Origin of the sequence: Pseudomonas sp. N-137 (assembly GCF_034555295.1) — a bacterium.
Taxonomy (GTDB): domain Bacteria; phylum Pseudomonadota; class Gammaproteobacteria; order Pseudomonadales; family Pseudomonadaceae; genus Aquipseudomonas; species Aquipseudomonas rhizophila.
On the sequence record NZ_JAXUDQ010000030.1, the window covers coordinates 791,790 to 904,948 of the forward strand.

A 113,159-nucleotide genomic window follows, 5' to 3' on the forward strand; every position below is an offset into this window, starting at 1 on the left:
CGCCGAGAAAGCATGAAAATTTTGCCGGTGTGATTATTTTTTTTTAAACTGGAAATCACATCCAGTGCAGTTAACCCCCCGCCTACCAAAAGAATCGGAGCGTCACTGTTATGGAGTTTTGATATGCTCTTGGACCATGGGTCGGGAATGTAACTATGCGTGTTTTGAATCCCGGCCAATGCGAATGGAGTTAGAGGAGGAAAATGCCCTAGCGCTAAAATTACCTGGTCCGCAAATATTTCTTCCTTGTTGTCTAATTTAATTGTTGCTCCGTTTGCGCGACCTGACATATATTTTACATTTGCGCAGATCTGTTTGAAATGAACTCTACCTTTTGCACTGAACTCTGCACCTTTAAGCAGAGATTCCAAATACTCGCCATACAGCTTTCGAGGTGTAAAGCTGCTCGCTGTAATGCTTTCGCCAGATAGCTGGCAGTATCTCAAATATGAATCAGGCTCGTTGACGATGGCGGTCATGTTTCCCGCTGGTACGTTAAGGAGGTGTATAGGACTATTGGTGCCATACGCCAATCCCTTGGCCATTTGGCCTGAACGATTGACAATGATTAACTTTGAGCCCTCTGGAGCCGTGCGCAGAAACTCAATGGCGGCAACTGTTCCGCTGAATCCTGCGCCAATAATAACCAGCGTGTTCATGTGCGCGGAACTTTCAAGTATTCGAGTATTTGCGCTATGCAGGTGTCAATATTATTTTCGAGGGTGTTTATCCTTATGTCAGGATTCGCTGGAGGCTCGTATGCAGAGTCTATTCCGGTAAAGTTTTTTATCAGCCCCTGTTCAGCCTTTTTATAAAGCCCTTTGGGGTCTCTCCGCATGCATTCGGACAGTGGGGCGTCGACAAATACTTCGATGAATGTGGTATCTCCAATGACTTCTCGCGCCAATGCTCGATCTCGCATAAACGGTGAGATAAAGGCAGTGATCACAATGAGTCCAGCATCTAAAAATAACTTGGCAACCTCAGATATTCGTCGAATATTTTCGACTCGGTCAGCGTCACTGAAGCCCAAGTCTTTACACAATCCCAAGCGAATATTATCGCCGTCAAGGAGATAGGTGTGCTTGCCCGAGTCGCACAGGGCCAGCTCCAGGGCATTGGCAATTGAAGATTTTCCGGCTCCACTTAGACCGGTTAGCCAGATAACGACAGGATGTTGATTTTTTAACTCGCTCCGACGTTCGGCGTTCACTGACTGCACATGAGCTACAAGATTATTAGACATACTGTCTCGTTGAAATCGATAAGAATGAAAATTGGGACGCATCGGTATTGGCATGGAAAAAGTGTCGTATCGAGGATTTCATGCTGACCTCGGAAGCTGGCAGTGCCATCCCGACCTATCTTCTGTAGTGGTATTTCTACAGGTTTTTCCATGAGTAGCGTAGTAGGCGATTGTAGCGAGGCTTGCAGCAAATTGCTCGTGCGGACCTTCGGGCGTCTGATCATGCTTGGGTGTCAGAAGGATGCTTGGCTCCTCTACACACTAGTCGTTTCTTTCCCCCTGAGGCAGTTACAATAGCGCCTGCCGTTTTTAAGGAGTGAGCTGCACGCTCAGATGATGGTAATGGATAGGTTACGGACTCTTTTGCTAGGACTGCCTCGCCGGCAGAAAAGGCTCATCCAGGTGGCTACAGACGTGATACTTGTCTGGGTAGCGCTTTGGCTCGCCTTTGTCGTTCGTCTTGGCATCGACGACATGTACAACCCCTTGAGGATCCATTTCTGGCTTTTCGCCTGCGCGCCGATAATCGCAATCCCCCTCTTCATCCGCTTCGGCATGTACCGCGCCGTCATGCGCTATTTCGGCAACGACGCTCTCGTCGCCATCATCAAAGCCGTCAGCCTGTCCTCCTTGATCCTGGCCGTCGTCGTCTACTGGTACAGCAACCACCAAAGCGTCGTCCCCCGATCCATCATCTTCAACTACTGGTGGCTAAGCATGGTCATCATCGGTGGCTTGCGCCTGTGCATGCGGCAGTACTTCATGGGCGACTGGTTCACCGGTGGACAGCACATTCCGTTCACCAACCGTGACGATGGCCTGACCAAGGTCGCGATTTACGGTGCGGGGGTCGCAGGCAATCAGCTCGTCGCCGCGCTGCGTATGGGGAAGGTGATGCGCCCCGTGGCATTTATCGACGATGACCCCAGCATCGCTGATCGATCGATTTCCGGCCTGCAGGTATACAAGCCCAAACATATTCAGCAAATGATCGATGTGACAGGTGCCCAGGAAATCCTCCTGGCTTTGCCCTCGTCAACTCGTGCCCGTCGTAGGGAAATCCTCACGATGCTGGAGCGCTTTCCTTTGCATATCCGAAGCGTCCCGAACTTCACCGACCTCGCCAGCGGCCGCGTTAAAGTCGACGATATCCAGGAAGTGGACATTGCCGACTTGCTCGGTCGTGATGCCGTGCCCGCCCAGTCTGACTTGCTCGAGCGTTGTATCAAAGGCAAGACTGTCTTGGTGACGGGAGCGGGTGGCTCCATCGGTTCTGAGCTATGCCGGCAGATATTTACGTTAGGCCCCACAACGCTTCTGCTGTTTGATCACAGCGAGTTCAACCTCTACAGTATCCTGTCTGAGCTGGAGCAGCGTGCCGATCGGGAATCTGCTTCGGTCAAGTTGTTGCCGATCCTTGGTTCCATCCGTCATCCGGACAAACTGCTCGATGTGATGAAAACCTGGAAGGTGGAGACCGTTTACCACGCGGCGGCGTATAAGCATGTGCCGATGGTCGAGCACAATATCGCCGAGGGCGTGTTGAATAATGTCATGGGTACCTTGAATACGGCCCAGGCGGCGTTGCAGTCAGGGGTTTCCAACTTTGTGCTGATTTCTACCGACAAGGCTGTGCGTCCGACAAATGTAATGGGTAGCACCAAGCGTTTAGCGGAGCTGACGCTGCAAGCGCTGAGTCGGGAGGTCGCGCCTGTGCTGTTTGGTGATAGGGCCAATGTGTCGCGGGTGAATAAAACCCGTTTCACGATGGTGCGGTTCGGCAACGTGCTGGGGTCGTCGGGGTCTGTCATTCCTTTGTTCCATAGTCAGATCAAATCAGGCGGCCCTCTGACGGTCACTCACCCGAAGATCACCCGGTACTTCATGACCATCCCCGAGGCTGCGCAGTTGGTGATTCAGGCCGGTTCCATGGGGCAGGGCGGGGATGTGTTCGTGCTGGACATGGGGGAGCCGGTGAGGATTGTTGAGCTGGCAGAGAAGATGATTCATCTGTCGGGCTTGAGCATTCGTTCGGAGCGCAATCCTCAGGGCGATATTTCCATCGAATTCACTGGCCTGCGGCCTGGTGAGAAGTTGTATGAGGAGTTGCTGATCGGCGATAACGTCGGTGTGACCGAGCATCCGATGATCATGACGGCTAACGAGGATCATCTGCCTTGGGATGTGTTGAAGCTCAAGCTGGATGATTTACTTGTCGCCGTCGAGGGGGATGATTACACGCGAGTGCGTCAGCTATTGCGTGAGACTGTGCACGGCTATACCCCCGACGGTGAGATCGTCGACTGGATCTACCAGCAGCGCCGTCTCGAACCCTGATTGTTACACAACCTGTAACGTACACACTTTTGACAGCCCCCCATCATCGCCTAAGTTTGAGAAGCAGCTTCGGAAAAGCTGCTTCTCTCTTAACGATGTCATGGAGCGTCATTTATGCGTACAGGCTATTTCTACTCTCTGGTTTTTGCCCTTCTGACCAGCGCCTCTATAGCTGTTATCGCTGCGCCCGCGGTCAAGCCCGAGACGGCGGCGGCGCCGCAGGCACTGGAACTGTCGGCTAAACCGCAAGGCGTCAAGGTGGATCTGAACGTGGCGGACACCGCTACGCTGCAACGCGAGCTGGCGGGGATAGGCAAGGCCAAGGCTGATGCGATTGTTGCGTATCGCGAGAGTAATGGAGCCTTCTCTTCAGTAGAGGAGTTGCTGGAGGTCAAGGGGATTGGCAAGGCGATTCTCGACAGGAATCGTGACAAGCTGGAAGTGAACTGAGGTGTGATGGTGAAAGAGGCCGGTCGAAATATGACTGGCCTTTTTGCATTTTGGCCCAATGCCACTTAAAACGATGATCGGATGCGTCTTGGTCTAGGTTCGACCATCCGCCTTTTGGAGCTTCGTCCCCGCCAACCACCTCAGATCAAGGACCCACCCCATGCACAAAAACTACCCAGCCGCTTACCAAGTCAGCAAAGGCTCGGCCCTGCAAGTGGACAAACCCTTCTACGACCGCATCCGAACCCAGCAGGACAAGCGCACCCTGATCGAACAGTTCGAGGTCCCCATCCGTACCGGCCGCGCTTGGCAGGTACCCGCCGGGCATGTGTTCCGCGTTACGACTCCGGTGGGCCCGCAGGTGGGGGACTTCAACGTGTGGAATGCCCACGATCCACGGGAACGCCTGTGGGCTGCGCGCACTCGCCAGTTGCAGGGCGCTCATGTCAGCACCCATGACCGGCTGTGGTCGAACCTGCCATTTTTGCGCCCATTGGTGACCATTACCGATGACAGTCTGGCCGATTATGGCATCGACGAGCACGGTGGACGGTTGCACGATCTGCTGGGTACGCGCTGTGATCCGTACGTGAACAGGATGCTCACCGGCGAGGATTTTCACCATCATTGCCACTCGAACCTGACTCGTGCGGTATTACCCCATGGCCTGACCGAGTTCGATGTGCACGATGTGCTGAATATTTTCCAGTGTACTGGGCTCAATCATGATGACATGTACTTCATGAAGGCCTGTCCGGCGAAGAAGGGCGATTATTTGGAGTTCTTTGCCGAGATCGATTTGCTGTGTGCCTTGTCCACTTGCCCCGGCGGCGATCTGTCGCTGGCGATGTGGGGGCCGGATGCGCAGGATCCCCTCAGTGTCTGCCGTCCGCTGGGGGTGGAGATCTATCGATTGGAGGATTCATTGCTGGCGGGCTGGAGCCAGCCTGAGCGGGCGGCGTACAAGGGGCTTCATGGCTTGCATATCGCTAAGGCGGATTGGGAGCAGTGATGTAGCAAGCGCTGGCTTTTTGTGGCGAGGGAGCTTGCTCCCGCTGGGCTGCGTAGCAGCCCCAATAGCCCAAACCCGATTAGCCTGACACTCCGCGCCAGCAGATTCAGGGCCGCTTTGCGCCCCAGCGGGAGCAAGCTCCCTCGCCACAAAGCGTCATGCAATCAGCACTGTAGCGGCTCAACGATCCTTGGCCTCCTTCGCATCCATCTCGGCATTGCGCTCGGCAACACGCTTGCGTTGTTCATCCGTCAGTTCGACCTTGTGGGCGGTGTCGCGCAGCATCATCAAGCCACCCACGATCGAGCCGATTGCAACAATAAGAATTAACCAGGCGTACCAGGGCATAGGGTTCTCCTTGAGCGGGCGATGGACGACGAACGTTTCGCCTGTCCATCGCACCTACCACTTATGAGCGAAGGTTGTTCGCAGTGGTTCCATACTACGCCCGTTGTGCCGGGTTCACCTCAAAGCCCGGTGAGCATCGCATCGGCCGGGGCATCGGCGCGCAGTTGTGCGGTCAGCATGAAGTACAAGAAGCCTACCGCCATGAAACCGAGGAAGATCAGCCCGATCAGGGCATTGAACCAGGCCATCGCTACCAGGCACACCACTGCCAGTACCAGGGCGATACCCGGGATGATCGGATAGCCCGGCGCGCGGAAGGTGCGTTCCAGGTTGGGTTCGGTTTTACGCAGTTTGAACAGGCTGAGCATGCTCATGATGTACATGACGATCGCGCCGAACACCGCCATGGTGATCATCGCTGCGGTCAGGGTCATGCCACCGAGGTTGATCAGGCCGTCGCTGTAGATCGCCGCGATGCCGATCAGGCCGCCGGCGATGATGGCCCGGTGCGGGGTCTGGAAGCGTGACAGTTTGGCCAGGGAGGCGGGCAGGTAGCCGGCGCGGGCGAGGGCGAAGAACTGGCGCGAGTAGCCGAGGATGATGCCGTGGAAGCTTGCCACCAGGCCGAACAGGCCGATCCATACGAGCATGTGCAACCAGCCGGAGCTTTCGCCGACTACGGTTTTCATGGCTTGGGGCAGCGGGTCGTTGATGTTGGACAGGGTGCGCCAGTCGCCTACGCCACCGGCGAAGAACATCACGCCCATGGCCAGGAACACCAGGGTCAGGATGCCGCTGATGTAGGCCTTGGGAATTGTGCGTTTCGGGTCCTTGGCTTCTTCGGCGGCCATGGCCGCGCCCTCGATGGCCAGGAAAAACCAGATGGCGAAGGGGATTGCGGCGAACATCCCGGCGATGGCCGGCGCGCCGAACACATCGGAACCGGCCCAGCCGTTCAAGGCGAAGCTACTGAAGCTGAACGCCGGGGCGACTACGCCCATGAACACCAGCAGTTCGGCCACCGCCAGCACGCAGACGATCAGTTCGAAGGTCGCCGCCAGTTTCACCCCGAGGATGTTCAGGCCCATGAACACGATATAGGCACCGACCGCTGCGTGTTTCGGGTCCAGGGCCGGGAATTGCACGTTCAGGTAGGCACCGATGGCCAGAGCGATGGCCGGTGGGGCGAAGACGAATTCGATCAGCGTCGCCAGGCCGGCGATCAACCCACCTTTCTCTCCAAAGGCCCGGCGGCTGTAGGCGAATGGTCCGCCAGCGTGGGGGATGGCGGTGGTCAGCTCGGTGAAGCTGAAGATGAAGCAGGTGTACATGGCCGCAGCCATGAATGATGTCACCAGAAAGCCCAGCGTTCCGGCAACGCCCCAGCCGTAGCTCCAGCCGAAGTACTCGCCGGAGATCACCAGCCCGACGGCAATGCCCCATAAATGCAGGGTGCCCAGGGTGGGTTTGAGTTGTGTGTTCATCGGTGGCTCCCCCTCGATCCATAGCAAAAGCGCTGGGGTGGGGCAGTGCAGTGGGCGTGCCAGTGTGGCGGCGGTGGTCGTAATGGGTGAAATTGTGTCGTATCGGGGATGTTCGCTGCCTGATGGCTCGATTTTGTGCTCCAGTTCGGAGCGTCAGCGCCAGGGCGGGCCTCATCGCGAGCAGGCTCGCTCCCACAGGGGATCTTCAGTGGAGGCAAATTCTCTATTCACAACAGATCAAATATGGGAGCGAGCCTGCTCGCGATGAGGCCCACCCAGCCAATCACCAACCCCTTTTTTACACATTCTTTATCCCCCAACCCCTCTCTCGATCTCGTTCCTTTACGCCCTCCCTGCCGACAATCACTCCACACACGGCATGACGCCGTACGACGGAGAAATCCTATGAGCCTTCTGGACGGGGTGTCGCTGCTGCTGGCAGCGGCGCTGTTCATTTATCTACTGATTGCGCTGCTGCGCGCGGATCGGAACTAGGAGTGGCTATGCACGGTTATGACTACGGGCTGATCCTCGCCTTCTTTGCGCTGGTGCTGATCCCTGCACCGTTTCTGGGGCGTTTCTACTACCGGGTGATGGAAGGCCAGCGCACTTGGCTTTCACCTGTTCTTGGCCCGGTGGAGCGTGGTTGCTATCGCTTGGCCGGCGTCGATCACACCGTTGAGCAGAGCTGGCAGAAGTACACCCTGGCCTTGCTCGCTTTCAACCTGGCCGGCTTTTCGCTGTTGTTCGCGATTCTGTTGTTACAGGGGCATTTGCCACTCAACCCCGAAAAAGTGCCGGGTATGGAATGGACCCAGGCATTCAATACGGCGGTGAGTTTCACCACCAATACCAATTGGCAGTCCTACAGCGGTGAAGCGTCGTTGAGCTACCTGAGCCAGATGCTTGGCCTGGCTGTGCAGAACTTTGTCAGTGCAGCTACCGGCCTGGCCGTGCTGGTGGCGCTGTGTCGCGGAATCGGGCGCAAATCCGCTGCAACGCTGGGTAACTTCTGGGTCGACATGACCCGCGCCACCCTCTACGGGCTGTTACCGCTGTGCCTGTTGCTGGCCCTGTTCCTGGTGTGGCAGGGCGTGCCGCAAACCTTCGCGCACTATGTGCATGGGTTGACGATGCAAGGCGCGGATCAAGTGATTCCATTGGGCCCGGCCGCGAGCCAGATCGCGATCAAGCAACTGGGCACCAACGGTGGTGGTTTCTTCGGCGTCAATTCGGCACACCCCTTCGAGAATCCGACGGCCTGGAGCAACCTGTTCGAAGTCGCCTCGATCATCCTGATTCCCGCCGCGCTGGTGTTCACCTTCGGCCATTACGTCAAGGACCTGCGCCAGAGTCGGGCGATCATCGCCTGCATGCTCGTACTGTTTCTGATCGGCGGCGCCACCTCGTTGTGGGCCGAATCCCAACCCAATCCGGCGCTGTATAACGCTTCGGTGGAGCAGACCGCGCCACTGGAAGGCAAGGAGGCGCGCTTTGGCACCACGGCCACGGTGCTGTGGTCCGTCACCACCACGGCGGCATCCAATGGCTCGGTCAATGGCATGCATGACAGCCTCAATCCTCTGAGCGGCATGGTCTCGCTGGTGAACATGATGGTCGGCGAAGTCATTTTTGGCGGCGTCGGCGCGGGGCTCTACGGGATGCTGCTGAACGTGCTGATCGCGGTGTTCCTGGCTGGATTGATGATTGGCCGTACCCCGGAATACCTGGGCAAAAAGCTCGCTGCCAGGGAAGTGCAACTGCTGGTGATAACCCTGTTGGTCATGCCGGTGAGCGTGTTGGGGCTGGGGGCCATTGCTGCGAGCCTGCCCGGACCTGCTGCAGCGGTGAGCAACCCTGGCGCCCATGGTTTCAGCCAGTTGTTGTATGCCTACACCTCGGCGGGTGCGAACAACGGTTCGGCCTTCGCCGGTTTTGGTGCCAACACACCCTTTCACAATCTGATGCTGGGCCTGGGCATGTTGATCGGTCGTTTCGGCTACATCCTGCCGGTGCTGGCCTTGGCCGGTAGCCTGGCGCTGAAGAAAACCGCGCCGATCGGCCCGAACAGCTTCCCGACCCACGGCCCGCTGTTCGTGACCCTGCTCACCGTGACCATTTTGTTGGTGGGCGGCCTGACCTTCCTGCCGACCCTGGCCCTGGGGCCGATTGCCGAACACCTGAGCCTGGGTTTCTGAGGATCTGATGATGAATATGCCAATGAGCAAAACCGTCGTCGCCAAGGCGTCGGAGCAACCGAAAACCGCGATTTCGGCCTTGTGGCGGCCAGCGCTGGTGCAAGCTTTCGTCAAGCTCGATCCGCGCCAGTTGCACCGCGCCCCGGTGATGCTGGTGGTGGAGCTGACCGCAATTCTCACCACGGTGTTGTGTTTCGTTCCGGACAGCAGCGTGCCGACTTTTGTTGCCGCGCAAATTGCCCTGTGGCTATGGTTCACGGTGCTGTTCGCCAACTTTGCCGAAGCCCTGGCCGAAGGTCGTGGCAAGGCTCGGGCAGACAGTCTCAAGGCCGGTAGCGAAGGCCTGAGCGCACGTCGCCAGACGGCCAACGGCTTTGAGGTGATAGCCGCCACCCGCCTGCGAAAAGGCGACGTGGTACGCGTCGAGGCGGGGGAGATGATTCCTGGCGATGGTGAAGTGATCGAAGGCATCGCTGCAGTGAACGAGGCGGCGATTACTGGCGAATCGGCCCCGGTCATCCGCGAGTCCGGCGGCGACCGTTCAGCCGTCACCGGCAACACGCGCCTGGTCTCCGACTGGCTGCTGGTGCGCGTCACCAGTAACCCCGGTGAATCCACCCTGGACCGTATGATCGCCCTCGTCGAAGGCGCCAAGCGGCAGAAGACGCCCAACGAAGTGGCGTTGGATATTCTGCTGATCGGCCTGACGCTGATCTTCCTGCTGGTGGTGGTGACGCTGCAGCCGTTCGCGCATTTCGCCAACGGTAATTTGCCGCTGGTGTTTCTGGTGGCGCTGCTGGTGACGTTGATTCCCACCACCATCGGCGGGCTGTTGTCGGCCATCGGCATCGCCGGGATGGATCGACTGGTACGCCTGAACGTGATCGCCAAGTCCGGCCGCGCCGTGGAAGCGGCGGGGGACGTGCATGTGCTGATGCTGGACAAGACCGGCACCATCACCTTCGGCAATCGTCGTTGTGCCGCGGTTCACGCCGCGCCCGGCGTGAGCGTCAAGGAGTTGACCGAAGGCGCGTTATTCGCTTCGTTGGCCGACGACACGGCGGAGGGCAAGTCCATTGTCGAGTACCTGCGGGGTTTGCACTCGCAACCCGAGCCTGGCGCCGAACTGCTGACCGCTGTGCCGTTCAGTGCTGAAACCCGCTTGTCCGGTGTCGATTACCAGGGCCGGGTGTTTCGCAAGGGTGCCGTGGATTCGCTGCTGAGTTTTATCGGCCTGTCGAAAAGCGAACTGCCACCTGCACTGGCGCGGGAGGTGGACAAGATCGCCCAGAGCGGCGGTACCCCCTTGCTGGTGTGCGTTGACGGCAAGCTGCTGGGGGCGATTCATCTGAAGGACGTGGTCAAGCCCGGTATCCGCGAGCGCTTTGCCGAGTTGCGCAAGTTGGGGATTCGCACGGTGATGGTCACCGGCGACAACCCACTGACCGCCGCCGCCATTGCTGCCGAGGCCGGCGTCGATGACGTGCTGGCCGAGGCCACACCGGAGAAAAAACTGGCGCGCATCCGTCATGAGCAGAATGACGGTCGTCTGGTGGCGATGTGTGGTGACGGTGCCAACGATGCGCCGGCCCTGGCCCAGGCTGACGTCGGCATGGCGATGAACGACGGCACCCAGGCGGCGCGAGAGGCGGCCAACATGGTCGATCTGGACAGCGATCCGACCAAGTTGCTGGACGTGGTGCAAATCGGCAAGGAACTGCTGGTGACCCGTGGGGCCTTGACGACGTTTTCCATCGCCAACGACATCGCCAAGTACTTCGCCATCCTGCCGGCGCTATTTGCCTCGATTTATCCGCAACTGGGTGTGCTGAACGTGATGCACCTGAGCAGCCCGCAAAGCGCGATTCTGTCGGCCATTGTGTTCAACGCCTTGATCATCGTGGTGCTGATCCCGTTGGCGTTGCGTGGCGTGCGGGTGCAGGCCGCCAGCGCGGCGGCGCTGCTGCGGCGCAATCTGCTGATCTATGGCCTGGGTGGGATCGTGGTGCCGTTCGTGGGGATCAAGGCGATCGACATGTTGCTGACGGCGTTGGGGTTGGTTTGAGCGGATAACCAACGCTCGCCTTCACCTTGTGGGAGCAATTGCTCCCACAGGTACTTGTTTCATTCAATTCGAGGATTTCTGGATGTTCACTCTGATACGCCCGGCCTTGAGCCTATTGCTTCTGATGACCCTGATCACCGGCGTTGCGTACCCCTTGCTGGTTACGGGCGTGGCGCAAGTCGCGTTTCCCGCCCAGGCCAACGGCAGCCTGATCGTTGATGCCGACGGCAAGGTCCGCGGCTCTCTGTTGATCGCCCAGGATTTCCAGGGCGATGCCTGGTTCCATCCACGTCCATCGGCGGGTGCTTTCGCCACGGTAGCCAGCGGCGCCAGCAACTTTTCCCCGAGCAATCCGGCCCTGGCCGCACGGGTGATCGGTGACGCCCAGGTCTTGCAAGTGCCGGGTCAAGGCCCAGTGCCGTTGGCGCTGCTGACCACCTCGGGCAGCGGACTGGATCCCCACTTGCCACCGGCAGCGATTGCCTATCAACTGGCGCGTGTCGCCGCCGCACGCAATCTGCCGGTATCGTCCGTGCAGCAACTGCTCGACGCTCACATCGAGCAACCGCTGGTGGGGCCGCCGGTGGTGAATGTGCTGGCCTTGAACCTGGCGCTGGAAAAACTGTAGACCCCTGTGGGAGTGGCACCTGTGGGAGCAAAGCTTTGCTCCCAAAGGGCGTTTGATCAACATCTGAAAGAGAACCCGAACACATGAGCGACTCCGGCCGCGCCGATGCACTGTTAGCCAAGCTGCCCCGCAATGACCGGGGCCGGCTCAAGGTCTTCCTGGGTGCGTCGCCGGGTGTCGGCAAGACCTACGCCATGCTGCAGGCGGCCCACACGCAACTGCGCCAAGGTGTCAGGGTGGTTGCCGGCGTCGTGGAGACTCACGGCCGCAGTGAGACTGAAGCGCTGCTCGGTGGTCTGGTGCAGCAGCCGCTGGTGCGTTCGGAGTATCGCGGTGTGATGCTCGAGGAAATGGACCTTGATGGTCTGCTCGCGGCTCGACCGGCCTTGGTGCTGGTGGACGAACTGGCCCACAGCAACGCGCCCGGCAGCCGACATGCCAAACGCTGGCAAGACATTCAGGAGTTGCTGGCCGCCGGCATCGATGTCTACACCACCGTCAACGTCCAGCACCTGGAAAGTCTCAACGATCAGGTGCGCGGTATCACCGGCGTGCAAGTTCGAGAGACGCTGCCCGACTGGGTCCTGCAGGAGGCCGATGAACTGCTGTTGATCGACCTGCCACCGCGCGAGCTGCTGGAGCGCCTGCGCGATGGCAAGGTTTATGTGCCGGAACAGGCGCGCGCTGCGATCGATGCATTTTTCAGCCAGACCAACCTCACCGCATTGCGTGAGCTGGCCATGCAAACTGCCGCTGCACAGGTGGACAACGATCTTGCCCAGGGCTATCGCCAACTGGGCCAGGCGGCTCCGGCGGTGCGGGGACGATTGTTGGTGGGGGTTGACGGTGATGCCCAGGCCGAACGTCTGGTACGCCACGCCAGCCGCGTCGCCCAGCGTCGGCATCTTCCCTGGAGCCTGGTGCATGTGGACAACGGCAGCACGCGGGACGAGCCATCGCGCCAGCGCCTGCAAAATGCCCAGCAATTGGCCGAACGCCTGGGTGGGGAAGTGGTGCTGCTACGGGCCGGTGAAGTCGCCAGGACCTTGATCCAGCACGCCACCGAACGTCGCGCCACGCTGGTGCTGGTGGGACAGTCCAGGCGGCGTCTGCGCCGGCGGCTGTTCGGTGGTGGCTTGGCTTCGCGTTTGCTGCGCGATGCCAGGGGGCTGGAAATCAACGTACTGGATCGCGATGAACAGCCCCCTGCGGCCCGTGAGCGTTCAAACGCCGCCCTGGCTGGTTTCGACTACGTGCTGGCGCTGTTGGCGACGGCGGCGGCCAGTGCGCTGGCTTGGGGGGTCTCCGGGCTTCTTCCCTTGCCTAATATCTCCCTGGTGTTTCTGATGGCGGTGTTGCTGGTGGCGGTTCGCAGCAGCCTCGGCCCTGCGCTGGCCTGCGCGGCGCTGTCGTTCCTGGCCTATGACTTTCTGTTCATCCCACCGAATTTTTCCTTCACCATCCAGCGTGAAGAAGATGTACTCACCCTGGTGTTCTTCTTGCTCATGGCGGCCCTGACCGGCAACCTTGCGGCCCGCCAGCGACGACAGTTGCAGGCGCTGCGCGAGACCCAGCAGGAAACCGGCGAGCTGCTTGATCTGTCCCGCAAACTCACCGCCGCGACCGACCGCCAGGCGGTGATCAGCGCCGCCGCGCAACACCTCAACGGCTGGCACGACCTGCAACTGTGCCTGCTCAACCGTGACGGCCAGGACGGCTGGAAGGTTGAGACAGCTGAACCATTGACCTTCACTGAAGCTGAGCGCGCGGCCGCCGATTGGGCCTGGCAACACGACCAACCGGCCGGCGCCGGCACCGGGACGCTGCCGTCCGGGCGCTGGTGGTGGTGGCCGTTGTCGACAGAGGAGGGCCCGCTGGCGTTGCTGGGCGTTTGCCCGAAAGAAGGCAAGCCGTTGAGCGGCCAGCGGCGTCGTCTGCTGGCAGCTCTCAGTCAGCCACTGGCGCAGGCCCTGGCGCGGGCGCAACTGGCCCAGGATCTGGAAGCAGCGCGCCTGCACGGTGAAACCGAGCAACTGCGCAGTGCGTTGTTGGCGTCGGTGTCCCACGATTTGCGCACGCCGCTGACCTCCATGCGCGGCAGTATCGACAGCCTGTTGGCGTTGGGAGAGGCGATCCCGCTGGCCGATCGCCGCGAACTGCTGGAAGGCACCCGTGATGAAGCTGAGCGCCTGGATCGCTACATCCAGAACTTGCTGGACATGACTCGTCTCGGCCATGGGGCTCTGAAGCTGGCGCGGGACTGGGTGTCGCCGGCCGATATCGTCGGCAGCGCGTTGAACCGGTTGCGGGCGGTGCTGGCACCGTTGACGGTGGGCATCGAAGTGCCGGCCGAGTTGCCGTTGTTGTATGTTCACGCGGCGTTGATCGAACAGGCCTTGGTGAACGTGCTGGAGAACGCCGCACGATTTTCACCGACTCACGGGCGATTGCTGCTCAGCGCAGGGGCGACGGACAGCGAAGTTTTTTTCGCCGTGGCCGACGAGGGACCCGGGATCCCTGAAGAAGAGCGCGAGAAAATCTTCGACATGTTCTATACCGCTGCGCGCGGGGATCGCGGCGGGCAGGGCACGGGGCTGGGGCTGGCGATCTGTCAGGGCATGGTCGGTGCCCATGGCGGGCGGATCAGCGTGGACACCGGCCTGGACGGACGCGGTACCTGCATCACCCTGCACCTGCCATTACAGACACAACCGGGCCTGGACGATGAAGCCTGAGCGGCGCTGGGTTACTCTCTTTCCACCTGATTGCATTGAACGGACCTCATGAGCCAGACCGCGACCCTTTTGGTCATCGATGACGAACCGCAGATTCGCAAATTCCTGCGCATCAGCCTGACTTCCCAAGGCTACAAGGTGCTCGAAGCCGGCACCGGCGCCGAAGGCCTGGCCCAGGCGGCGCTGAACAAGCCCGATCTGCTGGTGCTCGACCTGGGCCTGCCGGACATGGACGGCCAGCAGGTACTGCGCGAGTTTCGCCAATGGTCCACGGTGCCGGTGCTGGTGCTCTCGGTGCGGGCCAGCGAAGCGCAGAAAGTCGAGGCGCTGGACAACGGCGCCAATGATTACGTCACCAAGCCGTTCGGCATCCAGGAGTTTCTGGCGCGCATTCGTGCCTTGTTGCGTCAGGCCCCGGCAGGCGAGGCGCGGGAAGCGGCGCTGACGTTTGGTCCGCTGACGGTGGACCTGGCTTATCGCCGGGTTCTGCTCGATGGCACTGAAGTGGCCCTGACCCGCAAGGAATACGCCGTGCTGGCGCAATTGGCGCGCCATCCCGGGCGGGTCATTACCCAGCAGCAATTGCTCAAGGACATTTGGGGCCCGACCCACACCGAAGACACCCATTACCTGCGGATCGTGGTCGGTCATCTGCGGCAAAAACTGGCTGACGACCCGACCCGGCCCCGGTTCATTGCGACCGAGGCGGGGGTTGGGTATCGGTTGTTGGGGGAGGGTGGTGTTTAACCACAAGGTTTCAAGCCAAGCGCTATTGTGGCGAGGGGATTTATCCCCGCTGGGGTGCGAAGCAGCCCCGAAAAAGGCATCAGACATGATTTTGTCTGACACACCGAGTGTTCAGGTTTTAGGGCTGCTTCGCACCCCAGCGGGGATAAATCCCCTCGCCACAGAGTTTAGTGCCACATTCAGTTCTGCTCATTCTCATAGCGATCCAACGTATCGCTGGCAATCTCCCGCCCCAGGGCGATCAGCTCCGGCGCCTTGTAGAACTCGAAAAACCGGCACACCCGTTTCGGCACGTTGATCAGCACATCCGGTGGATACCCGGCGATTTTGTATTGGGCCAGGGACGTCTGCATCACCTCGAAACTCTGGTTGATCAGATCCAGCAGCGAGGCCGGGCCAACGTTGTCGATGATGAACGAACCGGTCGCCGATTTCGGCGCACCTTCGGATTCCGGCGCGGCGGCCGGTTGTTGGCCCTCGGGCTCGGCGGATTCCAGCCATGGATTGATCTCGGCGGCTTCAGCTTTTAGCGCCTCCTGTTCCAGCAGCAGCAACTGCTCGGCTTGCTTGCGACGGAACGGTAGACGCGAGCCCAGGGAACTGACGAGGGTGTCGAAGCGACGCTTGAACGCTGCCGGGCGCTGGATGACCGGCAGTCGGTACTGTTTCTGGTTGGTGGCGTTGAGGTTGACCGCGATGATCAGGTCGCAATGGCTCGACACCACCGGCACGATGGGTAACGGATTGAGCAGGCCGCCATCCACCAGCATGCGGTTGCCTTGCATCACGGGGGTGAACAGGCTGGGAATCGCCGCCGAGGCGCGCATTGCCTGGTGCAGGCAACCTTCCTGGAACCAGATTTCCTGCTGATTGGTCAGGTCGGTGGCCACGGCAGTGTAGGGAATACGCAGGTCTTCGATATTGAGTTCGCCGACGATCTTGCGAATTTGCCCGAAGACTTTCTCGCCGCGAATCGCCCCCAGGCGAAAGCTGACGTCCACCAGTCGCAGCACATCCAGGTAATCCAGGCTTTCAATCCAGTTACGATAATCGTCGAGCTTGCCCGCGGCATAGATTCCGCCCACCACGGCACCCATGGAGCAGCCGGCGATGCAAGCGATGTCGTAGCCACGTCGTTCGATTTCTTCGATCACCCCGATATGGGCGTAGCCCCGGGCGCCACCCGATCCCAGTACCAATGCGACACGTTTTGTCATGACCCGGCCTCTTGTAAAACAGACTTTAACAATGCACTTATCGACGGCTGGGCTCAATCGTTGTGGCGCAGGTGTCGTTTTTTGATACGCCGTGCCGGCATTTGCGTATGCTCGCCCACACTTGTATTTACGCGGTCGGGCATTGGCACTTTTTGCGGGCTGGACCGTCTTACTTGCACGACTGTTGACCTGACTTGAGGTGTAATTGATGAAAGCCCGGATTTGTCTGCCCCTGGTGGCATCCTTGATGGTTTTGGCCCTGGCCGGTTGTGCCGGCAAGACCGCTTACCGCGATAGCTGCGGCAGCCAGCTCGACAGTGCCTGGCGCGAACTGGACCTGGCCAAGGCCGAAGGTTTTGCCGGCACCGTGAGTTATTCCAAGGCCCTGTCGTTGTTGACCGGCGCCAAGACCCAGCAGCAGTTCGAAGCGTTTGAGGGGTGCACCAAAAAGGCCGAGAAGGCCCGTTTCTACATCCGCGAATCCCGCGCAGGGCGTTAATAGCAGCGACAAGCTGTCAGCGGCAAGCTACAAGTTAGGGGAGCACTCTGCTCCTCACTTGAAGCTTGCAGCTTGACGCTCAACGCTACGTACGGAGTACGTCCCCATGATTGATCGGCTGGTGGCCCGGATACTGGGCCTGGAAGTCCGGCTGCTGGCCTGTCAGGCCCGCCTCAATGCCCATACCGACAGTGAAGCCCTGCATGACCTGCGGACCACGGTTCGCCGTTTGCGCAGCTTGCTTCGTCCGTTGCGCGGTTTGCCCGGTGTCGAGCAGCTGGAAACGGCGGCCTCGGCGGTCGGCGCGCTGACCACGCCCCTGCGTGACCGGGAAGTGCTGGCCGCCTACCTTGAGCAGCACGGCAAGATCGAAGCCGCGCGGCGGCGCCAGGTGCAAATGGCCGATGCTTATCCCGCCGTTGCCGGCAGCCCGGAGCTGGCCCAATTGCTGATGGTGCTTGATGCTTTCCCGCGCTTCATTCGCGCGGCGCAACGTCAGGACCTGCTTAAAGGTCTGCGCAAACGCATCGAAAAGCGCCTGGACAAACAATGGAAGAAACTCGGCGAAGCCTTGGGCGATCCGGCCCATGATCGCCACCGTTTGCGGCTGCTGATCAAGCGTGTGCGCTACGCCATCGAAGCCTACCCCGAACTTGACCGCCTACCCGAAGCGGCCATGCCACGGCTCAAGTCCGCCCAAGGCGCCTTGGGGGACTGGCACGATTGCTGGCAATGGCTGGCCAGGGCCAAGCAGGAAAGCGACTTGCAATCCTGCGTGCCGGTCTGGCTCAGCACCATGGAAAAGGCCGAGGCCAAGTCCGATAAAGTGCTCGATAAACTCGTTGCCAGTTGCTTCAAAAAATCCTGAGTCCTGCAGATATTCCCTTGTGGGAGCGAGCCTGCTCGCGATAGCGCCGCGTCAGTCACCAGTTATTCAAGCTGACTCACCGCTATCGCGAGCAGGCTCGCTCCCACAGTAGATTGGCGGGGGTTGGGATGCCGCGGCCTATCTGTCAGTCTCTTTGGCCAGAATGAGCGCTGTGCCACCCGTCTGGGCTGGTTAAGATTCCTGCATCTTTTTCCCATGTTTTCGAGGTTGTCATGCGCTTTTCCGATTTGATCGATGCCGTGCGCCGTCAGCCTGACTGCGTGATCATCGCGCCTGAATGGGGCCAGGGACGCGCCAGTTTTGGCGGTCTGGTGGCGGCGCTGCAATATGAAGCGATGCGTGCGCGGGTTCCGGCGGATCGCCCGGTGCGTTCGCTGGCGATCACCTTCGTCGGGCCGGTAGCGGCCGACGTACCCGTCAGTTTCGAAGTCGACGTATTGCGTGAAGGCAAGGCGGTCAGCCAAGTATTGGGGCGAGCGGTACAGAACGGTCAGGTAGTGACCGTGGTACAAGGCAGCTTCGGCGCCTCGCGCTCTTCCGTGGTGGCGGTCCAGGCCGACCCCGCGCCTGAGTTCAAAAGCGTGGAGCAATGCCAGGAACTGCCCTACATCAAGGGCGCTACGCCGGAATTCATGCGTCACCTGGCGCTGTGCTGGAGTGTTGGTGGCCTGCCGTTTACCGGCAACAAATCCCGCAGCATGGGGGGCTGGGTGCGCTTGCGTGGTGATGTCAAAGAGGAGCCGCTGAACGAGGGGCACATCCTGGCATTGGTCGATGCCTGGCCTCCGGCGTTGCTACCCCATCTCACTCAAATGGCACCGGGCAGTACGCTCACCTGGACCATTGAGTTCGTCCAGCCACTGCTGGAACTCACGACACTGGACTGGTGTAAATACCTGGCCGAGATCGAGCATGCTCAGGACGGTTACGGCCATGTCGCCGCCAGGTTCTGGAGCGCGGATGGTCGCTTGATCGCCCTGAGCCGGCAGACAGTGACAGTTTTCGCCTAAGGCTCTTCATGACCGTGGCACTGCAACACGAGTGCGGCAATCATGCCGAGGGAGCCGATGGCGACATTGGCCAGGCTGAGGCTGAACACCCCCGATACCATCAGCAAAAACGCGACGATGAACAGCGGTACGGCAATCTGGTGCAACACCGGATTGCTCGGGTGACCATGATGGTCAAGGCAGGTGCGCCATTGCCAGGCCGGGAAGTGGGGGTGACGTTTGCCCATGATGCTGATCCTTGAGTTCGCTAACCGAGTAACCCAAGCGTAAGCCCGGCCGGGCAGCGCGACGAATCGCGGTTGGCTATCGACGTGATAGGTGGCCATAGCCTTTCACCGTTGTGGGAGCAAGGCTTGCCCGCGATGCAGGCGCCTCGTTCCCCAGGGAGACCATATTGTCTTCATCGCGGGCAAGCCTTGCTCCCACAGATAAACCCCCGGCCGCAAGAACTCTCCCAGGCAGGTCAATTGGCAGCGGGGCCCTAGAGCCTGAGCTGCCCGATCGCCTTGTTCAACTCACCGGCCAACGTCGCCAGCTCATGGCTGGTGGTGGCCGAGTCCACCGTCTGGCGCACGGTGTTTTCAGTCACGTCACGAATACTCACGACCGCCCGGTTCATTTCCTCGGCAACCTGGCTTTGCTGCTCGGCCGCCACGGCGATCTGGGTGTTGCTCTCGCGCATCTGCGCCACCGCCCCGGTGATTTGCTCCAGAGCCTCACCGGCTTCCCGGGCCTGTTGCACGCAATCGTCGGCCTTGTAGGAGCTTTCCTGCATGAAATCCACCGCGTCCCGGGTTCCCGCCTGCAAGGCCGACACCATGGCGGTGATTTCATCCGTAGAGGTCTGTACCCGCTTGGCCAGGTTGCGTACTTCGTCGGCCACCACTGCAAACCCTCGACCCATTTCCCCGGCTCGCGCCGCCTCAATGGCCGCGTTGAGCGCCAGTAGATTGGTCTGTTCGGCGATGCTGTGGATCACGCTGACCACGCTGTTGATCTTCTGGCTGTCCTCGGCCAGGCGCTGGATCATTTCGGCGGTCTGCTGCACGCCGCGGGAGAGTCCGGTGATCGACTGTTGCACCCGGCTGACTACTTCGCGGCCATTGCCGGCCAAGGTATCGGCGCTTTTCGACAGGTCGCGGGTGGCGCCGGCATGTTGGGCGATGTGATAAACCGTAGCGGACATCTCGTTGATCGCCGTCGCCGCCTGATCGGTTTCGCTTTGCTGGCCGAGCATGCCGTGGCGAACATCGTTCATGCTCGATGCCAGGCGTGCTGCACCGCTGTCCAGTTGCCGAGCAGTGCTGGCAACGGTGTCAACCACACGTTGATATCCGGCTTGCATGGCATTGAACGCCGCCGCCATCTGGCCCACTTCGTCCTTGCAGGCCAAGGGGACGCGGGCGGACAGGTCACCGGTTTTTTCCACGTGCAGCATCACATCCTTCAGGGTGTTGAGCTGGCTGAGCAGAAACCGGATTAGCAGCTGCGATGCGCCCAGCATGGCCAGCATCAACACGAACACCGCCACGGCGTATTGGCTGAAGCGTTCCCTGAACACCTGGCTCAGGCTTGCGCCTTGGGCCAGCACGGCGAGCTGTTGGCCGTCACCGGCACGAATCACTTCGGCGCCCAGCAGTGGGTTGTCGCCCAACAGGGGGCTGGCCGAGAGTGCTACCCAGCCGTTGGCCTCTGCTATTGAAGGTAATGATTGATCGTTCAATGTGGGAATCTGGCCGCGCTGGAATGCCAGCAGGTGATCGGCCTTGGGCAATGGCTGCCCGGCAGGCCAGGCATTGAGCAAGCGTGCCTGGGCCTGGGCGTTCGCCTGGGCCGCATGGTTGCGCGCTTGTTGTTCAAGCTGCACCGCGTAGAGTACGAGCAGCAAGGTCGTGACAAAGGCGACCGCATTGACCGCCCAGAACTTGTACTTCAGTGAGATATTGCTAAGCCAGGCACCCATGGAAGGTCTTCTCTGATAGCGGAAACAGTTTTGGCAAGGTGCCATTATTGTGCCGCTATCCAAGGCGTGGGGTGTTGATATGGGTCAACAGACAACGCCTATCCCCTGTGGGAGCGAGCCTGCTCGCGATAGCGGTGCATCAGTCGGCCTAGGGGCAAGCTGATCCACTGTTATCGCGAGCAGGCTCGCTCCCACAGGTTTTCATTGGGTCAGGAGAGGGTGGGCAAGCCAAAAAACGCGCGGGCACAGGCGGTGCTATGGGCAGCGAGGTCTTCCTGGCTTTCGCCCCGGTGCAAGGCGACTTCGCGCAAGGTTTCCGTCAGGTAGGCCGGTTCGTTACGACCATTCTTGGGTTTGGGGCGCAGTGTGCGAGGCAACAGGTACGGTGCATCGCTTTCAAGCATCAAGCGAGTGCGAGGAATTTCCCGTACCAATGGATGCAAATGGGTGCCCCGGCGCTCATCGCAGATCCAGCCTGTGATGCCTATATGCAAGTCCAGGTCGAGATAGCTGAACAGGGCCTTTTTCTCACCGGTAAAGCAGTGCACCACCGCTGCGGGCAATTGGTCGCGAAAATCCCGCAGGATTTCCAGCAGTCGCTGATCGGCATCACGTTCGTGAAGAAACACCGGCAATTGCAACTCCACCGCCAGGGCGAGGTGTTCTTCCAGGACTTTTTCCTGCTGCGGGCGCGGGGAGAAGTCCCGGTTGAAATCCAGTCCGCATTCACCCACTGCGCGAACGCGGTCTTGTTTCAGCAGGTCTTTGAGGTGCCTGGCGCTATCGGCGGTCCAGTCGCTGGCGCTATGGGGGTGAATACCGGCGGTGGAAAACAGCCGCTCCCCGGTGTCATCGAGGCGCTGGCACAGCTCAAACGCCTGTTCGCTGCCCTCGACGCTGGTACCGGTCAAGACCAGTTGGCAGACACCGGCCGCATAGGCGCGCTCAAGCACGGCCTCGTGTTTGTCGGCAAAACTGGGGTTGGTCAGGTTGACGCCGATATCGATGAGTTGCATGGTGCTACCTCGACCCAAAGGCCGCAAAGCATATCAGAGCTGTAGATTTATAAGAAAAGCCAAGAACTACAACGAGTTGAGGCTGTCTGTTGAGGCCGCCAGACCGGTCGGGTTGGTATAAACGCCAGCACTGTGCCAGTCTTTCGCACTTTTCAGCGCCCCAGGTGCTCTGTTTCTGTCGATCCCAGCTTCGATATTTCAAGGCTGCGGGTCGCGGTATCCTTTCGGAGAGTGGATGACACGTCCCCAAGTGTTGCTGCTGCTGTGTTGTTCGCTGTTGCTGCCGATGCCGGCCGAGGCGCGGCTGCCCGGCCCGGTACAGGTGGTAGCGCCGACTACGGTGCGCGACCTTGCGCAAATCCGCAGCAGCCGGGTGCTGAAAGTTTTGGTCAACCAGAGCCGCAACAGCTCTGGCGAAGTCAAGGGGCAACCCATTGGCGTCGAATATCATCGCTTACGTGCCTTCGAGCAATACCTCAACGGCCACGCTCGGGATGACCAGAAAATCACCCTCAAGATCATTCCCAAGGCCAAGGACCAACTGCTGGGCGCCTTGCAGCGCGGAGAAGGCGATCTGGTCGCGCCCGGCGAGTTGCTCGAGCCCCTGGCTGGCCTTGCGGTCAGCGCCAGCAATCCGATTCGCACCGACGTGCCGTTGCTTCTGGTGGGAGCCAAGGGCCAGCGGCGCTACACACGTGTAGAGCAACTGTCGGGCAAAACCCTGGCCCTGCCCAACGGTAGCGCCGCAGGGGAAGCCCTGAGTCAGATCAACCAGAAGCTGGCACTGCGTAAATTACCGCCGGTGAAGATCGAGTGGGTCGACCCGACCCTGGCGGTGGAAGATGTGCTGGAAATGGTTCAGGCCGGGATTTTCCATCTGACCATCGTCGAGCAGCCCATTGCCGAACGCTGGAGCAAGATCCTGCCCAAGCTGCGTTTCGACCGGCAGGTGCTCATTGGCGAGCCGGCTGACGAGTATTGGTTTGTCCGTCGTGACGCCGCCATGCTGCGAGCGAGCATCGACCGCTTCCTGACGACTTATAAGGCGCCTTCCAATCAGGACGCGGCGTTTCTGCGCATCTATCGCCGCTTGTACCGGGTTCACTATCCGCTGGCCCGTGCCAATCGCCAGCGTCTTGAGAAACTGCGCCCGGTGTTGCAAAAACATGCCACGGCCCAAGGCATGGATTGGCTGAACCTGGCGGCACTGGCGTTCAAGGAGTCTTCCCTGCAACCCAATGCCCGCAGTGGCAGCGGCCCTACGGGTCTTATGCAGATTACCCCTTCAGCAGCCCAGAGGGTCGGGGTGCGCAACATCCAGAACCTGGACGCCAACGTGCAGGCTGGCGCCAAGTACCTGGCCTTGATACGCCGAAAGTTTTTCGCCAGCCCCAAGCTCAATGAGCGCGAGCGAATGGCCTTCGTCCTGGCCGCCTACAACATGGGGCCTGAGCGTGTCCAAGGCATGCGGGCCGAGGCCAGGCGGCGGGGACTCAATCCCAATCAGTGGTTCTTCCAGGTCGAACGCATCGCCATGGAGCAGGTGGGAATGGGCGCAGTAAGCTACGTTAATAGTGTGAACAAATACTATCTGGCATTTGATCGTGAACGGGAGTCGCTGGAACCCAGGGAACAAAAGGTTGTTGTGCGTAAATGATCGAGTAAACTGATTGGTATCACGGATTTTTTCCGCTTTTATCATGCATTTTGTTGATTAATATAGCGGCCAACCCACTTATCCCAAGGAATGAACCTAATGAGCACTTTCATCAACAAAGTTCTGTTTACTCGCGCTGGCTATGGCCTGACTGTCCTGCGCATCGTTGTCGGGATCATCTTCGCCGCCCACGGCTCCCAGAAACTCTTCGGTCTGTTCGGTGGCTACGGCCTGACGGGGACGGCGCAGTGGATGGAAAGCATTGGTCTGACCCCAGGTTATCTGATGGCGACACTGGCCGGCGGCACCGAGTTTTTCGCCGGGCTGGCCTTGATCATCGGTCTGCTGGCCCGTCCAGCGGCGCTGGGACTGGCCTTCCTGTCGCTGGTGGCGATTTTCTCCGTGCACATTGGCAACGGTCTGTTCATGGCCAACAACGGTTATGAGTTTGCCCTGGCTTTGCTGGCAGGCAGCGTCGCGGTGCTGATCGAAGGTGCTGGCAAGTTGTCGGTCGACCAGGCCATCGCCCGCTGATTGCATACCTGAATCATTGAAGGCCCGTCTGGAACGGGCCTTTTTTGTGCGCGCAGATTCTTGACACTGGCCGGTCAGCTTCTCTAGGATGCCGCTCATGCGCCGATTTAAACAGCTACTTGCGGGGCGCCAGGTGACTCATTCAGTCACCGATAGAAGCCGGTTACACGGGGCTTCGAAATACCGCTAAAGCGCTGGTTCGGTGTTGCCTCTCACCTGCCATGCAGACTTTTGAGGCAGAGACACGACACGATGAACCCATCCAGCCCCCTTGTACGTCTTGCGCCGATCACGGCGAACCTTCTGCAACGCAATCCAAAAATCCTTCTGGGCGGTACTCACCAGCCTACGTTATTGCGCTATCTCGACGGCTGGCCGCGACGCAACCACGGGCCGGCGGCGTTCCTTATCCAGTTTGTCGAAGACGGTGAGTCTCTGGCGCGTTTTGCCGATGACAGTTTCGATCTGGCCGTTATCCAGTCCCCCAGTGCGGCGCACGCCAGCGAAATGATCCGGCAATTGACCCGCGTGGCCCGACAGGGGCTGATTACCCGCCGCTGAGGTGAGCTGAGATGACTGGGTTTTTCGGGCCTTGGGCCGGTGAAGCTTTATATGTATTCAATGTGAGTGACATATAAAAGTTGTTCACCTGCGGGTGTCTGAACCTTGATCTCAGCATCCAGCGCTTTGCCGATCAACGCCCGCGCCAAGGGCGAGTCGATGCTGATGAGGTTCTTTTTCAGGTCCAGTTCATCGGGGCCGACGATGCGATAGCGAGACTCTTTGCCGTCCTCATCTTCAACCGTGACCCAAGCGCCGAAATACACTTTGTTCGGGTCACTGGGTTTTTCACTGACCACCTTGAGGGCTTCCAGGCGCTTGGTGAGGAAACGCACGCGGCTGTCGATTTCCCGCAGCATTTTCTTGCCATAGGTGTATTCGGCGTTTTCCGAACGATCCCCCTGGGCCGCCGCCTCGCTGACCGCTTGGGTCACCTGAGGGCGGCGCACATGCCACAGTTCATGAAATTCAGCGCGCATCCGCGCCTCGCCCTCAGGGGTGATCAACGCGGTGCCGGCGGTGCGGGGTGGGCGATAACGGCTCATGGCAACTTCTTGTGGTGGCGAAGCCGGGAGTCTATCAACCCTCGCGCAAGACTGTCAGCGGGCTGGCATTGAGGGCTCGACGCGTACCGAACACACCGGCTGCCCCGATCAATAACGCTCCCACCAAAGGCAGTACCAGCAGCCATGGATGCGGATGCCAGGGCAGGTCGAACGCGTAACGATAAAGCACCAGGCTCACCAGTTCCGAACCCAAGGCCGCGAGCAAGCCACTGACCGCACCCAACAGCCCGAACTCGATGCGCCGGGCCTTGACCAACAGGGCTCGTTCGGCACCCAGGGCGCGGAGCAGCGCACCCTGGTGGATCCGTTCATCGAGGGTGGCTTGCAGGCCGGAGAACAGCACGGCCATTCCCGCAGCCAGTACAAACAGCAACACATATTCCACGGCCAGGGTGACCTGGGCCAGGATGCTGCGCAACTGCTCGAGCAGGGCTTCGACTTGCAGGATCGTCACCGCCGGGAAGGCCCTGGACAGGTCGACAATCTGCTGGTCGTGGCCTGCCGCCAGATAGAAGCTGGTCAGATAGGTGGCCGGTAGATCCTTCAGCGTGCCGGGTTGGAAGATCATGAAAAAGTTAGGCTGAAAGTTGTCCCAGTTGATTTCTCGCAAGCTGGTGACCTTCGCCTCACGATTGACGCCGCCCACGTTGAAAACCAGACGGTCCCCCAGCTGGATCTTGAGGTTCTCGGCCACCTTGCCTTCTACCGAAACGCCCGGAATATCGTCCGGCGGTTGTTGCGGCCACCAGGTCCCGGCCGTGACGACGTTGCCCGCCGGCAGGTCCGCAGCCCAGGTCAGGCTCAGGTCGCGCTGCAGGGCCCGGTCACCAGCCGAGTCCTTGGTGACAAACTCCTTGGCCGGCTCGCCGTTGATACTGATCAGGCGTCCCGGTACCACGGGGTAGAGCGGCGCCGATTGCGCCGACAACGCTAGCAGCTTGTCGGTGAAGGCCTGCTTGTCGTTGGGCAAGATATTCAGGGCGAAATAGTTCGGGGCGTTTTTCGGCAACTGGTTTTGCCAAGTGTCCAGCAGCTCGCCGCGCAAGAGGGCGATCAGCGCCATGGACAACAGAATCAAGCCGAATGCCAACGCCTGGCCGGCCGCCGCCAAGGGGTGGCGCAGCAACTGGCCCAGGCCGAGCCGCCAGGGTAACGAGGCGCGGGCCAGCATCCTGCGCAAGCTTTGGAGCAGCAGCAACAGCAGGCCGCCGAGCACCAGTGCTGCGATGACGCCACCGCCGAGCAGGGCGAACGTCAGGACCAGGTCCAGGCTCAAGCGCCACATGATCAGGCCAAGGGCACCCAGGGCGGCCCCATAGACCACCCAGGTGCTGGAAGGAATCGGCAGCATGTCCCGGCGTAAAACGCGCAAGGGGGGTACCCGTCCCAGCGCGGCCAGAGGGGGCAGGGCGAAGCCGGCCAACGCCACCATTCCGGTGCCGATTCCGGCAATGGCCGGCAGCAGGCCACCCGGCGGGACGGTCGTGGGTAACAGGTCATGCAGCAGTGCAAACAGACCCAGTTGGGCGACCCAGCCAAGCAGCGCACCGCTGAGGCTGGCCAGCAGGCCCAGCACGGTCAATTGCAGGCTGAACAGCACCATGGTTTCCCGGCGTGACAACCCCAGGCAACGCAGCAGTGCGCTGGCATCAAAGCGTCGGGTGGCAAAGCGGTTGGCCGAGAGGGCGACGGCGACGCCGGACAGCAGCACCGCCACCAGGCTGGCCATGTTCAGATACCGTTCGGCCTTGCCCAGGGCGCCACCGATCTGCCGGTTGCCATCGCGTGCATCCTGCAGCCGCTGATTGGGCTCCAGGCCCGGCTTGATCAGGTCGCGGTAGGTTTGCAGCGCTGGTGCCGGGCCGCGCCACAGGTCGCGATAACTGACGCGGCTGCCGGGCTGCACGACGCCGGTAGCGTCCAGGTCCTTGAGGTTGATCATGACCCGGGGCGTGAGGCTATAGAAATTGCCGGCGCGATCCGGTTCGTAGGTCAACACACGGCTCAGGCGCAGGGGCTGGTTGCCGACGTCGATGCTGTCGCCTATTTTCAGGTCCAGTGCCGTCAGCAGCCGTGCTTCAACCCAGGCCTCGCCAGGGTTCGGTCGCCCGCCGGTTTCTTCCGGGGCGAACGGGGCAGGGGCGCTTTTCAGTTCGCCGCGCAGGGGGTAGATGTCATCGACGGCCTTGACGCTGGAGAGCTGAATGCCATTGTCGGTGGCCACGACGCTGGAAAACTCCACCACCCGGGCATGTTCGAGGCCCAGATCGGTGCCGCCGCGAATCTGTTCGGGACGGGCAGGCGAGCTGCCTTCGAGCAGCAGGTCGGCGCCAAGGAATTCGGTGGCGCGCATCATCATCGCGCCGTTGAGACGGGCTCCGAAGTAGCCGATGGCGGTACTCGCCGCCACCGCCACCAGCAGGGCGAAGAACAACACCCGCAGTTCGCCGGCGCGGGCGTCGCGCAGCAATTGGCGGACAGCGAGACTGAACAGACGCAACAGCGGCAAGCGTGCCATCAAGGCTCCAGGGGGGCGACCATCTGGCCGGCTTCAAGTCGAATCAGGCGCCGGCAACGATGGGCCAGGCGTTCGTCATGGGTGACCAGCACCAGGGTCGTGCCGCTTTCCTTGTTCAACTCGAACAGAAGATCGCTGATGCGCTCACCGGTGTGGCTGTCGAGGTTGCCAGTGGGTTCGTCGGCAAACAGCACGTCCGGCTCGGCCGCAAAGGCACGGGCAATCGCCACGCGTTGCTGCTCGCCGCCAGAGAGCTGGCGGGGCGAATGGGTCAGGCGCTGGCCCAGGCCGACCCGCTGCAGCAATTCCGTAGCGCGTTCGCGGGCATCCTGGCGACCATCAAGTTCCAATGGCAGCATGACGTTTTCCAGCGCATTGAGGCTGTCGAGCAACTGGAACGACTGGAAGACAAAGCCGACATGCTCGGCGCGGATCCGGGCCCGCTGGTCTTCATCCAGAACGCTGAGGGCTTGACCTGCGAGGGTCACTTCACCGCTGCTGGGCAGGTCGAGGCCGGCCAGCAGGCCCAGGAGGGTGGATTTGCCGGAACCGGATGCGCCGACAATGGCCAGGCTGTCGCCCTTGTTCAGTTCCAGGCTGAGTTCGTGCAGGATAGTCAGTTCACCTTCCGCGCTGGGAACCACTTTGCTAAGGTCCTTCGCGGTGAGAATGCTTGAGCCCATGGAGAATCCGATGCGTGTGTGGTTTTTGAGTGCCGGCCTGGCCCTGATGTGCATGGCCCAGAACGCAGCGGCGGGTACAGTCCTGATCGTTGGCGATAGTATCAGCGCCGCTTTCGGCCTGGATACCCGGCAAGGTTGGGTATCCTTGCTCGAACAACGGCTCAAGGCCGAAGGTTTCGACGACAAAGTGGTCAATGCTTCTATCAGTGGTGACACCAGTGCAGGCGGCCAGGCGCGGCTGCCGGCGCTGCTTGCAGCCCATAAGCCGGACCTGGTGATCCTGGAACTGGGGGGCAACGATGGCTTGCGTGGACAGCCGCCAACGCAATTGCAACAAAACCTTGCAGCGATGATCGACAGCTCCCGCGCCAGCGGTGCCAAGGTACTGCTGCTGGGCATGCAGTTGCCGCCCAATTATGGGCAGCGCTACACCGATGCCTTCGCCCGGGTCTACAGCACCCTGGCCGAGGAGAAAAACGTGCCGCTGGTGCCATTTTTCCTTCAGGACGTTGGCGGTGTTCCGGGGATGATGCAGGGCGATGGCTTGCACCCGTCCGTCGCGGCCCAGGGCAAGTTGCTGGAAAATGTCTGGCCGACGCTAAAACCGCTGCTGTGACGCTTTTCTACAGGCGGTCTTTCGGCTAATGTGGCGCCCCCGATTTGGAGCCCCCGATGCCGCGTCCCGCCTGGTCCCTGTTTGCCTACCAACTGATCGAGCCTGACGAACAGCTGGACCTGTTCGCCTGCCAGGAAGTGCGGGTGCATCTGGTGACCCGGCAACTGGAACTCGGTGGCTCGGCCGACCGGACCCTGTGCGGCAGCCTGCTGCCAGCCCAGCCGCGCTGGTCGGCTGTTGACCGCAAGATATTCCAGGACCATCGCCTGTGTTCATTGTGCCGGGCGATCCTGGAGTCCCAGAAGCGCGGCACCTCGCCGATCTGGCCGGAACTGCGGTTCGAATTGTAATTCCCCAGATCCCCGGCATGCCCCTTGTGGGAGCGAGCCTGCTCGCGATGGCGGTGGGTCTGCTTGCATTGATGTTGGATGTGCCGCCGCTATCGCGAGCAGGCTCGCTCCCACAGGTTTTTATTTCAGTCTCCAGACATGCTAGGCATCGGACGCCTCATTGTCGCCCTCCCCGAAATAACGGGGGCCGGTGTACAATCACAGTCTTCATACCCTCTGTTCGACCTGCAAAGGATTTCCCGGATGTTGCTGCGCTTGCCTGCCGTCACCCGCTGCCTGTCTCTTGCCGCCCTGTGCATGGCTGGTCCCGTTGCCGCCCTGGAGCTGCCTCTGCCACCGCCAGGCGAAGACATTGTCGGCCAGGTGCAGGTCATCAAGGCCAAATACGAAGACACCTTCGCCGACCTGGGCACTACCTACGACCTGGGCTACACCGAGATGGTCGCTGCCAACCCGGGCGTCGATCCCTGGTTGCCGGGTGCGGGCACCGAAGTCGTGCTGCCGACCCGTTTCATCCTGCCGCCTGGCCCGCGCGAAGGCATCGTGATCAACCTCGCCGAGTACCGTCTCTACTACTTCCCCAAGGGCCGGAATGTGGTCTACACCTTCCCGCTGGGCATTGGCCGTGAAGGTTGGGGATCGCCGATCGCCCACACCAGCATCATTGCCAAGACCCCGAATCCGACCTGGACTCCGCCGGCCTCGATCAAGGCTGAGCATGCCGCCGACGGCGATCCGTTGCCGAACGTGGTGCCGGCCGGTCCCGATAATCCCTTGGGTCCGTTCAAGTTCACCCTGGGCACCCCGGGTTACCTGATCCACGGTTCGAACAAGAAGTTCGGCATCGGCATGCGCACCAGCCACGGCTGCTTCCGCATGTTCAACAACAACGTACTGCAGATGGCCGGCATGGTGCCGGTGGGCACCTCGGTACGGATCATCAACGATCCCTACAAGCTGGGTGTGAGCGGCGGGAAGGTTTATCTGGAGGCCCACACGCCGCTGGACGACAACGGCAACCCATCGGTGGTGGACAAGCACACCGCGGTGATCAACACGATGCTCAAGCGTGAGGACATCACCAGCAACCTGCGCATGGACTGGGATGTTGTGCGTGATGTGGTGGCGGCCGAAGACGGCCTGCCGGTCGAGATCGCCGTTCCGAATACTTCGGCACCGATGGTCTCCAGCGCGCCGATCGATCTGCAACAGTAAAACCTGCAATAGAGACCCGCCGGCGTTTCGCGATGTCGGCGGGTTTTTTATCGCCTGGGGAAACGCCGGGCAATAAAAAAGCCGACCCAAAAAATGGGTCGGCTCGATAACAATCCCGGAGGACTATTACTTGCGGCTAGCTTTTTCCAGCATGCGCAGAGCACGCTCGTTAGCTTCGTCAGCAGTCTGTTGTGCTTTTTGAGCAGCAGCCAGAGCTTCATCAGCTTTACGGTAAGCTTCGTCTGCACGAGCTTGGGCGCGAGCTGCTGCGTCTTCGGTAGCAGTCAGACGTGCTTCGGTTTCTTTCGATGCGCTGCTGCAACCGGTAGCCAGAACTGCGGCCAGGGCCAGAGCAGAGAATTTCAGAACGTTGTTCATCGTGTTCCCCTTCAAGGACTTTCTATTAAGTGACTGTCTCCTCACAGCGAGGAGTTAGCCGGCGTACATACTACCCATTACTTGTAGTAAGTAAACTGACGTCGCGCAAGAAGCAAAAAAATTGTAGGCGGTGATTCTTTTTCGAGCAACTTTTTGGGGTGTTGTTTAAAAAATATGCAGCCTCCGGCACCTGGCTTGAGCGCGTCATTGAGCAAAAGTTCCGTGCGCGGGAGAACTTTCCTTAAGCCGTTAACGTCGTTGTTTATTGATTCGTCTACACTTTTGAGCGTTTTTTGCTCAGGGGGGCGGCTATCTTTATTGGTGTTGGCGGTGACTTTAATAACCGGCGCTCGTCTCACGACTCAACAACTGGCGATGTTCAGCTATTGCGCCTTGGCCGACTAGCGCGTGACGGTGGCGCTCAATCGATAAACCCGACCGGGTTTTACCCCCATTGACGGGCGTGCCTTGAGCATTTGCGTCATTGGTGCCTACTATTCACGACGTGCTCGGGGTTGAGCGGTGGGTGTTGGCGCTCGGTGACCAGACAGGCACGGGGTGGCGTAGATGTTCCTTCGCCGGAAAAACATCGGTAAGGTAGGGGTCAGCATTCAGACCCGCGAGGAGTAGTGATGAGCGAGGCGTTGTCCATCCACCATGACCAGGCTGGTCATCAGTTCGAGACCAATGTGGACGGTCATCGTGCCTATCTGACTTATATGGACCTGGGCAAACAGACCCTGGATATCTATCGCACCTTCGTGCCCAACGCCTTGCGCGGACGCGGCATTGCGGCGGCGCTGACCGAAAGGGCGCTGCAATACGCCGACGAAATGGGCTACACGGTGATCCCGTCCTGCTCCTACGTGGAGCGCTACATGGAGCGTCACCAGCGTCACGCGGCCAAGCTCTGACCTTACGGATTCCCCAATAAAAACGCCGGGCTGAAAAGCCCGGCGTTTTTTTTAGCCTTGAAAAGAGCAAAGGTCGCAGCCTTCGCCTACACATAGCCGGCCTAGGCGCCGTCGAGTGCCACGAGGCTGCGATCCTTTTAGCCACGCTGACGTTTAGGCAACACGTCCTTGAGCTTGGCATGCATGCTGCGTAGGGTGTTCTCGGTTGCGCTCCAGTCGATGCAGGCATCGGTGATGGACACACCGTACTGCAAGTCCGCCAGATCCTTGGGGATCGCCTGGCAGCCCCAATTCAAATGGCTTTCGACCATCAGGCCGATGATCGACTGGTTGCCTTCCAGAATCTGGTTGGCCACGTTCTCCATCACCAGCGGTTGCAGCGCCGGATCCTTGTTGGAGTTGGCGTGGCTGCAGTCGACCATGATGTTCGGCTTGATCTTGGCCTTGTTCAGTGCCTGCTCACACAGCGCGACGCTGACCGAATCGTAGTTCGGTTTGCCGTTGCCACCGCGCAGCACCACGTGACCATAAGCGTTGCCCTTGGTGGTGACGATCGAGACGCCACCCTCCTGGTTGATGCCCAGGAAGCGGTGAGGGCTGGAAACCGACTGCAAGGCGTTGATCGCCACGGTGAGGCCGCCGTCGGTGCCATTCTTGAAACCCACGGCCGAGGACAAGCCGGAGGCCATTTCACGGTGAGTCTGGGATTCGGTGGTCCGCGCACCGATGGCCGACCAACTGATCAGGTCCTGCAAGTATTGCGGGGAGATCGGGTCCAGGGCTTCGGTGGCGGTGGGCAGGCCCATTTCGGCCAGATCCAGCAGCAATTGGCGACCGATGTGCAGGCCATCCTGGATCTTGAAGGAGTCGTCCAGGTACGGGTCGTTGATCAGGCCTTTCCAGCCGACGGTGGTGCGCGGCTTTTCGAAATACACCCGCATTACCAGGTACAGGGTGTCGGAAACTTCCGCCGCCAGCACTTTCAGGCGCTCGGCATATTCGTGGGCGGCCTTGATGTCATGGATCGAGCAGGGCCCGATGACCACGAACAGGCGATGGTCGGTGCCGTCGAGAATGTTGCGAATGACTTCCCGGCCCTTGGTCACGGTGCGCAGGGCAGCGTCGCTCAGGGGGATATCGCGCTTGAGCTGGTCAGGCGTGATGAGGGTCTCGTTGGAGGCGACGTTAAGGTCATTGATCGGTAAATCAGCCATCGTGTTACTCGTCAGGTCACGGGTGCCGGCCGCCAGCGATCCCCGCGCGGCGGTGCACAGCGGATTTAAGCGCGTCGGGGAGCGGAACCTTAGCGCGTTACGAGGTTGCTCGACAATGGGCAGGGACGGGTTAATTGCGGCGGGGGAGCTTGCTCGCGCTTGACGGCGCAGCCTTCACAAAAGGACCTGCTGCGCCCGAACGTGAACCGGCCGGCGGAACCCGGCTGTCTCGCCACGTTGGCCCGCACCTATGTAATGATGCGCATGGACTGTTAGCTGAGGAGTGGCAATGATGCAGGCAGGCGTTAAACCGCGGATCGGGATGATCGGCACCGGTGCGATCGGTGGGTTCTATGGCGTGATGCTGGCTCGCGCCGGTTTTGACGTGCATTTTTTACTGCGCAGCGAATTTGGGGCGGTGGCCGAGGGCGGCTTGCGAGTCGACAGCGCGGTTCACGGCGCCCTGACGCTCAACCCGGTCCAGGCGTATCGTTCGGCGGCGGACATGCCGCCCTGCGACTGGCTACTGGTCGGTGCCAAGACCACCAGCAATGCCGACCTGGCCCCGGCCATCATTCAAGCTGCCGCTCAGGGTGCAAAAGTCCTGTTGCTGCAAAATGGCCTGGATGTTGAGGACGACCTCCGACCGTTGCTGCCCGATTCGCTGCATCTGCTGGGCGGCCTGTGCCTGATCTGTGTGCATCGGGTCGGTCCTGGCGTCATTGCCCACCAGGCCCTCGGTGCAGTCAACCTCGGTTACCACAGCGGTCCTTGCCACGATCAGGCGCAACGCATGGCGATTGTCGAGCAGGGGGCCGGGCTGTTCCGTGCCGCCGGCCTGGATTCCCAGGCCATGCCCGACCTGCGGCAGGCGCGCTGGCAGAAACTGGTGTGGAACGTGCCCTACAACGGTCTTTCGGTTCTGTTGGGTGCCAGTACCACGCCGTTGATGGCCGACAGTGACAGCCGAGGCTTGATCCAGGCCCTGATGGGGGAGGTGGTGCGGGGTGCTCAGGCTTGCGGTCACCAGATTGCGCCGGGCTATGCCGAGTATCTGTTTGCGATGACCGAAAAGATGCCCGACTACTGGCCGAGTATGTATCACGATTATTCCCACCAGCGCGCGCTGGAGCTGGAGGCTATTTACAGCCGACCATTGGCGGCGGCGAAAAAAGCCGGTTGTGAGCTGCCGAAAATCGAAGCCTTGTATCAGGCGTTGGCATTTATGGACCGACGAAACCGCTGATCAGGCGAAAGGGGGAGCGACATGGCAAACAACATCGACGACAAACTGGTGCTGGCGATTTCGTCGCGGGCGCTGTTCGATCTGAGTGACAGCCATAAGGTGTATCTGTCGGGCGGCGTCGAGGCTTACCGGCAATATCAGATTGAGCATGAGGACGAAGTCCTCGAACCCGGCGACGCCTTCGCTCTCGTGCAAAAGCTGCTGAGTCTCAACGAGCATCTGGGGCGTGCGCGAGTCGAGGTAGTTCTGGTTTCGCGCAACAGCGCCGACACCGGCCTGCGGGTGTTCAACTCGATTCATCATTACGGGCTGGCGATTTCCCGCGCGGCGTTCGTCGGCGGCCGCAGTCCTTACCCCTATCTGAAGGCGTTCGGCTGTGATCTGTTCCTGTCCACCCACGCTGAAGATGTGCGCAGTGCCCTGGACGCCGGATTCGCCGCTGCGACCATTCTGTCGGGTGGCGCCAGCCGCGCCGCCAGCGAGGAACTGCGTATCGCTTTCGACGGCGATGCGGTGCTGTTTTCCGACGAATCCGAGCGTGTCTATCAGAGCGGCGGCCTGGCTGCATTCCAGGCCAGCGAACGGCAAGCGGCTCGTGAGCCGCTGCGAGGCGGGCCGTTCAAGGGGTTTCTGGCGGCACTCAATGCACTGCAACGCGAGTTCCCCGAAGACGCCTGCCCGATTCGCACGGCGCTGGTCACTGCCCGTTCGGCACCGGCCCACGAGCGCGTCATCCGGACGTTGCGCGAATGGGACATTCGTCTGGATGAGTCGCTGTTTCTCGGTGGCCTGACCAAATCGGCATTTCTCGAAGCCTTCGCCGCCGACGTCTTTTTCGACGACCAGACCGGCCACTGCGAACTGGCTCGCGAGGTGGTCGCCACGGGGCATGTGCCTCACGGCATCAGCAATGAAGTGAAGCTCTGACTGCCCGTTGTTTAGGGCGTTACGCTGGACGTCGTACTCCTCAAGGCGCTGCTAAGCTGAATCCATCTCCGCCATTCTGGCACGCGAGGAGGTCACATGATTCGTTCGATGCTGTACGCCACAGACCTGGGACTTTACGCCCCTTATGTGATGCAGCATGCCTTGGCGTTGGCACGGACGTTCGAAGCCGAGTTGTATGTGGTGCACGCGGTAGAGCCAATGGGGCTGTTCGCGGAGTCGGTGTTGCAAAGTTATCTCGATGAGCAAGCGCTGAACGAATTTCATCGCCAGGGTCTGAATACGGTGATGGCCAACATTGAGCAGCGGGTGCTCGACAGCTTTCGTGAAGAGTTGGGTGAGGGGCAGCAGGACTTGAAGCTGATCAAGTCGGTGCGGGTTTTCCAGGGCGATCCATCCCAGGTCATTCTCGATCAGGCTGCGAAACTCTCTGTGGATTTGCTGATCGTAGGCAGTCACTGCCAAGGGGCGAGCGGTGAAACGCCGCTGGGCAGGACCGCTGCGCGGGTATTGCAGTTATCCCGGGTACCGGTCTACCTGGTGCCGTTGGTGCAGCGGCGACGTCAGGGGGAGGCTTGAGGCAAAGTAGTGGCTTTTTCATAAAAAGTTCTAGATTAATTGATGCAACCATTCATATAGTTATATACCGTCGCTGATGCCCGTGGCGTCCAACTGCTTTGAGGGATACATATGAAGCTTCAACAACTGCGCTACATCTGGGAAGTGGCGCACCACGACCTCAACGTTTCCGCTACTGCCCAAAGCCTCTACACGTCGCAACCCGGCATCAGCAAGCAGATCCGCCTGTTGGAGGATGAGCTGGGTGTCGAAGTTTTCGCCCGCAGCGGCAAGCACCTGACCCGCGTGACTCCGGCCGGTGAGCGCATCATCACCACGGCCGGGGAGATCCTGCGCAAGGTCGAAAGCATCAAGCAGATTGCCCAGGAATTTTCCAACGAGAAAAAAGGCACGCTGTCGATTGCCACCACCCACACCCAGGCCCGTTATGCACTGCCTCCGGTGATCAGCAACTTCATCAAGCAATACCCGGACGTGGCCTTGCATATGCACCAGGGCTCGCCGATGCAGATCGCCGAAATGGCGGCGGACGGCACCGTGGATTTCGCCATCGCCACCGAGGCTCTGGAACTGTTCGGCGATCTGGTGATGATGCCGTGCTACCGCTGGAACCGCTGCGTGGTTGTGCCTCAGGGCCATCCGCTGACCAAGCTGCCAAAGTTGACGCTTGAAGCCTTGGCCGAATACCCCATCGTGACTTACGTATTCGGTTTTACCGGCCGTTCGAAACTCGACGAAGCCTTCAGCCATCGCGGCCTGACCCCGAAAGTGGTGTTCACCGCCGCCGACGCCGACGTCATCAAGACCTATGTCCGCCTTGGTCTGGGCGTGGGCATCGTGGCGAAAATGGCCGTCGATACCAAGCTGGACGGCGATCTGGTGGTGCTGGATGCCAGCGAGTTGTTCGAGTCCAGCGTGACCAAGATCGGTTTCCGGCGCGGCACCTTCCTGCGTGGCTTCATGTGCGACTTCATCGAAAAGTTCGCGCCACACCTGACCCGGGAAGTCATGGCCAAGGCCATCCAGTGCCACAACAAGCAGGAACTCGAAGAGCTGTTCGACGGTGTGGAATTACCGGTGCACTGAACAGTGAGTGCTAGATCGCCTCGGTGACAGCGAACTGTTGCCGGGCGCCTGCGACGACGATCTCTACTTCATCCCCTTCGAACTTGCCCAGCAGGCTTCGTCCCAGCGGCGAGCGAGGGGTGATGACGGTGATCGGCTGGCCCACCAGCGACACTTTCAAGCCCGCGGCATCCGGTCCCAGAAACAACCATTGCTGGCGGTCATCTTCATCCGCCAGCCCGATCAGGGTGCCAATCTGAATGCCGCGCTGTTCGTCGTAGGGCCTGAGTATCAGGTTCTGGCAGAGGGCGAGGGCCTGGCGGATTTCTTCGACACGCCTGGCTTGCCCGGCAGCGAGGTAAGACGCTTCAAGACCCAGGGTGTCGTATTTGTTCTCGGCGATGTTTTCCTCGTGGGTCGCGGTTTCGTAGGCCGTTTGCGCGGCGCGCTCGGCGATACCCAGGTCAATCCTGAGTTTGTCGAGAATCAGTTGGTGGACGATCTGTTTGTTCATGATCAATCGCAAAACTGCAAAACGTTGGCCCGGCTCTTTTCACTGGGCGCGTTCTGGTCCTGTTGCAACCAGAACTGACACTTGGGGTTGGACAGGTTGCGAGGATCGCTGCGGGCTTGATCCAGGGCCTGTCGTTGTTCGTTTCGTTGCAGATTTTGCTGGTACTGCTCGAACATGGGGGTTGGCGGTTCCGGGGCCGGTTGCACCGCCGGTGGTTGCCCCAGTTGGTGCACGGCTGCGGCCACTGGCGCCAGTTGTTCGTTGAACAGGAATCTGGACAGCAGCCAGCCGGTCAATACGATGGCGAGGAACCCCAGCCACAGGCCCAGGGCAATGCTGACGGTCAATTGCAGGGCTGTAAGGCGTGGCGCTGGCGGGTGATCGGACATGGCTGCTTCCTGGCAATGAACACGTGATAGGCGGCGATTGTCGCATGAAGATTAATCGCCGTCGGCTCTTCTGCATCATCGGTTTAATACGGGACAATCAGGCCTTTGCCACAGGGAGTCGGGAATGACCGTGCGCTGGGATATTTTTTGCACCGTCGTCGATAACTTTGGCGACATCGGCGTCACTTGGCGCCTGGCTCGGCAATTGGTGGCCGAGCATCAATGTGCGGTGCGGCTATGGGTCGATGACCTGCGGGCCTTTGAACGACTGTGTCCGCAAATCGACATCACGCTGTGCGAGCAATGGCAGCAGGGTGTGCAAGTCTGCCATTGGCCTGAGGTCTGGCCGTCCACCGACGCCGCCGATGTAGTCATCGCCGCGTTTGCCTGCCAGTTGCCGAGCGCCTACATGGATGCGATGGCTGAGCGGCAGACCACGCCGTTGTGGATGAACCTCGATTACCTGAGTGCGGAAGATTGGGTGATCGGGTGCCACGGATTACCCTCGGTCAAATACAAGCACGTGCAGAAATATTTCTTTTTTCCGGGCTTCCGCGAGGGCACGGGCGGGCTGCTGCGTGAAGCCGGCCTGCTGGAGCGGCGTCGGCAGTTTCAGCAGGATGCCCAGGCGCAACGGATTTTCCTGGAGGCGTTGGGCGTCCATCGGACGCCGGGCTCGCGTCTGATCTCGCTGTTTGCCTACGAAAACGCCGGGCTTGCCAGTTGGTTCGATGCCATGGCGACCGATACCCAGGCCTCTCATGTATTGATCCCCGAAGGTCGGGTGCTCGGCGATGTCCAGCGTTGGCTCGGCATCGATGGCCTGAAGGCCGGTGCGGTACAACAACGTGGTGCCCTGACGGTGCAGGTGCTGCCGTTCGTCCGCCAGGATCAGTACGATCAACTGCTATGGTGCTGCGATTTCAACGCCGTGCGGGGTGAAGACTCCTTCGTGCGCGCCCAATGGGCGGGTCGGCCGCTGCTCTGGCATATCTACCAGCAGGAAGAAGACGTTCATCTGGAAAAACTCGAGGCATTTCTCCGGCTGTACACCCACGGCCTTTCGGAGCCGGCTGAAAAAGCGATCAGCGGTCTCTGGCGATCCTGGAATGCTGGCCAGGACATGGCCGAACACTGGAAAATGGTCGATCAACAGCAGCAGGAACTGCTTGATCATGCCCAGGCATGGTGTCTGGAACAGGCCTCGCGACCCGATCTTGCCGCAGCGCTGGTGAAGTTTTATGTAAATTGGATATGATACGCGGCCTAGATTTTTGTAAATCCCATCCAAATTCGGATATTCGCAATGAAAACTGGTAAAGAACTGAAACCCGGGACCGTGATCCGTCTCGAAAACGATCCTTGGCTGGTTCAGAAAGCTGAGTTCACCAAGTCGGGTCGTAACAGCGCGATCATGAAGACCAAGCTGAAGAACCTGCTGACCGGTTACAAAACCGAGATCGTCTACAGCGCCGATGACAAACTGGACGACGTGATCCTCGACCGCAAAGAAGCGACCCTGTCCTTCATCAGCGGCGACACCTACACGTTCATGGACACCACTGACTACACCATGTACGAGCTGAACGCCGAAGACATCGAAAGCGTTCTGCCGTTCATCGAAGAAGGCATGACTGACGTCTGCGAAGCCGTGTTCTTCGAAGAGCGTCTGGTCTCCGTAGAACTGCCGACCACCATCGTGCGTCAGGTTGACTACACCGAAGGTTCCGCTCGCGGTGACACTTCCGGCAAGGTAATGAAGCCTGCCAAACTGAAGAACGGTACCGAGCTGTCGGTTGCTGACTTCATCGAAATCGGCGACATGATCGAGATCGATACCCGCGAAGGCGGTTCCTACAAAGGCCGCGCTAAATAAGCGAAGTCTTGTGTATGAAAAAGCCCGACCATTGAGTCGGGCTTTTTCATGCCTGCGGATCATGTTCAGACAGAGGGCAGGATGGAGACGGTGGCGAGGGGATTTAATCCTGCCCTGTGGGAGCAAAGCTTGCTCGCGATCCAGGCGCCTCGGTTCCGCGCTGTGTTCATCGCGGGCAAGCCTTGCTCCCACAGGGTTGCGCCACAAGTCACTTCAGATGTTGTTTCAGTTCTTGGGATACCTGCAACATCGCCGAACGCACCGCTGGCACCTGGCTCACCACATTGAGCAAACCATAATCGTGAATCATGCCGTTGTAGCGCACCGCCGTGACCGGCACGCCAGCCGCGTCCAGTTTACGGGCGTAGGCTTCACCCTCATCGCGCAACACGTCGGCCTCGGCGGTCTGTACCAGCGCGGGCGGCAGGCCCTTGAGTTGCGCGGTGCTGGCGCGTAACGGGGAGGCATAGATCTCGTTACGTTGCCCGGCATCGGTGGTGTAGTTGTCCCAGAACCACTTCATCATGTTTTTACTGAGGAAGTGTCCCTCGGCGAATTGGTTGTAGGACGCCGTCTCGAAGCTGGCATCGGTCACCGGCCACAACAAGGCCTGGAATTTGATCGCCGGGGTACCTTTGTCCTTGGCCATCAACGCCACGACCGCTGCCATGTTGCCGCCGACGCTGTTGCCCACCACGGCCAGGCGCTTGCCGTCGACATTGATTTGCTTGCCATGCTCGGCCACCCATTTCGTCGCGGCGTAGGCCTGATTGATCGCTACCGGGTAATGCGCTTCCGGCGAAGGCGTGTAGTTGACGAACACTGCGACGGCACCTGATCCGGCCACCAGATCCCGAACCAGCCGTTCGTGGGTTGGGAAATCCCCCAATACCCAACCACCGCCGTGGAAGAACATGAACACCGGCAGTTCACCCTTGACGCCGGCCGGCCGGACGATGGTCAGGCTGATCGGCTGGCCATCGACCTCAATAGTTTTCTCGCTGACGTCGGCCTTGGGCAAGCTCAGTTTCACCCCGGCCTGGGCGCCGACCAGTACCGCGCGGGCGTCCTTGGGCGACAGTTGCTCCAATGGCTTGCCGGTGCCGGCATTCAGCGCGTCGAGAAACGCCTGGGTGTTGTGTTCCACGATGCCGTCGGCGAACGCGCTGCCGACGCTCAGTGCCAGAAGGGTGCCGGTCAAGGCTTTGCTGAAGGTGTTCATGTGCATCTCCTTAAGTGCAGGCTGGAAGGCGTTGGTTAAACGGTGACGTGCAGGCGCACATCGACGTTGCCACGAGTGGCGTTGGAGTACGGGCAGACTTGGTGAGCTGCGTCCACCAGGCTCTGTGCATCGGCCAGGTCCAGACCGGGCAAGCTGATGTGCAGGTCGATGTCGAGGCCGAAACCACCGGGGATCTGGCCGATACCGACATGGGCGGTGATCGAGGCGTCATCCGCAATCTTGCGCTTGCTTTGGCTTGCGACGAATTTCAGGGCACCGATAAAGCAGGCCGAGTAGCCGGCAGCGAACAGTTGTTCCGGGTTGGTTGCCGCGCCGCCTGCACCGCCGAGTTCTTTGGGGGTGGCGAGTTTGACGTCCAGGATGTTGTCGCTGGAGATTGCACGACCATCACGGCCACCGGTGGAAGTTGCGATTGCGGTGTAGAGCGTTTGCATGGTGAGAGCCTCGGTTTTGGTTGCTGTTGCAGCGCTAAATATTTGTGCGCTAAGTAGGTGTGAGGCAAATGTATAGCACTAATATTTTGCGCGCAAGATAAATTTTTAAGGGGAATTGAATTTCGCTCGCTCAAACGGCGTAGATCCCTTGAGATAGAGCGGTTTCATCAGCTGAAAATTTTTTTTCAGGGAGGGGCGAAGGGGGGCAGGAGGTGATCGGACTGGTGCCATCGCGAGCAGGCTCGCTCCCACAACGATCTGTGTTAAACACAAAAAGTGCGTTCACCAAAGATCAAAATGTGGGAGCGAGCCTGCTCGCGATAGCGTTGGGGCAGTTGACGGTGCTGCTGGACAGGCTGCGTTTCAGAGGCTGTCTTGCAAATTCCCGCGCAGCTCTTGCAGGTCATGCTGCAGCTTCTTCAATTGCTCCAGGGTCTGGCCACTGGCGCCGAGAATGCACTGGGGAATGTTGAGGGCCTTTTCCTGCAGGGCGCGTCCCTGTTCGGTGAGCTCGACGATGACCACGCGTTCATCCTCACGACTGCGGGTGCGGCTCAGCAAGCCCTCGGCCTCCAGGCGCTTGAGCAACGGGGTCAGTGAACCCGGATCGGTGAGCAGGCGGTTGCTGATTTCCCCGACAGTCAGGCCGTCCTTTTCCCACAGCACCATCATCGCCAGGTACTGCGGATAAGTCAGGCCCAGGGCTTGCAGCAGCGGCTTGTAGACTTTGGTCATCAGCAGCGACGTGGAGTGCAGGGCGAAGCACACCTGGTTGTCGAGCAACAGGGCTTCGCAGGGGTCGGGGGTGTCGCGTTGGGTGCTCATGGCAGAACCTTCAATCAATGATCGCTACGAATCTAGCGGGCGAACCTTTAATGCGCCAGATAATTCTGACGTTCTGATCGGAAGTTGCGTTCCCCCGCGAGCGCCGACTGCGTAGGATAAGCGCCCTGATCAAGGGGGAATCGGCTGTGATCGAAGGTGTGATGTATCTGGCGTTCGGTGCCGCATTGGGCACTTTGGGGGGATTGTTCGGGATTGGTGGCGGGTTGATCGCCATTCCGGTGCTGGGCCTGTTGTTCGGCCTCGATCAGCAGATCGCCCAGGGCACGGCCCTGGTGATGGTCGTGCCAAACGTGATGCTCGCTTTGTGGCGCTACCACCAGCGCAATCGCATTGAAATGCGTCATGTACTGCCACTGGCCTCCATGGGTTTTTGCTTTGCCTGGCTTGGCTCGATCTGGGCGGTGGGTATCGACGCGCAAAGCATGCGAATCGGCTTCGTGGCCTTCCTGATCGTGCTGGCGGCCTACAACCTGATTCGCATGTTTGCCGCCAGCCCCCCGGCTTCGGCGCAGATGCGTTATGGCTGGCCGTGGCTCGCCGTGTTGGGGGCGGCGTCGGGGACCATGGGCGGATTGTTCGGTGTCGGCGGGGCGGTCGTCGCGACGCCGTTCCTGACCAGCCTGTTCGGTACCAGTCAGGTGGTCGCCCAGGGATTGTCTCTCTCGTTGGCCTTGCCCAGTACTGGTGTGACCCTCGCCACGTATGCGGTGCATCACCAAGTGGACTGGTGGATCGGCCTGCCGCTGGCCGCTGGTGGCCTGCTCAGTATCAGTTGGGGGGTAAAAGTCGCCCACGCCATGCCGGAGCGGCTGCTGCGCGGGCTGTTCTGCGGTTTCCTGGTGCTGTGCGCGATCTTGCTCGCCTTTAAAGTTTGAAACCTTCGACGATGTGCTCGGCCAGGCACTCGGTGATCGGCGACGGATTATGCAGGTTGCGGATCAGCATGATGCTCGCTTCGGGCAACTGCGGCAGGTTTTCCGCCTCGCCCAGCACGCGCATGTCCGGGGTCAGCAGGCTTTCCAGTTGCGCGGTGATCGCCAGGCCCGCGCCAACCACTGCCATGAGCGCCGACAGGCTCGAGCTGTTGTACGCCACGCGATAATCGCGGCCCATGGCATCCAGTGCATTGCAGGCCCATTGCCGGCAGAAGCAATCACTGTTGAACATCGCCAGCGGCAACGGTGTTTGTTCGTGGACGTTGAAGCATGCCGCTTCGGCCCAGACAAAGCGCTCCTTGCGCAATAACTGGCCGATTTCGTCCCCCGGTTTACGGGTGACGATGGACAGGTCCAGATCCTGGCGCAGCAGCAACTGCTTGGACGACTCGCAGTGCACTTCAATTTCGATCAAGGGATAGAACTGGGCGAAGCGCTGCAGGATCCCCGGCAAAAAACGCATCACATAATCGTCCGGGGTGCCGATGCGCACCGTGCCGACCATGTGCGGCTCACGCAGGGTGTTGAACACTTCGCTGTGCAGCTTGAGGATCCGTCGGGCGTAGCCGAGCAACACTTGGCCTTCGGCGGTCAGCTTGACCTGGCGCCCGTCACGCTCGAACAGCCGCCGCTGCAATACATCCTCTTCCAGTCGCTTCATCTGCATGCTGACGGCGGACTGGGTGCGATTGACCAACTCACCGGCACGGGTGAAACCGCCCTGGTCAGCGATGGCGACAAAGGTACGCAGCACTTCCGTATCGATGCTCGGGTAACTCGACAATTGATCAATCTCCGAGATGTATTGCATAAGAAACATTCGTTGGATTGATCTTAGCGTTAGCGTGAGACTTGAGCCATCCCCAACGGAGGACATCACGATGAAAGGTCAAAAAGGTTATCTACTGATAGAAAAACTCTCATCCCATGGCTTTTCCATCAGCGCTCTGCTGCACAAGTTTAGCCGCTGGTACGAATTGCACCACGAACGTGAACTGCTTGCCGGAATGAGCGATGAGGCGCTCAAGGACATCGGCGTCAGCCGTGCCGACGTCGAAAAGGAAGTGGTTCGGCCATTCTGGGATGACCCGATGCACAAATGAGCCATCCTTCCCTACACAAACCGCTTAATGGTGAGGTAGGTTGCGAGCAGACAAGGAGATCTTCATGCCCGCGACTCTGTCCTTTACCCTCAAACAGGCCCGGCGTCTGGCGCTGGCCGCCCAAGGATTCGACGGGCGGCCGACGTCAGCTTCGGTGCAACCGGCGCGCCTTAACCGCCTGATTGAACGCCTCGGCGTCCTGCAGATTGATTCGGTCAATGCATTGGTGCGTTCGCACTACCTTCCGCTGTTTTCCCGTCTCGGTCACTACCCCCCTGATTTGCTCGACCAGGCAGCCTGGAGCCAGGGCCGACGCCGTACGCTGTTCGAATATTGGGGGCATGAAGCCTCATTGCTGCCGCTGGCGATGTATCCGCTGATGCGCTGGCGCATGGAGCGTGCGTCCCGCGGTGAGGGCATTTATCGACAGTTGGCGCAGTTCGGTCAGGAGCGTCAGGATGTCATTCGTCGCGTACTGGCTTCGGTCCGCGAGCAAGGCGCCGTGGGGGCGGGCAGCTTGTCCACGCGCCAGGAAAAGGCCGGCCCCTGGTGGGACTGGAGCGCCGAGAAGCATGCGCTGGAATGGCTGTTCGCGGCGGGTGAAGTGACGGTGGCGGGGCGGCGGGGCTTCGAGCGGCTTTACGACTTGCCGGAACGCGTGTTTCCGTCCTCGGTCCTGCAACAACCGCTGCCGGACGAGCCCCAGGCTCAGCGCGCCTTGCTGCTGCATGCTGCCCAAGCCTTGGGTGTGGGCACCGAGAAAGATTTGCGCGACTATTTTCGACTCGATCCGGCCGATAGCCGTGGACGACTGGCCGAACTGGAGGAGGCCGGTGAACTGGTGCGCTGCCAGGTGCAAGGCTGGAAGCAACCGGCCTGGTGCCGACCCACCGCGAAGATTCCCCGCAAGGTGGCGGCCAGTGCGTTGTTGTCGCCCTTCGATTCACTGGTCTGGGAGCGCAGCCGTACCGAGCGGCTGTTCGACTTCCGTTATCGACTGGAGATTTATACCCCGGCTCACAAGCGGGTGTACGGCTACTACGTGCTGCCATTCCTGCACAACGAACGTATCGCCGCGCGGGTGGATCTGCGGGCGGAGCGGGCTTTGGGTCGATTGGCGGTGCATGCCGTGCACGAGGAGGCGCCGGGGCTGGACGAGGAAGGGATGCAGGCTTTGGCGGTGAACCTGCGACGCTTGGCCGACTGGCTGGGGTTGGCGCGGGTCCAGCTCAATTGCGCTCGGGCGGGTGGGGTTCGGCTGGCGGGGGCGTTGGCTGAGGTGGGGGGTGACTGAACTGGCCTCATCGCGAGCAGGCTCGCTCCCACAGTTGACCTTTGATGAACACAGGATTTGTGAACGCCGCGGTCAATGTGGGAGCGAGCCTGCTCGCGATAGCAATCCAACAAACGGCGAATGACTTACTGACTCACCGCCTCACCTGCTTCAACGTCTCGGCAATCAAAAACGCCAGTTCCAGCGACTGATCGGCATTCATCCGCGGATCGCAATGAGTGTGGTAACGGTCCGACAGCCCATCCTCGGTGATCGGCCGCGCGCCGCCAATGCACTCGGTGACGTTCTGCCCGGTCATTTCGATGTGGATGCCCCCGGCATAGGTGCCCTCGGCTTCGTGAACCTGGAAGAACTGTTTCACTTCCCCGAGGATTTGCGCGAAGTCCCGGGTCTTGTAACCGCTACTGGCCTTGATGGTGTTGCCGTGCATCGGGTCCGAACTCCACAGCACCTGCTTGCCTTCTCGTTGCACGGCGCGCAATAGCTGCGGCAGGTGATCGCCGACCTTGTTCGCGCCCATTCGCGCGATCAGGTTAAGCCGCCCCGGATCATTGTCCGGATTGAGCACGTCGATCAGACGGATCAAGTCGTCGGGGTTCATGCTCGGGCCGACCTTGACGCCGATCGGGTTGTTCACCCCGCGCAGGAATTCGACATGGGCACCGTCCAACTGACGGGTGCGGTCACCGATCCACAGCATGTGGGCCGAGCAGTCGTAGTAGTCGTTGGTCAGGCTGTCGCGGCGCACGAAAGCTTCTTCGTAATTGAGCAGCAGCGCTTCGTGGGCGGTGAAGAAGCTGGTTTCGCGCAATTGCGGCGAGCTGTCCATGCCGCAGGCGCGCATGAAGGCCAGGGTTTCGTCGATACGGTCGGCCAGGTGGCTGTACTTCTCAGCCAAGGCCGAGTTGGCGATGAAGTCCAGGTTCCACTTGTGCACCTGATGCAGATCGGCGAATCCGCCCTGGGCGAAGGCCCTTAGCAGGTTCAAGGTGGCGGTGGACTGATGGTAGGACTGCAGCAGCCGCTCCGGGTCCGGTACGCGGCTTTTTTCGTCGAAGCCGATGCCGTTGACGATGTCGCCGCGATAGGCCGGCAGGGTTACCCCGCCAATCGTCTCATCGTTGGCCGAGCGCGGTTTGGCGAACTGTCCGGCCATACGACCGACCTTGACCACCGGGCAACCGGCGGCGAAGGTCATGACGATGGCCATTTGCAGCAACACCTTGAAGGTGTCGCGGATCTTCGCCGCCGAGAACTCGGCAAAGCTCTCGGCGCAGTCGCCGCCCTGCAGCAGGAAGGCCCGGCCTTGGGTGACTTCGGCGAACTGACGGCGCAACTCCCGGGCTTCACCGGCAAACACCAGCGGCGGATAACTGGCCAGGGTCTGCTCGACCTGCAGCAAATGCGCCGCGTCGGGGTATTGGGGTTGCTGCTGGATCGGCAGGGCGCGCCAGCTGTCAGGGCTCCAGGGTTGGCTCATCATGATCTCTAGGTGGTTTACGCTCGGGCTGCCATGTTATCAGCAAATTAGTGCGTGACCTGTTTGCGTCGCTTCGCGGACAATCGCGCTTTTGCCCCGGTTATGTTCAGGGTCAGCGCAGCCACAGGAGATGAAATGACAGAGGAGCGCGTCGAGCATTTGCTCGCCGAAGTGCATGACGAGTTCGGTGTTATCCGGGTTCTCGAAGTGGCGGACTACCGTTTTCTGGAATTTGGCGATGCCATCGAACAGAGCTGCGTGTTCACGGCCGACCCGAGCTGGCTCGAATATGATTACACCCGCGCCATGTTGATTGGCGCGTTGTGCCACGAGCAGCCGGAAAGCGCGCTGTTTCTTGGGCTGGGCGCCGGGACGCTGACCCAGGCTTGCCTCAAGTTTCTGCCGCTGGAAGATGTCGAAGCCATCGAACTGCGCCCCGATGTGCCGCGCCTGGCCATCCAATACCTGGGGCTGGACGACGATCCGCGGCTGTACATCCGCGTCGGCGATGCCCTGGAGCTGCTTGAAACCGCCGAGCCTGCGGATTTGATCTTTGTCGACCTCTATACCGACGTCGGCCCTGGCGTCGGGCACCTGGCCTGGGGTTTTCTGGAGAACTGCCAGAAACGCCTCAACCCCGGCGGCTGGCTGGTGATCAACCAATGGGCCACCGACGACGGCAAGCCATTGGGCGCGGCGCTGCTGCGCGGCTTGTACCACCGGCATTACTGGGAGCTGCCGGTTAAAGAAGGCAATGTCATCCTGATCGTGCCGGCGGATCTGGACCAGGAACTGGACATGCAAGGACTGGTCGCCCGGGCCGAAGGGCTGGCGCCGCGGCTGGGTTATTCGTTGCAGTCGTTGATCAAGGCCATTCGCCCGGCGACTTGATAGGCAAGCTGTCGGAAGGTAAATCGTTTAAGCCGGCTGTCCCGACGCCCATGACAGCCAGTCCCATAACCGGGTTTGGCAATAAAAAATCTCCCTTTTCGGGCGATTTCCGGTATAGTGCGCGCCGGCCTTTAGCCGGGCCGCGTCAAGGTAGCGCAATTCCCCGAAGCCAGCTTCGGTTGCATGTCCGCACAACGGATGCTTCCACGACGTTCTTTTTCATTCATTCGTTTTCGCAAATCCCCGCCGACAAAGCAGCCAGGGCGACTCTTGAGTCTCAACACGGCATGCGCAGCTTTGGAGCATGGGTCTTTGCGGATGCACTTAGAGGCAGACCCATGACCCAGGAAACCGGCGGCTTCGTCGCTTTTAATCTTAATCCGAACATTCTTGCAGCCGTCATTGCGACCGGTTACGAAGAACCTTCGGCTATTCAGCAGCAATCGATCCCGATCATCATGGCCGGTCACGACATGATTGGTCAGGCGCAAACCGGTACGGGTAAAACCGCCGCGTTCGCCCTGCCGATCCTGCATCGCATCGATCCTGCTAAGCGCGAACCGCAAGCCCTGATCCTGGCGCCAACTCGTGAGTTGGCGCTGCAAGTAGCAACCGCTTTTGAAACCTACTCCAAGCAGATGCCTGGTGTAACCGTTGTGGCTGTTTACGGCGGCGCTCCAATGGGCCCGCAACTCAAAGCCATCCGTAACGGCGCGCAGATTGTTGTCGCCACTCCGGGCCGTCTGTGCGACCACCTGCGTCGTGACGAAAAAGTCCTGGCCACCGTGAACCACCTGGTTCTCGATGAAGCCGACGAAATGCTCAAGCTGGGTTTCATGGATGACCTGGAAGTCATCTTCAAGGCCCTGCCAGCGACCCGTCAGACTGTATTGTTCTCGGCCACTCTGCCGCAGTCGATCCGCGCCATTGCCGAGCGCCACCTGCGCGATCCGCAACACGTAAAGATCCAGACCAAGACCCAGACCGTCACCGCGATCGAACAGGCTCACCTGTTGGTTCACGCCGACCAGAAGACCTCGGCCGTACTGAGCCTGCTGGAAGTCGAGGATTTCGACGCCCTGATCATGTTCGTACGTACCAAGCAAGCGACCCTGGACCTGGCCAGCGCCCTGGAAGCCAAAGGCTACAAAGCCGCTGCGCTGAACGGTGACATTGCCCAGAACCAGCGTGAGCGTGTGATCGACTCCCTCAAGGATGGCCGTCTGGACATCGTTGTGGCCACTGACGTTGCCGCCCGTGGCCTGGACGTTCCGCGCATCACCCACGTGTTCAACGTGGACATGCCGTACGATCCGGAATCCTACGTTCACCGTATCGGCCGTACTGGCCGTGCCGGTCGCGAAGGTCGTGCACTGCTGCTGGTCACCCCGCGTGAGCGCCGCATGCTGCAAGTGATCGAGCGTGTAACCGGTCAGAAGGTCGCCGAGGTTCGCCTGCCGGACGCCCAGGCAGTTCTCGATGCCCGCATCAAGAAGCTCACCAACAGCCTGTCGCCACTGGTGGCTGACGCCGAATCGACCCACGGTGATCTGCTCGATCGCCTGACCGCCGACATCGGTTGCACCCCACGTGCCCTGGCCGCTGCTCTGCTGCGCAAGGCCACCAATGGCCAGGCGCTGACCCTAGCTGCGATCGAGAAAGAACGTCCACTGGTGCCGAACAACGCACCGCGTGGCGATCGTCCAGAGCGTAGCGGTGATCGTCCGGACCGTGGTGATCGCGAGCGTCGTGCGCCGATCCCGCTGGCCGAAGGCCGTGCGCGCTGCCGTACTGCGCTGGGTGCCCGTGACGGCATCGCGGCCAAGAACCTGCTGGGCGCCATCCTCAACGAAGGCGGTCTGGCTCGTGAGGCCATCGGTCGCATCCAGGTACGTGACAGCTTCAGCCTGGTAGAGCTGCCGGAAGATGGTCTGGAGAAGTTGCTGACCAAACTGAAGGACACTCGTGTCGCCGGCAAGCAGCTTAAACTGCGTCGCTATCGCGAAGATTGATCCGCTCTCGGGCTGATTGATCGAACATAAAAAATCCCCGACTGGTTCGGGGATTTTTTTTTGCCTGAAGTTGGGTGTCTTTTCAGGGCGAGCCCATCGCGAGCAGGCTCGCTCCCACAGTGGCACAGGTAAATGCAGTCAAATGTGGGAGCGAGCCTGCTCGCGATTGAACGCGACTCGGTTCATCAGTCAAACCGATAGATGTCCATCCCCAAAGCCCCCAGGGTGAACCCCTGATGGGCAACGCTGAATTCACCTCCCGCACCCCGGGCAAAATACAACGGCAACAAGTGCTCGTCACTGGGATGGCTGCGCACGGCGTGGGGTGCCTGGCGACGGTAATCATGCAGCGCGGCTTCGTCGTCCTCTGCCAATTTCTCCACCATCCAGTCACGAAAAGCCTTGGCCCAGGGCTCAATGCTTTCGGGGCCGGCGTTCCAGTTCAGGTCGCGCAGGTTATGGGTGATGCTTCCTGAGCCGATCAGCAACACGCCTTGCTGGCGCAGGCTCGCCAAGGCCCGGCCGACCTGGGTTTGCAGCGCCGGCCCTTGTCGGCTGGGCAGGGAGATCTGCACGACGGCAATCTCGGCCTTGGGGTACATCAAGGACAACGGCACCCACACGCCATGATCGCAGGGTCGCTCTGTGTCCAGGCGTGCCGGCAGGTGTGCGGCGTTGAGCAGGGCCGCCACTTGCCCCGCCAGTTGTGGATCGCCCGGCGCCGGATATTGCACTTCGTACAGAGCCGGCGGGAAGCCGCCGAAGTCGTGCCAGGTCCGTGGATGCGGATTGGCGCTGACCAGCAGTTCACTGCTTTCCCAGTGCGCGGACACGATGACGATGGCTTTGGGTGTGGGCAGTTGCGCGGCGAGGCGAGCCAGTGCCGGGCCGCTGTCGCCGGGTTCCAGGGCCAGCATCGGTGAGCCATGGGAGATAAACAGGCTGGGCAGCATGAACGGACTCCTGAGCGTTAAGATGTCGCCATCTTCTGTCAGGTCTATGATCTAAATCTAATATAAGTTTTAGCCCGTTTTAATCGGTTTTTCTGGAGTGAGTGATGGAGCCTGAGTTTTGGCACAAGCGCTGGTCAACGAATCAGATCGGTTTTCATCTGCCAGAGGTGAATCCCTATCTGCAACGTTTCTGGTCGCAACTGGGGGTTGAGCAGGGCAGTCGGGTGCTGGTGCCCCTATGCGGGAAGACGCTCGACCTCTTGTGGCTTGCCCAACAGGGGTATTCGGTACTGGGGGTGGAGCTGTCGGAAAAAGCCGCCGCGGATTTCTTCCTTGAGCATCAGCTTGAGCCGAGCGTGAGTGAAGAGGGCGCATTCAAGGTGTTCCGTGCCGCTGACATTGAAATCCGCTGCGGTGATTTCTTTGCCCTGAGCCCGGAGGATGTGAGCGATTGCACGGCGCTGTACGATCGCGCTGCATTGATCGCCCTGCCTGGGCCGATGCGGGAGCGGTATGCGGCTCATCTGCAGAAGATTCTGCCGCAGTGTGTCGGATTGCTCATTACTCTGGATTACGCGCAGGATGAAATGCCTGGCCCGCCGTTTTCCGTAGGGGATGGCGAAGTGCAGAGGCTGCTGGGCGAGGTCTGGCGGCTGGAGGTATTGCAGGAGCAGGATGTGCTGGGGGAAAGCTGGAAGTTCTTGCAGGCTGGCGTCAAAAGGCTGGATGAGCGGGTGTATCGGGTTTCCAGTCGTTGATGTGGCGTGCCCGCTGGCCTTATCGCGAGCAGGCTCGCTCCCACAGTTGATCCGTTGCGAACTGTGAATTGGCGCTCGCTGAAGCCCCTTGTGGGAGCGAGCCTGCTCGCGATGGGGCCAGACCAGGCAACTCATAAATCAGGCAGAAAAAAGCCCGCATCGCTGCGGGCTTTTTCTTGAAGCTTGAACCTGTCAGCCGCGACGACGCAGTGCGTCGATACGCTCTTCCAGTGGCGGGTGACTCATGAACATGCGAGCCAGGCCTTGCTTGATGCCACCGTTGATGCCAAAGGCATTGAGGGTGTCGGGCATGTGTACCGGCAAACCTTGCTCGGCACGCAGGCGTTGCAGGGCGCCGATCATGGCGCTGGTGCCAGCCAGGCGTGCGCCGGCATCATCTGCGCGGAACTCACGTTTGCGCGAGAACCACATGACGATGGCGCTGGCGAGGATGCCCAATACCAACTCGGCGAAAATGGTCGCCACGTAGTAGGCGATGCCCTGGCCTTCTTCATTCTTGAAGATCACCTTGTCGACGAAGTTGCCGATGATGCGGGCAAAGAACATGACGAAGGTGTTCACGACGCCCTGGATCAGCGCCAGCGTCACCATGTCGCCGTTGGCGACGTGACCGATCTCATGGGCCAGCACAGCCTTGACTTCATCCGGCGAAAACCGCTCGAGCAAGCCCTGGCTGACGGCGACCAGCGCGTCGTTCTTGTTCCAGCCGGTGGCGAAGGCGTTGGCCTCGTAGGCTGGGAAGATGCCCACCTCCGGCATCTTGATGCCGGCTTCGCGTGACAACTGCTCGACGGTTTGCAGCAGCCATTGTTCGTGGCGAGTGCGCGGCTGAGTGATGATCTGGGTGCTGGTGCTCATCTTCGCCATCCACTTGGAGATGAACAGCGAGAACAGGGAACCGGCGAAACCGAACACCGCACAGAAGATCAGCAGCTGACTGAGGTTGAGGTCAACCCCGTTGGCCGCCATGAACCCGTTGAAGCCAAAAAGGCTCAGGGTGATGCTGGCAATCAGCACGACCGCCAGGTTAGTGGCCAAAAACAGCAGGATGCGCATCATGGTTGTGGAAATCTCCTCATGCTAAAGATGTAGCGTTATGCGGGGTATATAAGGTGCCGCCGCAGGCTATTCAACACGCCGACTATTTCAAACTGTGTCCTACACGCGTCGCAAATGTTTGAAAGACTTTTCTGAAAGTGACCGCGGAAAAGAAAAGGAGCGCCCGTACCCCGTGAACGTTGAGTCGCGCCGCGCACCGTCTGCCGCGCCTTCAGTGTAGAAGGCCTGCCGCAACGGGCGAAACGGATGTGTTGCTGAATCAAACAGCGTGCGAGTCGTCCCCTCGCACGCCACCTGGATTACTGGCGGTAGGACTTGAGGAAGTTGCCGATCCGGCCAATGGCCTGGTCCAGGTCGTCGACCCGGGGAAGGGTCACGACGCGGAAGTGATCCGGCCATGGCCAGTTGAACGCCGTGCCCTGGACCACCAGCAGCTTTTCGGACAGCAGGAGGTCGAGGACGAATTTTTCATCGTTGTGGATCGGGCAGACCTTCGGGTCGATCCGCGGAAAGGCGTACAACGCACCCATTGGCTTGACGCAACTGACACCAGGAATGTCGTTGAGCAATTCCCAGGTACGGTTGCGTTGCTCCAGCAACCGGCCCTGGGGCAGGACCAGGTCGTTGATGCTCTGGTAGCCACCCAGCGCTGTCTGGATTGCGTGTTGGCTCGGTACGTTGGCACACAGGCGCATATTGGCCAGCATGTCGATGCCTTCGATGTAGCTCTGGGCGTGATGCTTGGGACCGGAAATAACGATCCAGCCGGAGCGGAAACCCGCCACCCGATAGGATTTGGACAGGCCGTTGAAGGTCAGGCACAACAGGTCCGGCGCCAGGGAAGCGGTACAGACGTGCACGGCATCGTCGTACAGGATCTTGTCGTAGATCTCGTCGGAAAACACCACCAGGTTATGCTGGCGAGCCAGTTCCAGCATGCCCAGCAGGACCTCCCTGGAGTACACCGCGCCAGTGGGGTTGTTCGGGTTGATGATCACCAGTGCCTTGGTGTTCGGGGTGATCTTGGCCTTGATGTCCGCCAGGTCGGGAAACCAGTTGGCCTGTTCATCGCACAGGTAATGCACCGGGTTGCCGCCCGACAGGCTCACGGCGGCGGTCCACAATGGGTAGTCCGGGGCCGGCACCAGCACCTCATCGCCGTTGTTGAGCAAGGCCTGCATCGACATCACGATCAGTTCGGACACGCCGTTGCCCAGGTAGATGTCTTCGATGCCGACACCTTCGACCTGTTTCTGCTGGTAGTACTGCATCACGGCCTTGCGGGCGCTGAACAGGCCCTTGGAGTCGCTGTAGCCCTGGGCGGTCGGCAGGTTGCGGATAACGTCCTGGAGGATTTCATCGGGCGCTTCGAAACCAAAGGGTGCCGGGTTGCCGATGTTCAGCTTGAGGATGCGATGGCCTTCCTCTTCCAGGCGTTTGGCGTGCTTGAGCACCGGGCCGCGAATGTCGTAGCAGACGTTGGCGAGCTTGTTCGATTTGCTGACCTGCATGGCGATGTGTTCCCGAAAATGAACGATCCAGGCGGCGAGTGAACTACCGTACTGGGGATCCTGCGTCTGTGCCCAGGCTTGACGCGGTACATGCGTGACAATCCGTTTGAATGCGCATGACGTGACTGCCAGACTGGCGCCTGACGAGGCGCAATCATACGTGCCGCCCGATCTGCGGAAAAGCGTCGGATCGGGCTTTTTCAATTGCCGAGGTAGGACGATGGAAAAGTTGCAGAAAACCCTTGAAGAATGGCGCGCCATGCTTGACCCGGAGCAGTACAACGTCTGTCGGCTAAAGGGCACCGAACGGCCATTCTCCGGTAAATACAACGACACCAAGACTGATGGTGTGTACCACTGCATCTGCTGCAACGAGCCATTGTTCGATTCGCAGACCAAATTCGATTCCGGCTGCGGCTGGCCCAGTTTCTACGCGCCGATCGAAGGCAGCGCAGTGGTGGAAGTGCGCGATGTCAGCCACGGCATGATCCGCACCGAAGTGGTCTGCGCCAAATGTGACGCGCACCTGGGCCACGTCTTCCCTGACGGCCCGCCACCCACGGGCTTGCGTTATTGCATCAATTCGGTGTGCCTGGATCTGGTGCCCCGAGGGTAACTCTGTGGGAGCAAAGCTTGCTCGCGATGAAGGCACCTCGATCTCTGAAAGACCGTGTCGCCTTCATCGCGGGCAAGCCTGGCTCCCACAATCTGTGATGCGGGTATTTTTGGATAATTAAATTGCATGCAATTTAATTGCTCGCTATCTTCATTGTCCTCTTCTTCCCATCTGGAGCCTTGCCATGAGCGACAACCTGCTGAGCATCCCGTGCACCACGATCAAGGGGGAGCAAAAGACCCTCGCCGATTTCGCCGGCAAGGCTGTGCTGGTGGTCAATACTGCCAGCCAGTGCGGCTTCACTCCCCAGTACAAGGGGCTTGAGGCGTTGTGGCAGACCTACAAGGACCAGGGCCTGGTGGTGCTGGGCTTTCCCTGCAATCAATTTGGCAAGCAGGAGCCGGGCAACGAGGGGGCGATTTCCGAGTTCTGCGAGTTGAACTTCGGTGTGAGTTTTCCGCTGTTCAAGAAAATCGAGGTCAACGGCGCCAATGCCCATCCGCTGTTTGTCCAGCTCAAGCAGCGGGCGCCCGGCGTACTGGGGTCCAAGGGCATCAAGTGGAATTTCACCAAGTTCTTGATCGGCAAGGACGGCCAGGTGGTCAAGCGGTTTGCGCCGACCACCAAACCCCAGGACCTGACCGGTGAGATCGAAGCCTTACTCAAATGAATGATCTGTCAGTCGATGCGCTGAAACTCGACAGCCAGTTGTGCTTCAAACTGTACGCCGCGTCGCGGGCGGTCATTCGCGGCTACAAGCCCATGCTCGATCAGCTCGGCCTGACTTATCCGCAATACCTGGCGATGCTGGTGCTGTGGGAGTGGCAGATAAATGCGCCGGAACAACCCACGGTCAAGGCGCTGGGCGAACGGCTACTGCTGGATTCAGGCACGCTGACGCCGTTGCTCAAGCGCCTGGAACAACTGAGCCTGGTTCAGCGCCAGCGTTCGGCCCGCGATGAGCGGGAGGTGCATCTGAGCCTTACGCAAACCGGCTGGGAATTGCGTGAGCAGGTCGGTCCGCTCAAGGCCCGCCTGTTATGCGACAGTGGGCTTGACCTGGACCGCCTGGGAGAGTTGCGAGACGGTCTCGATCATCTGTTGGGGCAGATCAAAGCGCTGACGTAAGCGGCACCCACTGGTCCAGTAACGCCGCCAGCTCTTCGCGCCGAAACGGCTTGGACAGGTAATCGTTCATGCCGGCGGCCCGGCATCGCTCACGTTCCTCAGGCATGGCGTTGGCTGTCAGTGCGACAATCGGCAGATCCGGCCAGCGCCCGCTGCGACGGATCTGGCGACTGGCTTCGTAACCGTCCATGACCGGCATGTTGCAATCCATCAGGACCAAATTGAAATCCCTCTGTTCGAGCAGGTCCAGGGCTTCGGCGCCATGGGCCGCGACGATGACTTCGCAACCGAGCTTCACCAGCATGCCCTTGGCCACCAGTTGGTTGACCGGATTGTCTTCCACCAGCAACACCCGCCCGCGTTTGGACGGCGCCAGGGTTTCGATCTGAGCGTCATTGATGGTGGTGGCGTCGCTTTGCAATGCGCGACGCAGGATCTGATAGAGGGCATGGCGCGCCAGGGGCCGGGCCTGCTGTAACAAGGGGGCGAGGGCGGCGGCTTCTTCGCTGGGCAGAAAACTGCCATATGCGGTGACCAGCAGGATGGGCGCGTCGAAGGTGGGACGCATAGTGAACAGGCATTCCGGGCAGTCGGTAATCAGGACATCAGGCTTGAGGCCCAGCAATCCGTCATCCACCGAACGTCTTTCATAGTCCAGCCCCCAGCCGGGCAATAGCATGTTGAGCAATTCGGCCAGGCCGCTGCTGCGGTCGGTGATGGCCACAATATTGCCGCGCAAGGGCTCGACGGGCGTCGCCGGGGTATGGCAGGGCAGGGGCAGGTCAGCGCAGAACTGGCTGCCGAAACCGGCCTCGGAGGTGATCGTCAACTGGCCTTGCATGGCTTCACAGAGGTTGTAGGTCAGCGCCAGGCCCAGCCCGGTGCCACCGAATTGGCGGGTAATGCCAACACCGGCCTGGGTGAACGGCTGGAGAATTCGTGCTTGGGCTTCCTGGGGGATGCCGATGCCGGTGTCACAGATCTCGATTCGCACGCCGTCTTCATGTGGACTCAAACGTACGTCGACCCGGCCGAAGCGAGTGAATTTCAGCGCATTGGACAGCAGGTTGCTGACGATCTGGCGCACCCGGGTAGGGTCACCCAGGACCTGTGCTGGAAGCGCCGGGTCGATCAGGCAGGCCAGCTCGACGCTGGGAGCTGCGTTCTGGGAAAGCAGGTTGGCGGTGTCTTCGACCAGCGAGCCAAGGTCGAACGGGATGCGTTCGAGTTCCAGTTGACCGGCGTCGAATTTCGACAGATCAAGGATATCGTTGAGCAGTTCAACCAGCACCTTGCCCGAGTCATGGGCGATCGATAGCTGTTGCTGTTGTTCGGCCGTCAGGGGGCCATCCAGTGACAGCGCGATCATTCCCAACAGACCGTTGAGCGGCGTGCGGATCTCATGGCTCATGTTGGCCAGAAAGACGGAGCGGGCTTCGGCCATATCCAGGGCGGTGCGCCGGGCCACTTCCAACTCCTCGTTGGACTGGCTGAGGCGGGCATTGATGGCTTTGAGTTCGGCGGTACGGGCCGAGACAATGTTTTCCAACTGCGCCAGGTAATCGGTGAGGCGATTTTCGGCCGTGCGCCGTTGCTGGATCTCGGTGGCGATATTTTCGAACTGCTGGTTGGCCACCGAGACCAGTACACCGATCTCGTCCTGCTGGTGGCCGGAGGGGCATTCCAGACGACTCTGCTCGCCGCTGCTGGGATCGCGGCTGCTCAGTTCGCGGATGACCCGAACCAGCGGCTTGGTCAGCATCACATAAAACAACGCCAGCAGCAGACCGGTCAGGATCAGGCTGCGGGCGAAACCGTTGAGCAGCGTCACTTCGGCCCGGCGCAGGAACCGGCTGCCGAAAGCATAGGTGTCGACCTCCAGCCGCAGCACGCCCAGGGACTCGGCCGGCAGGTGGTCCAGATAGAGGCGGTCTTCGAACTGGCGCTGGGCACCGAAGAGAAAGTCGCTGATGAACCGGTAACTGCTCTGCAGTTCGGGGCGTTTGACGCTGGCCAGCACGGTGTTGTTGTTATCGATCAGTTGGGCACCGATGATGGCCGGTGAGCGCAACAGGCCCAAGGACAGCTCCTGGGCGAGTTCGGCATCGATGTTATAGGCGATACGCGATGCCGGGTTGTGGCTGATTTCCAGCAGCGACAGGATTTCACGGTTGATCGACGCGTCTTCGCTGGCATAATCGATGCCGATCTGCATCAGGCTGAGCAAAGTACCCAGCACGAAACCCACCAGAACGGTCAGCCGGGCCTGCTTGTAGGACAGCCGTTGGGTGAATCTGATGTCCATGGAATGATGAACCACTTACGTTTCCCTTCGCCGCTCAAGCATAGCTGATCATCTCTGAATACCGATGCAGCCGGTTTATGTTGTGTGGGATAGACCCGCCATTGGGTACGGCGTTTCGTCGCTGTAGCGCCATCATCACTGTGAACCTGTCCGAGGAGAAGACATGGACTCTCGATTGAATGCTTTTCTTGAGCGTGCCGATGCGGTGCTGGCTCGCATAGAGCCCTTGTTGCCTGCTCCACGGCCGGCTATCGATTGGACCCGAACGCTGGCGGCCCGTTGGCAGCGCGACGGGCGCAGTGGTTACCTGCTGCCGCTTGAAGTCAGCCTCGACATGCGCCTGTCGGACCTGATTGGCGTGGATCGTCAGGTTGAACAGCTGGGTCGCAACACCCGCCAGTTCATCGATGGCATGCCGGCCAACCATGCGTTGCTGTGGGGCTCGCGTGGCACTGGCAAGTCGTCTCTGGTGCGCGCGTTGCTGGCCGAACATGCCCAGCATGGCTTGCGGTTGATCGAGATCGAGCGCGATCACCTGGCCGATCTGCCGCGGGTGGTCGAACAAATCGCAAAGCTGCCGCAGCGCTTTGTGCTGTTCTGCGATGACCTGTCGTTCGAATCCGGGGAGGGCGATTACCGCGTTCTTAAAAGCGTGTTGGACGGGTCTCTGGAACAGGCGCCGGACAACGTGCTGTTGTACGCCACCTCCAACCGCCGTCACCTGGTGCCGGAAAAGGAAAGCGACAACGAGAACTGGAAGCGGGTCGATGGCGAGCTTCACCCCAGCGAGGCCGTGGAGGACAAGATCGCCCTGTCTGACCGTTTCGGGTTGTGGCTGTCGTTTTATCCGTTTACCCAGGAGCATTTCCTCAACGTGGTGGAGCACTGGATCGGCGAGCTGGCGGCCAAGGCCGGGCTGGCCTGGCAGCGTGATGAAGCGCTGGATGTGCAGGCAGTGCGTTGGGCCACCGGGCGCGGCAACCGCAACGGACGTTGCGCTTATCAGTTTGCCCGATATTGGGTGGGCCTCAAACTTCTGGAGAATAAGGCATGATCGATTTGAAAGGCACCGGCGAAGGTCTCGACGGCTATGGCTTGTTAGCGGCACAGCTTGAGTCCTTGCTGGCCGATGAGCGTGATTTCATCGCCAATGCCGCGCAGTTTTCGGCCTTTCTGTTCAGTCAGCTGGACGACTTGAACTGGGCCGGCTTTTACCTCAATCGCAACGAAGAACTGGTGCTGGGCCCATTCCAGGGGCAGATCGCCTGCGTGCGAATTCCCTTTGGCCGTGGTGTGTGCGGGACAGCGGCGGCGACCCGCCAGACTCAGCGTGTTGAAGACGTCCATGCCTTTGCCGGGCATATCGCCTGCGACAGCGCGTCGAACAGCGAACTGGTGGTGCCGCTGGTCAAGGGCGGGCGCCTGATCGGCGTGCTCGACCTGGACAGTCCGAAGCTGGCGCGTTTTACCGAGCATGACCGAGCCGGTATCGAGCAACTGGCCGATATCTTCCTGCGCCTGACAGACTGCTGACCCGCTTGCCGTAGCAGTTGGCCAAAGCTCGGACCGCGTTCGGCTCGGCAGCGCCTACAACGGCGGCTTTCATGCCTTCAGTCCGGCCTTGTCCAACAGGCTGTCCGGGTCGACCTCATCGATCTGGCGCGGATCGAGAAACTGGTTGGCGTAGCTCAGGTAGATCTTTTCATCGATGAACAGCCCGAACAGCTCTGGATCGATGTGGGCGTCACGGCACATGGTGGCCATGATGCCCAGGGCTTCACTCAGTTTCTTGGCCTTCTTGTAAGGACGATCGGCAGCCGTCAGTGCTTCGAAAATGTCCGCAATCGCCATCATGCGTGCCGGCAGGCTCATCTCCTCGCGTTTGAGCCGCTTGGGATATCCCGTGCCGTCCATCTTCTCGTGATGCCCGCCAGCGATCTCCGCCACGTTGCCCAAATGGCTGGGAAAGGGTAACTGGCTGAGCATCAGGATTGTTTGCACCATGTGATGGTTGATGACGTAACGCTCTTCACGCGTCAGCGTGCCTCGTTTGATGCTGAGGTTGTAAAGCTCGCCGCGGTTGTACTTCCAGGGCGGCACGTCGAGCTGGAACCCCCACGGGTTGTCTGTCGGGATCAGCTCGGCTTCGTGCCGCTCCAGCAGGTGCTCGGGCTTGTCCGCCAACAACCGTTCAGTGACTGGAAGCGCAGGCTTGGGCGTGCGTGCCTGGCGCCGGTTCTCTTCCCAGGAAACCCCCAGGCGGTCATCCAGGGTCCGGGTCCAGGGGCGTTGGGCGATATCTTGCAAACGTTGCAGGTCGGCGTCGGCCATGGCCTCGGAGCCGAGGTTGCAGCGGGCGACGAAGGCAAAGTCGTCATCGAGGCTGGCCAGTGTGGCGTCGCGTCGCTGGGCCAGGGATGACGGCTCGCCACCCGTTGCCAGGGCCTGCCAATAATCGACCCAGGCGTCGCGCTTGAGCACCTCGAAGCGCGTGCGGATCTCGTGGATCCGGTCGTTCAGGGTTTCCAGTTTGGTGGCTTTGTCGACCACGTATTCGGGGGTGGTGACCTTGCCGCAATCGTGCAGCCAGGCGGCGATGTGCAGCGCTTCCCACTCATCTTCCGTGGGACGGTAGGCCTGGAATGCCGACGCCTGGCTGGCAGCGGCGGCCTGGGCGAGCATCAGCGTCAGGGCTGGCACCCGCTGGCAATGACCGCCGGTGTAAGGACTCTTGGCATCGATCGCCCCAGCCAGCAGTTGAATGAACGAATCGAGCAGTTGTTTTTGCCGGGCTTGCAGGCGCTGGCCTTCAATGCTCACGGTGGCGGCGCCGGACACGGCCTGCAGGAAGGCGATGCGGTCTGGCTGCAGTTTTTCCAGGTCGGCTTCGGTGCCGCTGTCGGTTATCAGCAACACCAGAACCCCGACGGTTTCCTGGTGACGATTGCGCAGGCGGATGCCGATCAGGTGAACCCGTGGCGCATCCAGTGCCAGCAGGACACTCTTGAGGTCGCCGACCTGCTCGAAGCCCAACGAGGTGACGAGGTTGTCCGAGGCGTCCAGTTGCTGCAGCCATGGCGGGCTGTCCTGTGCCTTGAGCGCATGACCTTGCAAGCCGAAGGCAGCAAGGTCCCGAGGCCTTCCATCGATGACCAACCCATAGGGCCTGACCTGATCGTCATCGTTCTCGCGCAGGTAAATCAGGCCGGCCTGGGCCTGGCCGATTTTCACTGTTTCGAACAGCACCCGCTCCAGCAACGGGGCAAAGCGGGTTTCGGCGCGCAGACTGGCGGTGATTTCGAAGAAGCTTGCCAGGGTCTCTTTCATTCGCGCCATCGAGACGCCCAACTGATCGACCTCCAGCACGGGGGAGCGACGGGACACCGGGTAGTTGAAATCGAAGCTGCGGATGGCGTCCGCCTCCTGCACCAGTGCGCGCAGGGGCTTGACCAGAATCCTGGAGGTCAACCAGCCCAGGGGCAGGCACAGGAGCAGAGTGGCGAGGGTAATCAGCGCGCCTTGCCAGCGCATGCGATAGGCATCGGCCAGCAACTCATCCTCAGGGACCAGCAACGCCAGTTCCAGGCCCTGCGGCCCGCCTTCCTGCATGTGGCTGCGCGAAACGATCCATTGGCGTCCACCAGCCTCCAGGCGTGGGGTGTCGGTGTTGTCGTCGAGTGCGGCGGCGATGGCCGGGCTGAGGTCGCGTGCCTTGATCAGTCGTGCCGACTGGATGTCGGTGATCAGCCGATGACTGTCGGGGTAGGCGACTGTATTGCCCTGGGGGTCGAGCAGCACAATTTCGGTGCCGGCGGTCACCCTGTGCTTGGCCAGGGTCTGGGACAGGGACGCCAGGGTCAGGTCGGCAGCGATGACCGCCTGTTCGCCACTGCGCCGGGCGAGGGTGGTGCCCAGGTTTTGGGTGGAGAAGAATACGTAGGGTTCGGTGGTGATTTGCTCGGCGCTTCCCAGCGCGCTGCGAAACCAGCCTCGGTTGCGCGGATCGTAGGATTCGTCGGCAATGACCTGACGGCTGACGAGCGTCAGGCTCTGGTCGTAGAACAGCGACTGGGCACGAACCTGGCCGGGGGTAGCTGTCCGATCCACGGTCCAGACCTGGTAGGCCGCGTTGGCCGGTGCTTTCAGCGCGGTCTTCAGGGCTTCGGTACGCAAGGGACGGACCATCAGGAAGTCGCCATTGCTGTCGCCCAGGTACAGCGACGCCAGGTTCGGGTTGTCCCGCAGCGCCTGGCTGAAGGGGGCGAGCAGGGCCAGGCGCTGAGCGATCCTGGGTTCACGTGTCGCCGGGTAATCGGCTAGCAGGCCCAACAGGTGGCGGATGGGTTCATAGGTGTCATACAAATCCAGGCGTACGTCCTGCTCGATGCGGTTGAACAGTTTTTCACTGCTGGACAGGATGATTTGTGTGGTCTGGTGATAGTTGAAAATGCCTAGCACCACACCGGTCAGCAGCAGGAGCAACGTAAACATCACGCTGATGTGTACGTGCAAGGGGAACCGGCGTTGTTGCGGACGCGGTGCGCTGGGCATTGCAGTCACTCCAAGTGTTGATGGGCGTTCCCAACTCATTCCCTGCCGCGCCGGGGGAAACCAATCGAGAACGCCCCTGGTGCGCACTGCTGAGCGATCAGCATAGTAAACGCTGGATTATTTTGCCTTGGCGATCTCTGTTTCCAGGGCGCGCTCCAGTTCGGTCATGGCCTGGTCGAGCGCCTCGGTACATTCGCCAATGGGTTGCGCACCCTGTGCCTGGTGGCAGGCGTGTTCCAGCGCCTCACATCTTTGTATCAACGAGGTCGCCTGCACGATTCGGGCGACGCCTTTTATTTTGTGCGCGGCCTCGGTCAGTGCCTGTCGGTCCCCACTGCGGGCAATATCGAGCAACTCCCGGCGGTCCGAGCGATTGCTGCTGAGCAGTTCTTCCAACAGGCGCCGGATGGACAAGGGGTTGCCACCGGTCAAGGTCTGCAGGCTTTGCACATTGAAAGCCTTGGGCCGGCTGGTGGATCTGACTGTTTTCATCCATTGGCTCAGGGCGCTCAGGCTGATCGGTTTGAACAGGCAGTCGTCCATTCCGGCGTCCCGGCAGCGTTGTTTTTCCTCCGGTTGTGCGTTGGCGGTAAACCCCAGGATGGTGCAGCGCGGCAGTTCGCGTTCGCACTCATGGCGACGAATCGAACTGGCCAGTTCGTAGCCACTCATGATGGGCATGTTGCAATCGGCGATGACCAGGTCGAAATCCCCTTCATGCCAGGCTTTGAGTCCTTGTGCGCCATCATGGGCGACCTGATGGTGATGACCCAGGTACTCCAGTTGTTGCGACATCAACAAGCGATTGGCCGGATGGTCATCCACGACCAGAACGCTCAAGGCGGCCGTGGCCGTTTCAACGACAGGTTCCGGGGGCACGCAAACCGTGGTGGTCGGCAGGGTAGTCAGTTGCAGTGAAATCTGGACCCGGGTGCCGATGCCCGGCTCACTGCTCATGTGCAGACTGCCGCCCATCATCTGACACAGGTTGCGACTGATCACCAGGCCAAGTCCTGCGCCCGTTCGCGCCATCCGGCCGGTGTTGTCGACCTGGGAAAACGGCTCGAACAGACGTTGCAGGTCTGCCGCACTGATGCCGATGCCGCTGTCGCTGACCTCCAGTTGCATGTGCAGGGTGTCATTCGGGGCGGCCGGAGACAGTTGGACCTTGATTTGAACTTGACCCTGTTCGGTAAATTTGAGGGCATTGCTGATCAGGTTCGAGAGCACCTGTTTGAATCGCAAGGGATCTATCAGGACGTCCGGGTTGCCTTCGGCCGGGTCGAACAGCAGCGACAATGCCAGGTTCTTCTGTCGAGCAACGCCTTCGAAAACCCGTATGACCGATTGCAGCAAGGCCCTGAGATTGACCCGCTCGGGCGCCAGGCTCAGGTGACCTGACTCGATCCGTGCAATGTCCAGGATGTCGCCGATCAGCTCGAGCATGCCGGAAGCCGATTCGTACGCCACTTCTATGGTCGAACGGTCCAGATGGCCCTTGTCGGCATGTTTCAAAGCCAGCTCCAGCATGCCGATCACCGCGTTCATGGGGGTGCGGATCTCATGGCTCATGGTCGCCAGGAACGTGCTTTTGGCGCGGTTCGCATTGTCGGCCCGCTCCTTGGCGGCGCGCAGTTCGTCGAACAATTGGCGTCGTTCGCTGATGTCGATCCAGCCGCCAATGATGCCCTGTACTTCGGCGTTTGAGTTGCGATAGGGGAGAATCCAATGGTAGATGGTCAGCTTGTCAGCCCCGATATGTAACGGGCGATCCAGGACCAGCGGAGTGCCTTCGGCCATGACCCGCTGATAGTCCGCCTGGTACTCCTGCGCTTCGAAAGCATTGCTCATGGACCCAGGCATGACGTTCTTGCCGATGACTTCTTCGCGTTTCACGTTGAACGTCTGCAAGTAACTGTCATTGCAACTTTGCAGGAAACCGTTGCGATCTCTGACGTAGATCGGGTGAGGGGTGCCGTTGAGCAGTGAGTGCATGAACTCAAGCTGGTCATTGAGGGCCAGCTCCGCCCGTTGACGTTGCCTGATCTGGCGCTGCATGTAGGCATTCCATGCCAGCGACAGCAGCAACAAGAGGCCGACGCCGGCGACGATCTGAAAAAACAGGCGGTTATAGGTGCGCCACACGTGTTCCGATGCCGACACGTAACCTCGCCAACGATTATTGATCACGCCCAGTTCGTCCGGGTCGATGCTGGTGAGGGCTTTGTCGAGAATGGAGTTCAGCTCCACGGCGTCTTTGGCAGTGGCCAACGAGAACATGGCCTGGCGGGTTCCTACGGTGCTGCTGATTTGCAAGGTGTCTCGCAACGAGTGCGACGAGATGAAGTAGTTGGCCATGACCAGAGAGTTCACGCTGCCATCGATCTGGCCCTTGGCGAGCATTTCAACGGCATGGAGAGGGTCGTCGGTTTCGATGATCTTGATGTCCGGATACTGGCTGCGTAGCCATTCAATGACCGGATTGCCTTGAGTGATGGCCAGGCTTCGGTCGCCGAACTGGTCGAGGGTTGCCGGGGTGTCGGCTTGCTTGCGGGTCAGCAGGACGAATGAGCTGTCGACGTAGGGGCGGCTGAACTTCAACTGTTGCTGCCGCGCGCTGCTCGGCAAAAGCGCTGCAATCATGTCGGCCTGACCGTTCAGGACCGCGGCAATCATTTCGCTGTCATTCTGAGTGCGTTGGATCTCCAGGCGGATGCCGGTGCGCAACCGGATCAGCTCCAGCAGGTCGGCACTGATGCCGCGAAAGTCACCATCGGAGTCGAAAAAAGTGAAGGGCGCCGCGGTTTCGTTGACCACGACTCGCACCACCGGGTGCCGTGCCAGCCAGCGTTGCTCCCGGGCGGTCAGTTGTATCTTGTGTTCCGTGAGATACAAGTCGCTGCCAGCGCTCCAGCGTTTGGAAATGGCCGCTTGCTCGGTGATGGAAATCTGGTTCAGCGTGGCATTGATGGCCTCCAGCAGCCGGGTATCGTGACTTCGAACCGCGAAACCGAATCCATAGGACTCATGCTTGCCGAAGCTGGCCATGCGGATGTTGCTCAGGTAACCCTTGCTGATCATGTAGTGGGTGGAAATGGTATCGCCGAGAAAGACATCCGCCTGGCCGAAAGCGACGGCGTTTATGGCGTTCTGGTAGGAGGGGTAGGTGCTGATGATTGCCTTGGGGTAAAGCTTTTCGATTTCCCGCAGCGGCAGGTAGTGATAAACCATGCTCAGCCGCAATCCCTGGAGATCTTCGGTCAGGGAACGGCTTTCATTCGTCCGGGTGACGAGAACGGGCTGGTCCACTGCATAAGGGGTCGATAGCACAATGCCGGGGGTGCGCGCTTCGAAACCATTGGCGGTGCCGAGCAGGTCGATTTTTCCATTCTTGAGGGCCGCAATGGCCTCGTCCCGGGAAGCGAAACGCAAAACCCGCATTGGCAGACCGATCGCCCTGGCGATGACGCCGGCGTAGTCGGCAGTCATGCCCTCGTAGTCTTGCCCGCTGGTGGACAGATCGAAGGGCGGATAATCAGGGGCAGACGTTCCCAGTACCAATTCCTGCCGGTCCTGTAACAGGCTACGGTGAGCGTCATCCAGCAGGACCTCGACATGAGCCGCCGTCGAACGACCCAAAAGCGTGTAGTGCTCGGGCGTGCCCGGCGTCGCCATGAGGACGTGCGCATATAACCCCGCGCTTAATAGCAGGAGGCATCTACTTATGCATTTGAGCATCCGGTCTTTTCTCACACCAGCGCGTTGCGCTTCGCCATTTCAATCAGTTCTACCAGGGACTTGACCTTGAGTTTTTGCATCAATCTTTTTTTGTAAGTGCTGACAGTCTTATTGCTGAGAAACATACCTTTGGCTATTTCCTTATTGGTACGGCCCTGAGCAAAAAGTTGCAGCACCATCAACTCTCGGTCATTGACACTTTTGAACAGATCCAGCTCTATGCTGCGAGGATCATCCTGGCGGACCGGGTTCAGTGCCTGGCTGGGGAAATAGTTATAACCGGACAAAACGGCCTTGATTGCGCTGACCAGCTCGCTGAGGTCTTCCTGTTTACAAACGTATCCAGAGGCACCGGATTGCATGCACCGGATACCGAAAAGCGTTGGGGACTGAGCGGTGAGCACCAATGTTTTAAGGGGCGTGGTCATGGCGTTGAACCGTGAGAGAATTTCCAGCCCGTCAAGCCTGGGGATGCTGATGTCCAGAATGACCAGGTCCGGCATGCATTCGCGCACCATTTGCATCGCATCCACACCGTTGTCAGTTTCCCCTACGACTTTATAGCCCTCATGCTCCAGGAGCATGCGAACGGCGAGGCGGATGACCGGGTGGTCGTCGACAATGAAAACGGAGTTCATGAATAAAGTCCCTACGAGCTTAATAAAGCGCGCACCTTAGCCCAGTTAATGCCGGGGTCGTATGAGGAGACAGGCATACATATTCAATTTCAGAAGTTTCCTACAAAAAAAGAGGCGGGGTACTACGATGTGATTGGGTTTTTAGTAGGTGAATGAACTAGGAAGGGGAATTATTGCCCGTTTTGAAGGGGAGATTTCTTTCAGGATGTTGTTTATACAAACAAATAGAGGAAGGGTTTATTCAGTATTAAATGGCAGGCCATCGACTTTTCAGAAACGAGTACGACGCTTCATTGCCGTTTACCCCGCCCCGAGGGGCGGGCCTGCCAAACCTCCATGACTGTGCCTTCGCATCCAGGCTTGCCGCCGACGCCCTCTCATTGGCGAGTACGGCCCGTCATCTCCTGAGCCATTTCGCTGGCGTAGCTGTCAGTCATCCCGGCGATAAAATCGATCATCCGCAAGAATGCACCATGCAACGAACCGTTCGGATCGGGCGCGTTGTTACCCAGCAGGTCGAGAATTCGCCGATTCTTGAACGAAGGCGTGCGACCGCCATGTTGCTCCAGGGCGGCGCCGCAAAATCCGTTGAGCAGGATTTCCAGCGTGGTGTAGGCGCCGATCTCATGCAGGGTCTTGCGCTTGTCCTGGAAGATTTTCTTGCGCGCCATGTCCTTGGCATTCAATACGCAACGTTTGGCTGGGCCATGCATGTGTTCCACCAGGTCCCCTGGCAGCGTACCGGCCAGCAATGCTTGCTGCTGCTCGACGAAAGCCCTGGCTGCGGCGTTGGTCAGATGTTCGATGGCCTTGCCCCGCAGGATCGCCAGTTTGCGTCTTCGCGAGTCCAGTGGTCCAAGTTGACGGTAAGTGTCCGGGAGATCGTCGCCCACCAGGTCCAGAAGCAGCGACTCCACTTGCGGGTATTCCAGCAGCTCCATTTCCACGCCGTCTTCCAGGTCGATCAGCGCGTAGCAGATGTCATCGGCGGCTTCCATCAGATAAACGAGCGGATGCCGTGCCCAGCGCTGGTCTTCGAGCTGAGGCAGGCCGAGCTTGTGGGCGATCTGTTCCAGCAACGGCAGTTCGCTCTGGTAGCAACCGAACTTGTGCTTCTTGTAGCCCAGGGAGTCCGCGTGACGGGCGGTCCAGGGGTATTTGAGGTAAGTGCCGAGGGTGGCATAGGTCAACCGCGTACCACCGTCGAACTGGTGATATTCAAGCTGGGTGAGCACCCGGAACCCCTGGGCGTTGCCTTCGAAATTGAGAAAGTCGTTGCGTTCGGCCTCGGTCATGGCGTCGAGCCAACCGCGGCCTGCGGCCTGCTGGAACCAATAGCGGATGGCGTCTTCACCGGAATGACCGAATGGCGGGTTGCCGATGTCATGGGCCAGGCAGGCCGATTGCACCACCATGCCCAGGTCACTTGGCTCGCACCACTCAGGCAGGGCGCTGCGGATGGTTTCTCCCACCCGCATGCCCAGGGAGCGTCCGACGCAACTGACTTCCAGCGAATGGGTCAGGCGTGTGTGGATGTGGTCGTTGCTGGAGACCGGATGCACCTGGGTCTTGCGTCCCAGGCGCCGGAACGCGCCGGAAAAGATGATGCGGTCATGGTCTTTGTGGAACGGGCTGCGGCCCAACTCTTCCGGGCTGTGCAGCGTTTTTCCGAGGCGCTCGCGAGTCAGCAGGGTGTGCCAATCCAAGGCTGGTTGCTCCGTTTGATAAGGTCGATGTCCTAGCTTCGCGGTTCGCGGGGCACCTCGCAAGGCCTATAGGCTATTGCTGCGTCAGGGTTTGCGCACACTTTTGGCCAGCTTGATGAGCGGCAGCAGGGTCGTTGCCAGCCGGATCAGTCCCGTCAGGCTGCTGGTGCGGCCGCTACGGGTCCGTTTGCCGGTGAGAAAACCGAGCAAGGACACCGCCGCCACGCCCCAGAGCGGCGCGTGCTTGATGCCGAAGCCCTCGTGCCAACTCTGTGTGAAACCGCGCACCCGCTGCAGAGGTTGCAACAGTTGACGGGTTTCCTGGCGGATTTCCTGTCGGTGCATTTCCATGCGCAGACGTACCAGCGCCTTGCGCATTTCCTGGCGGGTCCGGGCTTGAGGAATATCAGGCAGGCTCATGGCAACAGGCGCTCCCGGTCGTTGGCCAATTCTTCCAAAGTGGCATGGAAAGGGGAGGACTCGTCATAGATCGCTGCTTTGAGTCGCAGGCCGCAGAACAGGGCGGCCAGCAGATAAAACAGGCACAAGCCAATAATCCCCGCCAGACGATAGGTATCCCATACCAGGATCAGTACCAGCGCCGAGAGCCCCACCAGCAGCAACAACGCAAATACCAGCGCCAGCCCGGCGAACAACAGCAGGCTGACTGTGCGTGCTTTCTGTTCCTGCAATTCGATGCCGAACAATTCGACATGACTGTGCAGCAAGCCAAGGAACGCGGCGCCCAGGCGGCGTGCTGTAGGTTGGGTGCCCGCTTCGGACGAGCCGGATTCGTCAATGCCCATCATTAGCGCCGTGTCGCCAGCAGGCCGATCAGAAAGCCCACGCCAGCTGCGATGCCGACGGATTGCCAAGGATTGGCCTGAACGTATTCCTCGGTGGCGATCACCGCCGCCTGGCCGCGCTCACGCACCGAGTCTTCGGTCAACTTCAGGGTCTCGCGGGCGCGCAAAAGGGTTTCATGGATCTGACTGCGCAGCTCATCTGCCTGGTCGCCAGCCAGTGTCGCGGTGTGATCCAACAGCCGTTCGGTGTCGCTGACCAGCGTCTGAAAATCTTCCATCAGGATTTCTTGAGCAGTCTTTGCCTGGGTTCTGGCCATGGGGGAATCTCCGTAAGTGACGTCTGAAGCGTTCGAGTATGAGCCATACCGGAAGGTTCAGTGAAACTGACTGGTACAACTTTTGCTCAGGGTTTTGCCATGTACTGGTGCGTCCCCCTGCGCCTGTGCGCTGAAGATGGGCGTCAGCCCGCAAAACCTTAACCCAGAAAAACAAAATCCGCGAAGCACTCCAAGCGCAACACCGCATTGTCGATTTTTTGTGCACTCATTCGGTTCATCGGTTTTTCGGTAGTCAGATGAGATGTCTCGACTTGGTGCGTCGTCTGGGCGGGCGAACCGGTTTGGTGCTTTTTTCAACTTTTCAGGTCTGCCAACCATGGAAAATATGCAAAGCGCTGTGGACACTCTGGTCCACAGCTCCAACACGCTGTTCATTTTGCTCGGTGCGGTCATGGTTCTGGCGATGCACGCCGGTTTCGCGTTCCTTGAAGTGGGAACTGTCCGACAGAAGAACCAGGTCAATGCACTGTCGAAAATTCTCAGTGATTTCGCCGTCTCCACCCTGGCCTATTTCTTCGTGGGCTACTGGGTTTCCTACGGCGTGACCTTCCTGCAACCTGCTGCGGTGCTCAACGTCGATCATGGTTACAGCCTGGTGAAGTTTTTCTTCCTGTTGACGTTCGCCGCCGCGATCCCGGCGATCATTTCCGGCGGTATTGCCGAGCGTGCCCGATTTGCCCCTCAGTTGTGTGCCACGGTGTTGATCGTCGCGTTTGTGTATCCATTCTTCGAAGGCGTGGTCTGGAATGGCAATTTCGGCCTGCAGGCCTGGTTGCAAGCCCAGTTCGGCGCTGGCTTCCATGATTTTGCCGGTTCGGTGGTCGTGCATGCCATGGGCGGATGGCTGGCGCTGGCGGCCGTGCTCTTGCTGGGGCCGCGTAACGGCCGTTACCGCGACGGTCGTCTGGTGGCGTTCGCGCCATCGAGTATTCCTTTCCTGGCCTTGGGGTCGTGGATCCTGATTGTCGGCTGGTTCGGCTTCAACGTGATGAGCGCCCAGACGCTGCCGGCGGTGAGCGGGTTGGTGGCGATCAATTCATTGATGGCCATGGTCGGCGGGACCGTGGCGGCGTTGGTCGTCGGACGCAATGACCCCGGCTTTCTGCACAACGGTCCGTTGGCCGGGCTGGTAGCGGTCTGTGCCGGTTCGGACCTGATGCACCCGATCGGCGCACTCGTGACCGGCGCTATCGCCGGTGCCTTGTTTGTCTGGTTTTTCACCGCGGCCCAGGGCAAGTGGAAGATCGACGATGTGCTCGGTGTCTGGCCGCTCCACGGGTTGTGTGGTGTCTGGGGCGGCATTGCTTGCGGGATCTTCGGCCAGAGCGCTCTGGGCGGCCTGGGCGGGGTCAGTTTGATCAGCCAACTGATCGGCACCACGCTGGGCGTTGTCGTTGCCCTGTGCGGCGGGTTCGCGGTCTATGGTGCGATCAAGGCTGTGGTGGGACTGCGGCTGACTCAGGAGCAGGAGTACTACGGCGCCGACCTTTCGATCCACAAGATCGGCGCGGTCAGTCAGGACTGATCCTAAGGCTCTTTGTCCTGATTCCCAGGATAAAAACCGTGTAGCAAGCGATAGCGGTCGTGGCGGACCTGATCCACATGCTGCTGGACCTGCTGGTTCGGCAGCCCGAGCATGATCAGGGCGTGGGAGGCCAGCATCAGGCTTGACTCCAGCAGCTCCGGGACCACTTCGCTGGCCCCGGCAGCCTGCAACTCCGCCAATTGGCTGTCATCGCGGGTACGCACCAGAATCGGCACCTGGGGATTGAGCCGACGGGCTTCCTTGAGCACGCTGATGGCGATGTCGGTTTTGTCCACGGCGATCACCAGCAGCTTGGCGCGACTCAGTCCGACGGCGGCCAGCAGGTCGCCTCGGCGTGAATCCCCATAGTGCACGCAGCTTTCCCCGACGCTGGCTTCCTGAATGATGACCGGATCGTCGTCCAGGGCCACGAACGCCTGGTGTTCCCTGCGTAGAAACCTGCCGATTGACTGGCCGACGCGGCCATACCCGCAAATAACCACATGGCCGGACAAATCGGCATTGAGTGCGCTTATCTGGTCCAGCTGTGCCTCTTCGTTGGGTTTGCGGTGCAGGCGGGCTGCAATGTGCGGCGCGGCACGCAGCAGCAGTGGCGTCAGCAGCATCGAGCAGAAGGTCGCTGCCAGCAGCAGGCCGCTGATGTCGGCGGGCATGAGGCGGTTCTGCTGCATCAGTGCCATCAGGGCAAAACAGAACTCGCCGCCCTGGGCCAGGGCCAGGCCACTGCGCCAGGAGGTTTCGCCGTCGTCCCCTTGCCATTTCACCAGCACTGCGACCACGCAGCCTTTGATAAGCATCAATCCCAGGGTCAACCCGAGGATCAGCAAGCCGTCCTCCACAAACAACTGCAGATCGATCAGCATGCCGATGCTGACGAAAAACAGCCCCAGCAGAATGTCGCGGAACGGCCGTATGTCTGCCTCGATCTGATGTCGGTAATGGCTTTCCCCCAACAACATGCCCGCCAGAAACGCCCCGAGGGCCGGTGACAGACCCAGCAGATGGGTCAGCCAAGCCGTCAGCAATACGATCACCAGGGCCAGCAGCACGAACAGCTCAGCGGACCGGGATTCGGCCACTTCATGGAACAGCCGCGGCAGCAGTAGACGACTGGCCAGCAGTAAACCGCCGAACAGCACCAGGGTCTTGCCCAGGGTCAGGGGCAACGCCCAGTACCATGGTTGCTCGCTGCTGCCGGCGAACACGGGGACGAGGGTCAACAGCAACACCGCGACGACATCCTGGAACAGCAGCACACCGATTGCGTTCTGGCCATGGCTGCTGAATATTTCCCCCAGGCTGGTCAGCTCCTTGCTGACAATAGCGGTGGATGACAAGGCCAGCCCGGCGCCGAGCAGCATGGCGGCGACAGGCGGGGCGCCGAAGAGCAGCAGCAGACTGCCCAGCAGTATCCCTGAGCACAGCACCTGCAGGCTGCCAAGGCCGAACACGACCCTGCGCAGTTCGATCATCTTCGCCAGGGAGAACTCCAGCCCCAGCGAGAACAACAGGAAAACCACCCCGAGCTCGGCCAGGTCTGGCAGTTCCTCGCTGTCGTTCACCCAGTCCAGGGCGGTGGGGCCGACCGCCAGACCGACACAGAGATAACCCAGTACCGGCGGCAGGCGCAGTCGCCTGAACAGGGCGATGACCACCAGGGACGAGGCAAGAATGATCAGCAGATTGGCAAACAAGGGGTACTCCGTTTCAAGGTTTGCGCCACACAGCGTAGAAGGAAAATAAGCGCCGGGCATTGCCGGAAAAGTATTGGCGCTCAATGATTTGCACAGCGTTTTACCGAAGCACTGTCAGATTTTCTACCCGGCTCGACGGTTTTGCAGGGTGGGCCTAGAATGACCGTCTCTCTTTAGTGGGTCTACCTGCCATGCCTCCTGAATGCCAGTTGTTCGGCACCCTGGGTTGTCATCTTTGTGAAGTTGCCGAAGGTGTATTGATGTCTTTCGTCGAGCATGGATTGTTGGTGGAGCTGGTGGATATCGCCGAGAGCGAGGTTTTGTCCGAACGTTATGGGCTGCGAATCCCGGTCCTGCGCCGGATCGATACGGGCGCGGAACTGGATTGGCCTTTTGACGATGCTGATCAGGTGGCCGCTTTCCTGAGTTGAACCCTGCCATACGTCGAATCCAGGCACTGCCATTGGCGAAAACTCCCTTCTTCGGTTACTGTATGCCCATACAGTTATCTGGAGTGCGTCCCTTGGTCAATGTCGAACAACTGAAAAACAGCGTGAACAGGATGTCCGTGGACGTTGTGCGCGAGGCGGTCCAGGAGTTGCGCCTGGACGGGCTGGTAACCGAAGGCAAGACGCCCTTCAACAAACTGCATTTCAACACCTGCTTCGCCGAGATCGAAGCACTGTTCCAGCGTGCCGGCTACCACAAGCAACTGGATGTGGTGGGTTACCAGGGCCTGTTGTATGCGTTGTACGATCCGGGTCGCTGGGAGGCGGTGGAAGTGCTGCGCTGGTTGAAGGAGTTCACTGAAGCGGCAGCAAAGACGACGTCGATCCCGGCGTGAAGCAATCATTGCTGGGCTGACATGCGCGGCTGGCGGATAATGCCGCCCTGCCAAAAGATTAGAGTTTTCAATGTCCCGGTCATCATTTTGCGCCGCTCACCATCAGGCCAGTACCTTGTATCTTCCGCCCGGCTCCTGGCAGACGGTGCTGGAGTGCCTGTGCGAGCATTTCAGCACCATCAGTCGCGAGCAGTGGCTGGACCGCATCACCCGGGGGCGGGTATTGGACGGCGAGGGCAGGGCCATTGCTGCCGACCTGCCGTACCGGGAAGGCCTGCGCATCCACTACTTTCGTGAGGTGCCTGACGAGAAGCCGATCCCGGTCGTGGAATCGATTCTGTATGCCGACGAACATCTGGTGGTAGCAGACAAGCCGCATTTTCTGCCTGTCACTCCAGCGGGCGAGTATGTCGAGCAGACCCTGTTGCGACGTCTGATCCGACGTCTGGACAATCCCCATCTGGTGCCCTTGCACCGTATCGACCGGCATACGGCGGGGCTGGTGCTGTTTTCAGCCAACCCGCAGACCCGTTCGGCTTATCAGTCGCTGTTTCCAACGCGCAAAATCGAGAAACGCTACCAGGCCATAGCCCCTGCGTTACCTCAGATGACCTTTCCTCGGGTGCATAAGAGCCGAATGATCGATGGCGAGCCGTTCTTCCGGATGCAGGAAGGGCCGGGCGAGCCCAATACCGAAACGGCCATCGAAGTCCTGGAAAAGAATGGCGAGTTGTGGCGCTACGGTCTGTCTCCGGTCACGGGCAAGAAGCACCAGTTGCGAGTGCATATGAATGCCCTCGGGGCGGCTATCTGTAACGATCCGTTCTACCCGGACGTGCTGCGGGACGTAGAGGACGATTACGCCAACCCGCTCAAGCTGCTGGCCCAGGGGTTGAGTTTTATCGATCCTGTCACCGGCCAGGAACGTGCTTTTCAAAGCGATATCAGCTTGCAGTGGTGATCGGAGCTGACTTTCGAACAGGCATCAAAAAGCCCGCAAGTATCGCGGGCTTTTCTGTAGCTGGCTGTGGCGTTGAAGGTTACAGGTCTTTAACGGTACGAACCTGATCCTTGTTCACGCGAGTCTCTTTACCGTCCAGTTGCTCGAATTCGTAGAAGCCGGTGTCTTCGTCGTACTCGGGGGTGTCGACGGCCTGGATTTCGCGACCGTCATTCAAGGTAATCACTGTTGGCGATGCGCACCCGGCGAGAGTGGCGAGGCCCAGTGCGAGCATGAAAGTGGCGAGGGTCCGTTGAGTCATGGTGTTTCTCCGAAATAGGATTCTTCAAGTTACTGACCTTCAGACGTATACAGCGCGCGCAAGTTCCTGGCTAGTGTCAATCTGACACACCTTTGTGGCCGCTGAGCAGTTCCGGCGTGTTCAGATTTGCCAGGCGAATATCGTTGGCAGGGCATTGCAGTGCAGTCGCATGCAACGCCCGCATGATGCGGCCCGGGCTGCGTTCGCCTTCGCTCCAGGCCTGTTCGAAAGCCGGGGCCAGCGCCACAGGAATGACGCACAGCAACGGTTCCCAATGTTCACCATGACGTACCATCAGTGGCTTGTCGGGATGCTGGCTCGCCTCGCTGAGCATGCTGTCGAGCAGGCTGGAGTCGATCTGCGGTACATCACACGGCAGCACCAGCAGAGAAGGGTATCGTGCCACCTTGAGGCCCGCCCGGATGCCTGCCAACGGGCCGGGGAAGCCCCCTTCATCGTCATGCACCAATTGATCGGCATACAGCGCATAGCGTTCCGGATTGCGGTTGCAGGAGATAATCAGGTCGTCGCTCAGTGCGCGTGTCCGTCGATGCAGATGGGCGATCAACGGTTCGCCCTGCCACTGCAACAGGCCTTTGTCCTGCCCGCCCATGCGTTGTCCGCGCCCCCCCGCCAGCAGCAGGATGGAGCATGATGGCGGGGAAGTATTCGAGGTCATGGTGTGTCTCCGCACGGGCGAAAAAATGAAGCGCTGTGATATAACACCGGGCTGTTTCCTCTACAACTGGACGAGCCTATGAAAGCCAAGGCTGATGTACCTTTCGTGCCGCTCAATATCGCGGTGCTGACAGTCAGTGATACCCGCACCCTTGAAACCGATACGTCGGGGCAGGTCTTTGTCGATCGGCTCACGGCGGCCGGTCACAACCTGGCGGCGCGGGTTCTGCTCAAAGATGATTTGTACAAGATCCGCGCGCAAGTCGCGAACTGGATCGCCGAGGACGTGGTGCAAGTGGTGCTGATTACTGGCGGCACCGGTTTCACGGGGCGCGACAGCACTCCAGAAGCCGTCGCGTGCCTGCTGGACAAACAGGTCGACGGCTTCGGTGAACTGTTTCGCCAAATATCGGTGGCGGACATCGGCACTTCCACCGTCCAGTCTCGGGCGCTGGCAGGTCTGGCCAATGGCACGCTGGTTTGTTGCCTGCCTGGCTCAACCAACGCGGTGCGTACTGGCTGGGACGGGATACTGGCCGAGCAACTGGATGCGCGGCATCGTCCGTGTAACTTCGTGGCCCATCTGAAACAGGCAGCGCCTTGTGAATCCCGTGGGTAAACCGGGCAAGGCCGGTGCCTTGATGGCCGTGGAGGTGGCGTTGGAGCGTTTGCTCGAGATGGCGGCGGCTACGCCGATTGTCCAGCGTGAACGTTTGCCTTTGGCCGCGGCGCAAGGCCGGGTGCTTGCAGAAGATCTGGTATCGACCCTTGATTTGCCGCCATGGCCCAACAGCGCCATGGACGGCTACGCGTTGCGGCTGGCTGACTGCACAGGTGAGCCGCTGGTGGTCAGTCAGCGAATTTTCGCCGGCCAGGCCCCGGAGCCGCTGGCTGCAGGAACCTGTGCACGGATCTTCACCGGAGCGCCTGTCCCTGCCGGCGCTGACTGCGTCGAGATGCAGGAAAACGCCGTGGTTGAAGATGACCTGCGCGTACGCTTTACCGAGCCGATGGTGAGCGGGCAAAACATCCGCCCGCAGGGGCAGGAGGCAACGGTCGGAGAAACGGTTCTTTCCTGCGGTACTCGCCTGGGGCCGATTGAACTGGGGCTGGCGGCGTCTCTTGGCTGCGCGTCGCTGGAGGTGGTGCGCAAGGTGCGTGTTGCAGTGCTCTCCACCGGTGACGAACTGGTAGAGCCAGGTCAGGCGCTGGGCCCTGGCCAGATCTATAACAGCAATCGCGTACTGCTCTGTGGCTGGTTGCAGCAGCTGGGTTGTGAGGTGGTCGACGCAGGTATTCTGCCCGACGACTTGCCCGCCACCCGCCAGCGTCTGGGGCAGTTGTCGGATGTCGATCTGATCCTGTCCACTGGCGGCGTATCGGTGGGGGAGGCTGACTTCCTGGGGACCGCCTTGCGCGAAGAGGGTGAACTCGCGCTCTGGAAGCTTGCCATCAAGCCTGGGAAACCGCTGACGTTCGGGCATTTTCGTGGTGTGCCTGTGATCGGCCTGCCCGGAAACCCTGCCTCGACCTTGGTGACGTTCGCATTGTTAGCCCGGCCTTACTTGTTACGCCGCCAGGGTGTTCAGGCGGTAACGCCGCTCAAGTTCAAGGTACCGGCTGGCTTCGACTGGCCGAAGGCAGGCGGTCGACGAGAATACTTGCGAGGTCGCCTCGAGAACGGTCGGGCGATCATCTACCGCAATCAAAGCTCCGGTGTGCTGCGCAGCGCGGCCTGGGCTGAAGGACTGGTTGAGGTGCTTGAGGGGCGAACCCTGGTCGAAGGCGACGAAGTGGGTTTTATTCCCTTGAGCGAGGTCCTGGGCTAGCGCTGCGGCACTGGGGTATCCGGCCCGAGTCGAGTGCTCGGGCTTTTCATGCCCATCGGCTTTATCGCGAGAGCAGCATGACCAGTTGATCGAATCGACTGTTCGCAATCCAGCCCAGCAGGCCAAAGACCACCGCTGCTGCGCCTGCTGAATAGGCGAGCCTGTGGCGGATGACCTTCACATCGGTTCGGATTTCATCCATGTCTTTACGGATGTATTTAAGGTGAGTTTCCAGTTCAACGACGCGCGGTTCCAAATCAATTCCTCCTGCGGGATTACTGCAACTTTTGCATTCGTTTTGAACGTTGGCCTGTTCGCTTCCAAATGATGCGAGCTGCCGGGGCGACAGCTTGTATTTATGGCTATGCATGGGGCGTTTCATCCCTTTGGCCATAACTGATCGAACCACTGTTCCGGCCCCAGCGGGCCGTGATGTATCCATCCATGGGTTAAGACATCCTTGTGTAATGAGCATTTAAACGATCCAGCACAACAGAGCACCAAAGTGTCTCAATACCGTTGACGGGTCAATTGAGCTGATTCGCCAGTTCTTGTAAGAAAATTCTTCGAGTCGAGAAGCGGGCGGCGGGGGCTGTCCGCCGGTTTTCCCCATGGGCGCGCGGCGCAGTCTTTTATTTAATTTGAATCGGTCCGGGCTTTTTCGGCCGTGTGAGTGGTCCCATTCTCTGAACCTTCCCATGACGGAGATAACAATGAGCAAAGGCAAGGCGCTGTTGATTTTGCATGGCAAGCAAGCGCTCAACGATGAGGTTCGCGCCGCAGTGATGCTCAAGCGCAAGCAGGGCTGGGACCTTGCGGTCCGAGTGACGTGGGAGGCCGGCGATGCCCGACGCTGTGTCGATGAGGCGCTGGATGCCGGTTACACGACGCTGATCGCCGGCGGTGGGGACGGGACCTTGCGTGATATCGCCGAGGCGATCGTGCGTAAATCGAGTGAGGTCAGCCTGGTATTGCTGCCGCTGGGTACGGCCAATGACTTTGCCCGTGCCGCCGGTATCCCGCTGGAGCCGGAGCAGGCCCTGGATCTACTGGATGTGACGCCCCAGGCCATCGATTTGGGCGAAGTGGGCGGTCAGATCTTCCTGAATATGGCCACGGGCGGTTTTGGCAGCCAAGTGACGGCGAACACCTCCGAGGACTTGAAAAAGGTCTTGGGTGGCGCCGCCTATTTGTTCACCGGTTTATCACGTTTCAGTGAGCTGAGTGCGGCCTACGGTGAGCTGCAGGGCCCGGATTTCCACTGGCAGGGCGATTTGCTGGCGCTGGGCATCGGCAATGGCCGGCAGGCCGGAGGGGGGCATGTACTGTGCCCTGAGGCGCTGGTCGATGATGGATTGCTGGACATCAGTGTCCTGCCGGCGCCTCAGGAAGTGGTCAGCACCCTGAAGGATTTGCTGGCCGGTGGCCTGGGGATCGACAACATGTTCGTGCGCGCACGCCTGCCATGGGTGGAAATCAAGGTCGCTCAAGGCCTGGATATCAATCTTGATGGCGAACCGTTGCAGGTCGACAGTTTGCGTTTCACTGTGCAGGCCAAAGCGCTGCGTGTTCACCTGCCCGCCGATTCGCCTTTGCTGAGTACCTCGGTGGCGCTTAATCGTCCAGGCTGATGATCTGCTCGCGCACGGCGAACAGCACCAGTCCGGCCACATCATGGATCTGCAGGCGTTTCATGATTTGCGCCCGGTGGGTTTCTATGGTCTTGATGCTCAAGCTCAGGCCGTTAGCGATTTCCCGGGTGGACTTGCCACGCACGATCAGCCGCAGGATCTCCAACTGGCGGGCGGTCAGATTATGAGCTTGGCCAGGATCGGGTTGCGGTTTCTGGGTACGGGTCAGTGCCTGGTTGATCACGGTGTGGGCAATGGCAGGGCTCAGGTAGCGTTCGTTGTTGCGCAGCGCTTCCAGCGCGTGTTCCAGCTCGGTGGCGGTGGTGTCCTTGAGCAGATAGCCATGGGCTCCGGATTCCAGCGCCTGCATGATTAACGCCGGATCGGTGTGCATCGACAGAATCAGCACTTTGCTCTGGGGACGCACGCGCTTGAGCTGTTGCAGCGCGTCCAGGCCGCAGGTGTCTTTCATGGAGATATCCAGCAAGACGATATCTGGAACCAGCCGTTCAACCAGTTCCAGCAATTGCGTCCCGTCACTGGCTTCGCCGATCACGGCATATCCGGGCAGATCCATGACCAGGGCGCGCACACCGGCCCTGATCAGCGAGTGGTCATCTATCAGAAGCAAATTACAAATCAATGGAGAACCTTATTCTTGCTGGCCCGTTCCAGGGCGCGAGGTGTCCAGGGAAAGCTTGCCTCAATATGGGTGCCTTTGCCGGCCTCGCTGATGACCTTCAAGGTGCCGCCCAGTTGTTCAACCCGCTCCGACATGCCGGCCATGCCGCGTTGTCCTTCGTGAGCGGGGTGGGAGGCCGGGACGAATCCCTTGCCATCGTCACTGATCAACAGGGTCAGGCCTTCGGGCAAGCGTTGCAGGCGCACCAGCAGGTTTTTCGCCTGGGCATGGCGCAAAATATTGGTCACGGCTTCCTGGGTGATTCGAAACGCGGCGACCGTCATTTCCTCAGGGATGCCGGTCATGCGTTGCTGGCAGTCCAGGCTCCATTTCAGCGGCGTATTAGCCAGCGTCTTGAGCAGGTGCGCGCGCAGGCTGGCTTCAAGTCCCAGGCTGGTCAGTTGTCTTGGGTTGAGAATGGCTGATACGTCGCGAACCTTATTGAGCGTTTCGTCCAGCGTCTCGCAGAGGATCGTGCACTGGCCGTGCAGTTCTTCCGGAATACGGCGCTTGAGCCATTCGCTTTGCAGTTTGGCCGCGGTCAGCAACTGGCCGATATCGTCGTGCAATTCACGGCTGAGCCGGTGACGCTCGTTTTCCTGGACCTCAAGCAACCGATCGGCCAATTCCTGGGGCTGGAACTTGATGGATTTGTGTGACAGGCGATGCTGGATCCAGACACAGGTCATGGCTGCGCTATTGAGCACCAGCAAACTCAACGGGACGGTCGAGGCGAACAGATAGGCCAGCAGGCTGCCAAGGGTCGAGCAGATGCACAACAACAGCGTGAAACGGCGGGCATTTTCTCGGGAGGGTGGCCAGGTGATGATTGACTTGAGGCTGGCGTACATGACGGATGGAGCCAATGAATGTTCGCTGCGGGCAGGCTGGTCAGCGTATCTGACAGGCCGGGACGGATAAACGTTTCAGGTCGAAGATGGCCTCAGTTGGCGGCTTAATGCCACTATCTTGAAGCCTCTGACGCGGGAGATAGTACCACTTCATATTTCGTTGGTCGCGTTCAGCATGGTGGCGTGAAAGTGCCAAGTGTCAGCCGCATCGGATCGAACCGCACTCATCGGCCTCAGGCCTGCTTTTGTGAGTAGGGCACCAAACCCAGGGGGCGCGAAGCAGGCAATGTCTGGCCAGGACTCTGGCCTACCTGGAAGGCAAAGGCTTCGATCAACGAGGTCTGTTCGCTGCTGTCCAGGCTGAGCTGGCCGGTGGTGTGATCGACCAGTTCCAGTTGCCAGGCCATCAGGGTGAAGCAATCCTTCAGCGCGCCCAGCGCCTGCTCATGCAATTCAACGTGACTCTGCGCGTTGCTGAGCAAGCCATGGATATGCAGCGAAAATTCTGAAATGGCTTCCAGCGCCAGGGCGTCGGCCTTGTTTGCCAGCTTCAGCAAGGTACTGAGCATGCAATCAATGGCGTCCCTGTCGTCGTTGATCAGCTGCAGATGGGTCAGGCATTCCTCTGACTTGGCCAAAAGCGTTTCGGCCTCGATCAGAAATTCGGGAAGGCGCTGATTCCAGTTTTTACGATCGTTCGGCATGCTTATCTCCACAACATCATGTCAGACGCAAGAAAATCGCGTGTGGCGAACGGCTGGACTTCTCGGCCGGCAACTGACGAAGACCCGCAGGCACTCTTTCGCCCGTAGACAAAGGCATGCGCGCAAACGATTGCACTGGCGGGATCGGCCAAATGGCTGGAAGTCCGGTGTCCTGCGGTCGCGCACAAAGGCCTGACTCCGTTCAGCAATGAGAATGGCGTCACATTAATGGCTATTGGATAGCGGGAATATCAGGTTGGACCTGATTGTCCCTAGGGGAAACCCCTAGGCGGGGGAACTTTGTGCGCAAACTGAGGTCGCGCAGCGGCAGAGCTGGGGGATGAAATCCGTGAAGCAAGTAAAGCATGATGCTAATGTGACATCAATGCCCTGCGCGAGATTTTATACAGGGGTCAAGATCCCGTCTGCACGGCCGATATCTCCTTCATGGATTCATCCGAACAAGCCTAGGAGTCATAGATGGCCGGCATTCTCGACACAGTAGATCAACGAACCCAACTGGTGGGTGAGAATCGCCTGGAAATTCTCATGTTTCGCCTGGCAGGGCGGCAGTTGTTCGCCATTAACGTGTTCAAGGTCCAGGAAGTACTGCAGTTGCCGAAGCTGACGTTGATGCCGCAGCGCCATCCGTTTGTGTGCGGTGTAGTCAATCTGAGGGGCCAGACATTGCCGGTGATCGACCTGTCCCAGGCCATCGGTATGCGTCCGCTGGTGCCGGGAGCTAACAGCACCATTATCGTCACTGAATACAACCGTTCGGTTCAGGCGTTCCTGGTGGGCGGCGTGGACCGCATCGTCAATATGAACTGGGAAGCCATCTTGCCGCCCCCGACCAGCGCTGGGCGTGAGCACTACCTGACGGCGATCAGCAAGGTTGACGATCAGTTGGTGGAAATCATCGACGTGGAAAAGGTCCTGGCCGAAATCGTGCCTTATAACGCCAAGGTTTCCCGGGACAAGCTCGAAGATCCGGTACTGGAGCGCGCCCGTGGACGCGAAGTGCTGCTGGTGGACGACTCCAATGTCGCGCTCTCTCAACTGCGCGATACGCTGGGTCAGTTGGGTGTGAAGATGCACGTTGCCAGCGACGGTTTGAAAGCCCTGAACATGCTCAAGGCCTGGGCCGATACTGGCGAAGTGATGACCGACAAATTACTGATGATTTTCACCGACGCGGAAATGCCGGAAATGGACGGCTATCGCCTGACTACCGAGATCCGCAACGACCCGCGTTTGCGCGGGCTCTACGTGGTGCTGCACACCTCGCTGTCCGGCAGCTTCAACGATTCGATGGTCAAGAAGGTCGGCTGCGACAACTTCCTCTCCAAGTTCCAGCCGGACAAGCTGGTTGATGTGGTGCGCCAGCGACTGATGCTCGACTGAGGCTGATCATGGTTTGCTTCAATGGCCGGCTCGTATAAGGTGGCGTTTTTTCGTCACCGGGGAAGTCGACCATGTTGCGGCTGAGCGCGCTGTATCGTTATCCGTTGAAGTCCGGCAAGGGCCAGCTCCTGCAAGGCATAGGCCTGGACAAGCTGGGCCTGGACGGTGACCGGCGCTGGATGCTGGTGGACGAGGGCACCGGGCGCTTCCTGACCCAGCGGGCGGTGACCCAGATGAGCCAGCTCTCGGCATTGTGGAATGAGGCCGGCGGTCTGACGCTCAGTGCGCCAGGTTTTGCCACCCTGGATGTGCCCCTGCCACCTGTTGACGAAGAGCAACGGCGCGGAGTGATCATCTGGCGCGACACCTTGCGCGTACCGGATGCCGGTGACGAGGCTGCGGCCTGGGTCAGCGAGTTCATTGGCAAGCCCACCCGGCTGGTTCACGTTCCGGTGGAACTGGCGCGCACCACCGCCGCCGGTTACGGCAAGGATGACGACAAGGTGGCGTTCGCGGACGGTTTCCCCTTGCTGCTGATCGGCCAGGCCTCTTTGCAGGACGTGTCCGATCGGGTCGGCCGCCCTTTGGAGATGCTGCGCTTTCGTCCCAACCTGGTTATCGAGGGCAGTGAGGCATTTGCCGAGGATGGCTGGAAGCGCATTCGTATCGGCGATGTGGAGTTCCGGCTGGTCAAGCCCTGCTCACGCTGCATCATGACCACGGTCGACCCGCAAACCGGCGAACGCGACCCTGACCGCGAACCCTTCGCCACGCTGCAGCAGTATCGTTCGACACCGGACGGTGCGATGTTCGGCCAGAACCTGGTCAATGACAGCAATGGTTGGCTTGAAGTGGGTATGCCGGTTGAAGTGCTCGAATAAACACCGCTTTTGAAAAAACAATGCCCGTGTCCACTGGACACGGGCATTTTTCATTATCCGATGCCACGCCGGGGCTTTTGTGGCGAGGGGATTTAGCGAAACGTCGCACCGCCCCTCGCCACAGGCTTAGCCGCGGTATTCACACAGGTAGGCGGTGTCGACGGCGACCTTGAGCTGGAACTTGCTATTGGCCGGTACATTGAACTGGCTGCCGGCCTCGAAGGTTTCCCAGTCGGTGCTGTCGGGCAGTTTCACGGTCAGGGCGCCGGAGACGACGTGCATGATTTCCCGCTGGGCCGTGCCGAATTCGTATTCGCCCGCAGCCATGACGCCGATGGTCGCAGGGCCTTCGGCTGTGCCGAAAGCGATCGACTTGACGGTGCCGTCGAAGTACTCGTTGACTTTAAACATGGGCGATTCCTCGAAAAAAGGGGCTGGAAAAGGCCGGCCAGTATGCACAAGGCTTCAACGTTCGTCATCTGCCGCGCCGCAGTCTTGGCTCGCGTTCAGCCTGGGAGTACCAAGGGTAATAACCGCGCCGTATTGCGCGCATCTTCCAGGGCCCGGTGTTGTTGACCGCAGAATTGCAGGCCGGCCAGTTGCAGCGCCCCGTTGAGCCCCAGGGGGCGCTCCAGCCGGCGGGCTTTGGCGAAGCGCTGCTTGAGGTTCATGTGCGGCACTTGGCCGAGAAAGCTGTGCAACCGCTGATGCTGCCATTCCTGAAGCAATTGCTTGCGGTCGTAATCGCCCCAACTGACCCAGCTCTCCAGGTTCGCGTGGTACTGCGCCAGCCAGCGTTCGAACGCCGGCCAGACCTCGGTCAAAGGCGCGGCGCTGTCGATATTGGCCTGGGTGATATGGGTCAGCTCGCGACAGAAAGGTGTGAGCAAGGGGCGCCTCAACGGCTTTACGAACCGCTGGAAGTGGTCCAGCTCGCGGCCATCCCGATTCACCAGTGTGGCGCCGATTTCGATAATTTCCATTTCGGTTACCGGCCAGCCACCTTCATCGGTAGTGGCCTCCAGATCAATCACCAGCCAGTGAGGCATCGCAAGGTTCCCGGTATCGGCGTGCTGATGGGTTTGAGCGTAGTCAAACCCTGCGCATCCGCCTAGTGCGCTGTTTCAACCTGCAATAATAACTGGCGGTTTTTCACCTGATCGCCTGGCTTGACGTGTAAGGTCCTGACCACTCCATCAATACCTGCCTTGAGTGGGTGCTCCATTTTCATCGCTTCGAGCACCATCAGTAGCTGTCCCTGGCGTACTGCCGTCCCTTCGCTGACCAGCACTTCGACGATAGCGCCGTCCATTGGCGCCTTGAGGGAGCCATCGCTGACGCTGGCCCTGGCGGCGACGGGGGCCTGGGTCCGATCCTGTAAATGCAGGCCGCCTGGGCGAGTGAACAGCCACAGGTCATTACCATCGAGGTGCCAGGCATGGCGTTGGCGAATGCCGTCGATCATCAGCGTTGCGCCGCACTGATCAGACTCGAGCAACTTCAACTCGATCACTCGCTCGGCTATCCGGATATGCAGCGTGCCGCCGGTTCCGGCGGTCAGGGTCAGGGGCCAGTCGCGCTCGCCCAGGCCAATGCAATAGCGCCGCACCGCGCCGCTATTGTTGCTCCATCCTCCCAGGCCGGGCGCATGACGCGCATGCATGGCCTGATAGAACGAGGCTGCGGCGATGGCGAGCTGCTCAGCCGAGGGGGTGTGGATCTGCAGGGTGGGATGATCGGCGAAGTGTTGCTGGATGAAACCGGTGCCGAAATCTCCATCAATGAATTGTGGATGAGCCAGCAACCCCGCCAGCAAGCGCTGATTGGCCTGTACACCCAGGAGCACGCAGTCCTCCACGGCTCGCAGCAATTTGCGTCGGGCCTCTTCACGGGTAGCGCCGTGGGCGATGGCTTTGCCCAGCATCGGGTCGTAGAACGGGCTAATGGTCTGGCCTTCAAGCAAACCATGGTCGATTCGTACACCGTCGCGGATAGGGGGTTCCCAACTGAGTAAATGGCCGGTTTGCGGCAGAAAGTTCGCAGCCGGGTCTTCGGCATACAACCGCACCTCCATGGCGTGACCACTGAACTGGACCTGGTCCTGGCGCAGGGGCAGTGGCAGGCCGGCGGCCACAGCCAGTTGCCAGGCCACCAGGTCCAGTCCGGTGATCAGCTCGGTGACCGGATGTTCGACCTGCAAGCGCGTGTTCATCTCCAGAAAGTAAAAACCGCCGTCCGGGGCGAGCAAAAACTCCACGGTCCCGGCACCCACATAATTGACCGCGCGGCCAGCCTTGAGCGCGGCGTCACCCATGGCCTGGCGCAGATCGGCGGTCATGACCGGGCAGGGCGCTTCTTCAATGATTTTCTGGTGGCGTCGCTGGATCGAGCAATCCCTTTCGCCCAAATGGAGCAGATTGCCGTGGTGGTCAGCGAAAATCTGGATTTCCACATGCCGTGGATTGATCAAGGCCTGTTCGAGGATCAACTCATCGTTGCCAAAACCATGCAACGCCTCGGAGCGCGCGGTGTGTAACTGTTCCAGCAGGTCTTCAGCCCGCCAAACCAGGCGCATGCCTCGGCCACCACCGCCGGCGCTGGCCTTGATCATCAACGGATAGCCGATGCGTTCGGCTTCACGGCACAAGGTGTCGTCGTCCTGATCGGTGCCTTCGTAACCGGCGATGCACGGTACGCCGGCGGCGATCATGGCGATTTTCGAGCGACGTTTGCTGCCCATCAGGTCGATGGCGTCGGGGCTGGGGCCAATGAACACGATACCGGCCTCTTCGCAGGCTCTGGCGAACCCGGCGTTTTCCGAGAGAAAACCGTAGCCGGGGTGGATGGCGTCGGCGCCAGTACGCCGGGCCGCGTCGAGGATGGCCGGCTGATTGAGGTAGGACTGCGGCACCGGTGCTGCGCCGATGAGTACTGCTTCATCGGCGATGCGCACGTGCAGCGCGTCGGCGTCGGCCTCGCTGAACACCGCCACGGTGCGATAGCCCAGGGCCTGGGCGGTGCGCTGGATCCGGCAGGCGATTTCACCGCGGTTGGCGATGAGGATCTTGCTGAAGGCGGGCATGGTGGTCATTCCTGGGTTTTTCGGTGGCTGTCAGGGCCTCATCGCGAGCAGGCTCGCTCCCACAAGGGAGGGTGAACACAGTCATTTTTTCTTGCCCGGCAAAATGCCCATGAGTTTGCAGATGATGCCCAGCATGATCTCGTCCGCACCGGCGCCGATGGACACCAGTCGCACGTCGCGATACGCCCGCGCCACCGGGTTGTCCCACATGAAACCCATGCCGCCCCAGTATTGCAGGCAACTGTCGGTGACTTCCCGGGCCAGGCGCCCGGCCTTGAGCTTGGCCATGGACGCCAGCCGCGTCACATCCTGGCCGTTGATGTACTGCTCGGTGGCCTGGTAGACCAGCGCCCGCAGGCATTCGATCTCGCTGGCCAGTTCCGCCAGGCGAAAGTGGATCACCTGGTTGTCGATCAGGGCGGTGCCGAAGGTCTTGCGCTCCTTGCAGTACTCGATGGTGCTGTCGATGCAGTGCTCCAGCCCCTTGAGCATGTTCGCCGCGCCGAACAGGCGTTCCTCCTGGAACTGCAACATCTGCATCATGAACCCGGCGCCTTCCTGGCCAACGCGATTGCGTTGCGGCACCCGTACGTCGTCAAAGAACACCTGGGCGGTTTCCGAACTGCGCATGCCGAGTTTGTCCAGGTGCCCGCCGAGGCTGATACCCGGGCTGTTCATCGGCACCATGATCAGTGATTTGTTGATGTGGGGCTTGTCGTCCGAAGTGTTGGCCAGCAGGCACATGAAATCGGCACTCGGTGAATTGGTGATCCACATCTTGCTGCCGTTGATGACGTAGTCATCGCCATCCTTACGGGCCGTGGTCTTGAGCCCGGCGACATCAGAGCCGGCCCCGACTTCCGAGACGCCGATGCAACCGACCTGCTCACCGCTGATGGCCGGGCGCAAGAATGCTTCACGCAGCTCATCGGAGCCGAAACGCGCCAGGGCCGGGGTGCACATGTCGGTCTGCACGCCGATGGACATCGGCACGCCGCCACAATGAATGGTGCCGAACTCCTCGGCGGCGACGATCGAATAGCTGTAGTCCAGGCCCATGCCGCCGAACTGCTCCGGCTTGGATATACCCAGCAACCCTAGTTCACCGGCCTTGCGGAAAACCTCGTGGATGGGAAACCGTCCGGCCTTCTCCCATTCGTCGACATAGGGGTTTATCTGCTGGTCGACAAACTGGCGAACGGTGCGCCGCAGAGCTGCGTGTTCCTGGGTGAAGATCATTTTATTGTTCTCCTGTGAGCAGCGATCAAAAGTCCTTCACACGTTCAGAAACGGGCCACACCGAAACTGTTGGGTTGCAGCGGGCGAAGCTCAGCCGCGTGGCAGATGTCCAGCAGGTAGCCTAGCAACGTGCGGGTGTCGCGCGGGTCGATGAGCCCGTCATCCCACAGGTTGGCGCTGCCGTATAGCGCAGTGGACTGGCTGTCGAGTGTCTGCGCGGTGGTGTGTTCGAGCAGGTCCAGCATCTTCGGGTCGGGGGTGAGGCCATTCTTGATCTGCGTCGCCTGCGTGACGATGCGCAAAACCTTGCCGGCCTGAGCACCACCCATCACCGCCGTGTGGCTGTTGGGCCAGGCGAAGATGAAGCGTGGGTCCAGCCCTCGGCCGCACATGGCGTAGTTGCCGGCGCCGTAGGAACCGCCCACCACGACCGTCAGCTTCGGCACCCGGGCGTTGGCCACGGCCTGGATCATCTTCGCCCCATGCTTGATCACCCCTTGTTGTTCCGACTCGGTGCCGACCATGAAGCCGGTGGTGTTGTGCAGGAACAGCAGCGGTGTGCGGCTCTGGTCGCACAGCTGGATGAACTGCGCGGCCTTGCTCGCGCCCTTGGGCGTGATCGGGCCGTTGTTGCCGATCAGGCCACAGGCATGACCACGAATGCGCAGGTGGCCACAAATCGTCTGTTGATCGAACTCGCTTTTGAATTCCAGGAAGTCCGAACCATCGGCGATGCGGGCGACGATTTCCCGCACGTCATAGGGCTTTTTCGGGTCGTCGGGGATCAACCCCAGCAACTCATCGGCCGGGTAGAGCGGCTCTTTCCAGGTGCGTTCAGGCGGTGTCGGCCGTTGCTCGTTCCAGGGCAACAGGCTGACGATCTCCCGGGCCAGGCGTATGCCATCGGCGTCATTCTCGGCCAGGTATTCAGCGGTGCCGGCCACCTGCGCATGCATTTGCGCACCGCCCAGTTCTTCTTCCGTGGCGACTTCGCCAGTGGCGGCCTTGAGCAACGGAGGGCCGGCCAGAAACAGCCGTGCTTTGTCGCGCACCACTACTACGTAATCCGAGAGCCCCGGCTGGTAGGCCCCGCCCGCCGTGGCCGAACCATGCACCACAGTAATCTGCGGCAAGCCCATGGCGGACATCCGCGCCTGATTGGCGAAGCTGCGCGCACCTTCGACAAAAATCTGCGCGGCATAATTGAGGTTGGCGCCGCCGCTTTCGGCCAGGGTGATGACCGGCAGTTTGTTCTCCATGGCGATCTGTTGCAGACGCAGGGTCTTGTTCAAGCCGCTGGGGGAGATGGTCCCGCCCTTGATCGCGCTGTTGTTCGCCACCACCAAGACCTGAGCGCCGGATACGTAGCCGATCCCCGCGATCAAACCACCACCGGCCTGGCTGCCGTCCTTGTCGTCATGGAGTTTGTAGCCGGCCAGGCTCGCCAGTTCCAGGAACGGCGCGCCGGGGTCCAGCAGCAGGTTCAGACGCTCGCGTGGCAGCAGTTGGCCGCGTTGCTCGAACCTGGCCTGGGCCTGGGCGGCTTTCTCCAGCACCGCCTGTTCGATCTGACGCAGGTGTGCGACGCCAGCCAACATGGCCGCGTGGTTGCGGGCGAAGTCGGCGCTGTGTGGGTCAAGGTGCGATTCGATGACTGGCATGGGTGTTCCTTGTGCTCGAACCGAACGCCATGGCGATCGTCCTTTAATTGACCTGATCGGCGATGCTCTGTGGCACCGGTATCTGGATCTCCAGCAACTGCTGAGCGAACGCCTTGCCCTGCGGGTCGATGCGCAGGCTGGCGACACCACCGCCGCCAAGGGCATTTTCCAGCACGAAGTTCAGGCTGTGGGTGCCCGGCAGATACCAGCGCTCGACGCGCCCCAGCAGTGGGTCGAGCACGTGGCTCATCCAGTCAACCAACACTTGGGGCGTCAGCGCCTCGGCGATCCACGGCAAGTATTCGGGGGCGCGGGCGAGCACACCGATGTTGCTGTGGTTGCCCTTGTCGCCGGAGCGCGCCACCGCCAGTTTGACCAACGGCACGCTGGCATCAGCCCGGCCCTGGGGTTTGGGCAGGTCGGGAGCGACCGGCAAGTCGCGGGTTTGCAGCGCTTCAACGGCGGGCAGCAGGCAAGGATGACTCTGCCCGTCGAGTTCAATGTCGAGCCGGCAAGCGGATTTGTCGATCAGGAACGAGAACAGGCGAATCAACGGATACACCGTCGGGCGACCGCCCATCAGGCCGGTCAGCCCCGGCACCATGCCGGTGGCGGCCTGGGCGATTTCCCTGGAAAACAGCACCAGCGGCTGTTTGTCGGGGTGGCGCACCGCCAGTTTGATCACCACTTCACGGCTGTCCTGGCGCCTGCCGTGCTGGCCGTAAGTGGCTTCGCTGCCCAGAAGCTCGATGTTCACCTCGCTGTAGGGCGCCCAGCCGCGCGAACTGAACAGCTGCGAAGTCCTGGCGATGATCGCCTGGCTGACCCGTTCGGCCTTGGCCACCGCATCGATGCCGGCGATCAGGCACAGGGCGGTGCAGCGAAAACCGTCGGCCCAGGTGGCGCAGACCTTGTATTGATCGGTGGGCGGCAAGCCCTTGGCGCCTTGGACGCGCACCGCGTGTTTGCCTTGCTGGATCAACCTGACCTGACTGAAGTCGCAGATCACGTCCGGCAAGAGATAGCCTTGGGGATCGCCGATTTCATAGAGCAGTTGTTCCCCGACAGTCAGCGGCGTGACCAGCCCGCCGGTGCCTTCGGCCTTGGTGACGATGAATTGGCCGTCGGCGCTGACTTCAACGATGGGAAAACCGATGTGCTCGTAATCCGGTACCTCCCGCCAGTCGGTGAAATTACCGCCCGTGCATTGGGCCCCGCACTCAATGAGGTGCCCGGCCAATGCGGCCTGGGCCAGTTTGTCGTAGTCGTGCCAGGCCCAGCCAAACTCATGCACCAGGGCCGCGCTGACCACGGCGCTGTCCACCACCCGGCCGGTGATCACGATGTCGGCTCCCAGACGCAAGGCCTCGACAATGCCGGGGGCACCCAGGTAAGCGTTGGTGGACACGCACACCGCCGGCAGGGGCGCGCCGCTGAACATCTCGATAATGCCCTGGCTGGCGAGCTGTTCGAATCGTGGTTGCAGGTCGTCTCCCAGCAGCACCGCGATCTTCAAGGGCACGCCGGCCTTGTCGCAGGCCGCTTGCAGAGCGGCGGCGCAGGCCTGGGGGTTGACCCCGCCGGCATTGCTGATGACGCGGATCTTGCGTTCATGCAAACGAGCAAGCAGCGGTGAGAGCACTTCGATGAAGTCCGTGGCATAGCCGCCCCGAGGGTCTTTCATGCGCGCCCCGGCCATGATCGACATCGTGACCTCGGCCAGGTAATCGAACACCAGGTAGTCCAGTTCGGCGCCTTCGACCAGTTGCGCCGCAGCGGTACAGGTGTCGCCCCAGAAGGCGCTGGCACAACCGATACGTATCGTTTTTGGCATGGTGCTCCCTCCGGCCGACGTCGCCCGAGACTACCAAGCAAGCGCTTGGTTTGTAAACGACCGCCGGTTCTTCGATCCAAGCGCTTGCTTGGGTGCCCCGGCCAGCTTAAATTGCCCGCGCCACCTCGTCGGTTCCGCAAGCGTGGCCCGACGTTGATCGATCGACTGTAGGAGAGAATGGGTGGATGAGCAAAAAGCCCTGAACGTGATGCGTGAGCTGGTCGATAACGGGCAACTGACCGATCCTGACAGCGCTCGCGGCAAACTGCTCCAGACCGCCGCCCATCTGTTTCGCAACAAAGGGTTCGAGCGCACCACGGTGCGCGACCTGGCGAGCGCGGTGGGCATCCAGTCGGGCAGCATCTTTCATCACTTCAAAAGCAAGGACGAGATCCTGCGGGCGGTGATGGAAGAGACCATTCGCTACAACACGGCGTTGATGCGCGCGGCGCTGGCCGAGGCCGATAGTGTGCGCGAGCGGGTCCTGGCGCTGATTCGCTGCGAGTTGCAATCGATCATGGGCGGCAGCGGCGAGGCGATGGCGGTCCTGGTCTACGAATGGCGTTCGTTGTCTGAGCAAGGTCAAAGACAGGTGCTGGCTTTGCGTGATATTTATGAGGCCCTGTGGCTTGAGGTTCTTGGGCAGGCCAAGGACGCGGGGTATATTCGGGGCGACGTGTTCATCACCCGTCGTTTCCTGACCGGCGCCCTGTCCTGGACCACCACCTGGTTTCGCGCCGAGGGCAGCCTGAGTCTTGATGAGTTGGCCGAGCAGGCCTTGATTCTGGTGCTTGAAGAAAAATAAAAAGAGGCAGCAATGCCGCTGAGTGGTCGCCCTGCGTGCCCTGCGTGATGCATTGAGATGCCTGGTTGGATTCACTGATGATTAATTTTCTGGGGAGTGAGCTGTCTTGACGTTTTCAACGATGGGGATAGCCTCGCGCGTCTTGCTGGCTGCGTTTATTGCAGTGTTCGCGTTGCCGGCCACGGCTGCGCAACTGGTCAGGATTGGCGCAGCGCATTTTCCGCCCTACACGATACGCCCCGAAACTGGCGCGGATACCGGTTTGCTGCCGCAGTTGGTAGAAGCCTTGAACAAGGCCCAAAGCGACTATCAATTCGTGCTGGTTCCGACGTCGATTCCGCGCCGTTTCAATGATTTCAAGCAGGGCCGGGTCGACATGGCCATTTTCGAGAACCCGGACTGGGGCTGGAAGGATGTGCCTCATACTGCGGTAGACATGGGCCTGGAAGATGCGGAAATCTTCGTTGCCCAGCGTCAACCGGATCGTCAGCAAGACTATTTCTCTGATCTGAGGGGCAAGCGCCTGGCGCTCTTCAGCGGCTACCACTACGCCTTTGCCGAATTCAACGCCGACCCCAAGTTCCTGACCGGCCAATACAACGCCACCCTGACGTATTCCCATGACAGCAACCTGCTGATGGTCTTGCGCGGGCGTGCGGACATTGCGCTGGTCACCCGTTCGTACCTCATCGACTACGTGCTGCGTAATCCTGACGTCGACCCTCAATTGCTGATATCCGAACGTATCGATCAGATTTACCACCATTACGCGCTGATCCGCCCCCAGGCGCCGATCTCTGGCGAAGCGTTCGAGCGGCTGCTGCAAAAGCTGCGGGACGACGGGCAGATGCTGGCGATTTTCAAGCCCTACCAGATACAGCTGGTGCCAGCGCACGATCATTGAGCGGGGCACTAAATTTCCCTGCCTGGCTCACGTCACACGTTGACTACCGACGACTACGTGAGCCCCGCCCATGTCCAATCTCAAGCACCCGACGACGCTGCCTTTACCCGGCGGTCGCCGTCTCGGCGCCGATGAAACCGAACGCCACCTGAGCCTGATGCTTGAGGGCGCGCCGCTGATCCGGCTGCGCCTGGAGCGTGGTACCGAGCTGCATGTGCATTTGCAGGAAATCAACGATCGGCCCGTAGGCCCGGCGCTTTGGGCGGCCTGCTATTGGCTGTTCGCCCGCGATCCTGAATGCCGGCGCCTGACTTGGCATCTGCCCGAGCGCCCCGGTGAAGCCTTGCTCAGCGGACTGCTGACGCCCGGCGAGTGTGCCGACGAATACATCTGTGAGCGCACGATGTTCTGGCAACTGCCGCAACCCTGGCTGGGGGAGTCGTTCAACGGCAGCTATCCGCAACAGATGATCATCACCGATGGCAAGCGTCATCCGCGCCGGCCCACGAAGCCGCGAGGTGAGGTGTATCGGCGCTTCGATGCGCGCCTGGGAGCCTGGGTGTCCTTGCGCACCCTGGAAATCGAACAGGACCTGACGCGCTTCAACCGCTGGCAGAACAGTCCTCGGGTGGCGAGTTTCTGGCAGGAGGAGGGCAGCCTGGAACAACATCGCGAGTATCTGAGCACACTGCAGCGCGATCCCCGGGTGCTGACCTTGATCGGTTGTTTCGACGACCAGCCTTTCGCCTACTTCGAAGCCTATTGGGCCAAGGAGGATCGGATCGCGCCGTTCTATGACGTGCACAATTATGATCGCGGCATTCACATGTTGGTGGGCGAGGAGCAACACCGCGGCCCGCACAAGGTGGCGAGCTGGCTGTCGGCGCTGGTGCATTACCTGTTTCTCGACGACCCGCGCACCGAGCGGGTGGTGGCCGAACCTCGAGCCAACAACGCCCGGATGATCGGTCATCTGCACAACCAGTGTTTCCACTGTGAAAAGGAATTCGATTTCCCCCACAAGCGCGCGGCGCTGATGATTCTGGGGCGTGAGCGGTTTTTTGATCGGTGTGGGTTGAGGTGAGGTTGTAAGCCCCTAGGGCTCCATCGCGAGCAGGCTCGCTCCCACAGGGATTGCGCACAGCACAGACTTTGTGAGTGCGCAGATCCATTGTGGGAGCGAGCCTGCTCGCGATAAGGCCCGAAAAATCAGTGCAAAATCACCGCCGGGCAAAGGTATCCCCACGCACTCCCGACACCTTGCGGCAATGCACCAGGGCGTCGCGGATCATGAAGTTCACCAGGGTCGGCGAGACCCCCAGCTCCTTGGCGATATCCTTCTGTGGCACACCGTGCAGGCGGTACATCTCGAAGGCATAGCGGGTGCGGCTGGGCAGTTCGGTGAGCGCGTCGGCGATGTGCTCCAGCGTCGAGAAATTGATGTGTGACGTTTCTGGCGAAGCACCCTGGATCACCACATTCAACCCTTCCTCTTCCGGCCCCGAGTATTTCTGTTCCAGCGCCTGCTTGCGGTAATGGTCGATCGCCAGGTTGCGCACGATCTGAAACAGGTAACTGAGCTGAGCCTTGAAGGACGAGGTGATCTGGGGCGCCGATTGCAGCCGGAAAAACGCATCCTGCACCACGTCTTCTGCCCGGGACCGGCACCCGGTGATGCGTGCTGCGATCTTGACCAGGATCATCCGGTTATCCACGAATGCCTGAAGTAACGGTGAGTCGCACCTGCTTGTGGATACTTGTTCCGTCATGGAATTCACCTTGTTGCAAAAAGTTAGCAGGACGAGGGATCTGTCCGACTCGTCCTGCATATCGAGCGACAAATTAGGCTGAATGATAATTATTGTCAATTGAGAAGAAGAATTATTGATGCTGATAAGTCCAGCGTGAGAACTGCGACCCGTTGCCGCGGTGTTCTGCTTTCCGGCGGGTCTGGATCAAGAGGCCGCTGACTAATTATTTGCCGGCGGTATCCGTTCTCAGGGATGAAGGTTTCGGGCGGCAGTCCCGATGCCGAACCGCATTCCGCAGGCCACCAGATACCACTAGCAAGCCGAATTTCAGGCAGGAAACCTCATGACCGACGCGTTCGAACTCCCCAGCACCCTGGCTCATGCCCTTCAGCGCCGCGCCGCGTTGTCGCCGGACCGTGTGGCCTTGCGCTTCCTTGCCGACGATCCGGAGCAAAGTGTTGTACTGAGTTATCGCGACCTGGACCTGCGTGCCCGGACCATCGCCGCCGCCTTGCAGGCCGAAGCGGCGTTCGGTGACCGTGCGGTTTTGCTGTTTCCCAGTGGCCCGGACTACGTCGCGGCGTTTTTTGGTTGCCTGTACGCGGGGGTGATCGCGGTGCCGGCCTATCCGCCGGAGTCCGCCCGTCGCCACCACCAGGAGCGCCTGCTGTCGATCATTGCCGATGCCGAGCCGCGCCTGTTGCTCACCCGCAGCGATCTGCGCGAGCCGCTGCAAGCCATCGAGTCGGCTCCGCCGGTGTTGTGCGTCGATACCCTCGACTCGGCCCGCGCCGGGCAATGGCTGCAACCGAATCTGCAGGACCATGACATCGCTTTCCTGCAATACACCTCCGGCTCCACCGCATTGCCCAAGGGGGTGCAGGTCAGCCATGGCAACCTGGTGGCCAACGAATTATTGATCCGCCACGGCTTCGGCATCGATCTGAACCCTGACGACGTCATCGTCAGCTGGCTACCGCTGTACCACGACATGGGCCTGATCGGCGGTCTGTTGCAGCCGGTTTTCAGCGGTGTGCCCTGCGTATTGATGTCGCCCGCATACTTTCTGGCCCGGCCATTGCGCTGGTTGGAGGCGATCAGCGAATACGGCGGCACCATCAGCGGCGGCCCGGACTTCGCCTATCGGCTATGCAGCGAGCGGGTCAGTGAGTCGGCGCTCAAGCGCCTCGACCTGAGCGGCTGGCGCGTGGCTTATTCAGGCTCCGAGCCGATTCGTCTCGACAGCCTGGAACGCTTTGCCGAGAAATTCGCGCCGTGCGGCTTCACGCCGGACAGTTTCATGGCGTCCTATGGCCTGGCTGAAGCGACCTTGTTCGTCGCGGGCACACCGCGCAGTCAAGGCATCCCGTCGTTGCAAATGGACGACACGGCACTGGCGCACCACCGTGCCGAGCCAGGGCAGGGCAGTACAGTGATGAGTTGCGGCGTGAGCCAGCCCGGGCATGCGGTGCTGATCGTCGAGCCCAACACCTTGCAGCCGCTGACCGACAACCGGGTCGGCGAAGTCTGGGCCTGCGGGCCGAGCATTGCGCATGGCTACTGGCGAAACCCTGAGGCCAGCGCCAAGACATTCGTCCAGTACGATGGCCGCACCTGGCTGCGCACCGGCGACTTGGGTTTCCTGCGTGAGGGTGAGCTGTTCATTACCGGCCGCCTGAAGGATCTGTTGATCGTGCGCGGTCATAACCTCTATCCCCAGGACATCGAGCAAACCATCGAGCGGGAAGTGGACGTCGTGCGCAAGGGCCGGGTGGCGGCGTTCGCGGTCGACGATGGCGGCGAGGAAGGCATCGGCATCGCGGCGGAAATCAGCCGCAGCGTGCAGAAGATCCTGCCACCCGAAGCGTTGATCAAAGCCATTCGCCAGGCGGTGGCCGAAGCCTGTCAGCAAGCGCCGAGTGTGGTGGTGTTGCTCAATCCGGGCGCGTTGCCCAAGACCTCCAGCGGCAAGTTGCAACGCTCGGCCTGTCGGACCCGATGGGCCGACGGCAGTCTTGACAGTTATGCGCTGTTCCCCTCAGTCGCGGTTGAAGCAAGCCCTGACGCTCGCTCGTCATCGCCGTTGCAAACATTGATCGGCCAGGTCTGGTGCGAGCAGTTGCAGATTGAACACGTCCATGGCGACGATCATTTCTTCCTGTTGGGCGGTAACTCCATCGCCGCCACTCAAGTGGTCGCACGGCTGCAAGAGCGGCTGGGGCTGGCGCTGAATCTGCGCTTGTTGTTCGAAGCGCCGACCCTCGCAGCGTTCACGGCAGCGGTGGCGAATCAGCAACTGGAAGGGGGCGAGGCCCAAGGCGTGATCAGCCCGTTGCCGCGCCACGAAGCGTTGCCGCAATCCCTTGCCCAGAATCGGTTGTGGATCACCTGGCAACTGGATCCGGCGAGCAGCGCCTACACCATCCCCGGCGGCTTGCACCTGCGCGGTGAGTTGGACGAAGACGCACTACGGGCCAGTTTCCAGCAACTGCTCGAACGCCACGAAGCCCTGCGCACACGATTTCTGGAGCGCGAGGGTGTCGCCCTGCAACAGGTCGATCCGGCCGGTGAGTTCAAGCTGCGCGTGATCGACCTCAGCGACCTGCCCGCCGACCAGCGCGAAGCCCAGGCGCGGCAGATGCGTGACGATGAAGCGGCGCTGCTGTTCGATTTGCAGAAGGGCCCACTGTGGCGGGTCACCTTGTTGCGTCTCGATGAGGGGGACCACCAATTGTTGGTCACGCTGCACCACATCATCGCCGACGGCTGGTCGATGAGCGTACTGATCGATGAGTTTTCCCGGTTGTACGCTGCTGCATGCCAGGGGCAGGTCGCCGCTTTGGCGCCGTTGCCGTTGCAGTACGCCGACTACGGCAGTTGGCAGCGCCAGTGGTTGGCTCAAGGGGAGGCCGAGCGGCAACTGACGTACTGGAAACAGCAACTGGGCGACGAACATCCGACCCTCGCCCTGAGCACGGACCATCCCCGCAGTGCGCAACGCCAGCGCAGCGCCGCCCGCCATAGCCTGCGCCTGGACAAAGGCCTCGGCGATGCCTTGCGCCAAGTAGCCCAGGCCCACGATGCAACCCCGTTCATGCTGTTGCTGGCGGCCTTCCAGGCGCTGTTACAGCGTTACACCGGCCAGTCCGACATCCGCATCGGCGTGCCCAACGCCAACCGTCCACGCCTGGAGACCCAGGGGCTGATCGGCTTTTTCATCAATACCCAGGTGCTGCGCGGGCAGGTCGATTCACGCCAGCCGTTTGCCGCGCTGTTGGCCCAGGCCCGGGAGGCCACGCTCGGTGCCCAGGCCCATCAGGACCTGCCGTTCGAACAACTGCTCGAAGCGTTCCCCCAGGCGCGCGAGCAAGGTCTGTTCCAGGTGATGTTCAACCATCAACAGCGAGACCTGAGCGCCTTGCGTCGTTTGCCGGGGCTGTTGGCCGAGGAGTTGCCGTGGCACAGCCGCGAAGCCAAGTTCGACCTGCAACTGCACAGCGAAGAGGATCGCAACGGCCGGCTGACGCTGTCGTTCGACTACGCCGACGAGCTGTTCGAGGCGCCGACCATTGCGCGTTTGGCGATGCATTACTGCAACCTGTTGCACGCGGTCTGTGCCGATCCGCAGCAGGCCATCGGCGATGTGCCGTTATTGAGCGCCGATGAATACACCCAACAGCAGCAGTGGGGCGCGGCCCCGTGCGCGCCGGCCCGCCAATGGCTACCGGAGCTGTTGAACGAGCAGGCCCGGCGCACGCCGCAACGCACTGCGCTGCTGTGGGACGATGGCTGCCTGGATTACGCCGAGCTGCACACCCAAGCCAATCGCCTGGCCCATTACCTGCGCGACAAAGGCGTCGGTCCGGACGTGTGCGTGGCGATTGCCGCCGAGCGTTCGCCGCAGTTGCTCATCGGTGTCCTGGCGATCCTCAAGGCCGGCGGCGCCTACGTGCCGCTGGATGCCGATTACCCGGCCGAGCGTTTGGCCTACATGCTCAAGGACAGCGGCGTCGATCTGCTGCTGACGCAAACTGCATTGCTTGAACGCTTGCCCCTCTGCGAGGGCGTCAGCGTCATCGCCATGGATGCCTTGCACCTGGAGCAATGGCCGAGCAACCCGCCGGGCTTGCACCTGGATGGCGATCATCTGGCCTATGTGATTTACACGTCCGGCTCCACCGGCCAACCCAAAGGCGTCGGCAACACCCATGCCGCCCTTGCCGAGCGACTGCAATGGATGCAGGACACTTACGGGCTGGACGAAACCGATGTGTTGATGCAAAAGGCGCCGATCAGTTTCGACGTGTCGGTGTGGGAGTGTTTCTGGCCGCTGATCACCGGTTGCCAACTGGTGCTGGCCGGCCCTGGCGAACACCGTGACCCGCACCGCATCGCGCAGTTGGTCCAACAATTTGGCGTGACCACGCTGCACTTCGTGCCGCCGCTGCTCAGCCTGTTTATCGACGAGCCCCTGAGCGCCCGCTGCACCAGCCTGCGCCGGGTCTTCTGTGGCGGTGAGGCCTTGCCGGCCGAACTGCGCAACCGCGTGCTGGCGCAGCTGCCGTCGGCGCAATTGCACAACCGTTATGGCCCGACCGAAACCGCCATCAACGTCACCCACTGGCATTGCAGCGTCGCCGACGGCGAGCGCTCGCCCATCGGCCGGCCGCTGGGCAATGTGGTGTGCCGCGTGCTCGACAGTGAACTCAACCCCGTGCCCGCCGGTGTGTCGGGTGAATTGTGTATCGGCGGCCTGGGGCTGGCTCGGGGTTACCTCGGGCGTCCGGGTTTGAGCGCCGAGCGCTTTATCGCCGACCCGCTGGGCGTGGCGGGCACGCGGTTGTATCGCAGCGGTGACCGGGTGCGCTGGAGCGCCGATGGCGTGATCGAATACCTTGGCCGTCTCGACCAACAGGTCAAGCTGCGCGGCTTCAGGGTCGAACCACAGGAAATCGAAGCGCGGCTGCTGGCCCAGGACGGCGTGGCCCAAGTGGCGGTGCTGGTACGCGAGACCTCGGCCGGCCCGCAACTGATCGGCTATTACACCGCTTGCGATGTCGGGCAAGATCAGGACCTCCAAAACGCCCGACTCAACGCCGCCCTGGCCGCCGAACTGCCGGACTACATGGTGCCCGCGCAATTGCTGCGCCTGGACGCCATGCCCCTGAGCCCCAGCGGCAAACTCGACCGTCGTGCCTTGCCCGAACCGCACTGGCAAGTACGTGAACACGTCGAGCCGGTCAGTGCCCTCGAGCAGCAGGTCGCTGGCATTTGGCGCGACGTGCTGGGGCTCGACCGCATCGGTCTGCGGGACGACTTTTTTGCACTGGGCGGTCATTCGCTGCTGGCGACCCAGATCATTTCCCGCACCCGCCAGGCCTGCGATATCGAGCTGCCGTTGCGCACCTTGTTCGAGGCCAGCGAGTTGGGTGCGTTCGCCGAACAGGTGCGCTTGATAAAGGCCAGCGGCCAGACCAACCGGCAACCGCCGATCGAGAAGGTCGATCGCAGCCAACCGGTGCCGTTGTCTTATTCCCAGCAGCGCATGTGGTTCCTCTGGCAAATGGAGCCCGACAGCCCGGCCTACAACGTCGGCGGCATGGCGCGGTTGCGCGGGGTGCTGGATGTCGGGCGTTTCGAGGCGGCGTTGCAGGCGTTGGTCCTGCGCCATGAAACCCTGCGCACCACTTTCCCCAGCGTCGATGGCGTGCCCCGGCAACAGGTGCACGCCAACACCGGCCTGCGCATGGACTGGCAAGATTTCTCGACGTTGGCCGTCGATATTCGCCAACAGCGGGTGCAGCAACTGGCCGACAGCGAAGCCCACAAACCCTTCGACCTGGAAACCGGGCCATTGCTGCGGGTCTGTCTGGTCAAGACCGCCGAGCAGGAACATTACCTGGTGCTGACCCTGCACCACATCGTCACCGAAGGCTGGGCAATGGATATTTTTGCCCGGGAACTGAGTGCGCTGTACGAAGCCTTTATCGACGACCGTGAATCGCCACTGGAACCCTTGCCGGTGCAGTACCTGGACTACAGCGTCTGGCAGCGCCAGTGGCTGGAGTCTGGCGAGCGTCAACGGCAACTGGACTACTGGACCACACAACTGGGTCGCGAACACCCGTTGCTCGAATTGCCGGGCGACCGTCCGCGTCCGCTGGTGCAAAGCCATCGCGGTGAATTGTTCCGATTCGACCTCAGTGATGATCTCGCCTCCCGAGTCCGCGCCTTCAACGCGCAACAGGGCTTGACCCTGTTCATGACCATGACCGCCGCCCTGGCCGTGCTGCTTTATCGCTACAGCGGCCAGACCGACCTGCGCATCGGCGCGCCGGTGGCCAACCGCATCCGTCCGGAAAGCGAAGGGCTGATCGGTGCGTTCCTCAATACCCAGGTGCTGCGCTGCCGGCTCGACGGGCAAATGTCGGTGGCTGAGTTGTTCGAGCAGGTGCGTCAGACGGTGATCGAAGGCCAGTCCCATCAGGATTTGCCGTTCGATCATCTGGTCGAAGCCCTGCAACCACCGCGCAGTGCCGCGTACAACCCGCTGTTCCAGGTGATGTGCAATGTGCAGCGCTGGGAGTTCCAGCAGAGCCGCACGCTGGCCGGGATGAGCGTCGAATACCTGGCCAACGACGCCCGGGCCACCAAGTTCGACCTGAATCTGGAAGTCACCGACCTGGACCATCGCCTGGGTTGCTGCCTGACCTACAGCACCGACCTGTTCGACGAACCGCGCATCGCCCGCATGGCCGGACACTGGCGCAATCTGCTGGAGGCACTGCTGGCCGATCCGACCCAGCGGCTAAGCGAATTGCCGTTGCTCGATGCCCGCGAGCAGCAACAGATGCTCGACAGCCTCGGCGTCGAACCCGGCGAACACCGCCTGGATCAATGCATCCATCAACTGTTCAGCGAACAGGCCCTGGCGCGCCCCGACGCACCGGCCCTGACCTTTGCCGGGCAGACCCTGAGTTACGCCGAACTCGAACGCCGTGCCAACCGTCTGTCCTGGATGCTGCGCGAGCGCGGCGTCGGGCCGCAGGTACGGGTGGGCCTGGCCCTGGAACGGTCGCTGGAGATGGTCGTTGGCCTGTTGGCGATCCTCAAGGCCGGCGGCGCCTACGTGCCGCTGGACCCGGAATACCCGCTGGACCGTTTGCATTACATGATCCAAGACAGTGGCCTCGGTCTGCTGCTCAGCGACCGGGCGATGTTCCAGGCCTTGGGCCCATTGCCGGCCGGTGTAGAGGGCTGGTGCCTGGAGGACGATAGCCCGGCCCTGGCCGGCTACCCGGACCAGGCACCGCCGCTGATCAACCTGCCGCAGCATCAGGCCTACCTGATCTACACCTCAGGTTCCACTGGCAAGCCCAAGGGCGTGGTGGTGTCCCACGGTGAAATCGCCATGCACTGCCAGGCGGTGATCCAGCGTTTTGGCATGCGCCCGGACGATTGCGAGCTGCATTTCTATTCCATCAACTTCGACGCCGCCACCGAGCGCCTGCTGGTGCCGCTGCTCAGCGGTGCCCAGGTGGTGCTGCGCGCACAAGGGCAGTGGGACGCCGAACAGATCTGCGGGCTGATTCGCGAACAACGCATCAACATCCTCGGCTTCACCCCCAGCTACGGCAGCCAGTTGGCGCAATGGCTGGCGACCCAGGGACAAACCCTGCCGGTGCGCATGTGCATCACCGGTGGCGAAGCCCTGACCGGCGAGCATTTGCAACGCATCCGGGCGGCGTTCAAGCCGAGCCTGTTCTTCAACGCCTATGGCCCGACCGAAACCGTGGTCATGCCACTGGCGAGCCTGGCCCCTGAGCAACTGGAAGAGGGCGCGGCGAGTGTGCCGATTGGCAGCGTGATCGGCGCGCGGGTGGCCTATATCCTCGATGCCGACATGGCCCTGGTGCCCCAAGGCGCCACCGGGGAGTTGTACGTCGGCGGCGCGGGATTGGCCCAGGGCTATCACCAGCGTCCGGGCATGACCGCCGAACGCTTCGTCGCCGATCCGTTTGCCGCCGATGGTGGACGGCTGTACCGCACCGGTGACCTGGTGCGCCAGCGCGTCGATGGTCAGGTGGAGTATTTGGGACGGATCGACCATCAGGTGAAGATCCGCGGTTTCCGCATCGAACTGGGGGAAATCGAAAGCCGCCTGCTGGAACATGACGCCGTGCGCGAGGCGGTGGTACTGACGCTCGATCTGCCAGGCGGCAAGCAACTGGCCGGCTACCTGGTGACCGACGTCGTTGAACAGGGCACCGAGCAACAAGCGGCCCTGCGCGAAGCGCTGAAAAATCACCTCAAGGCTCAACTGCCGGACTACATGGTGCCCACCCACCTGATCCTGCTGGCGAGCATGCCGCTGACCGCCAATGGCAAGCTCGACCGGCGTGCCTTGCCAATGCCGGATCCTGAGCTCAATCGCCAACATTACCTGGCACCGAGCAGTGCCCTGGAGCAGGCCCTGGCGGCGATCTGGTGCGACGTACTGAACGTGAAGCAGGTCGGCCTGAACGACAACTTCTTCGAACTGGGCGGCGACTCGATCCTGTCCATCCAGGTCGTCAGCCGTGCCCGGCAACAGGGCATTCACTTCACGCCCCGTGACCTGTTCCAGCACCAGACCGTGCAGGCCCTGGCCTGTGTTGCCAGCCACAGTCAGTCAGTGAGCGCTGAGCAGGGGCTGCTCGCCGGTGAGTCGGCGCTGACGCCGATCCAGCATTGGTTCTTCGATAGCAGGATTGCCAACCGTCACCACTGGAACCAGGCGTTGTTGCTGGAGCCGGCCATTACCCTGCAACCCTCCGTGCTGGAACAGGCATTGCGCAGCGTTTTCCAACAGCACGATGCGTTGCGCCTGGGCTTTGCCGAAATGGCCGGGCATTGGCGCGCCGAGCACCGACCATTGTCCGAAGCGGCGCTGTTGCGGCAGGTGGACGTGGAGAGTGAGCAGGCCTGTGAAACGGTGTTTGCCCAGACGCAGCGCAGCCTGAATCTGTCGAGCGGGCCTTTGCTGCGCGCGGTGTTGGCGCAGTTGCCCGATGGCCGCCAACGTCTGCTGATCGTGATCCATCACCTGGTCGTTGATGGTGTGTCGTGGCGGGTATTGATGGATGACCTGCAAACGCTCTACCGCCAGATCAGTGCCGGGCAAACCGCAGACCTGCCGGCCAAGACCAGCCCGTTCCGGGATTGGGCCGCACGCTTGCAGGCCTACGCCGGCAGCGAGTCGCTGCGCGAGGAACTGGGTTGGTGGCAAGCGCGGTTGAGCGGCCCGGATGTGGCGCTGCCCTGCGCCCATCCTGACGGCGGGCTTGAGGAACGTCACGCCGAAACCGTCAGCGTGCGCCTGGACGCCGAGCGCACCGGGCAATTGTTGCAACAGGCACCGCGGGCCTACCGCACCCAGGTCAACGACCTGCTGCTCACCGCCCTGGCCCGGGTGCTGTGTCGCTGGAGCGGCCACGAATCGGCGCTGATCCAGCTCGAAGGGCACGGCCGTGAGGCGCTGTTCGATGACATCGACCTGACCCGTACGGTGGGTTGGTTCACCAGCGTTTATCCGTTGCGCCTGAGCCCGGCGGGTGACGACTTCGGCACCTCGATCAAGGCCATCAAGGAACAACTGCGCGCGGTGCCTCACAAGGGCCTCGGTTACGGCGTGCTGCGCTACCTGGCTGACGCCGCGACGCGCCAGGCGATGGCCGGCCTGCCGCACGCGGCGATCACCTTCAACTACCTGGGGCAGCTCGATCAGACCCTGGGCCACGACGCGCTGTTCCAGCCGCTGGACGCTGCGTTGGGGGCGATCCACGACCCCGATGCGCCGCTGCCCAACGAGCTGAGTGTCGACAGTCAGGTCAGCGGCGGCGAGCTGGTGCTGCGCTGGACGTTCAGCGCTGAGCGGCACGACCGCCAGGCCATCGCTGCGCTGGCCGATGCCTACCTCGATGAGCTGCTGGGCCTGATCGAACATTGCCTGACGGACGCGGCGGGCGGCCTGACGCCCTCGGACTTCCCCCTGGCGAAACTGACCCAGGCCCAACTCGACAGCCTGCCGGTGCCGGCCGCGCAGATCGAAGATGTCTACCCGCTGACGCCGATGCAGGAGGGCATGCTGCTGCACACATTGCTGGAGCCAGGCACGGGCCTGTACTACATGCAGGACCGCTACCGCATCAACAGCGAACTGGATCGGCAACGTTTCGCTCAAGCCTGGCAAGCCGTGATCGCTCGTCATGAAGCCTTGCGCGCGTCGTTCTGCTGGAATGTCGGCGAAGAAATGCTGCAAATCATCCACAAGCCTGGCAGCACGCCAGTGGATTATCTGGACTGGTGTGAAGTGCCCGAGGATCAGCAGGACGCCAAACTCCAGGCGTTGCTCAAGCACGAGCGCGAGGCCGGTTTCGATCTGTTGAACCAGGCCCCGTTCCACTTGCGCCTGATCCGGGTTGGCGCGGCGCGTTACTGGTTCATGATGAGCAACCACCACATCCTGATCGATGCCTGGTGCCGTTCGTTGCTGATGGAGGATTTCTTCGAGATCTACACCGCCCTTGGCGAACACCGCGAACCGCGACTGGCCGAGCCGCCGCGTTATCGCGATTACATCGGCTGGTTACAACACCAGAGTCTGGCCGAGGCGCGGCAATGGTGGACGCGCAACCTGCAAGGTTTCGAACGGACCACGCCGATCCCCACCGACCGGCCGTTGCTGCGTGAACACGCCGGTGACAGCGGCGGCATGATTGTCGGCGATTGCTACACCCGCCTCGATGTCCACGACGGTGCCCGGTTGCGCGAACTGGCCCAGGCTCATCAACTGACGGTCAACACCTTCGCTCAGGCCGCGTGGGCGCTGGTGCTGCGGCGGGTGAGCGGCGATCGGGACGTGCTGTTCGGCGTCACCGTGGCCGGACGCCCGGTGGAACTGCCGCAAATGCAACGCACCGTCGGCCTGTTCATCAACAGCATCGCCTTGCGCGTGCGGATGCCCGACGATCATCAGCGTTGCAGTGTGCGCCAATGGCTCAGTGAGTTGCTCGACAGCAACATGCAACTGCGCGAGTACGAATACCTGCCATTGGTGAGCATCCAGGAAGTCAGCGAACTGCCCAAGGGCCAACCGTTGTTTGACAGTCTGTTCGTGTTTGAGAACGCGCCGGTGGAAGTTTCGGTGCTGGATCGCGCCCAAAGCCTCAACGCCACCTCTGACTCGGGCCGCACCCACACCAACTTCCCGCTCACGGCGGTCTGCTACCCGGGGGATGACTTGGGGTTGCATCTGTCCTACGACCAGCGTTACTTCGATGAATCCACTGTCCAGGGCTTGCTGGGTGAGTTCAAGCGCTTGCTGCTGGTACTGATGGAAGGTTTTCACGGTGACATGGCCGAGCTGCCGCTGATTGGCGCCCAGGAGCAGGACTTCCTGATCGAAGGCTGCAACCAGAGCGAGCGTGCCTATGCGTTGGAGCAAAGTTACGTCGAGCTGTTCGAGGCCCGGGTCGCGGCCCATCCGCAACGGGTGGCCGCCACCTGCCTGGACAGGACGTACAGCTACGCCGAGTTGAATGCACGGAGCAACCGCCTCGGCCATGCCTTGATCGCGTCGGGCGTGGGCCTCGATCAACCGGTGGCGTTGCTGGCCGAGCGCGACCTGGACCTGCTCGGCATGATCATCGGCAGCTTCAAGGCCGGTGCCGGTTACCTGCCGCTGGACCCAGGCCTGCCGAGTCAGCGTCTGAGCCGCATCATTGAGCTGAGCCGCACGCCGCTGCTGGTCTGCACCCAGGCCTGTCATGCCCAGGCGCTGGCGCTGCTGGACGAGTTCGCCTGTTCCGGGCGACCGAAGTTGCTGGTGTGGGAAAGTATCCAGGCCAGCGATGTTTCGCAGCAAAACCCTGGCATCTACAGCGGCCCGGACAACCTGGCGTACGTGATCTACACCTCGGGCTCCACCGGGTTGCCCAAAGGCGTCATGGTGGAACAACGCGGCATGCTCAACAACCAGCTCAGCAAGGTGCCGTACCTGGCCTTGAGCGAGACTGACGTGATCGCCCAGACCGCCTCCCAGAGTTTCGACATTTCCGTCTGGCAGTTCCTCGCCGCGCCGTTGTTCGGCGCCCGGGTGGACATCGTGCCCAACGTTATCGCCCACGACCCGCAAGGGCTGCTCGAGCATGTGCAACGCCAGGCCATCACGGTGCTGGAAAGCGTGCCGTCACTGATCCAGGGCATGCTCGCCCAGGAACGCATCGGCCTGGACGGCCTGCGCTGGATGCTGCCCACTGGTGAAGCGATGCCGCCGGAGCTGGCCCATCAATGGTTGTTGCGTTACCCGGACATTGGCCTGGTTAACGCCTATGGCCCGGCGGAATGCTCCGATGACGTGGCGTTCTTCCGGGTCGACATGGCCTCGACCCGTGGCAGCTACCTGCCGATTGGTACGCCCACCGACAACAACCGTTTGTACTTGCTCGATGGTGCGCTGGACCTGGTGCCGCTGGGTGCGGTGGGCGAGTTGTGCGTGGCAGGCACCGGGGTAGGGCGCGGTTACGTCAGTGACCCATTGCGCACTGCCCCAGTGTTTGTGCCCAACCCGTTTGGTGCGCCAGGGGAGCGCTTGTACCGCACTGGCGACCTGGCGCGGCGGCGTCGCGACGGCGTGCTGGAGTACGTTGGACGCATCGATCATCAGGTGAAGATTCGTGGTTACCGCATCGAACTGGGGGAAATCGAAGCGCGCCTGCATGAACAGCCCGAGGTCCGCGATGGCGCGGTGGGGGTACAGGAAGGCGCCAACGGCAAGCATCTGGTGGGCTATCTGGTCGCCGCCGATTCGGCATTGAAGCCGACCGAACGCCTGGAACGCATCAAGCAGCGTCTGCGCGCCGAACTGCCGGAATACATGGTACCGCTGCACTGGCTGTGGCTTGAGCGCTTGCCCCTCAACGCCAACGGCAAACTCGACCGCAACGCCTTGCCGGCCTTGGAAATCGGCCAGTTGCACCGCCAGGATTACCAGGCGCCAGGCAATGAGCTGGAGCAGACCCTGGCGGACATCTGGGCCCAGGTGCTCAAGGTCGAGCGGGTGGGGGTGCGAGACAATTTCTTCGAACTGGGCGGCCACTCGTTACTGGCGACGCAAATCGCTTCGCGGGTGCAAAAGGCCCTGCAACGCAATGTGCCGCTGCGGGCGATGTTCGAGTGCAGCACGGTGCAGGAACTGGCCGAATACATCGATGGGCTGGCGGCGAGTGAAATCACCGAGGAGAAGGTGGATCGGTTGAATGATTTGATGGCGCAATTGGAAGGATTGTAGTTCTGCGGCGTCTATAAGAGGCCTCATCGCGAGCAGGCTCGCTCCCACAATGGATTTGTGATCGACGCAAATCCCCGGTGGGAGCGAGCCTGCTCGCGATGGCGTCATTACTAACACCGCAAAGCCCAAGGTTGACGCCTCGCCCTGTACGGCTCAGTCTCCCAAGGCTTTTTCTCCATTCAACACAAGGAGGTCATCAATGCCTTTTGCAACCCTTGATGGGCAATCACTTCACTACCTGGACCAAGGCCAGGGCCCGGTGGTGCTGCTGGGCAGCAGCTACCTGTGGGATCACACCATGTGGGCGCCGCAGATCGAGGCACTGTCCCGGCATTACCGGGTGATCGCCCTGGACCTTTGGGGCCACGGCCAGTCCGGGCGTTTGCCTGAGGGCATGAAATCCCTGGACGATCTGGCCCGCCAGGCACTGGCGTTGATGGATCATCTGGAGGTCGATTGCTTCAGTCTGGTGGGGCTTTCGGTGGGCGGGATGTGGGGCGCACGGCTGGCGCTGATGGCGCCCAAGCGGCTTGAGGCGTTGGTGTTGATGGACACTTACGTGGGGGTCGAACCTGAACCGACTCGCCAGTATTACTTTTCGTTGTTCGACAAGATCGAAGCCAGCGGCAGCATCCCCGAGCCGTTGCTGGACATTGTCGTGCCGATCTTTTTCCGGTCGGGCATCGATCCGCAGTCAGCGCTCTACCAGCAGTTCCGCGCCACGCTGGCTGCACTGCCGGCCGACCGCCTGCGCGACAGTATCGTGCCGTTGGGACGGATCATTTTTGGTCGGGACGACATCCTGCCGCGCCTGCCTGAGCTCGACGCCGGGCGCACGCTGGTGATGTGCGGCGACCAGGACAAACCGCGACCACCGTCCGAGGCGCTGGAAATGGCTGAGCTGATTGGCTGCCCGCATGTGCTGATTCCAGAGGCTGGGCATATCTCCAACCTGGAAAACCCGGAATTCGTCACCCGAGCCTTGCTGGAGTTTCTGCGCAGCTGACCTGACGCCATCGCGAGCAGGCTCGCTCCCACATTTTGATCTGTGCCTGACGCTGAATTTGTCGTCGCCACATATCCCCTGTGGGAGCGAGCCTGCTCGCGATGAGGCCCTCTAGGTCGATCTCACTTCGGCCCGAGAATCTTCACCAGCTTGTCCGGCGACGGTGCGCCTTGCTGCTGTTGCAGTTCGCCCTTGTCATCCAGGTAGAAAATCGCCGGGGTGGCGGACAGTTCCAGTTCTTCCATCAACTGCAGGTTGGCGTCCAGTTTTGCCTGGATGGCCGGCGGTATGTTTTTGAGGGGTTTGAGCGCGCTGCCCTTGCCGGCCTTCTCGTGGGTTTCCAAGGCCTGCTCAGGGTCCTTGGCCGCCAGCAATGCGGCGGATTTTCCTGGGCTGTCTTCACGGATGATGCCCACCATGATGTGGCGTAACTGCACCTTGCCGGCTTTGACCCATGGCCGTGCCTGTTCCCAGAACATGTTGCAGTACGGGCAGTTCGGGTCACTGAACAGATAGACGGTGCGCGGCGCGTCCTTGCTGCCGTCGGCGATCCAGTTGCTCGCTTCCATCTTCCCCCAGATGGCCTTGGCCATTGGGGCATAGACCAGCTTTTGCAGCGGCTCGGCGCTCAGGTCCTTGCCGTCGGCGTCGTACAGGTTGCCCAGCAAGACATGCTGGCCATCGGGTGTCAGGTACAGCGCCATCCCACGGTTCTGGTATTGCGCCGCGTAACCGCGCAATCCGTCCGGCGCCTCGAACGTGCCGACGATTTTCGCGCCCTTGGCTTCGATTTTCTTGATGGCCGCGGGCAGTTCTTCGGCGTGCAGCAGCGGTGCCTGCGACAGCGTGGCGGCGACGGCCAGGGTCAGCAAGTGGCGGAGGCGGGGCATGAGGGTTTCCTTGTGGCGGAGTGGGGAGCCGAGGTTGAATCCGGCGTTTCGAAGTTCTCCAGGGCGCGGGCCAGGCTCGCTTCTGACAATTCGCCCAAGTGACTGTCCAGCAGGCGGCCGTCGGCGCTGTAGAACAAGGTGGTTGGCAGTGCCATGGAACCGACGGCTTGACCGAGGCGACCGCTGCCATCAAACAGCACGTTGTCCAGGCTCAAGCCCTGGGTGGCCAGATAAGTGCTGACGCTTTGCATGCTTTCGGCCTGGTTGACGAACAGGAACGTCAGGTCCGGGCGCTGCTGCTGGGCCTCTTCCAGCACGGGCATTTCGCGCCGGCAGGGTGGGCACCAGGTGGCCCAGAGGTTGATCACCAGGGGCCCGCCCTGATAATCGGTGAGTTTCACCGTCTCGCCGTTGGCGTTACGCAGATTGATTTCCGGCAGTCGGGTGCCTTGTTCATAGATCGTCAACGACATCGTCGCCACCAGCCAGAACAACAGGCCGCTGCCCACGCCGAAACCCAACGGCCGGCGCAAGGCCGGTCGGTGCCGGCTCCACAGCAACGCGCCAATCACCAGCGCGACAATCCCCGGCCAGGCCAGGAAACCGCCGTCGCGCAGGTCGACGATCTGCCACAGGTCATCCTGGTAGTGGTTCCAGTAGGCGCCGACGAAGCCGATCCGTGCGGCCAGAAGCCCCAGCAAAAACAGCACGAACAGCACCGATTCCGGGTTTTCGCCACCGCGCTTGGCTACTCGCCAGCCCACCAGGGTCGCCAGTGCCAACGCGCTGATCAGCAATAGATGGTTAAGCGCAATGGCAAAGGTGCCGAGGGTAAACGTCAGCATCAGCGCGCGTTCCGAGTCATGTTCCAGTGCTCCAGGAATTCCTTGGCATTGACTTCCCCGGTGATCCGCTGGCTGCGCCGCTCTTGACCGTCGGCGCCAATCCACAGCAGGCTCGGTGGCCCCGGCACTTGATAGCGGCCCAGCAGTTCGCGACTGGCGGCATTGTCGGCGGTGACGTCCAGACGCACCAGACGTACGTCTTTCAAGGCGTCCAGCACATCGGCGCGGCCGAACACCTGTTTTTCCATGATCTTGCAGGACACGCACCAGTCGGCGTAGTAGTCCAGCAAGACCCATTGGCCCTGGGCCTTGGCCGCATCCAGTTCCCGCTGCAGGGCGGCAGGCTCGCTGACCGTGATAAAGGCATCATGGGCGCTGACGGCCGAGCTTTCCGAGGTGCCGGCATAGACCTCCAGGGGCTGGAAGAAATCATCGCCGCCACCCGCCGCGCCGATCACCAGCAGGCTGCCCCACAGACCGAACAGCAGCGACGCGCTGCCGCATACATAGGCTGTGCGACCGAAACCTTCGGTCTGCCGCCAGGCGCTATAGGCGGCAATCAACAAGAGCGTGCCCCACAGGCCGATCCACAGCGAGCCGTCGATGACCGGGCGGATCATGAGGATCGCGGTGCCCAGGAACAGGAAACCGAACACGCCCTTGAGCACATTCATCCAGGCGCCGGGTTTGGGCAGGAAACGATTGCCCACGGTCACCAATAGCAACAGCGGCAGGCCAATGCCCACGCCCATGGCGAACAGGATCAGCCCGCCGTGCAACGCATTGCCGCTTTGGGCGATGTACAGCAGCGCACCGGCCAGCGGGGCAGTCATGCACGGGCCCACCAACAGGCCGGACAAGGCTCCGAGAATACCGGCGCCCACCAGGCTGCCGCCGCGGCGCTGGCGTCCGGCACTTTCCAGGCGGTCGCGCAGGGCGGCCGGTAACTGCAATTCGAAAAAACCGAACATCGGTAGCGCCAGCACCACGAAGATCGCCGCGAAAGTGCCCAGCAGCCACGGTTGTTGCAGCAGTGCCTGAAGGTTGGCCCCCAGCAGCGCGGCGATTACGCCCATGGCGGCATACACCAGGGCCATGCTGATCACGTAGCTGATGGCCAATGCCAATCCACGCCGAGGGCTGGCGCCGCTGCCCACCACCACCCCGGCCAGGATCGGCAACATGGGCAGCGAGCACGGCGTAAACGCCAGCAACAGGCCCAGGCCAAAGAACACCAGCAGGCTCCAGCCCAAGGCCCGTTGCTGCAGGCCGCTGGCCAAGGCCTGGTCCGGCGCCTCACCATTGGCAACCGCTGGTGCAGTGCCACCCAGGTCCACCACCTGGGTCTGGGGCGGATAACACAAGCCCGCGTCGGCGCAGCCCTGGAAGCCGACCTTGATCTTGCCGGTGGCACCGGCGGGAATCTTTAGTTCCAGCGCCTGGCGATAAACCTGTTGATCGCCGAAAAACTCGTCGCTATGGGCTTCACCCTCCGGCAACTTCGGCTTTTGCGCCTCGGCAAGACCGTCGAATTTGAGTCGCTGCTGATACAGGTAGTAGCCGTCGGCAATCTGCCAGAACAACTGGGTTTCACCGGAGTCCAGGCGTTCGGAGGTAAACACGAAGGCCTTTTCCACCGGCAGGAAATCGGTTTTGGTCTCGAAGGGATTGGCGGCCTGGGCCAGGCCCGAGATCAGGAGCAGCCACAGCAAAAACAATCGACGCATGGATAAAGCCTTAGAACGGAGCAAGTGGAATGCACGATGGCGACTGGCG

At 60.8% G+C, this 113,159-nt stretch carries 97 protein-coding genes and 1 pseudogene (1 of these 98 only partly in view); 50 read left to right on the forward strand and 48 right to left on the reverse strand.

The window, feature by feature from the left end; genetic code table 11:
* Both T3A99_RS24715 and cysC read right to left on the reverse strand, forming a co-directional pair.
* On the reverse strand, positions 1–659 hold the 5' end (the start) of the coding sequence (locus T3A99_RS24715; protein ID WP_322834904.1) for an FAD/NAD(P)-binding protein. Its footprint begins 748 nt before the window's first position; only the first 659 of its 1,407 coding nucleotides appear in the window; it begins with the start codon at positions 657–659; the stop codon falls past the left edge of the window.
* A complete protein-coding gene (gene cysC / locus T3A99_RS24720) occupies positions 656–1,246 on the reverse strand; it encodes an adenylyl-sulfate kinase (protein WP_322834905.1) in 591 nt (196 codons plus the stop codon). Before cysC ends, T3A99_RS24715 begins: the two co-directional genes overlap by 4 nt.
* Positions 1,247–1,582: 336 nt before the next feature.
* Here cysC and T3A99_RS24725 point away from each other — a divergent pair, with 336 nt between their 5' ends.
* From T3A99_RS24725 to T3A99_RS24735, 3 genes are all read left to right on the forward strand, one after another.
* Positions 1,583–3,583 (forward strand): nucleoside-diphosphate sugar epimerase/dehydratase, encoded by a 2,001-nt coding sequence (locus T3A99_RS24725; protein WP_322834938.1) that lies wholly within the window; start codon positions 1,583–1,585, stop codon positions 3,581–3,583.
* A 114-nt stretch (positions 3,584–3,697) separates the two neighbouring features.
* The gene (locus T3A99_RS24730) at positions 3,698–4,033 is read left to right on the forward strand and encodes a helix-hairpin-helix domain-containing protein (RefSeq protein WP_322834906.1); all 336 of its coding nucleotides are present in this window, start codon (positions 3,698–3,700) and stop codon (positions 4,031–4,033) included.
* A gap of 160 nt (positions 4,034–4,193) precedes the next feature.
* Positions 4,194–5,045, forward strand: coding sequence for an urea carboxylase-associated family protein (locus T3A99_RS24735; RefSeq protein WP_322834907.1), 852 nt, complete (start codon positions 4,194–4,196; stop codon positions 5,043–5,045).
* 180 nt (positions 5,046–5,225) lie between these two features.
* Here T3A99_RS24735 and T3A99_RS24740 read toward each other — a convergent pair whose 3' ends face one another.
* Both T3A99_RS24740 and eat read right to left on the reverse strand, forming a co-directional pair.
* Positions 5,226–5,393, reverse strand: a complete 168-nt coding sequence (locus T3A99_RS24740; RefSeq protein ID WP_014337248.1) for a DUF2897 family protein — start codon at positions 5,391–5,393, stop codon at positions 5,226–5,228.
* A gap of 119 nt (positions 5,394–5,512) precedes the next feature.
* Complete coding sequence (gene eat, locus T3A99_RS24745; RefSeq protein WP_322834908.1) at positions 5,513–6,877, reverse strand: ethanolamine permease; 1,365 nt, start codon at positions 6,875–6,877, stop codon at positions 5,513–5,515.
* Positions 6,878–7,282: 405 nt separating this feature from the next.
* Between eat and kdpF the strand changes: the two genes are divergently transcribed.
* From kdpF to T3A99_RS24775, 6 genes are all read left to right on the forward strand, one after another.
* Positions 7,283–7,372 carry a K(+)-transporting ATPase subunit F gene (kdpF, locus tag T3A99_RS24750; RefSeq protein ID WP_047226333.1) on the forward strand — a complete coding sequence of 30 codons (90 nt, stop codon included), beginning with the start codon at positions 7,283–7,285 and terminating at the stop codon, positions 7,370–7,372.
* An 8-nt stretch (positions 7,373–7,380) separates the two neighbouring features.
* Entirely contained in the window at positions 7,381–9,075 is a 1,695-nt protein-coding gene (gene kdpA / locus T3A99_RS24755; RefSeq protein WP_322834909.1) for a potassium-transporting ATPase subunit KdpA, read from the forward strand.
* Between the two features lie 10 nt (positions 9,076–9,085).
* Positions 9,086–11,140 carry a potassium-transporting ATPase subunit KdpB gene (kdpB, locus tag T3A99_RS24760; protein WP_274090277.1) on the forward strand — a complete coding sequence of 685 codons (2,055 nt, stop codon included), beginning with the start codon at positions 9,086–9,088 and terminating at the stop codon, positions 11,138–11,140.
* An 82-nt stretch (positions 11,141–11,222) separates the two neighbouring features.
* Positions 11,223–11,768 carry a potassium-transporting ATPase subunit KdpC gene (gene kdpC / locus T3A99_RS24765; protein WP_173407179.1) on the forward strand — a complete coding sequence of 182 codons (546 nt, stop codon included), beginning with the start codon at positions 11,223–11,225 and terminating at the stop codon, positions 11,766–11,768.
* An 83-nt stretch (positions 11,769–11,851) separates the two neighbouring features.
* Entirely contained in the window at positions 11,852–14,503 is a 2,652-nt protein-coding gene (locus T3A99_RS24770) for a sensor histidine kinase (RefSeq protein WP_076385734.1), read from the forward strand.
* 48 nt (positions 14,504–14,551) lie between these two features.
* Positions 14,552–15,250: a response regulator gene (locus T3A99_RS24775; RefSeq protein WP_076385732.1), complete on the forward strand. Its 699-nt coding sequence runs from the start codon at positions 14,552–14,554 to the stop codon at positions 15,248–15,250.
* A gap of 179 nt (positions 15,251–15,429) precedes the next feature.
* Here T3A99_RS24775 and T3A99_RS24780 read toward each other — a convergent pair whose 3' ends face one another.
* The gene (locus T3A99_RS24780; protein WP_047226339.1) at positions 15,430–16,467 is read right to left on the reverse strand and encodes a patatin-like phospholipase family protein; all 1,038 of its coding nucleotides are present in this window, start codon (positions 16,465–16,467) and stop codon (positions 15,430–15,432) included.
* Between the two features lie 208 nt (positions 16,468–16,675).
* Between T3A99_RS24780 and T3A99_RS24785 the strand changes: the two genes are divergently transcribed.
* The 3 genes from T3A99_RS24785 (at position 16,676) to T3A99_RS24795 (ending at position 18,865) form a co-directional block, all read left to right on the forward strand.
* Positions 16,676–16,966, forward strand: coding sequence for a hypothetical protein (locus T3A99_RS24785; RefSeq protein WP_039588883.1), 291 nt, complete (start codon positions 16,676–16,678; stop codon positions 16,964–16,966).
* A gap of 106 nt (positions 16,967–17,072) precedes the next feature.
* Positions 17,073–17,834 (forward strand): CHAD domain-containing protein, encoded by a 762-nt coding sequence (locus T3A99_RS24790; protein WP_076385730.1) that lies wholly within the window; start codon positions 17,073–17,075, stop codon positions 17,832–17,834.
* Positions 17,835–18,067: 233 nt separating this feature from the next.
* Positions 18,068–18,865: an acyl-CoA thioesterase gene (locus T3A99_RS24795; RefSeq protein ID WP_047226341.1), complete on the forward strand. Its 798-nt coding sequence runs from the start codon at positions 18,068–18,070 to the stop codon at positions 18,863–18,865.
* Positions 18,866–18,873: 8 nt separating this feature from the next.
* Here T3A99_RS24795 and T3A99_RS24800 read toward each other — a convergent pair.
* The 3 genes and pseudogenes from T3A99_RS24800 to T3A99_RS24810 form a co-directional block, all read right to left on the reverse strand.
* Positions 18,874–19,092, reverse strand: a pseudogene (locus T3A99_RS24800) (terminase); the annotation flags it as partial.
* A gap of 254 nt (positions 19,093–19,346) precedes the next feature.
* Positions 19,347–20,828, reverse strand: a complete 1,482-nt coding sequence (locus tag T3A99_RS24805) for a methyl-accepting chemotaxis protein (protein WP_274090276.1) — start codon at positions 20,826–20,828, stop codon at positions 19,347–19,349.
* Between the two features lie 209 nt (positions 20,829–21,037).
* A complete protein-coding gene (locus T3A99_RS24810) occupies positions 21,038–21,844 on the reverse strand; it encodes a TatD family hydrolase (protein ID WP_274090275.1) in 807 nt (268 codons plus the stop codon).
* A gap of 235 nt (positions 21,845–22,079) precedes the next feature.
* On the opposite strand from T3A99_RS24810, the gene T3A99_RS24815 reads away from it, so the two are divergent.
* From T3A99_RS24815 to T3A99_RS24825, 3 genes are all read left to right on the forward strand, one after another.
* Positions 22,080–23,501 (forward strand): transglycosylase SLT domain-containing protein, encoded by a 1,422-nt coding sequence (locus tag T3A99_RS24815; RefSeq protein WP_047226344.1) that lies wholly within the window; start codon positions 22,080–22,082, stop codon positions 23,499–23,501.
* A 99-nt stretch (positions 23,502–23,600) separates the two neighbouring features.
* On the forward strand, positions 23,601–24,035 hold the full coding sequence (locus T3A99_RS24820) for a DoxX family protein (RefSeq protein ID WP_047226345.1): 435 nt from the start codon (positions 23,601–23,603) through the stop codon (positions 24,033–24,035).
* A gap of 252 nt (positions 24,036–24,287) precedes the next feature.
* A complete protein-coding gene (locus tag T3A99_RS24825; RefSeq protein ID WP_322834910.1) occupies positions 24,288–24,596 on the forward strand; it encodes a class I SAM-dependent methyltransferase in 309 nt (102 codons plus the stop codon).
* 47 nt (positions 24,597–24,643) lie between these two features.
* On the opposite strand, the gene greB is transcribed toward T3A99_RS24825, so the two are convergent.
* From greB to T3A99_RS24840, 3 genes are read right to left on the reverse strand one after another with little or no spacing between them, the layout of a single operon-like run.
* Positions 24,644–25,141 carry a transcription elongation factor GreB gene (greB, locus tag T3A99_RS24830; protein ID WP_047226347.1) on the reverse strand — a complete coding sequence of 166 codons (498 nt, stop codon included), beginning with the start codon at positions 25,139–25,141 and terminating at the stop codon, positions 24,644–24,646.
* Positions 25,142–25,175: 34 nt separating this feature from the next.
* Complete coding sequence (locus T3A99_RS24835) at positions 25,176–27,680, reverse strand: ABC transporter permease (RefSeq protein WP_076385720.1); 2,505 nt, start codon at positions 27,678–27,680, stop codon at positions 25,176–25,178.
* On the reverse strand, positions 27,680–28,363 hold the full coding sequence (locus tag T3A99_RS24840) for an ABC transporter ATP-binding protein (protein ID WP_092397715.1): 684 nt from the start codon (positions 28,361–28,363) through the stop codon (positions 27,680–27,682). The genes T3A99_RS24835 and T3A99_RS24840 overlap by 1 nt, the downstream gene beginning before the upstream one ends.
* Positions 28,364–28,373: 10 nt before the next feature.
* Here T3A99_RS24840 and T3A99_RS24845 point away from each other — a divergent pair, with 10 nt between their 5' ends.
* The 3 genes from T3A99_RS24845 to T3A99_RS24855 all read left to right on the forward strand — a co-directional run bounded on the left by T3A99_RS24845 (position 28,374) and on the right by T3A99_RS24855 (position 30,544).
* Positions 28,374–28,979: an arylesterase gene (locus tag T3A99_RS24845; protein ID WP_047226350.1), complete on the forward strand. Its 606-nt coding sequence runs from the start codon at positions 28,374–28,376 to the stop codon at positions 28,977–28,979.
* Positions 28,980–29,035: 56 nt separating this feature from the next.
* The gene (locus tag T3A99_RS24850) at positions 29,036–29,329 is read left to right on the forward strand and encodes a hypothetical protein (RefSeq protein ID WP_047226351.1); all 294 of its coding nucleotides are present in this window, start codon (positions 29,036–29,038) and stop codon (positions 29,327–29,329) included.
* A 243-nt stretch (positions 29,330–29,572) separates the two neighbouring features.
* Positions 29,573–30,544, forward strand: coding sequence for a L,D-transpeptidase family protein (locus tag T3A99_RS24855; protein ID WP_047226352.1), 972 nt, complete (start codon positions 29,573–29,575; stop codon positions 30,542–30,544).
* 126 nt (positions 30,545–30,670) lie between these two features.
* Here T3A99_RS24855 and oprI read toward each other — a convergent pair whose 3' ends face one another.
* Positions 30,671–30,922, reverse strand: coding sequence for an outer membrane lipoprotei OprI (gene oprI, locus T3A99_RS24860; RefSeq protein ID WP_011335311.1), 252 nt, complete (start codon positions 30,920–30,922; stop codon positions 30,671–30,673).
* Positions 30,923–31,554: 632 nt separating this feature from the next.
* On the opposite strand from oprI, the gene T3A99_RS24865 reads away from it, so the two are divergent.
* Entirely contained in the window at positions 31,555–31,836 is a 282-nt protein-coding gene (locus T3A99_RS24865) for a GNAT family N-acetyltransferase (RefSeq protein WP_047226353.1), read from the forward strand.
* 137 nt (positions 31,837–31,973) lie between these two features.
* Here the strand turns inward: T3A99_RS24865 and T3A99_RS24870 are convergent, their stop codons facing one another.
* The gene (locus tag T3A99_RS24870; protein ID WP_003199364.1) at positions 31,974–33,050 is read right to left on the reverse strand and encodes a 3-deoxy-7-phosphoheptulonate synthase; all 1,077 of its coding nucleotides are present in this window, start codon (positions 33,048–33,050) and stop codon (positions 31,974–31,976) included.
* A gap of 292 nt (positions 33,051–33,342) precedes the next feature.
* On the opposite strand from T3A99_RS24870, the gene T3A99_RS24875 reads away from it, so the two are divergent.
* The 4 genes from T3A99_RS24875 to cysB all read left to right on the forward strand — a co-directional run bounded on the left by T3A99_RS24875 (position 33,343) and on the right by cysB (position 36,906).
* Positions 33,343–34,296, forward strand: coding sequence for a putative 2-dehydropantoate 2-reductase (locus T3A99_RS24875; protein ID WP_047226421.1), 954 nt, complete (start codon positions 33,343–33,345; stop codon positions 34,294–34,296).
* Between the two features lie 21 nt (positions 34,297–34,317).
* Positions 34,318–35,223 carry a 5'-nucleotidase gene (locus T3A99_RS24880; protein WP_173407177.1) on the forward strand — a complete coding sequence of 302 codons (906 nt, stop codon included), beginning with the start codon at positions 34,318–34,320 and terminating at the stop codon, positions 35,221–35,223.
* A gap of 96 nt (positions 35,224–35,319) precedes the next feature.
* Positions 35,320–35,820 carry a universal stress protein gene (locus T3A99_RS24885; protein WP_047226355.1) on the forward strand — a complete coding sequence of 167 codons (501 nt, stop codon included), beginning with the start codon at positions 35,320–35,322 and terminating at the stop codon, positions 35,818–35,820.
* A gap of 111 nt (positions 35,821–35,931) precedes the next feature.
* Complete coding sequence (cysB, locus tag T3A99_RS24890) at positions 35,932–36,906, forward strand: HTH-type transcriptional regulator CysB (protein ID WP_018603112.1); 975 nt, start codon at positions 35,932–35,934, stop codon at positions 36,904–36,906.
* A 10-nt stretch (positions 36,907–36,916) separates the two neighbouring features.
* On the opposite strand, the gene T3A99_RS24895 is transcribed toward cysB, so the two are convergent.
* Positions 36,917–37,399, reverse strand: a complete 483-nt coding sequence (locus T3A99_RS24895; protein WP_047226356.1) for a GreA/GreB family elongation factor — start codon at positions 37,397–37,399, stop codon at positions 36,917–36,919.
* 2 nt (positions 37,400–37,401) lie between these two features.
* Positions 37,402–37,788, reverse strand: coding sequence for a cytochrome b/b6 domain-containing protein (locus tag T3A99_RS24900; protein WP_139050766.1), 387 nt, complete (start codon positions 37,786–37,788; stop codon positions 37,402–37,404).
* Between the two features lie 124 nt (positions 37,789–37,912).
* Between T3A99_RS24900 and earP the strand changes: the two genes are divergently transcribed.
* Both earP and T3A99_RS24910 read left to right on the forward strand, forming a co-directional pair.
* Positions 37,913–39,046, forward strand: a complete 1,134-nt coding sequence (gene earP / locus T3A99_RS24905; RefSeq protein WP_281459419.1) for an elongation factor P maturation arginine rhamnosyltransferase EarP — start codon at positions 37,913–37,915, stop codon at positions 39,044–39,046.
* 48 nt (positions 39,047–39,094) lie between these two features.
* Positions 39,095–39,664 (forward strand): elongation factor P, encoded by a 570-nt coding sequence (locus T3A99_RS24910; RefSeq protein ID WP_003199385.1) that lies wholly within the window; start codon positions 39,095–39,097, stop codon positions 39,662–39,664.
* Positions 39,665–39,872: 208 nt separating this feature from the next.
* Here the strand turns inward: T3A99_RS24910 and T3A99_RS24915 are convergent, their stop codons facing one another.
* From T3A99_RS24915 to T3A99_RS24925, 3 genes are all read right to left on the reverse strand, one after another.
* Positions 39,873–40,886, reverse strand: a complete 1,014-nt coding sequence (locus tag T3A99_RS24915; protein WP_047226359.1) for an alpha/beta hydrolase — start codon at positions 40,884–40,886, stop codon at positions 39,873–39,875.
* Positions 40,887–40,921: 35 nt separating this feature from the next.
* Positions 40,922–41,341: an organic hydroperoxide resistance protein gene (locus T3A99_RS24920; protein WP_047226360.1), complete on the reverse strand. Its 420-nt coding sequence runs from the start codon at positions 41,339–41,341 to the stop codon at positions 40,922–40,924.
* A 363-nt stretch (positions 41,342–41,704) separates the two neighbouring features.
* A complete protein-coding gene (locus T3A99_RS24925; RefSeq protein ID WP_047226361.1) occupies positions 41,705–42,166 on the reverse strand; it encodes a MarR family winged helix-turn-helix transcriptional regulator in 462 nt (153 codons plus the stop codon).
* Positions 42,167–42,327: 161 nt separating this feature from the next.
* Between T3A99_RS24925 and T3A99_RS24930 the strand changes: the two genes are divergently transcribed.
* Entirely contained in the window at positions 42,328–43,062 is a 735-nt protein-coding gene (locus tag T3A99_RS24930) for a sulfite exporter TauE/SafE family protein (protein ID WP_047226362.1), read from the forward strand.
* On the opposite strand, the gene T3A99_RS24935 is transcribed toward T3A99_RS24930, so the two are convergent.
* Positions 43,052–43,906, reverse strand: a complete 855-nt coding sequence (locus tag T3A99_RS24935; protein WP_171061402.1) for a LysR substrate-binding domain-containing protein — start codon at positions 43,904–43,906, stop codon at positions 43,052–43,054. The two genes, T3A99_RS24930 and T3A99_RS24935, sit on opposite strands and share 11 nt — an antisense overlap.
* A gap of 97 nt (positions 43,907–44,003) precedes the next feature.
* On the opposite strand from T3A99_RS24935, the gene T3A99_RS24940 reads away from it, so the two are divergent.
* Entirely contained in the window at positions 44,004–44,225 is a 222-nt protein-coding gene (locus T3A99_RS24940; protein ID WP_047226364.1) for a DUF1127 domain-containing protein, read from the forward strand.
* 64 nt (positions 44,226–44,289) lie between these two features.
* Positions 44,290–45,519, forward strand: a complete 1,230-nt coding sequence (locus T3A99_RS24945; RefSeq protein ID WP_047226365.1) for a winged helix-turn-helix domain-containing protein — start codon at positions 44,290–44,292, stop codon at positions 45,517–45,519.
* Positions 45,520–45,652: 133 nt separating this feature from the next.
* Here the strand turns inward: T3A99_RS24945 and T3A99_RS24950 are convergent, their stop codons facing one another.
* Positions 45,653–46,999 carry a class II 3-deoxy-7-phosphoheptulonate synthase gene (locus tag T3A99_RS24950; protein ID WP_047226366.1) on the reverse strand — a complete coding sequence of 449 codons (1,347 nt, stop codon included), beginning with the start codon at positions 46,997–46,999 and terminating at the stop codon, positions 45,653–45,655.
* Between the two features lie 135 nt (positions 47,000–47,134).
* On the opposite strand from T3A99_RS24950, the gene T3A99_RS24955 reads away from it, so the two are divergent.
* A complete protein-coding gene (locus T3A99_RS24955; RefSeq protein ID WP_047226367.1) occupies positions 47,135–47,890 on the forward strand; it encodes a spermidine synthase in 756 nt (251 codons plus the stop codon).
* Positions 47,891–48,228: 338 nt separating this feature from the next.
* On the forward strand, positions 48,229–49,902 hold the full coding sequence (locus tag T3A99_RS24960; RefSeq protein ID WP_047226368.1) for a DEAD/DEAH box helicase: 1,674 nt from the start codon (positions 48,229–48,231) through the stop codon (positions 49,900–49,902).
* A 185-nt stretch (positions 49,903–50,087) separates the two neighbouring features.
* On the opposite strand, the gene T3A99_RS24965 is transcribed toward T3A99_RS24960, so the two are convergent.
* Entirely contained in the window at positions 50,088–50,855 is a 768-nt protein-coding gene (locus T3A99_RS24965) for a class III extradiol ring-cleavage dioxygenase (protein ID WP_322834911.1), read from the reverse strand.
* 104 nt (positions 50,856–50,959) lie between these two features.
* Between T3A99_RS24965 and T3A99_RS24970 the strand changes: the two genes are divergently transcribed.
* A complete protein-coding gene (locus T3A99_RS24970) occupies positions 50,960–51,613 on the forward strand; it encodes a thiopurine S-methyltransferase (protein ID WP_322834912.1) in 654 nt (217 codons plus the stop codon).
* A gap of 192 nt (positions 51,614–51,805) precedes the next feature.
* On the opposite strand, the gene htpX is transcribed toward T3A99_RS24970, so the two are convergent.
* Both htpX and T3A99_RS24980 read right to left on the reverse strand, forming a co-directional pair.
* A complete protein-coding gene (gene htpX, locus T3A99_RS24975; protein WP_047226371.1) occupies positions 51,806–52,693 on the reverse strand; it encodes a protease HtpX in 888 nt (295 codons plus the stop codon).
* A 299-nt stretch (positions 52,694–52,992) separates the two neighbouring features.
* The gene (locus T3A99_RS24980; RefSeq protein ID WP_047226372.1) at positions 52,993–54,204 is read right to left on the reverse strand and encodes a pyridoxal phosphate-dependent aminotransferase; all 1,212 of its coding nucleotides are present in this window, start codon (positions 54,202–54,204) and stop codon (positions 52,993–52,995) included.
* Between the two features lie 220 nt (positions 54,205–54,424).
* Here T3A99_RS24980 and msrB point away from each other — a divergent pair, with 220 nt between their 5' ends.
* The 3 genes from msrB (at position 54,425) to T3A99_RS24995 (ending at position 55,948) form a co-directional block, all read left to right on the forward strand.
* The gene (gene msrB, locus T3A99_RS24985) at positions 54,425–54,820 is read left to right on the forward strand and encodes a peptide-methionine (R)-S-oxide reductase MsrB (RefSeq protein ID WP_047226373.1); all 396 of its coding nucleotides are present in this window, start codon (positions 54,425–54,427) and stop codon (positions 54,818–54,820) included.
* 184 nt (positions 54,821–55,004) lie between these two features.
* Positions 55,005–55,490 carry a glutathione peroxidase gene (locus T3A99_RS24990; protein WP_047226374.1) on the forward strand — a complete coding sequence of 162 codons (486 nt, stop codon included), beginning with the start codon at positions 55,005–55,007 and terminating at the stop codon, positions 55,488–55,490.
* The gene (locus T3A99_RS24995) at positions 55,487–55,948 is read left to right on the forward strand and encodes a MarR family winged helix-turn-helix transcriptional regulator (protein ID WP_188251188.1); all 462 of its coding nucleotides are present in this window, start codon (positions 55,487–55,489) and stop codon (positions 55,946–55,948) included. Before T3A99_RS24990 ends, T3A99_RS24995 begins: the two co-directional genes overlap by 4 nt.
* On the opposite strand, the gene T3A99_RS25000 is transcribed toward T3A99_RS24995, so the two are convergent.
* Entirely contained in the window at positions 55,932–58,253 is a 2,322-nt protein-coding gene (locus T3A99_RS25000) for a hybrid sensor histidine kinase/response regulator (RefSeq protein WP_076385708.1), read from the reverse strand. The two genes, T3A99_RS24995 and T3A99_RS25000, sit on opposite strands and share 17 nt — an antisense overlap.
* A gap of 163 nt (positions 58,254–58,416) precedes the next feature.
* Between T3A99_RS25000 and T3A99_RS25005 the strand changes: the two genes are divergently transcribed.
* On the forward strand, positions 58,417–59,307 hold the full coding sequence (locus T3A99_RS25005; protein ID WP_047226377.1) for an ATP-binding protein: 891 nt from the start codon (positions 58,417–58,419) through the stop codon (positions 59,305–59,307).
* Positions 59,304–59,786, forward strand: a complete 483-nt coding sequence (locus tag T3A99_RS25010; protein WP_047226378.1) for a GAF domain-containing protein — start codon at positions 59,304–59,306, stop codon at positions 59,784–59,786. Before T3A99_RS25005 ends, T3A99_RS25010 begins: the two co-directional genes overlap by 4 nt.
* A gap of 69 nt (positions 59,787–59,855) precedes the next feature.
* Here the strand turns inward: T3A99_RS25010 and T3A99_RS25015 are convergent, their stop codons facing one another.
* The 7 genes from T3A99_RS25015 to T3A99_RS25045 form a co-directional block, all read right to left on the reverse strand.
* Positions 59,856–62,804: an HD domain-containing phosphohydrolase gene (locus T3A99_RS25015; RefSeq protein ID WP_047226379.1), complete on the reverse strand. Its 2,949-nt coding sequence runs from the start codon at positions 62,802–62,804 to the stop codon at positions 59,856–59,858.
* A 117-nt stretch (positions 62,805–62,921) separates the two neighbouring features.
* Positions 62,922–66,479 carry a transporter substrate-binding domain-containing protein gene (locus T3A99_RS25020; RefSeq protein WP_322834913.1) on the reverse strand — a complete coding sequence of 1,186 codons (3,558 nt, stop codon included), beginning with the start codon at positions 66,477–66,479 and terminating at the stop codon, positions 62,922–62,924.
* 74 nt (positions 66,480–66,553) lie between these two features.
* A complete protein-coding gene (locus T3A99_RS25025; protein WP_047226381.1) occupies positions 66,554–67,180 on the reverse strand; it encodes a response regulator transcription factor in 627 nt (208 codons plus the stop codon).
* A 377-nt stretch (positions 67,181–67,557) separates the two neighbouring features.
* Positions 67,558–68,886: a deoxyguanosinetriphosphate triphosphohydrolase gene (locus T3A99_RS25030; protein ID WP_047226382.1), complete on the reverse strand. Its 1,329-nt coding sequence runs from the start codon at positions 68,884–68,886 to the stop codon at positions 67,558–67,560.
* Positions 68,887–68,970: 84 nt separating this feature from the next.
* Positions 68,971–69,306: a hypothetical protein gene (locus T3A99_RS25035; RefSeq protein WP_047226383.1), complete on the reverse strand. Its 336-nt coding sequence runs from the start codon at positions 69,304–69,306 to the stop codon at positions 68,971–68,973.
* A complete protein-coding gene (locus T3A99_RS25040; RefSeq protein WP_047226384.1) occupies positions 69,303–69,692 on the reverse strand; it encodes a phage holin family protein in 390 nt (129 codons plus the stop codon). The genes T3A99_RS25035 and T3A99_RS25040 overlap by 4 nt, the downstream gene beginning before the upstream one ends.
* A 2-nt stretch (positions 69,693–69,694) precedes the next feature.
* Positions 69,695–70,009 (reverse strand): DUF883 family protein, encoded by a 315-nt coding sequence (locus T3A99_RS25045; RefSeq protein ID WP_047226385.1) that lies wholly within the window; start codon positions 70,007–70,009, stop codon positions 69,695–69,697.
* A gap of 337 nt (positions 70,010–70,346) precedes the next feature.
* Between T3A99_RS25045 and T3A99_RS25050 the strand changes: the two genes are divergently transcribed.
* Positions 70,347–71,555, forward strand: a complete 1,209-nt coding sequence (locus T3A99_RS25050) for an ammonium transporter (RefSeq protein ID WP_274090268.1) — start codon at positions 70,347–70,349, stop codon at positions 71,553–71,555.
* Positions 71,556–71,557: 2 nt separating this feature from the next.
* Here T3A99_RS25050 and T3A99_RS25055 read toward each other — a convergent pair whose 3' ends face one another.
* Positions 71,558–73,270: a cation:proton antiporter gene (locus tag T3A99_RS25055; RefSeq protein ID WP_076385699.1), complete on the reverse strand. Its 1,713-nt coding sequence runs from the start codon at positions 73,268–73,270 to the stop codon at positions 71,558–71,560.
* A gap of 191 nt (positions 73,271–73,461) precedes the next feature.
* Between T3A99_RS25055 and T3A99_RS25060 the strand changes: the two genes are divergently transcribed.
* The 3 genes from T3A99_RS25060 (at position 73,462) to T3A99_RS25070 (ending at position 75,075) form a co-directional block, all read left to right on the forward strand.
* Positions 73,462–73,701, forward strand: a complete 240-nt coding sequence (locus tag T3A99_RS25060; RefSeq protein WP_047226388.1) for a glutaredoxin family protein — start codon at positions 73,462–73,464, stop codon at positions 73,699–73,701.
* Positions 73,702–73,793: 92 nt separating this feature from the next.
* Positions 73,794–74,114 carry a transcriptional regulator gene (locus T3A99_RS25065; RefSeq protein WP_047226389.1) on the forward strand — a complete coding sequence of 107 codons (321 nt, stop codon included), beginning with the start codon at positions 73,794–73,796 and terminating at the stop codon, positions 74,112–74,114.
* A gap of 70 nt (positions 74,115–74,184) precedes the next feature.
* Positions 74,185–75,075 carry a pseudouridine synthase gene (locus T3A99_RS25070; protein WP_076385697.1) on the forward strand — a complete coding sequence of 297 codons (891 nt, stop codon included), beginning with the start codon at positions 74,185–74,187 and terminating at the stop codon, positions 75,073–75,075.
* 79 nt (positions 75,076–75,154) lie between these two features.
* Here the strand turns inward: T3A99_RS25070 and T3A99_RS25075 are convergent, their stop codons facing one another.
* Together T3A99_RS25075 and mobA are read right to left on the reverse strand one after the other, a co-directional pair.
* Complete coding sequence (locus T3A99_RS25075; RefSeq protein ID WP_047226391.1) at positions 75,155–75,376, reverse strand: YgdI/YgdR family lipoprotein; 222 nt, start codon at positions 75,374–75,376, stop codon at positions 75,155–75,157.
* Positions 75,377–75,452: 76 nt separating this feature from the next.
* A complete protein-coding gene (gene mobA / locus T3A99_RS25080) occupies positions 75,453–76,055 on the reverse strand; it encodes a molybdenum cofactor guanylyltransferase MobA (RefSeq protein ID WP_107322178.1) in 603 nt (200 codons plus the stop codon).
* A gap of 78 nt (positions 76,056–76,133) precedes the next feature.
* Here mobA and moaB point away from each other — a divergent pair, with 78 nt between their 5' ends.
* Both moaB and glp read left to right on the forward strand, forming a co-directional pair.
* A complete protein-coding gene (gene moaB, locus T3A99_RS25085; RefSeq protein ID WP_047226393.1) occupies positions 76,134–76,673 on the forward strand; it encodes a molybdenum cofactor biosynthesis protein B in 540 nt (179 codons plus the stop codon).
* A 22-nt stretch (positions 76,674–76,695) separates the two neighbouring features.
* Positions 76,696–77,883 carry a gephyrin-like molybdotransferase Glp gene (gene glp / locus T3A99_RS25090; protein WP_288912904.1) on the forward strand — a complete coding sequence of 396 codons (1,188 nt, stop codon included), beginning with the start codon at positions 76,696–76,698 and terminating at the stop codon, positions 77,881–77,883.
* A 61-nt stretch (positions 77,884–77,944) separates the two neighbouring features.
* On the opposite strand, the gene T3A99_RS25095 is transcribed toward glp, so the two are convergent.
* Positions 77,945–78,253 (reverse strand): hypothetical protein, encoded by a 309-nt coding sequence (locus tag T3A99_RS25095; RefSeq protein WP_225248412.1) that lies wholly within the window; start codon positions 78,251–78,253, stop codon positions 77,945–77,947.
* A gap of 343 nt (positions 78,254–78,596) precedes the next feature.
* On the opposite strand from T3A99_RS25095, the gene yegS reads away from it, so the two are divergent.
* Positions 78,597–79,514, forward strand: a complete 918-nt coding sequence (gene yegS / locus T3A99_RS25100) for a lipid kinase YegS (protein WP_047226396.1) — start codon at positions 78,597–78,599, stop codon at positions 79,512–79,514.
* Here the strand turns inward: yegS and T3A99_RS25105 are convergent.
* The 3 genes from T3A99_RS25105 to T3A99_RS25115 form a co-directional block, all read right to left on the reverse strand.
* Positions 79,498–80,157: a response regulator gene (locus T3A99_RS25105; RefSeq protein WP_047226397.1), complete on the reverse strand. Its 660-nt coding sequence runs from the start codon at positions 80,155–80,157 to the stop codon at positions 79,498–79,500. The two genes, yegS and T3A99_RS25105, sit on opposite strands and share 17 nt — an antisense overlap.
* Positions 80,154–81,047, reverse strand: a complete 894-nt coding sequence (locus T3A99_RS25110) for a sensor histidine kinase (RefSeq protein ID WP_288912906.1) — start codon at positions 81,045–81,047, stop codon at positions 80,154–80,156. Before T3A99_RS25110 ends, T3A99_RS25105 begins: the two co-directional genes overlap by 4 nt.
* A gap of 233 nt (positions 81,048–81,280) precedes the next feature.
* Positions 81,281–81,751, reverse strand: a complete 471-nt coding sequence (locus tag T3A99_RS25115; RefSeq protein WP_047226399.1) for a hypothetical protein — start codon at positions 81,749–81,751, stop codon at positions 81,281–81,283.
* Positions 81,752–82,231: 480 nt separating this feature from the next.
* On the opposite strand from T3A99_RS25115, the gene T3A99_RS25120 reads away from it, so the two are divergent.
* Positions 82,232–83,155 (forward strand): chemotaxis protein CheV, encoded by a 924-nt coding sequence (locus T3A99_RS25120; protein WP_076385689.1) that lies wholly within the window; start codon positions 82,232–82,234, stop codon positions 83,153–83,155.
* Between the two features lie 71 nt (positions 83,156–83,226).
* A complete protein-coding gene (locus T3A99_RS25125) occupies positions 83,227–84,036 on the forward strand; it encodes an MOSC domain-containing protein (protein ID WP_076385687.1) in 810 nt (269 codons plus the stop codon).
* A 126-nt stretch (positions 84,037–84,162) separates the two neighbouring features.
* Here the strand turns inward: T3A99_RS25125 and T3A99_RS25130 are convergent, their stop codons facing one another.
* The 6 genes from T3A99_RS25130 to T3A99_RS25155 all read right to left on the reverse strand — a co-directional run bounded on the left by T3A99_RS25130 (position 84,163) and on the right by T3A99_RS25155 (position 91,852).
* Positions 84,163–84,447: a pyrimidine/purine nucleoside phosphorylase gene (locus T3A99_RS25130; protein ID WP_047226402.1), complete on the reverse strand. Its 285-nt coding sequence runs from the start codon at positions 84,445–84,447 to the stop codon at positions 84,163–84,165.
* Positions 84,448–84,542: 95 nt separating this feature from the next.
* Positions 84,543–85,085: an exonuclease domain-containing protein gene (locus T3A99_RS25135; RefSeq protein ID WP_047226403.1), complete on the reverse strand. Its 543-nt coding sequence runs from the start codon at positions 85,083–85,085 to the stop codon at positions 84,543–84,545.
* A 62-nt stretch (positions 85,086–85,147) separates the two neighbouring features.
* Entirely contained in the window at positions 85,148–87,118 is a 1,971-nt protein-coding gene (locus tag T3A99_RS25140) for an acetyl/propionyl/methylcrotonyl-CoA carboxylase subunit alpha (RefSeq protein ID WP_160891961.1), read from the reverse strand.
* Between the two features lie 81 nt (positions 87,119–87,199).
* Complete coding sequence (gene atuD, locus T3A99_RS25145; protein ID WP_107322182.1) at positions 87,200–88,357, reverse strand: citronellyl-CoA dehydrogenase; 1,158 nt, start codon at positions 88,355–88,357, stop codon at positions 87,200–87,202.
* Between the two features lie 44 nt (positions 88,358–88,401).
* Positions 88,402–90,018 carry a geranyl-CoA carboxylase subunit beta gene (atuC, locus tag T3A99_RS25150; RefSeq protein WP_322834914.1) on the reverse strand — a complete coding sequence of 539 codons (1,617 nt, stop codon included), beginning with the start codon at positions 90,016–90,018 and terminating at the stop codon, positions 88,402–88,404.
* Positions 90,019–90,061: 43 nt separating this feature from the next.
* Positions 90,062–91,852 (reverse strand): acyclic terpene utilization AtuA family protein, encoded by a 1,791-nt coding sequence (locus T3A99_RS25155; protein WP_305467888.1) that lies wholly within the window; start codon positions 91,850–91,852, stop codon positions 90,062–90,064.
* Positions 91,853–92,033: 181 nt separating this feature from the next.
* Between T3A99_RS25155 and T3A99_RS25160 the strand changes: the two genes are divergently transcribed.
* The 3 genes from T3A99_RS25160 to T3A99_RS25170 all read left to right on the forward strand — a co-directional run bounded on the left by T3A99_RS25160 (position 92,034) and on the right by T3A99_RS25170 (position 94,645).
* Complete coding sequence (locus T3A99_RS25160; protein ID WP_047226408.1) at positions 92,034–92,657, forward strand: TetR/AcrR family transcriptional regulator; 624 nt, start codon at positions 92,034–92,036, stop codon at positions 92,655–92,657.
* A 121-nt stretch (positions 92,658–92,778) separates the two neighbouring features.
* Complete coding sequence (locus T3A99_RS25165; RefSeq protein WP_171061399.1) at positions 92,779–93,561, forward strand: substrate-binding periplasmic protein; 783 nt, start codon at positions 92,779–92,781, stop codon at positions 93,559–93,561.
* A gap of 70 nt (positions 93,562–93,631) precedes the next feature.
* Positions 93,632–94,645, forward strand: coding sequence for a GNAT family N-acetyltransferase (locus T3A99_RS25170; protein WP_322834915.1), 1,014 nt, complete (start codon positions 93,632–93,634; stop codon positions 94,643–94,645).
* 136 nt (positions 94,646–94,781) lie between these two features.
* Here the strand turns inward: T3A99_RS25170 and T3A99_RS25175 are convergent, their stop codons facing one another.
* The gene (locus tag T3A99_RS25175) at positions 94,782–95,330 is read right to left on the reverse strand and encodes an RNA polymerase factor sigma-70 (protein ID WP_025212663.1); all 549 of its coding nucleotides are present in this window, start codon (positions 95,328–95,330) and stop codon (positions 94,782–94,784) included.
* Positions 95,331–95,655: 325 nt separating this feature from the next.
* Here T3A99_RS25175 and T3A99_RS25180 point away from each other — a divergent pair, with 325 nt between their 5' ends.
* Together T3A99_RS25180 and T3A99_RS25185 are read left to right on the forward strand one after the other, a co-directional pair.
* Positions 95,656–108,642, forward strand: a complete 12,987-nt coding sequence (locus T3A99_RS25180) for a non-ribosomal peptide synthetase (RefSeq protein WP_322834916.1) — start codon at positions 95,656–95,658, stop codon at positions 108,640–108,642.
* Between the two features lie 199 nt (positions 108,643–108,841).
* On the forward strand, positions 108,842–109,648 hold the full coding sequence (locus T3A99_RS25185; RefSeq protein WP_076385671.1) for an alpha/beta fold hydrolase: 807 nt from the start codon (positions 108,842–108,844) through the stop codon (positions 109,646–109,648).
* A 122-nt stretch (positions 109,649–109,770) separates the two neighbouring features.
* Here the strand turns inward: T3A99_RS25185 and dsbG are convergent, their stop codons facing one another.
* From dsbG to dsbD, 3 genes are read right to left on the reverse strand one after another with little or no spacing between them, the layout of a single operon-like run.
* Positions 109,771–110,538 (reverse strand): thiol:disulfide interchange protein DsbG, encoded by a 768-nt coding sequence (gene dsbG / locus T3A99_RS25190; protein ID WP_076385669.1) that lies wholly within the window; start codon positions 110,536–110,538, stop codon positions 109,771–109,773.
* Positions 110,514–111,383 carry a TlpA disulfide reductase family protein gene (locus T3A99_RS25195; protein ID WP_107322187.1) on the reverse strand — a complete coding sequence of 290 codons (870 nt, stop codon included), beginning with the start codon at positions 111,381–111,383 and terminating at the stop codon, positions 110,514–110,516. Before T3A99_RS25195 ends, dsbG begins: the two co-directional genes overlap by 25 nt.
* Positions 111,383–113,110, reverse strand: coding sequence for a protein-disulfide reductase DsbD (dsbD, locus tag T3A99_RS25200; RefSeq protein ID WP_107322188.1), 1,728 nt, complete (start codon positions 113,108–113,110; stop codon positions 111,383–111,385). The genes T3A99_RS25195 and dsbD overlap by 1 nt, the downstream gene beginning before the upstream one ends.
* Between the last annotated feature and the right edge of the window lie 49 nt (positions 113,111–113,159).

What these genes read in the sequence shown, in the direction of transcription:
- cysC (WP_322834905.1), bottom strand. Translation starts at nt 1,246, where the DNA reads ATGTCTAATAATCTTGTAGCTCATGTGCAGTCAGTGAACGCCGAACGT.
- T3A99_RS24725 (WP_322834938.1), top strand. Translation starts at nt 1,583, where the DNA reads ATGGTAATGGATAGGTTACGGACTCTTTTGCTAGGACTGCCTCGCCGG.
- T3A99_RS24730 (WP_322834906.1), top strand. Translation starts at nt 3,698, where the DNA reads ATGCGTACAGGCTATTTCTACTCTCTGGTTTTTGCCCTTCTGACCAGC.
- T3A99_RS24735 (WP_322834907.1), top strand. Translation starts at nt 4,194, where the DNA reads ATGCACAAAAACTACCCAGCCGCTTACCAAGTCAGCAAAGGCTCGGCC.
- T3A99_RS24740 (WP_014337248.1), bottom strand. Translation starts at nt 5,393, where the DNA reads ATGCCCTGGTACGCCTGGTTAATTCTTATTGTTGCAATCGGCTCGATC.
- eat (WP_322834908.1), bottom strand. Translation starts at nt 6,877, where the DNA reads ATGAACACACAACTCAAACCCACCCTGGGCACCCTGCATTTATGGGGC.
- kdpF (WP_047226333.1), top strand. Translation starts at nt 7,283, where the DNA reads ATGAGCCTTCTGGACGGGGTGTCGCTGCTGCTGGCAGCGGCGCTGTTC.
- kdpA (WP_322834909.1), top strand. Translation starts at nt 7,381, where the DNA reads ATGCACGGTTATGACTACGGGCTGATCCTCGCCTTCTTTGCGCTGGTG.
- kdpB (WP_274090277.1), top strand. Translation starts at nt 9,086, where the DNA reads ATGAATATGCCAATGAGCAAAACCGTCGTCGCCAAGGCGTCGGAGCAA.
- kdpC (WP_173407179.1), top strand. Translation starts at nt 11,223, where the DNA reads ATGTTCACTCTGATACGCCCGGCCTTGAGCCTATTGCTTCTGATGACC.
- T3A99_RS24770 (WP_076385734.1), top strand. Translation starts at nt 11,852, where the DNA reads ATGAGCGACTCCGGCCGCGCCGATGCACTGTTAGCCAAGCTGCCCCGC.
- T3A99_RS24775 (WP_076385732.1), top strand. Translation starts at nt 14,552, where the DNA reads ATGAGCCAGACCGCGACCCTTTTGGTCATCGATGACGAACCGCAGATT.
- T3A99_RS24780 (WP_047226339.1), bottom strand. Translation starts at nt 16,467, where the DNA reads ATGACAAAACGTGTCGCATTGGTACTGGGATCGGGTGGCGCCCGGGGC.
- T3A99_RS24785 (WP_039588883.1), top strand. Translation starts at nt 16,676, where the DNA reads ATGAAAGCCCGGATTTGTCTGCCCCTGGTGGCATCCTTGATGGTTTTG.
- T3A99_RS24790 (WP_076385730.1), top strand. Translation starts at nt 17,073, where the DNA reads ATGATTGATCGGCTGGTGGCCCGGATACTGGGCCTGGAAGTCCGGCTG.
- T3A99_RS24795 (WP_047226341.1), top strand. Translation starts at nt 18,068, where the DNA reads ATGCGCTTTTCCGATTTGATCGATGCCGTGCGCCGTCAGCCTGACTGC.
- T3A99_RS24805 (WP_274090276.1), bottom strand. Translation starts at nt 20,828, where the DNA reads ATGGGTGCCTGGCTTAGCAATATCTCACTGAAGTACAAGTTCTGGGCG.
- T3A99_RS24810 (WP_274090275.1), bottom strand. Translation starts at nt 21,844, where the DNA reads ATGCAACTCATCGATATCGGCGTCAACCTGACCAACCCCAGTTTTGCC.
- T3A99_RS24815 (WP_047226344.1), top strand. Translation starts at nt 22,080, where the DNA reads ATGACACGTCCCCAAGTGTTGCTGCTGCTGTGTTGTTCGCTGTTGCTG.
- T3A99_RS24820 (WP_047226345.1), top strand. Translation starts at nt 23,601, where the DNA reads ATGAGCACTTTCATCAACAAAGTTCTGTTTACTCGCGCTGGCTATGGC.
- T3A99_RS24825 (WP_322834910.1), top strand. Translation starts at nt 24,288, where the DNA reads ATGAACCCATCCAGCCCCCTTGTACGTCTTGCGCCGATCACGGCGAAC.
- greB (WP_047226347.1), bottom strand. Translation starts at nt 25,141, where the DNA reads ATGAGCCGTTATCGCCCACCCCGCACCGCCGGCACCGCGTTGATCACC.
- T3A99_RS24835 (WP_076385720.1), bottom strand. Translation starts at nt 27,680, where the DNA reads ATGGCACGCTTGCCGCTGTTGCGTCTGTTCAGTCTCGCTGTCCGCCAA.
- T3A99_RS24840 (WP_092397715.1), bottom strand. Translation starts at nt 28,363, where the DNA reads ATGGGCTCAAGCATTCTCACCGCGAAGGACCTTAGCAAAGTGGTTCCC.
- T3A99_RS24845 (WP_047226350.1), top strand. Translation starts at nt 28,374, where the DNA reads ATGCGTGTGTGGTTTTTGAGTGCCGGCCTGGCCCTGATGTGCATGGCC.
- T3A99_RS24850 (WP_047226351.1), top strand. Translation starts at nt 29,036, where the DNA reads ATGCCGCGTCCCGCCTGGTCCCTGTTTGCCTACCAACTGATCGAGCCT.
- T3A99_RS24855 (WP_047226352.1), top strand. Translation starts at nt 29,573, where the DNA reads ATGTTGCTGCGCTTGCCTGCCGTCACCCGCTGCCTGTCTCTTGCCGCC.
- oprI (WP_011335311.1), bottom strand. Translation starts at nt 30,922, where the DNA reads ATGAACAACGTTCTGAAATTCTCTGCTCTGGCCCTGGCCGCAGTTCTG.
- T3A99_RS24865 (WP_047226353.1), top strand. Translation starts at nt 31,555, where the DNA reads ATGAGCGAGGCGTTGTCCATCCACCATGACCAGGCTGGTCATCAGTTC.
- T3A99_RS24870 (WP_003199364.1), bottom strand. Translation starts at nt 33,050, where the DNA reads ATGGCTGATTTACCGATCAATGACCTTAACGTCGCCTCCAACGAGACC.
- T3A99_RS24875 (WP_047226421.1), top strand. Translation starts at nt 33,343, where the DNA reads ATGCAGGCAGGCGTTAAACCGCGGATCGGGATGATCGGCACCGGTGCG.
- T3A99_RS24880 (WP_173407177.1), top strand. Translation starts at nt 34,318, where the DNA reads ATGGCAAACAACATCGACGACAAACTGGTGCTGGCGATTTCGTCGCGG.
- T3A99_RS24885 (WP_047226355.1), top strand. Translation starts at nt 35,320, where the DNA reads ATGATTCGTTCGATGCTGTACGCCACAGACCTGGGACTTTACGCCCCT.
- cysB (WP_018603112.1), top strand. Translation starts at nt 35,932, where the DNA reads ATGAAGCTTCAACAACTGCGCTACATCTGGGAAGTGGCGCACCACGAC.
- T3A99_RS24895 (WP_047226356.1), bottom strand. Translation starts at nt 37,399, where the DNA reads ATGAACAAACAGATCGTCCACCAACTGATTCTCGACAAACTCAGGATT.
- T3A99_RS24900 (WP_139050766.1), bottom strand. Translation starts at nt 37,788, where the DNA reads ATGTCCGATCACCCGCCAGCGCCACGCCTTACAGCCCTGCAATTGACC.
- earP (WP_281459419.1), top strand. Translation starts at nt 37,913, where the DNA reads ATGACCGTGCGCTGGGATATTTTTTGCACCGTCGTCGATAACTTTGGC.
- T3A99_RS24910 (WP_003199385.1), top strand. Translation starts at nt 39,095, where the DNA reads ATGAAAACTGGTAAAGAACTGAAACCCGGGACCGTGATCCGTCTCGAA.
- T3A99_RS24915 (WP_047226359.1), bottom strand. Translation starts at nt 40,886, where the DNA reads ATGAACACCTTCAGCAAAGCCTTGACCGGCACCCTTCTGGCACTGAGC.
- T3A99_RS24920 (WP_047226360.1), bottom strand. Translation starts at nt 41,341, where the DNA reads ATGCAAACGCTCTACACCGCAATCGCAACTTCCACCGGTGGCCGTGAT.
- T3A99_RS24925 (WP_047226361.1), bottom strand. Translation starts at nt 42,166, where the DNA reads ATGAGCACCCAACGCGACACCCCCGACCCCTGCGAAGCCCTGTTGCTC.
- T3A99_RS24930 (WP_047226362.1), top strand. Translation starts at nt 42,328, where the DNA reads ATGTATCTGGCGTTCGGTGCCGCATTGGGCACTTTGGGGGGATTGTTC.
- T3A99_RS24940 (WP_047226364.1), top strand. Translation starts at nt 44,004, where the DNA reads ATGAAAGGTCAAAAAGGTTATCTACTGATAGAAAAACTCTCATCCCAT.
- T3A99_RS24945 (WP_047226365.1), top strand. Translation starts at nt 44,290, where the DNA reads ATGCCCGCGACTCTGTCCTTTACCCTCAAACAGGCCCGGCGTCTGGCG.
- T3A99_RS24950 (WP_047226366.1), bottom strand. Translation starts at nt 46,999, where the DNA reads ATGAGCCAACCCTGGAGCCCTGACAGCTGGCGCGCCCTGCCGATCCAG.
- T3A99_RS24955 (WP_047226367.1), top strand. Translation starts at nt 47,135, where the DNA reads ATGACAGAGGAGCGCGTCGAGCATTTGCTCGCCGAAGTGCATGACGAG.
- T3A99_RS24960 (WP_047226368.1), top strand. Translation starts at nt 48,229, where the DNA reads ATGACCCAGGAAACCGGCGGCTTCGTCGCTTTTAATCTTAATCCGAAC.
- T3A99_RS24965 (WP_322834911.1), bottom strand. Translation starts at nt 50,855, where the DNA reads ATGCTGCCCAGCCTGTTTATCTCCCATGGCTCACCGATGCTGGCCCTG.
- T3A99_RS24970 (WP_322834912.1), top strand. Translation starts at nt 50,960, where the DNA reads ATGGAGCCTGAGTTTTGGCACAAGCGCTGGTCAACGAATCAGATCGGT.
- htpX (WP_047226371.1), bottom strand. Translation starts at nt 52,693, where the DNA reads ATGATGCGCATCCTGCTGTTTTTGGCCACTAACCTGGCGGTCGTGCTG.
- T3A99_RS24980 (WP_047226372.1), bottom strand. Translation starts at nt 54,204, where the DNA reads ATGCAGGTCAGCAAATCGAACAAGCTCGCCAACGTCTGCTACGACATT.
- msrB (WP_047226373.1), top strand. Translation starts at nt 54,425, where the DNA reads ATGGAAAAGTTGCAGAAAACCCTTGAAGAATGGCGCGCCATGCTTGAC.
- T3A99_RS24990 (WP_047226374.1), top strand. Translation starts at nt 55,005, where the DNA reads ATGAGCGACAACCTGCTGAGCATCCCGTGCACCACGATCAAGGGGGAG.
- T3A99_RS24995 (WP_188251188.1), top strand. Translation starts at nt 55,487, where the DNA reads ATGAATGATCTGTCAGTCGATGCGCTGAAACTCGACAGCCAGTTGTGC.
- T3A99_RS25000 (WP_076385708.1), bottom strand. Translation starts at nt 58,253, where the DNA reads ATGGACATCAGATTCACCCAACGGCTGTCCTACAAGCAGGCCCGGCTG.
- T3A99_RS25005 (WP_047226377.1), top strand. Translation starts at nt 58,417, where the DNA reads ATGGACTCTCGATTGAATGCTTTTCTTGAGCGTGCCGATGCGGTGCTG.
- T3A99_RS25010 (WP_047226378.1), top strand. Translation starts at nt 59,304, where the DNA reads ATGATCGATTTGAAAGGCACCGGCGAAGGTCTCGACGGCTATGGCTTG.
- T3A99_RS25015 (WP_047226379.1), bottom strand. Translation starts at nt 62,804, where the DNA reads ATGCCCAGCGCACCGCGTCCGCAACAACGCCGGTTCCCCTTGCACGTA.
- T3A99_RS25020 (WP_322834913.1), bottom strand. Translation starts at nt 66,479, where the DNA reads ATGGCGACGCCGGGCACGCCCGAGCACTACACGCTTTTGGGTCGTTCG.
- T3A99_RS25025 (WP_047226381.1), bottom strand. Translation starts at nt 67,180, where the DNA reads ATGAACTCCGTTTTCATTGTCGACGACCACCCGGTCATCCGCCTCGCC.
- T3A99_RS25035 (WP_047226383.1), bottom strand. Translation starts at nt 69,306, where the DNA reads ATGAGCCTGCCTGATATTCCTCAAGCCCGGACCCGCCAGGAAATGCGC.
- T3A99_RS25040 (WP_047226384.1), bottom strand. Translation starts at nt 69,692, where the DNA reads ATGGGCATTGACGAATCCGGCTCGTCCGAAGCGGGCACCCAACCTACA.
- T3A99_RS25045 (WP_047226385.1), bottom strand. Translation starts at nt 70,009, where the DNA reads ATGGCCAGAACCCAGGCAAAGACTGCTCAAGAAATCCTGATGGAAGAT.
- T3A99_RS25050 (WP_274090268.1), top strand. Translation starts at nt 70,347, where the DNA reads ATGGAAAATATGCAAAGCGCTGTGGACACTCTGGTCCACAGCTCCAAC.
- T3A99_RS25060 (WP_047226388.1), top strand. Translation starts at nt 73,462, where the DNA reads ATGCCTCCTGAATGCCAGTTGTTCGGCACCCTGGGTTGTCATCTTTGT.
- T3A99_RS25070 (WP_076385697.1), top strand. Translation starts at nt 74,185, where the DNA reads ATGTCCCGGTCATCATTTTGCGCCGCTCACCATCAGGCCAGTACCTTG.
- T3A99_RS25075 (WP_047226391.1), bottom strand. Translation starts at nt 75,376, where the DNA reads ATGACTCAACGGACCCTCGCCACTTTCATGCTCGCACTGGGCCTCGCC.
- mobA (WP_107322178.1), bottom strand. Translation starts at nt 76,055, where the DNA reads ATGACCTCGAATACTTCCCCGCCATCATGCTCCATCCTGCTGCTGGCG.
- moaB (WP_047226393.1), top strand. Translation starts at nt 76,134, where the DNA reads ATGAAAGCCAAGGCTGATGTACCTTTCGTGCCGCTCAATATCGCGGTG.
- glp (WP_288912904.1), top strand. Translation starts at nt 76,696, where the DNA reads ATGGCCGTGGAGGTGGCGTTGGAGCGTTTGCTCGAGATGGCGGCGGCT.
- T3A99_RS25095 (WP_225248412.1), bottom strand. Translation starts at nt 78,253, where the DNA reads ATGCATAGCCATAAATACAAGCTGTCGCCCCGGCAGCTCGCATCATTT.
- yegS (WP_047226396.1), top strand. Translation starts at nt 78,597, where the DNA reads ATGAGCAAAGGCAAGGCGCTGTTGATTTTGCATGGCAAGCAAGCGCTC.
- T3A99_RS25110 (WP_288912906.1), bottom strand. Translation starts at nt 81,047, where the DNA reads ATGTACGCCAGCCTCAAGTCAATCATCACCTGGCCACCCTCCCGAGAA.
- T3A99_RS25115 (WP_047226399.1), bottom strand. Translation starts at nt 81,751, where the DNA reads ATGCCGAACGATCGTAAAAACTGGAATCAGCGCCTTCCCGAATTTCTG.
- T3A99_RS25120 (WP_076385689.1), top strand. Translation starts at nt 82,232, where the DNA reads ATGGCCGGCATTCTCGACACAGTAGATCAACGAACCCAACTGGTGGGT.
- T3A99_RS25125 (WP_076385687.1), top strand. Translation starts at nt 83,227, where the DNA reads ATGTTGCGGCTGAGCGCGCTGTATCGTTATCCGTTGAAGTCCGGCAAG.
- T3A99_RS25130 (WP_047226402.1), bottom strand. Translation starts at nt 84,447, where the DNA reads ATGTTTAAAGTCAACGAGTACTTCGACGGCACCGTCAAGTCGATCGCT.
- T3A99_RS25135 (WP_047226403.1), bottom strand. Translation starts at nt 85,085, where the DNA reads ATGCCTCACTGGCTGGTGATTGATCTGGAGGCCACTACCGATGAAGGT.
- T3A99_RS25140 (WP_160891961.1), bottom strand. Translation starts at nt 87,118, where the DNA reads ATGCCCGCCTTCAGCAAGATCCTCATCGCCAACCGCGGTGAAATCGCC.
- atuD (WP_107322182.1), bottom strand. Translation starts at nt 88,357, where the DNA reads ATGATCTTCACCCAGGAACACGCAGCTCTGCGGCGCACCGTTCGCCAG.
- atuC (WP_322834914.1), bottom strand. Translation starts at nt 90,018, where the DNA reads ATGCCAGTCATCGAATCGCACCTTGACCCACACAGCGCCGACTTCGCC.
- T3A99_RS25155 (WP_305467888.1), bottom strand. Translation starts at nt 91,852, where the DNA reads ATGCCAAAAACGATACGTATCGGTTGTGCCAGCGCCTTCTGGGGCGAC.
- T3A99_RS25165 (WP_171061399.1), top strand. Translation starts at nt 92,779, where the DNA reads ATGGGGATAGCCTCGCGCGTCTTGCTGGCTGCGTTTATTGCAGTGTTC.
- T3A99_RS25170 (WP_322834915.1), top strand. Translation starts at nt 93,632, where the DNA reads ATGTCCAATCTCAAGCACCCGACGACGCTGCCTTTACCCGGCGGTCGC.
- T3A99_RS25175 (WP_025212663.1), bottom strand. Translation starts at nt 95,330, where the DNA reads ATGACGGAACAAGTATCCACAAGCAGGTGCGACTCACCGTTACTTCAG.
- T3A99_RS25180 (WP_322834916.1), top strand. Translation starts at nt 95,656, where the DNA reads ATGACCGACGCGTTCGAACTCCCCAGCACCCTGGCTCATGCCCTTCAG.
- T3A99_RS25185 (WP_076385671.1), top strand. Translation starts at nt 108,842, where the DNA reads ATGCCTTTTGCAACCCTTGATGGGCAATCACTTCACTACCTGGACCAA.
- dsbG (WP_076385669.1), bottom strand. Translation starts at nt 110,538, where the DNA reads ATGCCCCGCCTCCGCCACTTGCTGACCCTGGCCGTCGCCGCCACGCTG.
- T3A99_RS25195 (WP_107322187.1), bottom strand. Translation starts at nt 111,383, where the DNA reads ATGCTGACGTTTACCCTCGGCACCTTTGCCATTGCGCTTAACCATCTA.
- dsbD (WP_107322188.1), bottom strand. Translation starts at nt 113,110, where the DNA reads ATGCGTCGATTGTTTTTGCTGTGGCTGCTCCTGATCTCGGGCCTGGCC.